We start from the raw sequence: 115,343 nt of genomic DNA, 5'->3' as shown, positions 1-115,343 counted from the left end.
ATATCATGGATATCCTCATAATAATCTACAGAGAATGCTGAGGCCTGCATGGCAGCTCCGCTGGCCATCCGAAGCTTGTTTTTGATACTCTCGATCATGTACTCTACATTGACCTGAGAAGGTTGAGTTAAATCCATGCTAATCCGTTCACCCTTTCGTAAAATCTCGATTGCCCATATTGTAACATGAGCATTTTACATAAATCCAGCCAACGGTAGCTATATACTGATATGTTAGGTATACAATTACTTTGCCACGCTGTACATAATTACGGTAAAATCTACGTTAAATATACAATCCATCTTAAACGAAAGGTAAGGGGATGCCTTGGTGTCAATCTATACGCCGAATCAAGGAAGGGAGCGCAGGCCTGGTCAGCAGAGAACGAGCCGTCGTGAGCTTGCTGCATTTTTCCGACTTGTCCATGAAGCGCATCGGGGACAACCCATCACCTTCATCTGTGTCGGCACGGATCGCTCGACAGGTGACTCGCTTGGGCCATTGGCCGGAACGATGCTGAAGAATAAGGGCTTCACGAATGTGCTCGGTACGATGGACAAGCCTTGTGATGCACACAGCTTGGAATCCGTCATCACCAGTATCCCCTCAGAGCATACAGTGATTGCTATTGATGCTTGCCTTGGATTACCCGGCTCGGTAGGACTATTTCTGACATCTGAAGGACCGCTATGGCCGGCACAATCTGTAGGGCTTGAGCTGCCTGGTATCGGTGATTATAGCATTGCTGGTGTGGTTAATGCATACGGACCGAAGCCCTATTGGACACTACAGACTACGTCCCTCCATAGTGTGCTTATGATGGCATCACAGATTGCGGAGGCTGCGGCTGTCGGTTTCGGGCTTCAGATAGAGGAAGCTGCTCAATATAGTTTCAGATGAACCATTAGTGCTTAATAATATACAATTCATATTTCAAAAATAATGACTAAGCCATAATCGGAGAAAGAAGGCGCCATTCATGAAAAAAGTACTGTGCGAAGGAACCACCATCTGTTATGCCGAGGAAGGGCAAGGAGAGCAAGTTGTCATTCTGCTACATGGATTCTGTGGTAGCTCGGCTTATTGGGACGACGTTGTCCCACTTTTGTCGGAAGCCTCCCGCTGCATTGTTCCCGATCTGCGTGGACATGGCCGTACGGATGCTCCGAAGGGAGCTTATTCCATCGACGGAATGGCCGATGACGTCCTGAAGCTGATGAACGAGCTGAATATCCCTCGCGCAGCAGTACTGGGGCATTCGATGGGAGGCTATATTGCGCTATCCCTTGCGGAGCGGTACCCCGATCGACTCAGTGCAGTAGGGTTAATTCACTCTACAGCTTACCCGGACACGGAGGAGGCAAAGGACAAGCGGCTACAGGCGGTATCTACCATTGAGAACAAGGGGATTACAGCCTTCATTGATGGCCTGGTGCCAGGTTTATTTGCACCCGAGCATCTGGAGCAGATGCCTGAGCAGGTGCTGAAGGTCAGAGAGCTCGGCTACAAGACACCTCCTCAGGGAGCGAGTGGCGCAGCCTTGGCCATGCGCGAGCGTCCGGATCGACGTGACGTTCTGTCCGCGACCTCCTTGCCAGTGCTGCTCGTTGCAGGGGAGAAGGATCAATTGATTCCTGTTGACAGAACCTTCACGGCAGAAGGGCCCAATGTTGTCCACACCATCATAGCAGGTGCGGGGCATATGAGTATGCTGGAGACGCCATCTGAACTGGCACAAGTCATTACGGGTTTCATGAAGGAACGAATCCAGTAAAAATTATGGCACGGCTTGATTACAGCATGAGCTACCCTGGTGTGACCTGGTGAATGGAAGTCCGGGTCCACAGGGTGGCTTCTTTTCGTGTCCATTTGGCAATTGGAGCGGGATTGGCTTACAATCTATTCATTGAAAGATGACCCAGGTCATATGGAACGGAAGGAGTGAGGTGCGCCTGTGTTCAAAAGAGATTATTTGACTCGCATGATTGAGGAAATGGGAGAGGTTATTGGAGCGGTGCTCGGCTTGAAGCGTCAAATGAAGCATCCGCAGGCGATTGCACTGCTGGACGAGCTGCTGCGCAAGCAGTTCCGCATTCCGCTCAAGCTGCTGGAGTCGATGCCACCGGAGCAGATTACGGATTTATTCCGGATGAACGGTTCACCTGAGCCTGACAAGCTCCAGCAGGCTGCCCGGCTACTGGAGGAGGCCGGCAGACTGCGTATGCAGATGGAGGAGACGAAGGATGATGCAGCCACATTGATGAAGGCACTCTACCTGTACGTATACAGCGATATGAATGGAGCGGATCGTACCTTGCTACAGCTCCCGGAACGCATTGCAGAAGTAAGACTAGAGCTGCGAGAGTATCGACTATCAAGAGAAGTGGACGAACTGCTGGCCCGATATGAAGAGGGAGAGGGACAATTGGCGGAGGCTGATAATATCTGGTTCAGGTTGATTGCCATGCATCCAGAGTCTTTTGATGGTGCGTTTACCTTCTACGACCGACTGCAGCAGCTTGGTGAGGAGGAGTTGGAGCAGGGAGGGCTATCCCGTCAGGAGGTGGAGGAGGGCAGACAGGAGCTTTTGCGCCTCAGAGCTCTCGTGCCATCCGACCAATATACCGAATGATCACGATGGATTCGATTGATAAATAGCCTAATAAAGGCAGAAAGCAGGAATACGTAGTGGAAGCATTGCTTAACTTAACCAATCAACTGTTGTCGGGGGGGACGCTGATTACGGCTACCTTGAGTCAGCTACGCAAGCGGGAGTCGGATACCTTTACCAAGGTGCAGATCAAGCCTGTAGAGCTGAAGAAGAAGCTGTATTATCAGTTCGCCTATCACTATAGCAACAAGGTTACACATGACAATCTGACACCAGAGGAGGCTCAGGAGCGCTTGTCCCAGCTGTTCGGTGAGACCTTCCGCCAGGGATTGCTGTGTACAGCCGAGGCCGACTATCAGGTGCTGATCAGCAAGAAATTCAAGGTGTCCATCCTGACCAAGTCACCGACCAAGTCAGCTATGAATCTGGCGCATAATCGCAAGAAGCAATATGTGCTGGAGGAAGGGGAGCCAGTTCCCTTTCTCGTAGAGCTGGGTATCATGAATGCCGATGGCAAGGTGCTGGCCCGCAAGTACGATAAGTTCAGGCAGATCAATCGCTTTCTGGAAATGGTACAGGATATTCTACCTGCATTGCCAGTAGGCCGTCCTCTGACCATTGTGGACTTTGGCTGTGGCAAATCGTACCTGACCTTCGCGTTATATCATTATTTGGCGATTCAGCAGCGAAGACCGCTGAATATTGTCGGACTTGATCTGAAGGCGGATGTCATCGAAGTCTGTAATACGCTGTCGCAAAAGCTGGGCTATCAGAATTTGAAATTCCTGGTCGGTGATATCGCAGATTATGACGAAATGGAGCAGGTTGACATGGTGGTGACCCTCCATGCCTGTGACACAGCTACAGATGCTGCGCTGGAAAAGGCTGTCCGTTGGGACGCATCCGTCATCCTGTCCGTTCCGTGCTGTCAGCACGAGCTGTTCGGCCAGGTCAACAATTCGGTGCTGGAGCCGATGCTGTCACATGGCATATTGAAGGAACGCTTTGCTGCACTCGCAACAGACGGCATTCGCGCCAAGCTGCTCGATGTGATGGGCTATAAGACACAGCTTCTTGAATTCATTGATATGGAGCATACTCCGAAGAATATTCTGATTCGTGCGGTAAAAGGCTCACAGGAGGATCGGCAGAGACTGTGGGAGGAATATACCTCATTTCGGGATTTCATCCATGCAGACCCGTATCTTGAACGGGCCTGTGCAGATTTGCTGCCGACATCGTGAGGGAGGTACAGCGAAAGGTTCTTATAAGTAGCAAAGGATTCACACACCTGCCTCACGAGTTAATGGCATGTTATGAATTATGGAGTTAGGTCTGCGCGCTATTAGCCCCCGAAGGACTGGCGAAAGGCGGCACTTAGCTGTGTCTGGTCCACTTCCCAGAGCTCTGCGAGCTCTTGACTGACCTCGGTATCCCACCAGTCGCACAGTGCCTTACGATTGCTGTGATTCTCCGAGATCCATAAGAGATTGGCTCCAACCTTTTGGCAATAGAGCTCTTCTCCTTTATTGACGAGCTCTGGAGCTATATAGAGCTTAAGACGCTTTCGTGCACGATACAGTTCCTTGCTGCAGGCTCTTCGAATGCCGCGCGCCGTGGGGAGGCCGGATTGGCCTTTGGCGTGCTTGGGTAATTGATGGGCAGGCATCCTACCACGCTCCTCTCACATCAGAATATGCCGCAAGCCCATGCTGGGGAACCGTTATGGGCACATGGACATGCTGGAAGTGCTAGGAAGCCATATGCTACAATGAACCATGAATTGGAACGTTGTAAACAGAGTACATGCGGAAAGAAGGTAGGATGTGGACCTGTTATCAAGCATCATTGAACAGCTCTTCGAGTGGATTCGAGGGCTGGGTTATTTTGGGATTATGCTCGGTCTGATGATCGAGGTCATACCTAGCGAGATCGTGCTGGCGTATGGGGGATATCTTGTATCTGAAGGACAGATCAATTTCTTTATTGCCGTTATTTTCGGTACGATCGGCGGGGTGCTCGCACAGCTCTTTATCTATTGGATTGGCAAGTATGGTGGTAGACCGGTGCTGGAGAAGTACGGGAAGTACATACTGATCAAGAAAAGTCATATCGACCATGCGGATGCCTGGTTCAACAAGTATGGGACTGGAGTGATTTTTACAGCCCGTTTTATCCCGGTAGTACGTCATGCCATCTCCATCCCGGCCGGGATTGCTCGTATGAGTGTTTGGAAATTCATTCTATTGACGACACTGGCTGTTATTCCGTGGAGTGTATTGTTTATTTATTTAGGGATGGTGCTGGGCAGCAGCTGGTCGCAGATTGATGAGAAAGCTACACCTTACGTTACGCCGATTTTGCTGGTAGCTCTTGCCGCCATGATTGTCTATTTTCTCGTAAAGTGGCTGATCGCCAAAAACAAGAAAGGGAGTGTATAGCATGAGTCGAACCAACGTATCTCAGTATTTTGGCAAAGGATTGTCTGGTGAGCAATTCATGGAGGTCATGACGAAGAATCAGGAGGCTTTCCGCTCCTGGTATGACCAGTTCTCCTGGGCGAATGAAGAGGACCGCGAGTTTTTTGAAAGTCTGAATCACCGGGATGATCTGCGTGTGCTTATACTGGCAGCTGACTGGTGCGGCGATGTAGTTCGGAATGTGCCTGTAATATTGCGTGCACTGGAGCACAGTGGAGTACCGACTGAAATTCTGATTCTGGAGAACCATGAAGCGCTGATGGATGACTTCCTGACGATGGGGGGGCGTTCAGTCCCTGTTGTAATCGTGGCAGACAGCGGCGGTCATGTGCTGGGACGCTGGGGCCCTCGCCCGGCCCATGTACAGGAAGTTATGGTGCGCTTCAAAACAGAGAACCCTGATCGTGAAGCAGCGGATTATCAGGACAAGCTTATGGTGGCGCGTCAAGAGATGAAGGAGCGCTACGGAGAAGGAACAGAGATTCATGGCACGATCGTACAAGAATTGCGTGAGCTATTGTCAGGAGTGTAGAAAAGGATGACATTATCTATTCGTAGCTTCACGCTGGGCCCTCTGCAGACGAATGCTTACCTGCTGCAGGGGGATGACCCCACGCGTGCGCTTGTTATTGATCCCGGAATGAATCCGGGAGCGTTGATTCGTGCAGTCGAGGGCCTCACCGTTGAGGCGATCGTGCTGACACATGCACATTTCGATCATATGGGCGGAGTGGATGAACTGCGGAAGCTTCATAACTGCCCCGTATATTTGCATGCGCTTGAGTATGAATGGCTGGCGTCGCCCAAGCTGAATGGCTCTACCATGTGGCCTGATGTTACGACTCCACTCCAGACAGACCCGCCTGAATATGATCTGGCCGATGGGCAGAAGCTGGAGCTAATTGGCCATAGCTTTACCGTCCTCCACACACCTGGGCATTCACCGGGAAGTGTCAGCCTGCAAATCAACCAGCATCTATTCGGCGGAGATGTGCTGTTCCGAATGGGTGTCGGTCGTACCGATCTTCCAGGCGGCCGGGAAAGGGATCTCTTCGATTCCCTCTCACGTCTTTTTGCATTGGGTGATGATGTCATTGTCTATCCTGGCCATGGGCCGAAGACAACGATTGGCTATGAGAAGCAGCATAATCCTTACGTTAGGTAGACACAGTTGATCAGTAGAACGGATCGATTGTTTGTCTCCATGAAAATGCAGCAATCGACGTTTTTCTTGCGAAATCATCTGGACAAGTGATGGAAGGTTTGCTAATATAGCCTTATTACATGTTACATATTAACTTTGCGAAGCACGCAGACTGTGGATTTAAGCCCGGTTTGCGTTCTTTTTTTGTCTTTTTTTAGGTTTTCGATACATTAAGGGTGGTCGGTCGGGGTGCACAAGGGGGATTCCATGAAGCATAGAGGAAGAAAGAAAGTACCATATTCGGGAGTTCTATATTGGAGTGATGGGGCAGAAGCTACAGGTGTCCTGATGGCAGTGGATGTATCGCGCGCGGTCGATCAGACAGAATCCAGAGATTACCGGAGGTCGAGCAGGGGATGGCGCAGGGAAGCGAACAGTTATGAAGATAGAGGATCGCTTGCTAGCAGAAGCACAACAGGCCGGGTTCAGGTTGTGACTTGGGGAGGAAGAGAGAACGTACGTAGCAGATTAGCAAGACATCCCTGGCTCGTATGGCTGCAGCAGCACCGGGACCAGCGCAGATCATAGCATCGGATGCTAGAGTCATAGTATCTGGCAGAGTCTCACCAGGGGACACTATTCGGGGCGATGTACAACAGGGATATTGGAGTCTTCACTGGCTATTACTGCGCTTATATCAGCAGATGACCTACAATTAATGATAGGCATTATCATTTGATGATAGACATTATCATATTTTTTTAGTAGACTAGGCAGATAATCCAAGACAGCCGGGGAGGTAGACGATGCACCGTTTAGGAGAGAAAATTGTAATCGTCGCGGACGCCTTTGAGCAAAGTCTTCCAATAGGGGAGTATGGTTATATCATTGCATATGACCGTAACCCGGATAATGCATTTGATTATATTATCCGAGTGCCCAAGGCCAACCGGAATTTCTTTGTTCCGGAACAGGACGTAGAGCTTGAGGAGAGCATGCTTAAGCTTGAGGCAGAACGCGTCGAACGCGAAGCGTTGATAGACTATGCACTGGCTACACATAATGAACGATTGTTCCGAAGCATCATGAATGGTGATCAAGAGCAAGAGCAAGCGGAAGAGAATGAGGCGGTTACAGAGCCGTTGTCACAGGCGGAATTTATCAAACAAATTAATTTGCGTGCTTGGATATGAGGAGCCGGCCTATGCCGGCTCTTTTTTGCAAGGTGTGACATTGAATTGTCCAACATTCTACAATATAATTAAAAACGTTATTTTAAAGGGGAAATAGCCCCGTTAGCTACTTGATTTGCCAGAATGAATGCACTGGATATCTGACCTGTCATGGGGACCAGATACAGTCATTCTTGCTGAACATATATTTTGCATGTACCACACCGATCCATAAGGAGGAGCCGACATGAGTATTTCTGCTGATAACGTACGTCATGTAGCCAAGCTGTCCCGTTTGAACCTGACAGCCGAGGAAGAGGAGATCATGACCGGGCAATTAAACGCCATTCTGAAGTATGCGGAGAAATTAAATGAGCTGGATACAGATGAGGTCGAGCCAACAACACATGTGTTGCATGTCAGCAATGTGATGCGTGAGGATGAGGTGCGTCCGAGCCTCTCGTTGGATGAGGTCATGTTGAATGCACCAGATGAGGAAGAAGGACAATTCAAGGTTCCGGCGGTGCTGGAGTAATCATCGAAAGATTGAAGGGAGGAAGCTTCACTTGAGTTTGTTTGAACATACATTGCCAGAGCTACAATCCAGATTGGATCGCAAAGAACTGTCAGTTACGGATTTGGTAGAGCAGGCTTTTGAGACGATTAGTCAGCGTGAGGAGAAGGTTAAGGCTTATATCACTATTGATGAGGATGGCGCGCGTAATGCCGCTCGAAGACTGGACGACCAGCTTGCTGGTGGGGAGAAGCTTGGACCACTGTTCGGTATTCCGGCAGGGATCAAGGACAATATTGTTACCAAAGGTCTGCGGACGACATGTGCCAGTCAGTTCCTTCGTGAGTTCAATCCGGTATATGATGCTACAGTAACAGGCAAGCTTCGTGATGCTGGCGTCATCACATTGGGCAAGATGAATATGGACGAATTCGCGATGGGAGGGTCTAATGAGAACTCCAGCTTCTATCCGGTCAGCAATCCATGGGATCTTGAACGTGTGCCGGGCGGCTCCAGTGGCGGCTCAGCAGCAGCTGTGGCTGCCGGAGAAGCCTACTTTACACTTGGCTCGGATACAGGTGGCTCCATTCGACAGCCGGCATCGTATTGCGGAGTAGTTGGATTGAAGCCAACCTATGGTCTTGTATCGCGGTTTGGACTGGTGGCATTTGCTTCCTCACTGGATCAGATCGGACCGATCACCAAAAATGTTGAGGACTCTGCGTATGTGCTGCAAGCCATTGCAGGCTATGATGGGTCAGATTCTACCTCGGCGAAGGTCGATATTCCTGATTATACATTGGCACTCACTGGTGACGTGAAAGGATTGCGGATTGCAGTTCCTAAGGAATATCTGGGAGAAGGCGTTGATCCGCAGGTAAAAGAGACTGTACTGCAAGCGTTGAAGACACTGGAAGGGCTCGGTGCTTCATGGGAGGAAGTATCGCTCCCACATACGGAATATGCAGTGGCGACATACTATTTGCTGGCTTCTTCAGAGGCTTCCTCGAATCTGGCAAGATTCGATGGTGTCCGCTATGGCGTACGTGCCGAGAATCCGGACAACCTGCTCGATCTGTACCATCAATCGAGAACACAAGGCTTTGGAGATGAAGTCAAGCGCCGGATTATGCTGGGAACCTATGCGCTTAGCTCAGGTTACTATGATGCATATTATCTGAAGGCACAGAAAGTACGAACATTGATCAAGCGCGATTTTGATCAAATATTCGAGAAATATGATGTCGTTATCGGACCTACAGCCCCGACAACAGCCTTCAAGCTGGGTTCTCAGGTAGATGATCCACTCACCATGTATTTGAATGATATCCTGACGATCCCTGTCAGTCTCGCTGGTGTCCCTGCTATCAGTGTGCCTTGCGGCTTCGCCGATGGCATGCCAGTAGGTCTGCAAATTATCGGTAAACCATTTGATGAATCTACCGTATTGCGTGCCGCACATGCGTTCGAGCAGCATACGGAATTCCATAAGCAGCGTCCGCAGCTGTAATCGGTCCAGAAGGAGGGGAATCAATCGTGTCTACAACTACATCAAAATACGAAACGGTCATTGGACTGGAAGTCCATGTAGAGCTACATACACAATCCAAAATATTCTGTGGCTGCTCAACGGCGTTCGGCGCGCCACCTAACTCGCATACTTGCCCGATCTGTCTCGGGCATCCTGGCGTGCTACCCGTGCTGAATCGGCAGGCTGTCGATTATGCGATGAAGGCCGCGATGGCTCTGAATTGTAAAATCGCTGACGTAAGCAAATTCGACCGGAAGAACTATTTCTATCCAGATTCGCCGAAGGCTTATCAGATCTCACAATTTGATCAGCCGATCGGTGAGCACGGATGGATCGATATCGAAGTGAACGGGACAACGAAGCGTATTGGGATTACAAGACTGCATCTGGAAGAGGATGCGGGCAAATTGACCCACGTGGATGGCGGATATGCTTCACTTGTTGATTTCAATCGAGTCGGCACACCGCTTGTGGAGATCGTATCCGAACCGGATATTTCTTCACCAGAGGAGGCTAAAGCATATCTGGAGAAGCTACGTGCGATCATGCAGTACTGTGATGTCTCTGACGTGAAGATGGAGGAGGGCTCCCTCCGCTGTGATGCCAACATCAGTCTCCGCCCTCATGGGCAGGAGAAGTTGGGTACTCGGGCAGAGCTGAAGAACATGAACTCGTTCCGTGGCGTTCAGCGCGGTCTGGAATACGAGCAATTCCGTCAGGAGCAGATCCTCGAAGAGGGCGGAAGTGTCGTACAGGAGACGCGACGCTGGGATGAGAGTCAAGGGAAGACCTTCTCCATGCGTGGTAAAGAAGAATCCCATGACTATCGTTATTTCCCAGACCCGGATCTGGTGACGCTGCATATTGACGAAGCCTGGAAAGAACGGATCAGAGCTTCTATTCCAGAGCTTCCAGATGAACGCAAAGCCAGATATACATCCGAATACGGGCTGTCGGCCTATGATGCGGAGGTAATTACTTCCTCCAAGCCTCTAGCTGATCTGCTGGAATCGAGCCTGGAGTACACCAAGGATGCCAAGGCTGTAGCCAACTGGATTATGGGTGATCTTCTGGGTTATCTGAACAGCGCGGGTGTGGAGCTGACAGAGGTTCCTTTGACAGGACAAGGCCTCGGTGAAATGATCGGTCTGCTTGAGAAAGGAACGATCAGCAGCAAGATCGCCAAGACGGTGTTCAAGGAAATGCTGGAGAGCGGCAAGCGTCCTGAACAGATCGTCGAGGAAAAAGGTCTGGTACAAATCAGTGATGAGGGTGCCATTCTGACAATTGTCGAGCAAGTGGTCGCAGCTAATCCGCAATCCGTAGAGGATTATAAGGCAGGCAAGCAGAAGGCCATCGGCTTCCTGGTCGGACAAGTCATGAAGGAAAGTAAAGGCAAAGCCAACCCAGGACTGGTGAACAAGCTTCTGGCTGATGTGCTGAGCCGTTAACAACAACAGTAGCCATTCGAGGGTAAGCGATGCAAGTCCCGAATGGCTTTTACTGGGAGGGCTGAACGATGATTACTCCGTTATCTTTACAGGATCAAGACACCTTGGAGCAGCTATGGCGCCTGCAGCATATTGCGTATAGACTGGAGGCAGAGCGCATCGGATTTCATCAGATCCCTCCACTTATGGATACTTTAGATACATTACGAGCCTGCGGAGAGCAGTTTTATGGCCGATTGGATGAAGAGGCAGAGATCATAGGCGCAGTGGCTGTAGAAGAGGGTGCGGACTCTATCTGTATTTCCAGAATGATGGTACACCCAGATTGCTTCAAGCAAGGGATAGCCAGCTCTCTAATGGAGTATGTGCTGGAGCAGTATAGTACGGTTCCGCTAAAGGTGGTATCTACCGGTGCCTTGAACCTTCCGGCTGTGTCGTTGTATCAGAAATACGGCTTCAAGCCTGTGAGCTCGGAAGAGATTGCGCCAGGCGTGGAATTAATCACCTTTCATCTGAATAGCATGTAGAAGCTCCTGATGGTGATTAGGGGCTCTTACATCGCCCGGCACACTGAACCGCGGCTACTGGGAGGGATTATCACTGGAAGATCCGTGGATCATTAGCAATGTGCAAATCTTGGGTAGGCTATTGCTTGCACTATTATTAGGCGGACTTATCGGGTACGAGCGAGAGCGCTCCAACCATGCAGCCGGACTGCGGACGCATATCCTTGTATGTGTAGGCTCCACGCTCATTATGATGCTTTCAGTGTATGGATTTGCCTCATTCATTGACGAGCCTAATGTCCGTATTGACCCTGCGCGTCTGGCGACTGCCGTAATTACGGGAGTCGGCTTTCTGGGAGCAGGAACCATCTTGTTCACTGGAAAATCCATTACGGGTCTGACGACGGCAGCATCTATTTGGGTAGTAGCAGCCATCGGTCTGGGTGTGGGAGCAGGCTTTTATTTTGCCTCCATCGTGTCTACGGTTATTGTTCTCCTTAATTTATGGATATTCAACAAGATTGAGCAGCGTTATATGAGTGGTCAGAAGGTTCATATTATTATTTTAAAAGGCTTTTCTTCACCAGGCTTGCTGGAACGAATCTCGGATTTTATGAACGAAGAAGAGATCAAGATTAAGAAGGTCACCATCAAGGAAGAGGATTCAATGACGATCGGCAGGCTTCCATCTGAGGGCAAGGCAGTTGAGATTCAGATGGAGGTGCTGTGCAAGCCCGGGTTTGACCAGCTTCGAATTGCGGGAACGCTGCGTAACTGGGAAGAGTTATCCGGAGTGTCGGTGGAGTAATGCATAATCAAGGGCCTTCTGCTGCTGCGGAGGGCCTTTTGGTGCTATCCAGTTTTTTTACAGTTACTCTTACTGTAGAATGGGGTACTATTTTAAGATAAAAGAAATCATACGTTTTCAACGGGGCTGAACAACTCATTATCGCAAGACAAACTTCGACTAAGTGCGGCCTGTCTTCTGTGAAGGAATGTGGCTAGACATGTTTCATATCCTATCCGAACGTAAAGACGATATAGTATGACGGAGTTGTACCAGGGTTAAGACATATACGATCTTATGATCTTTGCTTAAATGAAGAATGCGCAAATGTACAAGATAGGAAAGCTGTCTGGACAGTAGTGAGGAGGAGCGATGCAACCGAGAAGGTTTTTTAGAGGTATACAAAGGCAGACCAAAGGACGGCCGCGTAAGCTAAGGCCACGTCTCCGCAAGTTCATATCTGTTCTGCTAGCTGCACTATTGCCGGGAGTTGGCCATCTCTCGTTGGGCCTCTATATGCGGGGGCTGACTTTCCTGATGCTACTGCTGCTGGATATTTCAGCTATGCTTTATGTATCCTCCGTGGGTCTGCAGATCAATGTACCTTTGCTGATTCTGTTAGGTATCTTCATTCCGGTACTATATTTTTATAATGTGTATGATGTACTGCAATCAGCAGACTACATCACGCTGTATCGCAGGAAGCCAAGACGACTGTCTCCTCGTAGTACTGCTGATCAGCCGCAGAGCAGATTCGATGCATGGGAGCAGGGAACTATGTTTGCGCTCCTGCTGATCCTTGGCGGGGGACTGATGGTTTTATTTCACACCAAGCCTCGTTGGCTGGGAGAGTTCTTTGCTGCTTACGGTTTTGTCCTGACTGCACTCTTGCTTGTGGGCGTAGGGCTGTTGCTGTTCATTCGTGAGATGGGAATCTCCGTGAAACGGCAGCGCGATCTCCGGGAGAAGGGGGAATAATGGGCGTGAACAGCAAAATCAGAGTTGGGCGCTATACTTCCTCCTTACTGCTATTGGTAGTTGGTGTTCTCTTGTTATTGGATCAAATGAACGGAACAGAGCACATGATGCTGCTATTGAAATGGTGGCCGCTGATCTTCGTCAGTTGGGGACTCGAATATTTAATTATGCTTGTCAGTGTAACGAGAAATGGCAGGAAGCCGCATCGAATGCGGCGTTTTCGTCCAGATCTGAAGGGGCTTATGCTGGCTATCATTTTGTCCGCTTCGGTGTTCATAGTGACTGAGCAGCACCATTATATGCATTTATGGAATAGAGTTAGCATCAATTTAACGACAGCCTCAATGGATTTTAGTGAAGAGGCTGACAATCGCTTATCAAAAGGAAGTGTGTTGCTGCCCTTGTCCATGGATACGGAAAGCCTGCTCGTCGAGTCGGTGAACGGTAATATTCGATTGATTCGGGGGCCTGTATCCCACGTAGAGGTTCATTCGACGGTATGGGTCGATCAGGTAAGTAGTGTGGAAGCTGCAGCTATTGCCGAAGCCTCCTCCATTGATATATCCAATGGGACAAGCATACAGGTTCATACGCAAGGACAAGCATACGGCCAGTCAGGCAAACGTCAGCCGTTAATCAACCTAACGATCGTCATTCCGGAGAATCGCCGCCTCAATATGGACATTCGGACGTCCAATGGCAATATTACCGTAGATCGCGTCGATGCTATCGACCGTATGAATTTGCAGACGGGGAATGGGCAGCTTATCGTACAGGATGCTATTGGGGATGTAAATGGGACAACGTTGAACGGGAACGTCGATGTGCACCGTGTAGACGGAAACGTGGACATGAAGACGAATCGGGGCAGCATGCTGGCAGGAGATATCAGCGGTCTGGTGTCCTACTCTACACAGGTCGGTGATATTCAGATTGCCCGTACAAATGGCAAAGTTACGGCGGACACCAAGAATGGCAACATTATCATAAATAGCGCGGTATGGAATGTGAATGCGAATTCGCTGAATGGTAGCGTATCGATTCGTACAGATCGCATTGGTGGAGACTGGAATGTGTATAGTGCGGTTGGGGACATTGTGCTCTACCTGCCACCGGACGGTAATTTTACATTAGAGGGGTCAAGCAGCTATGGGCGTCTGTCCACGGATTTCCCCTTCTCAATCGAAGGGAAAAGCATCACAGGTGTAGTAGGGCTTGGAGCATACAGCGTCAAGGTTGAGGGCAACAGTGACCTCACTGTGAACCAGACTGAGCTGCCCCCGCCAGTAGAGGAGCCTGATACGGAGACAACTGATCAGGGTGAAACTGACGAGGTTGATTCTGATCAGGAGGGGCCGGCTGCTAGCACGAATAGTGAGGCTTTCGGGGAATCAAATACGGAGGATACCAATGCTGGAGAAGCTATAGGAGATCCTGCAGAGGGGTAGCCTGAGGACTCAGCCGTTCCCTGCGTTGACAAGAAAGTTGATATCAATTTACAATATATTTAAAATAAGATGATTAAACATATGATGAAGAGACGTTAACGATTGATTAAGGCGGTGGGTATAATGGCAACTCGAGTTCAGCATGCATTGCAAGAACTGAAGAAGACCGGTGTACGTATAACCCCCCAACGCCATGCGATATTAGATTATTTAATGGAATCCATGGCGCATCCGACGGCAGATGAGATTTATCGGGCGCTGGAACCCAAATTTCCCAACATGAGCGTTGCGACGGTATATAACAATCTAAAGGTATTCATCGAGTCTGGAATGGTGCATGAGTTAACGTACGGAGACAATTCAAGCCGCTATGATGCTAATGTGTCCGATCACTACCATATCGTGTGTGAGAGCTGCGGGAAGATTGAGGATTTTAGTTATCCATCCTTGGTGGATGTGGAGCGGCATGCCGCACAGATGACCGGGTTCGAGGTTCGTGGGCATCGGTTGGAGCTGCGAGGAGTATGCAGGTCTTGCAGGTGACTCGGAAATTCACGTACAATACGACGTGTGGAGCTATTCAGCTCTGCACGTTTTTTTATTGTCCAGATAGCGAAGGGTAGGTATTAAGTAATTTAGAAACGCTCCCATTCCTTGGAACGTATTACAATCTAACGACATGAAGCTGTTTTAAATCGAAAATGAACATTGGAGGCCCATTTTGACTAGAATGAATCGACAACGCCGACATAAAGGGAAGGCGATCAAACGAACGTTTGGACTTTTTTTTACTGCCATAATTCTATGTGTACTTGCTGTTGTCTGGTGGGGAAATCCGCTGCATGAGAAGCTAAGTTGGGGAGTAGCTCGCCCGATTTTTGTGGAGGGACAACTGACAGACTATAGTGCGGTTGGTGAGGGGGATACGCTAAGCCTGCCGTTGGAGGTCATTCAGCAATATGTTAATTCGGCTGTATGGCATGAGGAGAGTACGGATTCGGTCGTTCTGTCTACTCGGCAGAAGGTCATGCGCTTGATCGTTTCGGAGAACGAGGCTGAATTAAATGGAAGTGCGTATGCATTAACAACGGTGGTGACCGAGAAGGATGGAGTGATGTATGTTCCTTTTCAGGCCATTGCTGAAATATATGGGGCAACTGTTCAGGAGGATGCGACGACAGGAGCGGTACTGCTTATGAGGGCAGGGGAGCAGGTGGATACCGGAAATGTATCGACTCCAAGTGGCAAAAGTGATTCAACAGCACCTCTTCGTTCAGAGCCGTCCAAGTATGCACCGATCTTAGCGGATATGCCACAAGGCACAGTCGTGAAGTTATGGAGTGAAGCGGAGGGCTGGTATTATGCCCAGATGGACAACGGGGCTACAGGCTATGTACAAGCAAATGATATTAGCCCTGGTACAGCTCTTAGCGTGGCACCTCTTGAAGAGACACTTTCATTATCAGAGCAGCATTGGGAGGATAAGCCTGTCAACCTCGCCTGGGAGGCTGTCTATTCGCGCAATCCGCGAACCGCTGATATTGGTTCAATGCCCGGGGTGAATGTCACAAGTCCGACATGGTTCGAGATTACCACACCTGAGGGTAAAGTGAATAGTAAAGCGAACATGGATTATGTCCGCTGGGCTCATAACCGTGGCATGGAAGTGTGGGGACTGCTGAGCAACAGCTTTGATCCTGATCTGACAACCGAGGCTCTCTCGACCTATGAACGACGCAAGTATATTATTCAACAGACGATTGATCTCGCGAAGTCGTATGATCTGGACGGTATTAATATAGATTTTGAAAATGTCTACACCAAAGATGGACCTTATGTTACTCAGTTCATGAGAGAGCTTAAGCCACTGGCACGTGCTAACGACCTGATTCTCTCTATTGATGTGACTCCAAAATCCAATAGTGAGATGTGGTCGGTGTTCCTGGACCGCAAGTCACTGGGCGAAGTCACTGATTATATGATGTTGATGGCGTATGATGAGCACTGGGCTGCCAGTCCGAAGGCAGGATCAGTCGCTTCCCTTCCATGGACAGAGAGTTCAATTCGCCGCATTCTTGACGAGGACTCCGTGCCTCCGAAGAAGCTGGTGCTTGGAATCCCGCTGTATACTCGTGTGTGGTCCGAGGAAGAAGTCAAAGGGGAGACGAAGGTCAGCTCCAAGGCTGTTGGAATGAGTACAGCGGCAAGCATTTTGACAGAGTTCAAGCTGGACAAGGAATATCTGGAGGATGTCGGACAAAACTATGTGGAATACAAGGAAGATGGCATAGTCAAAAAAATCTGGCTGGAGGATGAGGTGTCGCTGCAGGCGAGAGTTGAGCAAGCGAAGTCTTTCGAGCTGGGGGGCATTGGTGTTTGGAATCGCAATTTTGCAAATGATACGGCGTGGAAGGTACTAAGCAAGTTCAATACACAGTAGCTTATGTGGATATGTTTTTATGTAGATATGAGATATGTAGAGATGGGCGTATAAAATATTTAATGAAATTCACCCGTAAAGTGTATGGTGATCTAAGCAGGAAGTTGGAATTGCAGTGTAGAATACTTCGGATAAGGGATACTTATTTCATTATTGGAGAATTGTAGCATTGTTATTCAGACTCAAATTTGGCGGAGGTCGCCATAATGGCTATGGAGGGTGACGTGCAGTTAACAAAATTCAATGTGCTGTCTATGGAGTGGATGAAGGAGCCTGCCATTGGAGCGATAGCTTGCAGGCGTAACGGAACGAGTTTTCACGGGTCATTGATTCATGATTTTGGCGTATTGATTCTGATCGTCTATGAACAAGAGTCTCGAGAAGATTCCATGGAGCATGCGATGTTGGGAGATACTACATGCCAGATTCTTCATGTCCATTTAAAGCAGCTTCGTCGCTGGATCATTGATGGAGAACGTTCTGATCTTGTCAATTATCTGTTGGAGGGCGATATTTTATGGGAGACGGATCATAAGATTCAACTGCTAAGGCAGGAAATTATGGCCTTTGAGGGCACGCTGCGTGAGCAGAAGCTATTCCATGAGTTCGCCGCCTTCCTGAATCACTATGTACTTGCCAAGCGCTGTATGAAGGAAGGGCAGGCGTTGGATGCTTATCACCGTGTGCTTCAGGCGCTGCATCACTGGGCATGCATCGAATTAATTGATCGGGGAATCCTGCCAACCGTGAACGTATGGCAGGAGGTACAAATGGTTAACAAAGGCGTGTACAAGTTGTATGAGGAATTGACACTAAGTATAGAAACTGTGGAGCAACGGGTGGAATTGGTACTGCTTGCCTGTGAATTCTCGGTTATGTCCAAAATGGCCGATTGCTCTGTCCTGCTCTTCCGCATTCTACGCAGCCGCCGTGAGCCATGGTCCATACAAGAGCTGATCAATCATCCTGAGCTGATCCACGTCAAGTTCGAGCTGCCACTTGTATTGCGTAAGCTGGTCTATCGTTCCTTTATTAAAGAGATTGCCAAGAGCGGGAGCAAGGCTACTTACTATAATGACAAGCCGAATGAATTGCGATACTGCTCATATTAATGCATCTGAATATTATTGCAAAGGCAAGCCAACTTCGTGCTGGCTGCTATGTAAGTATGGCACGACTTCCTTAGTCTGTTAAGGAGGTCGTTTTTTATTATATTAGTTATTTTAAGGAATAATTAGGGATTAAGCACCATCTTAATTGGGAATAAAATACTATTTTATGGTATTTGTAGATCATATATAATAAATTTTAACTAAATTAACACTCGTAAAGCACACTACATAAATACTAACTCCTAGGCAACCACCAGCCAGCAAATAGACCAAGTACGTTCACATCCCAGGACCATCACATCCCAGGACCATCACATCCCAAGACCTTTCACAGAGCCTTTCTTAAAACGAACCTCGCTGACCACACACATGACCAGACGACACAACTAAATAGAAAAGGTGAAGATATGATCAGAGACAAAAGAGAACACCATTACTCGTGGCGGCAATTTTTTGAACTGATTCATAAGTCGCGGCCAAGAACAACTCTGTTCGTCGTTGCTTGCCTTATAAGTTCACTTAGTGCCGTGTTGACGACATTTATCCCTCATTTCCTGAAAATGATAGTGGACGCCTATACACAATCAGGCACCTTTAATGGCTCAACCTTTGCAGGTCTGGGGGGCTTGTTCATTTTCGTAACCATCACAGGCGTGCTGTCGAGTTATTTACTTAGCAAAGTAGGATTAAGTGTTGTTGCTAATCTAAGAGCTCTAACTTGGTCTAAAATTGTGAAGCTTCCCACTCCATTTTTTGATAAAAATCAGTCGGGGGATGTCTCAAGTAGACTGGTGAGTGACACGACGGTTATTTACAATCTGGTTAGCCATTCGTTCTCGCAATTTATCAATGCAACACTATCCCTGCTATTTTGTGGTTTTTGGTTATTTTACTACAGCTGGAAGCTGTCATTAATCATTGTTGCTGCAATTCCTTTGTTTTTGCTGTTCTTCATTCCACTGGGCAGAGTGCTATCACAGCTATCGAGAGAACTACAGCAATCCACGGCGAAGCTTAATGTCAAGGCTATCGAAATGATTGCAGAGAACAAGCTGATCAAGTCATTCACAGCAGAGCATAATCAGATCGAGAAGGGGCACAGCATCATACAGGATTTAATGCGCATTGGTCTAAAACAGGCCAAATGGAGCGCCGCCGTTACTCCATTTCTTAATATGATCATGCTGTTCATCATTGTGGTGATCATCGGGTATGGTGGCATGCAGCTTGCGAATGGTGAATTGTCACCGGGAACCTTTATCGCATTTCTAACCTTGATCTTCTACATAATGAATCCACTATCCAACTTTGGCTTATTCTTCTCCCAGCTGCAGAAGACGAAGGGGGCCACAGAACGTATCTCGCAATTACTCGCAGAGGAAGAGGAGAATCTGAGTGCCGGGAAGCTGCTAGCTCCAAATTACAAGGGAATTGAGCTCAGAAATTTGAGCTTTAGCTACAGCACACATGAGCATTCTGCGTTTGGGCTGGAAGACATGAATCTGAGCCTGCAAAAGGGAAGCACCTATGCTTTGGTTGGGCCGAGCGGGAGTGGTAAAACGACGTTGTTGGCCCTGCTGGAACGTTTTTATCAGCCGACAGGGGGAAATATCTTCGTAGACGGTGAGCGTATAGAGGACTTCTCGTTGCACTCCTGGCGATCTCAGATTGGATATGTCTCACAGGAGCATACCTTGATTAGCGGTACTGTTAGGGAGAATTTGATGTTCGGTCTGGAGCAGCATCTGAGTGAAGAGAAAATCATAGATGCGTGCAAAATGGCAAATGCCTGGGAGTTTATCAACGATCTGCCTAACGGAATGGATACGTATATTGGAGAAAAAGGCCTGAATTTATCTGGTGGGCAACGGCAGCGAATCGCTATCGCTCGAATGTTCCTCAAGGACCCGGAGATTATTTTGCTTGATGAGGCGACCTCCAGTCTGGATAGCCAATCTGAAGAGAAGGTGCAATCCGCGATGAAGAAAGTTATAGAGGGTAGAACAGCTATTGTCGTTGCACACAGACTGTCCACCATCATAGATTCCGAGCACATTATCTTCATAGAGGGTGGCAGAATCACCGGCCAAGGGAGACATGAAGAGTTACAGCAAACGCATGAATTGTACAAGCAATTCTGTGAATTACAATTTAATACAGCCATAAGCGAAAAAAGGGGTGAACTACTTGTCCATGGATAAAAACCAACTCTATCTGAATTATCTGGGTGACTCCGATTATTATACAAGGATGATGACAGGGGATCACACGATAGGCTACAAGGTAAAGGAATTATCTGAGGATTGCATAATCAATCAAGATCATCATTCCCCCTGGGTGATGTATAGCTTCACAGGTAAGAGCTTGAAGGATCAGGGCTGGAAAATTCATGTCAGTGCCACAATGGATAACGCGCACACTATTTTAGAAACGGTGAGTCAACAATTAATGAAACGGAAGGTGGCCTTCAAGCACCTTGTTAGTGAACGGCAGCTGCATAGCGTCAATTCTAAAAATGGCAACAGGATATCATCAGGGAAATTCATAACCATCTACCCTGCAACGGATGAGGAGTTCCTGGAGCTACTCCATGTGCTGCATGAGGCAATTCGAGATGAAGATAACGGACCCTACATCCTCAGCGATAAATGCTGGAAGGATAGCAATCTTTACTACAGGTATGGGGGATTCAGGAGTATTCAAAACGAAGAAGGACAGTTATGCATCAGAGATGAATCGGGCAATCTCATCCCGGATAACCGAACCCCTTATTATCAGGTGCCTGAATTTGTGAAGGAATTCGACACCTACCTGGATAGCCATAACAACATATCTGAGAATGAGGCAGACAGCTCCGGCCTTCAAGCGTATGAGATCCAGCGGGTCATTCGCTTTAATAATGGAGGCGGAATATATTTGGCAGAGCGAAAGTCGGATCACATGAAGGTTGTCATTAAAGAGGCAAGGCCCAAGGTCGGTCTGGACGGGCAGAATAAGGATGCTATAGATCGGCTAGTTAAAGAGCATGAGGCGTTGTCCTTGCTTGCGGATGTAAAGGGTATAGTGAATGTTGTAGATTGCTTCAAAGCTTGGAAGCATCTTTTTGTAGTAGAGGAGTTTGTAGAAGGGATCGATCTCAAGAGATGGTTAGCGGCTCATTATCCATTTCATCGATTGAAGAATACAGCATTGTATGTGTTGAAGGTTCAGACGATCATAACCAGCCTGATGACTATTGTAGCTGAAATGCATGACCGCCAGGTTGGCATGGGGGATTTACAACCATCCAATGTCATGATTACTGAAGATTTGAAGGTCATCCTTATTGATTTTGAATCTGCGAGCGATAAGGACAGTGAAGAGAAGGCAGCTATTCATACCATTGGCTTTTCAGATACGCGCAATAAGAATCATAAAGAACGCGATTGGTACGCTGTTAAGAAAATCTTGAGATACTGTGTACTGCCTATAGGTCCTGTCGATAACATTGAGCGCAGTATATCGTTCTATCACAATGAATGGATCAGAAGTGAGTTTGGTGAAGTGTTCCATAATTTCGTCAGGCATGTTGAACAGCAATGCGATGAGAATATTACAGCTGCAAAAGAGCAAACGTACCCTGACGAGCAGGTCATTGTATCATTGATGTCATCTAGTGACATTAGCTCTGTCATTCAGGGGCTGAGTAGAGGAATGCTAGCCAACTTGGTACCAGAGCAGGGCCTCGTTCATGGTGATATCAGACAGTATGAGAATTCAGGTGGCTTAATCAATGTATTAACGGGCGGTACTGGCGCTGCATTGGCTCTTCACAGAACAGGCTATATGGATAGTCGGGTCAATGAGTGGTTGGAGGCTAGCGTTTTATCCCATAATACCTTGGAAGGCGGACATGGACTGTTGGTAGGCAATGCTGGGATAGCCTCCACGTTGTACGAGTTAGGTTATACAGGAGAAGCACTGAAAAGGTTCTCTCATATTGAATATGACGATTCCCATGATGTCTCGTTGAGATCAGGGCTTGCGGGTATGGGATTGGCGTGGTTGAGCCTGTATCTGGAGGAGCGTAAGGAAGCATATTTAGACGAGGCAAGACGCATCATTGCCAAAATTATATCTGTGATGGATCAGAGACGACCGTTAACGGTGACTGATTGGGCGGCTGTTCCTATAGGAATGATAGATGGGTGGTCGGGTGTATCCGTGCTGTTCAGCGCCATGTATGCTGTTACTGGAGAAGAGGACTGTTACATTCGAGCTAGGCAATTAATTGAGACGGATCTGGAGCATTCACATCGGGATGAAGAAGTGTTGGTCCTGCAAGCAATGGATGAGAAGAAACGAGTGCTTCCTTATCTATCTGGGGGATCGATAGGTATCGGGGTCGCGATCTGGTATTTCAACCATGTTACTGGGAAGAGACACTATGAAGAAGAACTGAAGTTGATTATGAACCTGAATGATATCAGGTGTACCTTCAGCGGTGGAATATTGGATGGGGCAGGGGGCTTCCTGTTACTGCCATGTCTCATTGAAGATGCTGCTGACGTGCGACAAGAACATGTCAAGCTATCCTTGCAGCGATTACAATTGTTCCTTGTAGCCCGGCAGGATCAGATACATTTTTCTGGGAATTTTGGATATCGCTTATCTGATGATTGGTACACCGGAAGTGCGGGTATAATGCTTGCTTTACAAGGTTTGCAGGAGTCGAATCCGCTGTACTGGCTTCCACTTATTCATATTAATCAATTTGTGGCGAAGACTTCTTATAAGAGGAATGAAGCTCGGTTCTCAGTACTTTCAACAGATAGACAGTGAATAAAATACAGATAACAACGTGTTAATATTATTTTGATGGAATGTGAACTTGCACACATTTTTGAAAGGGGGTGAGAAGATGAACGACGTATTGGCGCTGCAAAAATTGTCTGCGAAAATTGGCGATGAGCAAGAGGCATTTCCAATTACGATTACGTGGACAGTAACTACAGTAACAGTAGGCTGGTCCACAGCTAGCAATCACTGCTAATGATCGTAGCAAGCTTTATGAAGCGTGTTCTACACCATGTCATCTAAGCTATTGTCACATATAAAATCCATATAAAACTAAATCATGAGAGGGGAATATAAGATGAACGACGTATTGGCGCTGCAAAAAATGTCTGCAAAAATTGGCGATGAGCAAGAGGTATTTCCGATTACGATCACTTGGACAGTAACTACGGTAACTGTAGGCTGGTCTACAGCGAGCAATCATTGTTAATTTAGAATTTCATATTTTTTGATAAAATAGAATCATATTACTTAACCATCAGGAAAAAAATAAGCTCGCTTATTTTTTTCCTGATTTCATTTAAGAGGGAGGACCTATGGAGGAGCCAATCCTTGAGGTTAGAAATGTGAGCAAATCTTATTCGAAATCAGACTTTCAATTGAAGGATGTAACCTTCTCCATTCCCTATGGCACAATCACTGGATTTATTGGTGAAAATGGAGCGGGAAAAACGACGATGATGGGGATCATACTAGGCACATTGCATAAAGATCGGGGAGTGATCAAGCTCTTCGGTAAAGAATTGCTCGAAGCTGAGAAAGAAATTAAGGAGCAAATCGGTGTTGTATTTGATTGTGCAAATTTTTCGCCTGGACTGGATGCGGTGAGGCTGGGCCGAGTATTGAGAAATGTCTACGAACGATGGAATCAGGAGAAATACCTATACTTTCTAGACCGCTTCTCTTTGCCGAGCAACCAAAAGCTTAGCGGCTATTCTCGTGGAATGAGTATGAAATTAGCCATCGCTGTGGCTCTATCACACGATGCTAGGCTATTGATTCTTGATGAAGCCACTTCTGGGCTGGACCCTGTTGCACGGGATGAGATTCTTGAGGTCTTTTTGGATTTCGTGAGTGACAAACGCCGCTCGATTCTATTATCTTCTCACATTACAAGTGATATCGAGAAAATAGCGGATGATCTAATATTTATTAAGCGCGGAGAGATTATCCTACAATGTGCGAAGGAGAAGCTCTTAAGTGTCTTCAGTATTGCGCAATACGATACTCATATATGGAACGAATTGAAGGGAGATCTACCTGATGTAGCAGCATACGTGCAGAAAGGAGATATTATTCAGGCATTGATTGCTAACAAAGATACAGCACTTACCGAGAACATCCAACCTAGCATAACCATTGATGATATTACAAAGCTGCTAATGAAAGGGGAGCGGGCATGAGAGGACTAATTCTGAATAACTTGTATTCTTTAGAGAGCCATCTCAAAATTTCGTTTCTGATTGTAGGCTTGGTTAATATAATGCTGTTTTTTATGGATACCCCTGCTGCAGCACAAGTGGCCGTTATGCTGTCTATTATTTTAATTCCTGCTAATGCATTTTCGCTAATGAAGCAGCACAGCAGTGCTGGTTGGGATCGTTATGAGCTTACCTTGCCCCTTGCTAGGCAGCAGATCATACAAAGCAAGTATGCTACATTTATACTGCTGTTATTGCTGAGCGTCTTCGTGACCCTGTGTATTCAATTAATTATTATCGCATATAGAGCTGAGTCCCTGTGGCCCATGTACAATCTTGTACCACGTGGCTCAGGGATTATATTATGTAGCGCTGCTTTGACCTATCCATTAGGCTATGCAATGGGCCCGGATAAAGCGGAGATCATGATGATTTTGAGCATTATTTTTTCTTTTGGTGTATTTGGTGCGGTATTCGGAGTGTATCATGCTCTTGTTAATCATGTAATTGATGAACAGTTCTCCAGCTTGTTTCTAATGGTTGCCATCTGTCTCTTTGGGCTTTCGTATTTTGTAACCAGTAAGATATATAGCAGGAAGGAGTTCCGATAGTGGCTACTACATGCATTCGCGACAGCTATCCGGATAGGTCTGAATAGCTGGGGGATCATGAAAAACGCTAAAGCTCACAATGAAGGTTGACTGCTTGCTGGTAGCTATGATACATTATAACTCGTCTTACTTCGCTTGATTTTGAGAACAATAAATTTTCGACTAACTAAATCGAAAAAAGTTGTTGACATTAAAAAGCGAAACATGTTACATTATAAAAGTCGCCGCTGAGATGTGGTGATCCGCTAAAAAGGAATACCTAAAGCGGTCAGGCCTTGAGAATTAAGGCTGAAGTTGATCTTTGAAAACTGAACAACGAGTGAGCGGATTTTGTGAAGCAAAATCCAACGCGAAGGTTTTTGGTACATGTCTTTGACTGTATGGAAACTGGAGCAAAACAATGAAATATGAATCTCGTCAGATTCAAAATGAGCTATCGCTCTTTTCAATAACTTTATTGGAGAGTTTGATCCTGGCTCAGGACGAACGCTGGCGGCGTGCCTAATACATGCAAGTCGAGCGGACTTGATGGAGAGCTTGCTCTCCTGAGAGTTAGCGGCGGACGGGTGAGTAACACGTAGGCAACCTGCCCTTTGGACTGGGATAACTACCGGAAACGGTAGCTAATACCAGATAATTCACTTCTTCGCATGGAGAAGTGAGGAAAGACGGAGCAATCTGTCACCGGAGGATGGGCCTGCGGCGCATTAGCTAGTTGGAGAGGTAACGGCTCCCCAAGGCGACGATGCGTAGCCGACCTGAGAGGGTGATCGGCCACACTGGGACTGAGACACGGCCCAGACTCCTACGGGAGGCAGCAGTAGGGAATCTTCCGCAATGGGCGAAAGCCTGACGGAGCAACGCCGCGTGAGTGATGAAGGTTTTCGGATCGTAAAGCTCTGTTGCCAAGGAAGAACGTCCTTAAGAGTAACTGCTTAAGGAGTGACGGTACTTGAGAAGAAAGCCCCGGCTAACTACGTGCCAGCAGCCGCGGTAATACGTAGGGGGCAAGCGTTGTCCGGAATTATTGGGCGTAAAGCGCGCGCAGGCGGTCATTTAAGTCTGGTGTTTAAGCCCGGGGCTCAACCCCGGATCGCACGGGAAACTGGATGACTTGAGTGCAGAAGAGGAGAGTGGAATTCCACGTGTAGCGGTGAAATGCGTAGAGATGTGGAGGAACACCAGTGGCGAAGGCGACTCTCTGGGCTGTAACTGACGCTGAGGCGCGAAAGCGTGGGGAGCAAACAGGATTAGATACCCTGGTAGTCCACGCCGTAAACGATGAGTGCTAGGTGTTAGGGGTTTCGATACCCTTGGTGCCGAAGTTAACACATTAAGCACTCCGCCTGGGGAGTACGGTCGCAAGACTGAAACTCAAAGGAATTGACGGGGACCCGCACAAGCAGTGGAGTATGTGGTTTAATTCGAAGCAACGCGAAGAACCTTACCAGGTCTTGACATCTGAATGACCGGATCAGAGATGGTCCTTTCCTTCGGGACATTCAAGACAGGTGGTGCATGGTTGTCGTCAGCTCGTGTCGTGAGATGTTGGGTTAAGTCCCGCAACGAGCGCAACCCTTGACCTTAGTTGCCAGCACTTCGGGTGGGCACTCTAGGGTGACTGCCGGTGACAAACCGGAGGAAGGTGGGGATGACGTCAAATCATCATGCCCCTTATGACCTGGGCTACACACGTACTACAATGGCTGGTACAACGGGAAGCGAAGCCGCGAGGTGGAGCCAATCCTAAAAAGCCAGTCTCAGTTCGGATTGCAGGCTGCAACTCGCCTGCATGAAGTCGGAATTGCTAGTAATCGCGGATCAGCATGCCGCGGTGAATACGTTCCCGGGTCTTGTACACACCGCCCGTCACACCACGAGAGTTTACAACACCCGAAGTCGGTGGGGTAACCGCAAGGAGCCAGCCGCCGAAGGTGGGGTAGATGATTGGGGTGAAGTCGTAACAAGGTAGCCGTATCGGAAGGTGCGGCTGGATCACCTCCTTTCTATGGAGAATCGCTTCCTGCAACGGAAGCATTCAAATAGGCAGATGGAACATCTGCCACCGAAGAGGATATTCGGTACTGCGCTCTGCGCGTATGAAATCCTCTTCACAGCTCACTCGTTGCTCAGTTTTGAGAGTTCAACTCTCAAACTCATCTGTATGAAATTCATCCGCTCAAGCGAGATGGACCGAATTTCACACAGGGGCTGTTGTTTCACAACAGCATTGCACCTTGAAAACTGGATACCGAAACGAAACATTGCGTTTTAGAACATCTTTTAGCTGAACTTGTGTAAGCAAGTGAAAGTTATTAGCGGTTTGATCTTTTGCCTATGGCAAAAATCATGGTTAAGCTAATAAGAGCACACGGAGGATGCCTAGGCGCCAGGAGCCGACGAAGGACGTGGCGAACGACGAAATGCCTCGGGGAGCTGTAAGCAAGCTTCGATCCGGGGATGTCCGAATGGGGAAACCCGGCTACTGTAACAGGTAGTCACTCTTTGGTGAATACATAGCCAAAGGAGAGGCAGACCAGGGGAACTGAAACATCTAAGTACCCTGAGGAAGAGAAAACAATAGTGATTCCGTCAGTAGCGGCGAGCGAACGCGGATTAGCCCAAACCAGGAAGCTTGCTTCCTGGGGTTGTGGGACGTCTCACACGGAGTTACAAAGGTGTACCCTAGATGAAGAGGTCTGGAAAGGCCCGCGATAGAGGTAAAAGCCCTGTAATCGAAATGGTGCACCCTCCGAGACGGATCCCGAGTAGTGCGGGGCACGTGAAACCCCGTATGAATCCGGCAGGACCATCTGCCAAGGCTAAATACTCCCTGGCGACCGATAGTGAAGCAGTACCGTGAGGGAAAGGTGAAAAGCACCCCGGAAGGGGAGTGAAATAGAACCTGAAACCGTGTGCTTACAAGAAGTCAGAGCCCGATCTATGGGTGATGGCGTGCCTTTTGTAGAATGAACCGGCGAGTTACGTTCCCGTGCAAGGTTAAGGTGAAGAGCCGGAGCCGCAGCGAAAGCGAGTCTGAATAGGGCGACTTAGTACGTGGACGTAGACCCGAAACCGGGTGATCTACCCCTGTCCAGGGTGAAGGTGCGGTAACACGCACTGGAGGCCCGAACCCACGCACGTTGAAAAGTGCGGGGATGAGGTGGGGGTAGCGGAGAAATTCCAATCGAACCCGGAGATAGCTGGTTCTCCCCGAAATAGCTTTAGGGCTAGCCTCGGAAAAGAGAGTCGTGGAGGTAGAGCACTGATTGGGTGCGGGGCCCGCAAGGGTTACCAAGCTCAGTCAAACTCCGAATGCCATAGACTTAGTTCCGGGAGTCAGACAGTGAGTGCTAAGATCCATTGTCAAAAGGGAAACAGCCCAGACCATCAGCTAAGGTCCCCAAGTGTGTGTTAAGTGGGAAAGGATGTGGAGTTGCACAGACAACCAGGATGTTGGCTTAGAAGCAGCCACCATTGAAAGAGTGCGTAATAGCTCACTGGTCGAGTGACTCTGCGCCGAAAATGTAACGGGGCTAAACACACCACCGAAGCTATGGCTTGATGCTTGCATCAGGGGTAGGGGAGCGTTGTATGCAGGTTGAAGGTGTACCGTAAGGAGCGCTGGACAGCATACAAGTGAGAATGCCGGTATGAGTAACGAAAAGATCAGTGAGAATCTGATCCGCCGAAAGCCTAAGGGTTCCTGAGGAAGGCTCGTCCGCTCAGGGTAAGTCGGGACCTAAGGCGAGGCCGAAAGGCGTAGTCGAAGGACAACAGGTCGAAATTCCTGTACCACCGTAAACCGTTATGAACGATGGGGGGACGCAGGAGGGTAGTGACGCGGACTGATGGATGTCCGTCCAAGCAGTGAGGCTGATGTGTAGGCAAATCCGCACATCGTAAGGCTGGGCTGTGATGGGGAGTGAAAATTACAGTAGCGAAGGTCATGATCTCACACTGCCAAGAAAAGCCTCTAGTCAGGTGAAGGTGCCCGTACCGCAAACCGACACAGGTAGGCGAGAAGAGAATTCTAAGGCGCGCGGAAGAACTCTCGTTAAGGAACTCGGCAAAATGACCCCGTAACTTCGGGAGAAGGGGTGCCTCGGTAGGGTGAATAGCCCGAGGGGGCCGCAGTGAAAAGGCCCAAGCGACTGTTTAGCAAAAACACAGGTCTGTGCGAAGCCGCAAGGCGAAGTATACGGGCTGACGCCTGCCCGGTGCTGGAAGGTTAAGGGGAGTGGTTAGCCGCAAGGCGAAGCTATGAACCGAAGCCCCAGTAAACGGCGGCCGTAACTATAACGGTCCTAAGGTAGCGAAATTCCTTGTCAGGTAAATTCTGACCCGCACGAATGGCGTAACGACTTGGGCGCTGTCTCAACGAGAGATCCGGTGAAATTTTAATACCTGTGAAGATGCAGGTTACCCGCGACAAGACGGAAAGACCCCATGGAGCTTTACTGCAGCTTGATATTGAATTTGGGTACGATCTGTACAGGATAGGTGGGAGCCGTTGAAGCAGGAGCGCAAGCTTCTGTGGAGGCGTCCTTGGGATACCACCCTGATCGTATCTAGGTTCTAACCTGGTACCGTAATCCGGTACGGGGACAGTGTCAGGTGGGCAGTTTGACTGGGGCGGTCGCCTCCTAAAGAGTAACGGAGGCGCCCCAAGGTTCCCTCAGAATGGTTGGAAATCATTCGAAGAGTGCAAAGGCAGAAGGGAGCTTGACTGCGAGACCTACAAGTCGAGCAGGGACGAAAGTCGGGCTTAGTGATCCGGTGGTACCGCATGGAAGGGCCATCGCTCAACGGATAAAAGCTACCCTGGGGATAACAGGCTTATCTCCCCCAAGAGTCCACATCGACGGGGAGGTTTGGCACCTCGATGTCGGCTCATCGCATCCTGGGGCTGAAGTAGGTCCCAAGGGTTGGGCTGTTCGCCCATTAAAGCGGTACGCGAGCTGGGTTCAGAACGTCGTGAGACAGTTCGGTCCCTATCTGTCGTGGGCGTAGGAAATTTGAGAGGAGCTGTCCTTAGTACGAGAGGACCGGGATGGACGTACCGCTGGTGTACCAGTTGTTCCGCCAGGAGCACCGCTGGGTAGCTATGTACGGACGGGATAAGCGCTGAAAGCATCTAAGCGTGAAGCCCCCCTCAAGATGAGATTTCCCAGTATGTAAGACCCCTTGAAGACGACGAGGTAGATAGGCTGGGGGTGGAAGTGCAGTAATGCATGGAGCTGACCAGTACTAATCGGTCGAGGGCTTATCCTAAAGTAAGATGCAATGATTCGTTTCGGTTCCAGTTTTCAGGGTGTAACCTGAAAATATATTCCCTGATAGCTCAGTTGGTAGAGCACTCGACTGTTAATCGAGTTGTCACAGGTTCGAGTCCTGTTCGGGGAGCCATATGGAGAGGTGTCCGAGTTGGCCGAAGGAGCACGATTGGAAATCGTGTAGGCGCCAAAAGCGTCTCGAGGGTTCGAATCCCTCTCTCTCCGTTGATTCACTAATTTACAAGGCCCGTTGGTCAAGGGGTTAAGACACCTCCCTTTCACGGAGGTAACAGGGGTTCGAATCCCCTACGGGTCATAAGGCTATCCCATAGCCGATGAAAGATGAAAACCCCTAATGGTTCGTCGGAGTATAAGCTTCGGTAGAAATACATCGCAGTCGACTCACATCGTGAGGCGCATCCCCTTTGGGTCATATCATTAATTTTTTATTTGTTGAGAAAAAATGGACGCAATGTAAAATTAGTTGATAATTGGCATGCAGATGTGTTACTATATATTAGGTAATTAACTTTGGAGGCTTAGCTCAGCTGGGAGAGCATCTGCCTTACAAGCAGAGGGTCGGGGGTTCGATCCCCTCAGCCTCCACCATAATTTAATATCGCGGGGTGGAGCAGTTCGGTAGCTCGTCGGGCTCATAACCCGAAGGTCACAGGTTCAAATCCTGTCCCCGCAATTATCTTTCAAGAAATTGAAAGTTGTTTCATGGAACTGTGGTGTAGAGGCCTAACATGCCTGCCTGTCACGCAGGAGATCGCGGGTTCGAATCCCGTCAGTTCCGCCATTATTACAATTGAATAATGTGATTTCTTAATTACATGGCAGATCATTACGTAGGTAAGGCTCGGTAGCTCAGTCGGTAGAGCAGAGGACTGAAAATCCTCGTGTCGGCGGTTCGATTCCGTCCCGAGCCACCATATAACTTGTAATTAAGTATTACGCCGGTGTAGCTCAACTGGTAGAGCAACTGACTTGTAATCAGTAGGTTGGGGGTTCAAGTCCTCTCGCCGGCACCATCCATGGAGGATTAGCGAAGTGGCCAAACGCATCAGACTGTAAATCTGCTCCCTTACGGGTTCGGTGGTTCGAATCCATCATCCTCCACCAGTTTTTTAGGGGCATAGTTTAAAGGTAGAACAGCGGTCTCCAAAACCGTTAGTGTGGGTTCAATTCCTGCTGCCCCTGCCAATCACATTTTAAATATGGCGATCGTGGCGAAGTGGTTAACGCACCGGTTTGTGGATCCGGCACTCGGGGGTTCAATTCCCCTCGATCGCCCTTTTTGTTTTAAAGCTTAATGGGGATTAGCCAAGCGGTAAGGCAACGGACTTTGACTCCGTCATGCATAGGTTCAAATCCTATATCCCCAGCCATTACATGCGGACGTGGCTCAGCGGTAGAGCATCGCCTTGCCAAGGCGAGGGTCGCGGGTTCGATTCCCGTCGTCCGCTTTGTATATTATGGCGCCATAGCCAAGTGGTAAGGCACAGCTCTGCAAAAGCTTTATCCCCAGTTCGAATCTGGGTGGCGCCTCCATAGGCTATTATTTTATACTACGCCGGCGTGGCGGAATGGCAGACGCGCTCGACTCAAAATCGAGTGGGAAACCGTGGAGGTTCGAGTCCTCTCGCCGGTATACTTTAACAGAGAACAGCTCATTAGAAATAATATCTAATGAGCTGTTCTTATTTTGTGTACTTCATTTGATTGGCGAAGTTTCTTTAGGTCATTTGTCGGAGTTCTGAGCCTCCTGATAGCATGGTTTATGCCATGAAGAATAAAGCAGCCAGCTATTGCTTGCCATTCTTGATATATCAGCAGGCAGTTATACGATCAGCAAACACTCCAATATGTCGGCTCGTAGCTGTAGCAGCTCAGACTCCTTTAGCGAACGGTTTCTTTGAGGTGTGGGGATTGTATAACGATGTGCAATCATCCCCGGGTTTTTAGACAGAATAATGATCTCATTCCCTAGCAGCAAGGCCTCATCAATATCATGAGTGACCAGCACAATGGAGCATCGACTGCGCTCCCATAAAGAAATCAATTGTTGTACCAGCTCAAACCGAAGATGATAATCCAAGGAATGAAATGGTTCGTCCATGAGCAGTAAGTTCCCTCCATAGTAGAAAGCGCGAGCAATAGAGCATCGTTGGCGCATCCCACCAGATAGCTGATCAGGGTAATGGTCATGGTAGTTAGCCAAACCCACCTCATTCAGCAAGGCTTGAATATCCTCCTGCACGGCATCACCTTTGACGAAAGCAATGTTTTCACTTACGGTGGACCAGGGAAGCAGGCGATCCTCCTGAAAGACATAGGAGATTTTCAGCTCAGCCTGAAGCGTAATTGCACCTGCATCTATGGGCTCTGCCTGAGAGAGAATATTCAGTAATGTTGATTTACCAGCCCCGGAAGGGCCAAGCACACAAATAATCTTTTGCTGCTCAATAGTAAGGTCTATGTTGTCCAGAATGGTCGTACCTTTATAGCGTTTTGTGACTCCGTGTAGCTTGAGCATCCTTTACCGCATCCTTAACCGTATTTATTGAATGGATTGAACTATTGAATGGTTTTGACTCTGCTGCGGAATAGAATAGAAATAAGCCATTTGATGATATTCCAGAGCACAGCCATGAACAAAGCTAGCGCAAGCACCTTCTGTGTATCCAGATTCGTTCTCGCATCAGAGAGTAGTCCTCCGATACCGTCCACCGAGGTTAAGAGCTCAGCCATAACAGCCAATTTCCAGCCGAGGCCAGCAGAAGTAATCATCCCTGATTTGAAGTAGTTGCGCAAGGAAGGCAGAATGATGCTAGATACTACTTTTCGCCGAGGAACATTGAACACTTCGGCCATTCGGATCAACTGGTGATCAATATCTACAAAGCCTTCATATAGATTGGTGAATAACACAGGCGTAGTAGAGAGCACGATTATGAAAATAGAAGGTATGTCCGTAAGACCGAACCAAATAATGGCGATCCCGAGCCAGGCAATGGGAGGCACCGATTGCATAACATCAATGAGTGGCTCCACATAAGGCTTCCAACGGGGCTGTAGGCCAATGATTAGTCCCAGACTACCGCCAATTAGCAGTACACAGACCATACCGATCAGCAGCTTAATCAAGGTACGATAGACAGCATGATAAAAGGTGATATCTCCAAGGTAGGCGATAGCAGCTCGAATAGTATCCAGTGGTCCCGGAAGAATGAAAGGCTCCATCTGAAGGGCAAGCAGCTGCCATAGCAAGAGTAGGAGCACCAGAGATAGCCCTTTTTTGCTAAGGCTGATAATAGAATGTCTCATCCGGGAGCTTGCCTCCAATGCTATCCTTGCTGTATTCTAACAGCGTCTCGTAGTACTTGGTCAGAACCTCCTTGCTCTCCCAGGCAGGGGCGAACTCCAGTGCCATATGCGGAATCGCCTTCTCTACGACCGCGCTATCCAGCTTGAAATATTTATTAGCAAGCAACGCCGCCTCTCGGGGGTTGTCCAATGTCCATTGCAGCGCCTGCTTATATTCCTCTTGGAAGCGTGCAACGAGCTCTGGATCACTGGCGATCACAGACTGCTTAGTGGCCAGACCAGCGTTCGGTAAATCGGTAGTGAGTTGCGTGACTTCCTGCCACTCCTTCTTGTAATCCACGATAGAGCGTACCTGTTCATTTTTCATCTGAATCGCCGTTATTTGTGGCTGAATGCTAACTATGGTGGAAGCTTTACCGGATAACAGCAACTGTGCCCCTTCTGCGATCTGACTGTATTGCAGCGTAACGTCCTTCCCTGGAATTAGTCCATTGTGCTTCAAAAAGGTCTGCGTGATGTAGTCCACAGGGGAGGATTTCATGGGAACATATAGCACGGTACCCTGAAGATCCTTCCACCCCTTAACAGAGGGGTCTGTTGTCACCATTCCCATGACTGACCAGGTATTGATATTCATGAGGGACAGGTCCATTCCCTTGTTGTACATAATGACTGCGTTATTGAGCGGCAAGGCTATAAAGCTGACGTTCTTGTCCTTTGCCAATGCGCCCAGAGTGTCCATGCTCTCCCATGTCTTGAATTCAATCTGCACGTTCTCGCCCATAGCATGGGAATCTATCATTCTTAAGATGGGTAATGATGGAGGTGATTGTGGCCCACCCACTGTAAGAGTCGTCGGTTCACCCGTAGTTCCTTTCATAGTTCCGCTCATAGTCGTGCTATTACTTGTGGATGTACTCGCATGCTCGGCGCTGGGAATAGATGTAGAAGTAGACTCGCCAGAGGCTACTGTAGTTGATGATGTTGAATTCTCGGAATTAGCTGGATGCTGTTGATTCGCAGCAGGCTGTGAGCCGCATCCCCCTAACAGGAATAATAGAGTGAGCAAGCAGCACATGAATAAAATAGGTGTGTATTTTAATTTCATAGCAGAAATCCTTTCATGGTGTAAACTTATTTAGTTACAGCTATTGTTCTATCTTTTTTTAGCTAGTTTTCTTCTACCTATTTTGATTGTATTATTTTTTGGATGTGTTCATTTTTAAATGAGTAGATATCTCGGCTAGCTATTGTTGATAACCATTCTCATTAGTGGGCAAAATAATTACCTACCATGAGTACATGATAAGTAATGGGGGAGCAGTTAGGGCTTGCGGCTGCATACAGCAATATACTGAAGATCCTTTCCCGACGTATTGAAGAAGGAATACATTTTCTTGAATTGAGTCCGATTTTCTTTCTTCAAGCCATTCTTGATAATGCGCATGGCACCCCAGAAGCCTTCGTCCCGAATCAGTCCAGGTAGCCTCATAAGCGACATATCACCTGAAGCGTGGGACACCTTGGAGAAACCAGCTCCATAAAATAACTGCTCCCATCTCGACATGGGTAGCGGCTCAACCTGAACATTTATAGTACCGCGCAGTTCAGTCAGTAGTTCTGTCATGTGTTCCTTGGTAAAAGTAATATCATGCGTCAGCAGAATCCCGCCCGGCTTCAGGACTCTGTAGTATTCAGTGACAGCCTTCTCCTTGGCCGCCTGATTCAGCATCGTCAGCATAGCTTCATTGACAATGACATCAAAGCTTTCATCAGCAAAGGGAAGCTTCATCGCATTAGCCTGCTGTACTTGAATGTAATTCTCCAGACCTGCTTCCTGAATATTGCGCTTGGCCTTCTCTAGCGCTTTGGGGTCCATATCAATGCCTGTAATTCGGCACTGGTAGCGTTGAGCCAACTGAATGGATGTTGTACACATATTGCAGGCTACCTCCAGCACCCGGCTGTCCTTACCCAACTGTGCTTGCTGAATAAGCCAGTTCGTAGCTACGACTCCACCAGGGCGCAATCTCTTCTTTCCAAGCTTGGCGAGAAAGTTATGCCCGACTTCCCTTTTCATGCTCTTCACTCCTTATGAATTAGGTTTGACTACGACCAACAGCATCTGGAACGCCTCCAGCGCATAGAGCGCATGAGGAACGTTGGCCGGCATAACAATGCTCTCACCAGCATGCACGATATATTTGTCGTCCCCAATCGTGATCTCCGTCTGTCCAGATAGTACATGAACCATCGCATCGCCTGGGGAAGAATGTCCACCAATAGAGGTACCCTGATCCAGAGAGAGCAGAGTCATGGCCAGGCTGGGGCGTTGTACCAAGGTGAGACTGGATACCTGTTGCTCCTCTATAGTAATGATGTCCTTCAGATCAATGACTGCCGATACTGGCAGTTTTTTAATGTATTCACCTTGCTTCATGGTGTATCCCTCCTGAGTTATAGGCTAATTTGTAAAAATATACATGACTTGCTGGACTCGAATTCATGCCATGTATGGGCAGGAACGATGATGGACATCCCTGTCGTGAGGCTACGCGCTTGTCCAGCGACCATCATGGACAGTTCTCCGTCTAACACCTGAATTAATTTATGGAGCGGTGATGTCTCGGCACTAATTGTCTCTTGCTGATCCATGGCATATAGCACCCATTCCTGCTCTGTAGCAGCCCCATCCGGATGGACTGGAAGTGACAGATTCCGGCTGGCAATGCGTCCTGGCTTGACGTCGATGAGATCCTTCAAATAAAATACACTGCTATCGGTAAGCTTGTTCATTCGATCCTCCTACTGTATTGAATGCTCCTCTATATCTGATATAATAAGAGCGTGATGAGAATTATTCTCATTTGTTTAAGTGTAGCAGAGTAATCCACATAACTCGGTTGCCATGGCAACAGGAGGCTGACAACATGCAAAAATATTTCAATATCATAAGCAGCACGATTTTATTTAAGGGCTTTACTGATCAAGAGGTTCATCAGGCTTTGAGCTGTCTGGAGGGAAGCATCAGGGACTTTAATAAGAAAGAGATCATCTTCCGCAAAGAGGATGTACTGGATGCTGTCGGCATCATACTCCATGGTCAGGTGCTCTTATGCAAGGAGAATGTGTCAGGGATGCGTTTTATCTTCTCTGAGCTGGTGGACGGGGATATCGTGGGGGAGACTGCCATGCGTCTAACGCGAGAGCACAGTGGCTATGAGGCTATTGCAGGCTCGGAATGCAAGATTCTGTTCATTAAAATGAATAAAATCGTACGTCCCTACGAGCAGACTTGCCATCTGCGCGGAAGAATTATCGAGAATTTGCTCACGCTATTGCTGGAGAATAACCGCTTGATCTATCAGAAGCTGGATCTTGTGTCACATAAGTCTCTAAGGGACAGAATTATGCATTATCTAACGCTTGAGGCCAAGAAGAATAATGCCACGAGCTTTACCATACCATTTTCTCGCAGTGATCTTGCCGATTATCTTACAGTAGACCGCAGTGCCTTGTCCCGTGAGCTGCAGCGGATGGCGCAGGAGGGGCTAATTCGCTTTTCCAAAAATCAGTTCGAGCTGTTGGATGCTGAGCATCAGCTGCCAATGAGTGAACTCTAGCTGGGTATACACCGTGCCCACCTCCCACAGGGCTAATATACTAAAGTGTCTAAAGACGGATCGTGGGAGGAAAGCGGTGTGAGAATTGATCTTGGCTGTGGTACGAATAAGCATCCCGGATACTTTGGAATTGATCGGCTGGAGCTTCCGGGGGTGGACTTGGTATGTGATATCAATGAGCCGATTCCATTGCCGGATGACTCGGTGGAATTTGTGATGGCTAGCCGCTCGCTACCCTATGTAGAGGATATCATGCAGGTGCTGGCTGATCTCTACCGGATGTGTATGCATAAGGCTGTGATGTGTATTCTTGCTCCTTATGCCCATCATTACAATCATATTGTTAATCCTCATCTCAAACAAAAATTCGATGAATCCAGCCCCCTATACTGGACCCCCCACTTTTATGAGCCTACACTAGGACCACGTTGCCCTAAGCCTACTTCTTATGCAAGGTATGATAATAGCACAGCCCCCGCATTTGATTTTCGCCTATTACGAATGGAGCTACAATACCAGCCTCCCTTTGTCCCTCCCTTATATGAACTGGAGGAGCTTGAGATGCTTCAGCGCATCCAGCCGAATGTAGTGGATGAGATCCTGTATTATGTGGTTGCCGTGAAGCAGCCGGTCTCAGAGCGGGAGTTGGAATGGATGAGCAGGCAGACCTATCCGCTTCCATCTGTGCTTCGTTCCCCGTCACCATTGGGAATTGAAGAACCACTCGGATAATTCTCTGTGGACAGACATGGATCGGTAACCGCAGCATAGGTATAGGGTTGAGGATCGAGTTCCGCAACAAGGGACAATACATTCAGCTAAAGGGGGGAGAATTATTCCTCTCATCGTTCGAGCTACCTTTAATGCAACAGGTGCCATCACGTTCACCGGTAATACGTTGGGATTAAGCAGATCCGATACCACAGGTGTACCAGGAACACAGGACAGCATTGGTGCGTTTACTACGACGAATACGGCCTCCGTCTTTGGCACTTATCCGGCAGGTACGACGAGTCTGTATCAGAGCAACAGCTCATCGGCCCAGCTAGTCCTGCCTTCGGGCAGTACAGTGTTATATGCCGAATTGATCTGGGGAGGCTCGTACATAAATGGCAACGTCAATCTTAGCGCTGCTATTAACAATCCTGTCTCCTTTATAACCCCTGCTGGAACATCCAGCATCACTCCAGACTCAGCTACTGCCGTTCAGCGCGCAGGAGGGAGATGCGAACCGGACGGGAGACTGCCTGGGACGAGCGTAGTCCCTGACGGAATTGGATCTGTCAGCACCACATTCGTTACGGCTGCTACGATGGTAGTGAAGTGACAGTGACCTGAAAGCTGACCGTAGCCGAAGTCTCCGGCTGTGTTGAATAATCAGGCAAGCGTCAGCTTCACATCAGGTGCTTTTTCCGGCACATCGCTGTCCAATACGGTATCAACGCCAGTATCACAGCCGATTATCGCTGTGTCCAAAACAGCAAATGATAACCTTGCTACCGTAGGGGAGACCATTACTTACTCACTCGCAATCAGCAACACCGGGAATTATCCAGCAGCGGTTACGCTTACGGATAATATCCCAGCAGGGACTACTCTTGTTCCGAATAGCGTAATGGTCAACAACTTCCCGGTACCAGGGGCAGACCCATCTGCTGGCATTAACGCAGGGACTGTAGCGCCTGGCGCGACCACGACAGTAATGTTCTCTGTGAACATTCAGACGCTTCCTAGCCCGCAGCAGCTTAGCAATCAGGGTACAGCAGCCTTTACATTCACACTTCCTGACGGGCGGACCTTGAATGGCTCGGCGACATCCAATACAGTAATTATTCCTGTCTCTGCACCGAATCTGTCCACCGTCAAGAGCAGTACTTCTACAGCAGTTGCTGTTGGCGATACCATTACGTATACAACAGCCATTACGAATACCGGTATTGATCCTGTAAGTAATGCGGTATTCACGGACCCGATTCCAACGGGAACGTCATTCATCGCAGGCTCGGTCACTGTGGACGGGGCTCCAAGGACAACAGCCAGCCCGATCAGCGGAGTAACCATCGGCACGATTCCAGCAGGCGCCACGGTCACCGTAGCCTTCAATGTGACTGTCATCTCGCTTCCGTCACCAAGCGTGCTGAACAATCAGTCCTCCGTCACCTTCACTTCAGGAAGCTTCTCGGGTGTGTCGCTGTCTAACATTCTGCCTATTCCGGTCTATCAGCCGATTCTGGCTGGCGTCAAGAGCGCTAGTACGTCCAATGCAACAGTCGGCGACACCGTGTCTTACACAGTCGTTCTGACCAACACGGGGAGCGATGGAGCAGATGTCGTTCTGAGTGACACAATTCCAGCAGGAACTTCATTTGTGCCTAACAGTGTGCTTGTAAATGGAGTATCGGTGCCAGGTGCTGATCCTTCGACAGGCATTCCCGTAGGTTATGTGGAAGACATCGCCACTGTAACGTTCTCAGTCGTGATTAACACGCTGCCAGCCACGCAACAGTTGGTCAACACGGCGTCGGCTACCTATTCCTTCACATTGCCAGATGGACGCACCTTGACGGGCTCCTTAACCACGAATACGGTGACGATTCCGGTGTCCTCTCCGAATGTCGGCGTAGTCAAATCCTCCACGACTGTCGCTGCTGCAGTTGGCGAGTCGATTACGTATAGCATCGCCGTGACGAATAGCGGTCTGGAGACGGTTAACAATGTCGTATTTTCAGATCCGATTCCGACAGGCTCGACCTTCAATGCAGGCAGTGTCACAGTCAATGGTACTTCGTTGCCTTCAGCCAATCCTGCTAATGGAATTCAATTGGGCTCCATTGCACCTGGAGATTCTGTCATCGTCACGTTCAGTGTCAGGGTAACTACGCTGCCAAGTCCAGCACAGCTTAGCAACCGCTCACTCGTCAGCTTCACGTCTGGAGCCTTCTCTGGAGCATCCTTCTCGAATACGTTGGTAACTCCGATTTACCAGCCTGTCATTGGGGTGAACAAGAGCGCTAATACCAGCAATGCCACCGTTGGCGATACCGTTGTGTATTTCCTGAATGTCACCAATACGGGCAACTGGAGCGCACAGGTTACTGTAGTAGATAACATCCCTGTTGGAGCGGTATTTGTGCCGAATAGTGTCTTGATTGATGGGGTACCCGTGCCCGGTGCCGATCCGACTACAGGTATTCCAGTAGGTAACGTTCCGCCTGGCGAGACAGTCAATATTCGGGTGTCATTGCAGGTGACTGTAGATGCTCTGCCTTCACCGCAGCAGCTCGTTAATCAGGCGACGGGCAATTATTCCTTCACCTTGCCAGATGGAGTGACACGTACGGGTAGCGTCTTGTCTAACCAGCTTGTCATTCCAGTATCCTCGCCGGATGTATCCGTTGTGAAGAGTACCAATGCGGTAGACGCTGTAGTAGGAGATGTGGTTACGTACACAGTAGTCATTACTAATAATGGTCTGTCGCCGGTGAACAATGTTGTCATGGTTGACCCTGTACCCGTCGGTACCATCTTCGTAACAGGTAGTGTGACTGTAGATGGAACGGCAAGACCAACAGCGAATCCAAATGTAGGTGTACCGATTGGCACGATTGCTTCCGGCGATTCCGTAACTGTGACCTTCCAGGTAAGGGTTGTTGAAATATGAATACCGAGTCGCAAGGAAAGCTGAATCACCACTCACCATCGCATACGAGGCTGCTGAATCAATCCTTTGTCTCTTTCCACTCCGGTCATGCAGAGCAGACGACTTATTCGAATACCGTCATTACGCCGTTGATCGGACCCAAGCTGTCACTCGTGAAGCATGCAGAGCCGCGATGTGCAGCGTTGGATGAAGTGATCACCTACCGGTTGGAGCTGAGCAACACAGGCAATCGGTCGGCAGAGGTGACATTGTATGATGAAACTCCAAAAGGAACAGCATTTGTGGTGAACAGCCTGCTTGTGAATGGCGTACCGCTGCCGGGGATCAAACCCGGCAGTGGTATTCCTTTAGGGAGGGTAGAGGCGGGTGCCTGTACTCATGTTACCTTTCAGGCCATGGTCGTCATGATACCCCCAGACATGGAGATCATCAATCAGGCCCATGCATGCTATGAATTTCAGACGCAGGATGGGCGGCTAATCACGGATACGATCTATTCTAATGAAGAAAGAGTGAAGGTCGAAGGTGTTCGCTTTTTCGCTCATCTGTCGGCAAATACCGTGCATTCCTTTATTGGGGATATTGTTACTTTTACTGTAGCCATCGCTAATTTGGGGAATTGCCGAATGGAGCACACCATACTGTGGCCTCTCATTCCGCCAGAAGGAGAACTAGTGCCCGGCAGCGTGACGATCGACGATGTATACATTCCATCATCAGATCCGTGGCAGGGGATCACCGTGGGAGAGATATTGCCGGGAAGCTTCGTCAGGGTCGTATTTCGTATGGAAATGGTTGCGATTCCTGAATCACATCAGCTCGCGGTACAGGCATTGGTCCGAAGCGAGGTTAAGGAAGTACCCTATGAGGAGATGACGAACACGGTGACCATTGCTGTCGTTCGCCCGGAGGTGACACTGCGCAAACAGGTTAATATGACGGAGGCGACCAGAGGGGATACGCTGCGCTATGAAATCACGGCATATAATACCAGTGACTTGGCTATAGATGGTGTGCTGCGTGATTGCCTGCCGAGGGGGGCTCTGTTTCTTTGGGATAGTATTACGATAGATGGCCAGGCCATGAAAGGTGTTCAGCTGTCCGAAGGGATTAATCTGGGTACGATACGGGCGCATACGGAAAAGGTTGTGTCCTTTGCTGTCACAGTCCCGGCTTCGGCTCTGGAGAGTTCAGAGGACCACGGGGCAGAGCCATTGGAACGGAGGAACGAGTGGCTGAATCAGGCGAGTCTGTATTATATCTACCGTATGCCAGACGGGAGAAGCGTACGCGAGACAACCTTATCCAATACAGTATGTACTTCGCTGTATGCTCCAATCATTTGTCTTGAGATAAAGGCTACTCCAGCTACAGTTGAGGTAGGCGAACGGGTGATTTTTCAGATCGTGCTGAGCAATAGAGGTAACCTTCAGGCTGATGTTCGTTTGGCTGAATTATTTCCTTCTCAGACTCACCCCATCATGAGCAGTGTTGTAGTCGAAGGTCGAAGTAACGCACAAGTTGTACCTTCAGGGCTCCTTCCACTTGGAAATGTATTGCCTGGCCAGCAGGTCTGTATTCGCTATGAGGCAAGGGTAGACGAGATGAAGGAAGGCTCATACATGCAAGGCTACGTGCTCGCACTGTATAGCTACACATTGAATGACACGGAATATCACGACAGAGTTCGCTCCAATGGATACAAGATATTAGTAGATGATCAGTATGAATAAGCTTGAATTAAGTAGATCAAGACAGGATATTCCACGACGGAATCAATGTTGAGGTCACCAGCGTAAGACTCCAATCTCCTGCCATTATTGCGGAGTTGGAGTCTTCTTGACGTTTCTAATTCTGTGTCACAGCTTCTCTTTCCACCACCTGCTGAAGAATGCTCAGTCCACGCAGTAATTGCTCGGGACTCGCATAGGCGTAGGAGAGGCGAATATGATACATATCCTTCGGATCGTAGATATAACCGGGATTAATCAGGACACCTTGCTTAATCAGCTTGCTGAACAGATTCTTCTGCACCAGAGGCTTGTTCAGGCGGAGCCAGATATAGAAGCCACCTTCGGATGGTCTCCATGTAGCTAAGTGGCTGAAATGACGCTGGAGGGCATCTTCTACAAGCGCAGAACGTTGCTGCAACTGCTGCTTCAAGTCTGAAAGATGTGCTTCATACATACCTGATTCCAGCCAATATCGTACAATATGCTGCGAGAAAGCACTGGAGCCATAATCCGTCTGCATCTTGATATCAGCCAGCCGGTCAATGACAGGCTCTGGCCCAACGACCCATCCAATCCTTAGTCCTGGACTCAGGGTCTTGGATACACTTCCAAGGTAGAGCACTTGCCCCGAGGTATCCAGCGCTTTCAGAGGGGGCGGCGCAGCTGTGAATACAAGCTCACCATACACATCATCCTCAATGACTGGAATTTGCTTAGCGGTACAAGCCTCCAACAGTGACAGTCTGTCCTCCCTGTTCATAATGCTGCCCGATGGATTACGGAGCGTGGGAATGGTGTAGAGGAGGGACTGCTTTTGGCGTGGATAAGCATGCAAGACCTCTGTCAGCGGCTTGTCCTGTGCAAGAGGAATCATCCTCATGCCTGCTGAGCGGAAGGGATGAACGGAATTTAGATAACTGGGTACCTCATGAAACACATGAGATCCGGGCTCCAGCATGCCCAAAGAGATGAGCTGTAACGCCTGCAGGGAACCAGATACGATCAGGATGCCCTCGGGCGAAGCATGAATATCTTTACGCGCTAAATGTGTGCTCAGTACCCTTCTCAGTGCCAGACTGCCTTTTGGCTCAGAGTATCCGATATCCTTGGCCGTTAATGTCAGTTGCTGTATGGACTCCTTCAAGGCTGCCAATGGCAGCAAGTCAGGAGCGAGCTCTCCCGTTCCTAGACGAATGATATCATTACGCTGCTCGTATTCATTGATGAGCTGGACTGTCAGCATATTCGGCTCGTGCATACTGGACGTGATGTACTGCTGCCAGTCCAGGTGACGGGCCCGTGCAAGCATAGTCCAGCTATTATTAATGACATAGGTGCCATCACCTAATCTTGTCTCCAGAATCCCATCCGCAACGAGCTCCTCCACCACATGGATAATTGTACTGCGATTGACTTCAAGAGCTTCGGCCAGCTTGCGCTGTGGCGGGAGCTTGGTATGAATCGGCCATTGTCCTTGACTTATGCGCTCCTTCATCCAGCTGAGAATCTGCTGATGCAAAGAGAGGTGGGAGCCACGCTGTGGTTTCCAATCCATGCGGTATACTCCTTTTTGGTCAATTGGTTGGTTCGTATGTCATCCAATTGGTTGTTTTCAATTTTTATAACACATTTATAATGAGTTGAACAGAAGGGAGCGAATATCGTGGAAGCATGGATACATGGAAGTATACTTGCGCTTGGGTTGATTCTGCCCTTGGGCGTGCAAAATATGTTCATATTCTCACAGGGGGCCACTCAGCGAACCTTGGGACAAGCTATGCCAGCTTCGATCACCGCATCCATCTGTGACACCATCCTGATCCTGCTGGCTGTCTTGGGCTTATCCGTATTCGTGAATGCGATCGATTGGTTACGTACAGTGCTCATGGCACTCGGCGTCTTATTCCTGGGGTATATGGGCTATGTCATGTGGCGATCCAAGAGCCGGGTGAAGGAGCAGCATGTAGTCCCACTGTCAATGAGACAGCAGATAATCTTTGCTGTATCCGTCTCATTATTGAACCCGCATGCGATTCTGGATACAGTAGGTGTCATTGGTACCAGCTCATTACGTTATGATCATACGGAGCTTATCTTGTTCACTACTGCTTGCATTCTGGTTTCCTGGATATGGTTCTTCATCCTGGCTATAGCGGGACGCTTACTGAAGCGGCTGGATGGATCAGGGAAGCTGTTAGTCGTCATGAACAAAGGCTCGGCAATATTCATCTGGTCGATGGCGTTATGGCTGCTGTTGGATCTGATTCGCTGAATTTCGAAAATTAGATGAACAAAATCATATTTAGGCTCATACACTGGCTAAAAGCATAGGTATGGGCTTTTTTTCTATCAAAAAGTTGCGTCTGGTAAAAAAAATTAGTCTTAAGAAAGAAAAACGTTGACATTTTGGTTGATAGAAAGTAATTTAAACGTATAAAAAATATTTTCCCTAAGGAAAAATTATTTACAAAAATAGTAATTATTAAGCTAGCAGCATAAATACTAAGATGAGAGTGGAGGAAGCGAGAGATGAGAATTAACAGATGGAAGAACAAAAGGCGTATGATTACAGGACTTATACTAGCCATGTCATTGGCCATCTCAGCCTGCTCCAATGGCCAAACCCAAGATAACGCAGTGGATGGAGACAAGATTCAAGTCGTGACAACCATTGCCCAGATTGCCGAGCCTATGTCCGTCATTGGTGGAGATCGTGTTGTGGTGGATAGTCTCATGGGGCCAGGAGTAGATCCACACTTGTACAATGCTACCCAGGGGGATATAGCCAAGCTGGAGAGCAGTGATATCGTGCTGTACAGTGGACTTCATCTGGAGGCGAATATGGTACGGGTCTTTGAGGAGATCGGCAAGAACAAGCCCGTATTAGCCTTAAGCGATAGCATCCCGGACGATCAGCGTCTGAAGGACGAGACGGGAGCTACAGATCCGCATGTCTGGTTCGATATTGACTTGTGGAAGCAAGCACTTGAGGCAGGAACTGAGGAGCTTAAGCAATATGCTCCAGAGGATGCGGACTATTTTGAAGCGAACAAGGTCAAGTATTTTGCAGAGCTGGATGCCTTGAAGGTCGAAGCGTCCGAGAAGCTGGGACAGATTCCAGCAGAGAAGCGTGTCTTGGTGACGGCGCATGATGCCTTTGGTTATTTCGGACGGATGCATGACATGCAGGTCGTCGGTCTGCAGGGGTTGAGTACGGAGGCCGAGATCGGATTATCCGATATTGAGAACACTATTCGAATTCTGATGGAGCATCAGGTTCCGGCTGTATTCGTAGAGAGCAGCATCAATCCTTCATCCATCAATGCGGTCATTGAAGGGGCTCAGAAGGAGGGTCTTCAGGTGCGTGAAGGTGGGAACCTCTATTCTGATGCGATGGGCGATGCAGGCACAGAGGAAGGCACATACATCGGAATGTACCGTCACAATGTAGATACGATCTATACTGCATTAAGTAAAGGAAGTGAGTAGCATGTCCGTACTACAGGTGGAGAATCTATCCGCAGCCTACCGCAGGAACAAGGTGTTGGACCAAGTTAACTTTCAGGTAGAGCCAGGGACGCTGACCAGTATTATCGGGCCCAATGGCGCCGGGAAATCAACACTGCTCAAGGTCATGCTAGAGCTGCATCCCCGCTTGGCCGGTAACGTATCGTATTTTGACGCTTCATATACTCAGTCCAAAGCTCGGATCGGTTATGTGCCCCAGCGGGGTTCGGTGGATTGGGATTTTCCAACCCATGCGCTGGATGTCGTTACGATGGGCCTGTACGGCAAGATCGGCTGGCTGAAGTGGCCTCGGAAATCGCATAAAGAACGAGCTATGACAGCTCTTGAGCAAATGGGAATGGGGGATTATGCTTCCCGTCAGATTAGCCAGCTCTCCGGAGGGCAGCAACAGCGCGTGTTTTTGGCGAGAGCCTTGGTGCAGGATGCAGACCTGTATTTTCTGGATGAGCCGTTGGCCGGTGTGGATGCCGCGACTGAACGGGCCATTATGGCGACACTGAACATGCTGAAGAGCCAAGGCAAGACGGTGCTGGTCGTCCATCATGATCTACAGACGGTAGAGGATTACTTCGATCATGTATTGCTGCTGAACCGGACAGTTATCGCTCATGGTCCGACGGAGACCACCTTTACCCAGGAAAATATCTACCAGACCTATGGCGGAGTCATCCGCTGGATGGGAGAGCGATCCGGATGATGCTACAGCTATCTTCTAACGCACAGTGGGTGCTGCTAAGCACATTAATTCTGGGTACTGCGGCGGGTTTGCTCGGATGCTTTGCTTATTGGAAGCGACAAAGCCTTCTGAGTGATACGCTGTCCCATGCAGCTCTACCAGGTGTGGTCAGCGCATTTGCCCTTGCTGGAACGAAGAACCTGCCCATTATGATGCTCGGAGCGACCATCAGTGCCTTACTCGGAGCGTTGCTGGTGCACTGGATTCGATCGTCCAGCCGTGTCAAAGAGGATGCGGCTATGGGAATTGTGCTATCCGTGTTCTTCGGACTAGGCATCATGCTAATGACGATCGTCAGCCGGACAGCCGGGGCTAGTCAGAGCGGTCTGGATAGCTTCATCTTCGGGCAGGCCGCTGCGATGGTACGCAAGGATGTGCTGATCATGTCAGGACTTGCGCTGCTGGTGCTGCTGATCGTATTCATTGGCTTCAAGGAATGGAAGCTGTTCCTGTTCGATCCGGACTTTGCGAAGGGTTTAGGATTGTCCAGCCGCTGGATGAATATTCTGTATGTGGGGGCTATGGTGCTGGTGATTGTCGTTGGCATTCAGGCTGTGGGCGTAATTCTCATGGCTGCACTTCTGATCATTCCTGCGGTGAGTGCTCGGTACTGGACCCAATCCTTCAAATGGATGCTTGTCTTGTCCGCACTATTCGGTGGAGGCTCAGGCATGCTGGGAACCCTGATTAGTACCTTTGGGAATGGATGGCCTACCGGGCCTTTCATCGTCATATCTGCTTCGTGCATTTTCGTGATATCCTTGGCCTTCGGTATTCGTAAAGGATTATTGGTGCTGTGGATACAACAACGTATACAGCAGCGGTTACAGAGCAGGGAATACAGTAGAGTGCAGCACCGCCAGAGCCTCGCAGAGAAGGGGGAATAAAGATGAGCTACGCAGGCTGGATTTTATTAACGTCATCCCTGGTCGGCCTATCCTGTGGAATCATTGGCACCCTCTTGATATTACGGAGAATGGCGATGATGGCGGATGCCATCAGCCATACTGTACTGCTCGGAATTGTGGTCGCCTATATGGTCACACGTGAGCTAAGTGGTGTGCATATGCTCATAGGTGCGGTGATTGCGGGCTTGCTGACATCGGTGTTGGTGCAGTGGTTTCACTCGCGAGGGGTACAGCAGGAGGCATCGATTGGCGTCGTGTTCACAACTCTTTTTGCGATCGGGGTCGTTCTGATTGCCACACAGGTCGGGAATGCCCATTTGGACATCAAGCATGCGCTGATGGGGGAGATCACGTTCATCCCTTGGGAAAAGACAACCGTGCCTTGGCTGGGAGAGATTCCAGAGGCGGTGCTTCTGCTGACTATTGTGCTGTGTATCGTTGTTGTCGTGATCTTGGCCTTCTATAAGGAATGGAAGATTACTTCGTTCGATCCTGCACTGGCTGCTAGTCTGGGGATTCCTGTCGTGCTGATGCACTATGTATTCATGTCCCTTGTCTCGGTTACGACCGTAGCAGCCTTTGATGCCGTTGGAGCTATTATGGTCGTCGCCATGCTGATTACCCCCGCTGCAGCTGCCTATCTGTGGACCGATCGCTTATCTATTATGTTCGTGTTGAGTGGGGCTTTCGGGGTGATCTCAGCTGTACTGGGGTATTATGTGGCAACCTGGCTGGATACGTCGATCTCAGGTACGATGGCTTTTGCGACAGGAATTGTATTCATGGTTAGTTTTTTATGCTCACCAACCCATGGCCTGCTGTCTAGATTCATTCGTCCTGCTACTTCTACCTCGAAGGAGCAGCATGTCGCTGGTTAAATAGGTTCAGCCTCGTTAATTTGATTCGTCATCCTGATTCGTTATATTGATTTTTTAATGATTTTTTTATGAAAATAATGAAAGCAGGGATATCGTATCCCTGCTTTTTTTTGGGTCTGTCGGCTTAAGGTTCAGCCAATGTACATTTATGAACACTTATTAGTAATTTTGGAATGGTGACCATGAGGAATATGAGGTCAATCCGGACTATTGTATTCAGTCTTTAGTGGGAGGTTTGGCTTGCTCAGTGAGGCAAACTGAGACCTTTTTCGCATTTTTCATGCGCTTCATACCCTCTTACCTGAAGTTATATTATAATAATTCTACTTCCTTAGACTGGAAATTAAGTAAGTGCCTAATTGACAGACGTATCTTCAGGCAGACGGCTGTCTATGAACCATTCTGGTCCAGTCACATTGACAATCTCATGTTGCATGAAGCTGTACGAGATGGTAATGCTCTCTTCCTCGTGGCCCGTGACATATCCATAAAGGAACACTCTTGAGCGATTCGCAGAATCCTCAATCTCGTAACTATTCATTACAAAATCGGCGTCGTAGTGCTGTTTGATATGCTGTACTCCAGCTGCGAGGGCCTGATCTAAGATTTGTTGTTCTTCTTGCTTTGACATGTGGGAACATCCTCCTAACAAGCTTGCCATGATGATAAATGATAGGGTGACCAAAGTAATTCGTTTCAAGTAGATTCTCCTTTGCCAGCATGTTGCGTCCAAGACTTGAAAAGATGAGGCGTGCATTAAGGACTATGCAGAATACTACTTTTTTGGAAAGCACCTCTTGTTTGAAACTTTATAATATATCTTCTAAATAGACAAGGCGGGATACATACATGACTTTCATTGATGACAAAACATATTGGACTATATCAGATAGCGTCTATGATCGCTCGCTTGCTCCTGGACAGAAGCAGGAGAATCCGCCGGGCTGGAAAGTAGTGAGGCCAGAAGGGGCATTGCTTCACGATACAGAGGGCTCAGGCTTCGACGCTGAGGTGTTTCATAATGAGAAGACGAATCAGATAATCATCGGCTACCGGGGAACAGAACCACCCGATCGTCCCTTGCTTAGCATGCTTGTGGACTATGAGACCGACCTTAATGATGTGGTATTCGGTCGAGTCAAGAACCTAGAGGGTCTGAATAAGTATGTGGAGGAGAATCCAGAGGAAATCAAAAAACTGCCCCTAACGATGCAAGAGCATATCAGACAATATGACGCTCAGTACGAACATAATAATCAGTTCAAGCAGGCTATGGATCTATACGATGTTGTCCAGCAGCAGTACCCAAAGTCTGAAATATCAACGACAGGGCACTCTTTAGGAGGTGCTTTAGCTGAATATGTGGCTGTGCGAAACAGTATATCCTCTGCGAGCTACAATGCTCCTGGAATTGTTCATTTACTGCCTGAGGATCTGCAGAGGAGGTCGAAGGCCGGAGAATTTAATAAAACCAATGTAGCCTACGTGCATCCAGCGGATGGTATTGGTTCAGGTGTTGGAGATCCTCAGCCACATGTAGGTGCTACCTACTATACTGACTTCACCTTTGAAGAAGCCAACCAGGTGGACCATCCCCTTGCCAATTCGCTCAAGAATCCCTCTTTGCGTGATCAGCAAATTGCCAGTCTAATATTGGGGCCAGAGAATGCGCATAAGGCGTTTGATCCAGAGAATCTGCCCAAGGTTCGTCAGGGACCCTTAAAAAAATTCTTGTCTTCCATTATTGGAGAAGATGCGCCTCATAAAATGGACAACTTCACATTTGAACGAGGTACAGGCGACATTAGCAACAAGCTGTTCACGATGGATGGGCAGCCTGTGAATGGTAATCCACGTAGGCAGGCTTATGAGGACAGGATAGCTGCAAGAGCAGTGTTCCAGGAAGCTGTAGGGGATCTTCTGGGGCGATATGGGCCACAGGCCGGAGCAGGTGGACAATTGGCAGCAGCAGGCCTGGCTGCGCATCTGCACGGAAATCTGGCAGCTCAAGCAGGAGCGTATTTCATTGGACGAAAAGATGGCGGGACCATTCAACTAACACCGGAGGAGCTGCGCCATGCAGCCAAGCAGATGCGGGGAAGCCTGGACGGGTTCGCGAATGATACACAAGCGTCCATCCAGCTATTTCAGGCCCAGATCGGCACAAGCGAGAGTCAGTCTCTGACGCCAATCGCCTATAATGCTACAGCGACACTGCAGCGTATCAATCGTTGGTATCAGGAGTCCATCCTAGAGATTGCAGAGTACATTGACCGTAAGGGTGAGGAGTTTATTGCTATTGACCAGTGAGTCTGGCTGTAAGGAAACCATGAGCAGCTTGATGAATTTAACAGCGAGTCTTGGGTGACAAAATGTTGAAGCAGCATGTACAGGGGGCATAAGACATGAGCAGAATATCCGTATCTTTATCCGATCTTAGAAGAGCAGTCCAGCAGTGTGAACAATTAAGGCAGAGATTGCAGCAGCAGGAGCAGCAGATGCGGAGTATCTACACCCGTTTACAGGAATGGAGAGGGGAATCGGCACTTGAGCTGTCCCGTAAAATGGAGGCATTCGTACAGGGAGCATCCGCCCGAATGCAGGAGCTAGAGTCTCATAAGGCGGAGCTTGAGAGCTATATACGCAAGATGGAAGCGGCGGATCGCGAGGAAAGAAGACAGCGTCAGGCGCAATAAGCTACCTTCAGGCATGTCTCTTGTAAGAGGCGCGTTGAAGGATTATGAGATGCAGAAATTGGATATAGATGATGTAGAAAGCGGCAATCTCCAGAGATGAAGATTAGCCGCTTTCTGCTTGTTGACCCGATTTTTGCACGCAAACCTACTATTTATACAACGAGAATGATATAACAAGCTCCAGTGACGATTATCATTTTATCTATTTATATCGAAAGAAGTGCTCTGACTGTCGTTTCGATCTCCTTAACCTCGACATGAGCCGCTTCCACCTGTGTTCGTCTCTTTATCTCCACAATGCCTTCCCCTGCTCGTTTGCCAACTGTGATGCGGACGGGAATTCCGATGAGATCGGCATCTTTAAATTTGACGCCCGGGCGTTCGTCTCTGTCGTCCAATAGAACCTCCAGGCCCTGCTGTTGTAGCTGCTGGTACAATTCAGCGGCTAGCTCCTGCTGTGCATGATCAGCGCTAGAGACAGGGATAATGTGCACCTGAAAAGGAGCGATGCTCACGGGCCAGATGATACCATGCTCATCATGGCTTTGCTCTACTACAGCGGACAAAATTCGTGAGACGCCAATGCCGTAGCATCCCATGATAAATGGTTGTTCTTTCCCTGTTGTATCCAGATAGCGGGCCCCGAGTTGTTCGCTGTATTTGGTTCCTAGCTTGAAGACGTGTCCGATCTCAATTCCTTTATCAAATTCAAGAGCTTTCCCGCAATGTGGGCATCGATCTCCTTCGTGAACATTACGCAGATCATGCACGCGATCAAGAGCAAAGTCTCGCCCAGGCACTACATGAGCATAGTGATAATCCACGGTATTAGCCCCGGCTATGGCTTGACTCAACAAGGCGACCTCATGGTCTACAAGCAAGGGGAGATTCAGTCCCACAGGGCCAGAAAATCCGATGGGTATCCCAGTTGTGGCATTCAGCTGAGTGTGCTCAGCCAGCTCCAGCTCATGGCAATTCAGTACACTTTTCAACTTCAGCTCATTCACTTCATGATCGCCACGGATCAGCACAGCTATGTATTGCTGGTCAGCTTTGTAAATTAACGTTTTGATGATTAGCTGAGGAGCTACACCTGTGAATGCTGTCAATTCAGCAATTGACTTGATACCTGGGGTATGAATGCGCGCTATGGCCTCCACCTGATTAGCTGTCGGATTACTTGCAGGCTCGTCAGAAGCAACATGGATGGATTCTCCCAACCCTTCCGGCCTTTCCGCTTGTTGGCTGCTTGCAGTGGCCTTCTCCAGATTGGCTGCATAGTCACAGGAGGAGCAGGACACAATCGTATCTTCCCCGATCTTGGCGAGCGCCATGAATTCATGAGTCTCGTCCTCGCCACCAATCGTACCGGCATCCGCTTCGACGGCTCGGAAGTTCAAGCCAAGCCGTTCGAAAATGTGAGTATACGCCTTATACATCCTCCAATAGGATTCATTAAGACTCTCCCAATCAGCGTCAAAGGAGTAAGCATCCTTCATCATGAATTCCCGGCCCCGCATGAGTCCAAAGCGTGGTCTGCGCTCATCACGGAATTTGGTCTGAATCTGATACAGGATGACAGGTAATTTACGATAGGAGGATATTTCGTCCGCGGCCAGGACGGTCACGACTTCTTCGTGTGTAGGTCCGAGTGCAAATTCACGCTGATGACGATCCTGAAGCCGCATAAGCTCCGGTCCATAATCTCCATATCTACCAGAGCTGTGCCACAGCTCCGCAGGCTGCAGGGCCGGCATTAGAATCTCCTGAGCTCCTGCTGCATCCATTTCCTGTCTGATAATCTGAGCGACCTTATGTAGCACCCTGAGCCCAAGGGGCAGATAGGTGTATATTCCTGCTGCGACTTGTCTGATCAATCCAGCTCGTACAAGGAGCTGATGACTCATAACCTCGGCTTCAGTCGGAGCTTCTCTAAGAGTAGGAATAAGAAGATGCTGCTGGCGCAAAACGGATCACTCCTCGGATAGTTATGTATTCGTTTCGTCAATTGGAATATTCTAGATGAAGAATTACATCTATTAAAGCATATTTCATTCCTGCTTCAAAGGAAGATTCTCGCATCGGCAAGCTATGAGAGCACCGGATGTATTCCATTCTTGGACTTGATGAATCCCCCATTTATGCCAGCTTGAATAGTGGTGTTCTGCACCAGCCAGGCCGTGTACCGTCTGAAGTCCTGCGCGATCCCCGACCTGAGTCTAGGTTCAAAAACCGTCCACGGTCCGTTTTGAAAAATCGAAATTTTCTCTAGAATAAGGACATAAGGTTGAGACATACACAAGCAACCGGAACTGAACCCGTATCGTAAAGATACAATAAGGATGCATATCAAGAAAGGCGGTGATAAAGCAATGAGATGGAATAAAGGAAATAGTCTGGCGATTATACTGATTGTCGTAGGTTCCCTGATGTTGCTGAGCAGCTTCACCCCTGTGTTTGGACATCTGGTAAGAGAATTGATGGGATATCTAATCCCAGTAGCGATGGTTGCACTTGGCTACTACGGCGTGAAGAGAGGCAATACCGTAGCAGGTTGGATAATTCTGATCATCGGTCTGTTGATTCTACTCGGCAAGCTGTCCTGGTTGATCGGGCCGCTGCTCGCAATCGCATTGATCTTCTTTGGAATTAACATGTTGAAGAATCGGCGCAGACATTACTGAGCCCAGTGAAAGGAGCATATGAGAATGAGTGTATTTCGTCGAATGCGGGACATTACGGTAGCTACCTTGAATGAAAATCTGGAGCAGAGCCAAGATCCCGTCCGTATGATCGATCAATTTCTATATAATACTCGCAAGGATATTGAGCAGGCTGAGCGCTTGCATCAGCAATATGCAGGCCATACCCGGCAAATGAAGCAGCAGATGGATCAGGCTGTGACGATGAAGCTCAAGCGAGAGGAGCAAGCCATGCTCGCTATCAAGGCAGAGGAGGAGCATGTAGCTAAGCTGGCCCTGCAGGAGAAGATTCTCTATGAAGAGAAGGCTGAGCAATACAGTGAGCTGTGGGAACAAAGCCGTGAATCACTTCGCGAATTGGAGCTGCAGCTGGAGGAGCTTCGCTCGGAATATCAGGCTGTATACAGCAAGCGCCAATATTATGTAGCACGGATGCAGACATTGAACCTGCAGCGGCAAATGAACGAACGGGCCAGTACATATGGCGGACGCAACGTACCGCGTATGTTCGACCGATTGGCTGACCGAATTGCGGATATGGAAGCTGAGACGTATTCCTTACGAGACCTTAGACGCTCAGACAATGCTTATTCGCAGGATGGACTCCGGCAGCCTTCGGTTCTGGAGCAGGAGCTCGCCCGACTGAAAGATAAACTGGGCAAGCAAGGAAAGGAGTAGAACGGGTATGAGTAAGTTGTACAGATCCACAACGGATCGAATGATTACCGGTATTGCCGGTGGATTATCTAACGTATTCGGTATTGATTCCACATGGATTCGGATCTTGCTGGTGATCAGCATTTTCCTGACAAGCGGTCTTACGATTCTGATCTACTTGATCGCTGCTATGGTCATTCCGAAGGAACCCTACGGTCCGTATAACGGACTTGGCGGGATGAACTACCAGCAAGGGCCTAATTATAACCAGGGTGGATATAACGGTGGAGGATACGGACAATCCAATTCTTTTCACAAGCCGCCCCAATCCAACCAGCCGCCTTATTCTCAAGGAGGCAACCCGGATCTGGATTCGATGATGGAGGATATAGAGAAGAAGGCTATGAAGAAGGAAATAGAAGAACTGCGCAAAAAATTATCCAGCTACGAGAAGGGAGAACGTTAATTATGGGAATCTTTAAAAGAATGAAGGATATGACTAGAGCATCTGTGAATGATATTTTGGATAAAGTAGAAGACCCAATCGTTATGTTGAACCAATACCTGCGTGATATGGAATCTGAAATTCATGAGGCAGAAGTTACAGTAGCGAAGCAAATGGCTAGTGAGCGTCGCATGAAGCAGCGTCTGGAGGAAGCGGACAGAATGGCAGCTGAGCGTGAGCGCCAGGCTGAAGCAGCACTGCGTAATGGCCAGGAGGATGTAGCCCGCAAGCTGCTTGAGGAGAAGATCTACTTCAACCAAAAGCAGGATGAATTCCGCGAATTGCATCATCAGGCAGAAGAGCAAGTCAAAGACCTTGTACAGCAACTGCATGATATGAAGGACGAATTCTACAAAATGCGCAACAAGCGCAACGAGCTTGTATCCCGTGCCCAAATGGCTAATGCCAAGAAGCAAATGAACTCCATCAGCAGTGTTCACTCCATTGAGAGCGGAAGTGCTTCGCTCGGATTCCATCGCATGGAAGAGAAAATCATGCAGATGGAGGCGGAAGCAGATGTGATGCGTGCCCCATATCGTTCGAATGGTACGTACACCAACCCTGCTGAAGCAGAGCGTAATTTCAAGGTAGATGAGCAATTGGAGCAGCTGAGAAGCAAGCTGAACAAAACAGAGCAGCCTAAGACTGATTCCAAGGAATAACTATTCAGATCCACGTGCACTATGATATGCTGAAGCGAATGGGCCTAAGGCATTGAATGGAGAGAAGCCATGCGGGGCAGGTCGCCTCGTAATGGCTTTTCTGTTGCAAGAGACCAAGGGATACTACGAGATGAACAGGAGGTGCGGCATGCTTACACGAAATCGAATGATGGTGATTACTGTCATGGTCATTGGGATTCTACTACTTACAGGTCGTTGGATGGGCTTCTTCACGATTGTCGCACTCTTGCTCATCTTGCTTGGTCTATATAAGCTGCACAAGGGAAAGAACAAGAAGGGCTATACCTTTATGGCTGTCGGCGGCGGTCTGATTGTATTGGATAATCTGCTGCTGGTATTCGGCTTGATTGCTATTTCGTTAGGAGTATACTATTGGCGTAGTCGCAAGTTGCATCCTCAAGGGACAGCACTGTTCAAGCAGAACTTCATGTCCAACTACCGCTGGGATGAGATTCCTTGGACCTTGCAGGATACGAGCGTGTGGCATGTTATTGGTGAAATGAAGGCAGACTTGTCTCTGGCACTGCCAGAGGAGCGGGATACGGTCTTCTTCACACAAGGAGTGCTAGGGGATGTGGAGTTCAGGATTCCAGAATACTATGGTGTAGAGATTGAGGCCTTCGTTATGTTTGGACAGATTCAGCTTGGAAGAGATCGGGATGCAGGGGCGCTCAATCGCGTATCCTGGAGATCACCCAACTATGATACATGTGAATTCAAAGTCAAGGTCATCGTGTCTTATGTTGTAGGCGATGTCCGCATTCATTTCATATAATACAGGAGGGGCCTATAATGAACGATCATAAAACATCGAACATGATTACTCGCAGTATGGGCGAAGGCATCCTCCTGTGTGTATTTTTAGGATCAGCCCTGCTATATATGCTGTATACATATGGTTATTTGGATTTATCTACGACTTGGCGGGATCTGCTGAACCTCGCAGCTGCAATGCTTCTGCCCCTGATTGGGATCGGGGCCTGCTATGGCTTCTACCAGAGCTATCGAGTGAAGCGGAAGCTGGAGATGATGCGAGAGACACTGCTCATGTGGGAGAAGGGGAGTCCCTCCCGCGAGCTGCCGGAGCTAGGACGGGATGAGATCGGCAGACTAGGAGAGCAATTAGGGCGGATTGCCCGTAAATGGGAGGAGCAGGTATCCTCGCTGCAGCGTTTATCTACAAATAATGCCCAATTGGCTGAGCAGGCAAGAGTATCAGCTATCGTAGAAGAGAGACAGCGTCTGGCACGTGAGCTGCATGATGCCGTCTCTCAGCAGCTATTCGCAATATCAATGACGGCTACAGCTGTAGGGCGGACATTAGACAAGGATTTTGACAAGGCCAAGCGTCAGGTCGCGTTGATTGAGGAGATGTCGGCCGTAGCACAGTCTGAAATGCGTGCATTGCTGCTGCATTTGCGACCTGTGTATCTGGAGGGCAAGCATCTAGAGCAAGGACTCAGGGAGCTTGTGAAGGAATTGGAGCTCAAGGTGCCCATGGAGATCGACTTTGAGATGGATAGCAGCATCCGGCTGGTCAAGGGCGTCGAGAATCATTTGTTCCGTATTATACAGGAGGCTATGTCCAACACACTGCGGCATGCCAAGGCTACGCGCATGGAGATACGCATTCAAGAGCGGGATGACGCTATACGGGTCATGATCCGGGACAATGGTGTTGGGTTCGAGCTGGATGAGCGCAAGCAGGCTTCATATGGATTGTCCACCATGCAGGAACGGATTAGCGAGGTAGGAGGGGCCATCCAATTCGTGACGGCACCTGGCAAAGGAACGCGGATTGAGATGACTGTGCCAGTGATGAATGAAGAGATTAAGGGAGGGAATGAGCATGTCCAATGAAGATGAACATCCGATTCAGGTATTGCTAGTGGATGACCACGAGATGGTCCGGATCGGGCTGGCCGCTGTACTTGGGACTGAGGACGGTATCGAGGTTGTTGGCGAAGCTGGCAGTGGTGAGGAAGGAATCCGTCTGGCGGAGGAGTATAAACCTGACGTCATCCTGATGGATCTGGTTATGGATGGAATGGACGGCATTGAGACGACGCGACGGGTACTCCAGATCCTACCCCAGTGCAAGGTGATCGTGCTGACGAGCTATCTGGATGATGAGAAAATGTATCCTGTCATTGAAGCTGGTGCCTTCAGCTATCTGCTCAAGACCTCCCGTGCTGGAGAGATCGCTGACGCGATTCGTGCGGCATCCCGTGGACAGTCTGTACTGGAGTCCCAGGTAGCTTCCAAAATGATGGATCGTTTCCGTCAGCCTCAGGAGGCTGCTCCGGCGCATGCTGATCTTACCGAGCGAGAGATGGAAGTGCTACGATTGCTTGCGCAGGGAAAATCCAATCAGGATATTGCGGATGATCTGATCATCGGTGTGAAGACCGTTAAGTTCCACATTACGAATCTGCTGTCCAAATTAGGTGTGGAGGATCGGACACAGGCAGCCATTTATGCATACAAGAATGGTCTGGCGGAATGATAATAAGATGAGGCGAAAAACCGGAGGCATGGTGGTCTGCGGTTTTTTTCATTCCATAAACAATTCTTATAGCTCACAAGATAGCATGAAGAATGTGGAATATGCTACACTGTAGCCAATTACATTTCACAATACTTTAACAAGAAAAGGAAAGAATAAGCCATGGCTGATAACCTAAGAGAAGATACGATGCAAACACCAGGCGCGGTATTTTTTATTTTTGGGGCAACGGGAGATCTGGCTCGTCGCAAATTGTTTCCTGCTATATATAGTCTATACCGGGAGGGCAAGCTGGCAGAGGATTTTGCCGTTGTTGGCGTAGCACGCCGTCCCCGCAGTCCCGAGGAGTTCCGCAATGACCTCTACGAGTCCATTCAGGAGTTCTGCCGCTACAAGGCTAATCATGATGAACAGTGGCAGCAATTCGCCGAGCATTTTGAATATAAGTCGCTGGATATTAACAATGTTGATGGCTTCCGCGAGCTGCGTGAGCAGACGGAACGGCTGGAATCGAAGTTCGGTATTCCCGGCAATCGGCTCTTCTACCTGGCATTGGCCCCAGAACTCTTTGGCAGTGTGTCGAACAGTCTTCAGCAAGGTGGCATGCTAGATGGGAACGGCTGGAATCGTCTGGTTATCGAGAAGCCGTTCGGCTATAACCTCGAATCTGCTCGTAAGCTGAACGAAGAGATCCGCCAGGTATTTGAGGAAGAGGAGATCTATCGAATTGATCATTACCTCGGGAAAGAAATGGTTCAGAACATTGAGGTAATCCGGTTCGGTAACGCATTCTTCGAGCCACTTTGGAATAATAAGCACATCGCTAATATACAGATCACACTAGGGGAGACGGTTGGCGTCGAGGAGCGTGGTGGCTACTACGACCATTCCGGTGCTCTGCGTGATATGGGACAGAACCATATGCTGCAGATGTTGACCATGATTGCTATGGAGCCACCAAGCCGCCTTCTGCCCGAGGATATTCGGGACGAGAAGGTGAAGGTGCTGCGCTCGCTGCGTCCCTTCGAATCGGCGGACGATGTGCGAAGCAACGTCGTGCGCGGGCAATACACGGAGGGGACGCACCGCGGTCAGCAACTGAAGGGGTACCGTCAGGAAGATAAAGTCGATCCGGAATCCTCAACCGAGACGTATTTTGCAGCAAAAGTGTTCGTTGATAATTTCCGCTGGGCAGGCGTGCCCTTTTACCTGCGTACAGGCAAGCGTCTACCTGTCAAGACCACGGAGGTTGTCGTTGAGTTCAAGAGCACGCCAAACAAGGTCTATCTGGGTCAAAAATATAATCTGGAGCCCAACCTGCTCGTCATTCGAGTGAATCCGATGGAGGGCATCTACATCAAAATCAATGCCAAGAAGCCAGGCTCGGAATCCGAGATTGAGCCGCTTGCTATGGATTTCTGCCAAAGCTGCATGATCGGTATCAATTCTCCTGAGGCATATGAGCGTCTGCTGCATGATGCGGCTGAAGGAGACTCGACCTACTTCACTCGTTGGGATGAGGTGGCGACAGCCTGGTCCTATGTGGACCGCATAGCACAGGCATGGCAGGAGACACCAGACAGCCTGGAGCAATATCCAGCAGGCTCGTGGGGGCCTGAAGCAGCGGACGAATTGCTCCGCAAGGACGGCTATCACTGGTGGCCTGTGAACGGTCAGGACGAAGACCGGGTCGTATGGCGCATGAGCTAGTCTAAGACAGGCACCATTAGCATCCAAGGTGCATAAGGTATTGCAGGTCTCTCGGGAGCGAGGGTACTTTCCATCATCCTCATACGTTATAAACGTGTGGGGATGATTTGCGTTCGTTAGAGGATGATTTGTGTGGCAAATATGGTATAATAACTAGGATTTGCTTAAGTCCGTTATATATAATGAAATGAAGAAAGTGGATATAGTTCAGTGTGGTAAAAAAGTCTGGATAAAGTGAGGCGTCATCCCTTGTGAGTTGATTTCTACTTTTTTATAAAGTGTATCAATATAGAAGTTTTGCGAAAAAGCCGGATTAAGTGATAATACACAGCTTCCTTTTTGCCATGTAAAGCTCAGCGCCGAAAGGACATTCGTGCACAAATCAATGAAATGTAATTGTATTCATGTGATGAAGGGAATAGTGAAATGAGTAAAACAAGCGAACAAGTACTGCAACAGGAAGTCGACAAACGACGGACCTTTGCCATTATCTCTCACCCGGATGCGGGGAAGACGACGCTCACGGAGAAGCTTCTCCTGTTCGGCGGCGCGATTCGTGAGGCAGGTTCCGTCAAGGCACGCAAAGCCAGCAAGCATGCAACGAGTGACTGGATGGAGATCGAGAAGCAACGGGGGATCTCTGTAACCTCCTCCGTGATGCAATTCGACTATAACGGGCACCGGATTAACATTTTGGACACGCCAGGTCACCAGGACTTCAGTGAGGACACATATCGGACACTGACGGCCGCGGATAGTGCAGTCATGTTGATTGACGTTGCCAAGGGTGTGGAGGCTCAGACGATCAAGCTATTCCAGGTATGTGCCAAGCGCGGGATTCCCATCTTCACCTTCATCAACAAGCTAGACCGCGAAGGACGTAGTCCCTTCGATCTGATGGAGGAGCTGGAGCAGGTATTGGGTATTCGCTCGGTGCCGATGAACTGGCCTATTGGCATGGGACGTGAGCTATGCGGCGTATATGATCGTACATTGAACCAGGTTGAGCTATTCCAGGGTGACGATCATTCCAAGATCAAGGTAGAGAAGGTTGAGGGCTATAACGATCCTGTGATCCGCGAAATGGCTGGAGAGTTCCATCATGACCAGCTCTGCCAGGACCTTGAGCTGCTGGACATCGCGGGCGACCAATTTGATATGGAGAAGGTACAGCGCGGTGAGCTGACACCGGTCTTCTTTGGCAGTGCCATCAATAATTTCGGCGTACAGACCTTCCTGGAGAACTTCCTGAATCTCGCACCGAAGCCGGAGCCACGTCGCAGTACAGCTGGCTTGATCGAGCCGACGAATGAGAAATTCAGTGGGTATGTCTTCAAAATTCAGGCGAATATGAACCCAGCCCACCGGGATCGTGTAGCATTCCTGCGAATCGTGTCTGGGGTGTTCCAGCGCGGGATGAGCGTGAAGCATGTCCGCGCGGGCAAGGAAATCAAGCTCTCGCAGCCACAGCAATTCCTGGCACAGGACCGTGATATTGTACAGGAGGCCTATCCTGGGGATATTATCGGACTCTTCGATCCAGGCATCTTCCGTATTGGAGATTCGCTTAGCCAGGGCAGTGAGGTTGTCTTCGATGAGCTGCCGACGTTCTCGCCAGAGATTTTTGCGAAGGTGACGGTCAAGAACGCACTTAAGCATAAGCAATATCAGAAGGGAATCGACCAACTGACCGAGGAGGGCACGATCCAGGTGTTCAACACGGTAAGCTTCGATGATACCATTCTGGGCGTAGTAGGACAGCTGCAATTTGAGGTGTTCGAATATCGAATGAAGGGCGAATATGGTGTGGATGTACAGCTACAACGCATGCCGTTCCAATTTGCTCGCTGGATTGTGGATGATCAGATTGATCCAAGTAAATTCCGTATCAATTCTACGCTAGTGAAGGATAAAAAGGGGAATTACGTTGTGCTGTTCGAGAATGAATATGCTATGCGTACTGCAATGGAGAAAAATCCGAATGCGAAGTTCCTAGAGACGGCCCCTTAAGCTATCCGTGAATGTGTACGTAATATGAGTGCTCAGTTCTACATGAATTCTCGAATACGATATAATCTGATTGCAATAAGATACCATATATACACTTGAGGCCTGTTTAAAGTCCAAGTAGAACAAGCCGGCTGACTGTCTTATGACAGTGCCGGCTTGTTTGTGTACTGTGAGCCACCAATCAGGAATCAGGATAGCTTGGGAGGCTGAACTCCCTGCAAATGATGATGCAGAATCTGCACCAGCTCCTGGCGCTGAGACGGGTTGATGTCCTTCCAGATCATCTCGAACACAGCACCAAGGCCGGGTAGGGCAGCCTCCGGACCATCCACCGATCCCTCAATCATCTCGGTCAGGCCTTGCTCTGATTCACCATGCACTTTGTGAACGATAGCTTGTCGCAAATCGAGTGTAATGGGCATTGTGATCCTCCTGATAGGTTAGATTCAAGTACCTTATCCTAGTGTGGCCTGCCAGAAGGGATGGTATGCAAATAAGGAATCCAGGTATGCTATACTTAGGAATAGTATGAATTCGGGAGGCCAAGCGACAAATGGCAAAAAAACAATATGCGATTATCGGCATGGGGCGATTCGGCTCTAGCGTCGCATACGCGTTAAGCGAGATGGGCTACGATGTACTAGCGATCGATGCCAATGAACAGCGAATACAGGAGGTCTCCGAAATGGTGACCCATGCCGTATCGGCAGATTCAACGGATGAGGAAGCCTTGCGGGCGCTGGGTATTCGTAATTTTGATGTCGTCGTGGTGGCGATTGGTGAGGATATTCAGGCCAGTATATTGACGACACTGATACTGAAGGATATGGGTGTACCCGTACTCCTGGTCAAAGCGAAGAATGAACTGCATGGCAAGGTGCTGCAAAAAATTGGTGCGGACAAAGTAATCTATCCGGAACGGGACATGGGACTACGGGTAGCTCATCATCTGACCTCGCCGAACATTCTGGACTATATTGAGCTGTCTGAAGACTACAGTATATTCGAGATGCAGGCTCCGCGTTTCATGATTGGCAGGAATCTGAAGGAGCTGGATATCCGGGCCAGGTATGGTTGTAATGTTCTGGGTATTCGGCGTGAGAAGGAGATGAATATCTCTCCGCATCCAGAGGACCTGATTCAGACAGGAGATGTGCTGATTATTGTCGGGCACAAAAATGATCTTGTCCGACTGGAGCAGGCGTTTCCTGAGTAGACGAACAGGGTACCAACTGAAGATTGGGTATGAAGATACTTTTATGAATGAATTTTCATTGGTGAAGGTGCAGAGACATGGTACATAAATATACATGGATATGATTGTATAGCTGTATGCTCATGTAACTGCATAAATATACAGTTGGTAAGATGCTAGGTGGCAGGGTAGAATCCCCGTTAGTGTCTTGAGCAAAATATCGTAGTGTAGACATTATGAGTATAAAAGGATTGTGGTCAAGATATGGATATTATTTCGCCTAGCAACTCCCGGGTCAAAGGCTGGGCCCAGTTGCTGGACAAGAAGCATCGCAGCAAGCAAGGCAAGTATCTGATCGAGGGCATACATCTTGTGATGGAAGCCCTGCAGGCAAATGCGGATATTGAATGTGTAGCGTACGATATGGAACGCGGTATCCCAAGGGAATTGTCAGAATTAAGATCATTGCCCGATGCTCCGGAATGGATTGCGGTATCGGCAGCCGTGATTGCCAAATGTACAGATGCCAAGACACCACAGCCAGTATTTGCAGTTGTTCGCAAAGAGACTACGACTGTGGGCAGATTGTGGGAGAAGCCGAACAGTATCGTCATCGTACTGGATGGGGTGCAGGACCCGGGGAATGTAGGGACGATTATTCGTAGTGCAGATGCAGCAGGTGCGGCAGGGGTTGTCCTGGGGCAAGGCTGTGCTGATCTGTACAATCCCAAGACGATCCGCTCAACGATGGGCTCGATGTTCCATATCCCGGTCGTGGAAGGGGAGCTGACGGAGCTGCTGTCTGAAGCCAAACGCCACGGGGCACAGATCATCTCTACAGCACTGGATGCCACACATTCGTGCTACACGTATGATTTTCGCGGTCCGGTCTGGATGCTCATTGGTAGTGAGGGGCAAGGGGTATCTGCGGAGGCTACGGCTCTCGTCGATGAGTCTATTCGAATCCCGATGGTCGGTCAGGCAGAATCGCTGAATGCGGCTATGGCAGCCACGATCGTACTCTTTGAGGCGATGAGGCAGAGGAATTTTTGAACAATAATAATTTCTGTCCAAGTGTCAGTTATAACGTAATTCTGGACAAATTATAAGATAAATCTGGATAGATTATAACGTAAATCTGGACTGAGAAAACCTTTGCGTAGCAAGGGTTTTTTCGTTTTTTTTGCACAAATCAGTTATAACAAAAGAATTCATAAATGTACATTTTTTATACTTATTTTTTTATAACATCAGTTTGGACAAACCATCATCAGTTCAAGTGAATTATACATATGTAGGTACGAATTTTTATGGGCGGAGGCACTCCAGTCAATCAAACAGAAGGTGTATATGATGTAGCTGGCAGAGGGCAAGCCAATGTGGGTTTGGCGTCTACAGGTAAAGATCGAGAATCAATTTTAATGGACAAAACCCAAATGCTTAATTTTGATGGCTTCAATTCTACGAGAATTTATTTAAAGAGTGCCGCAAACATTGAGCCCCTTGTGAACATCACACATTTTGATTGTCCGATGCACCTTGTAGAAGAGAGTCTGGAGAAATAGAAAATTTATACCTTCTATGAGCGATTGTGCGAAGTGATCTTTAAGAGGCTGGTACAATACTGGATTACATTCAATGAAATTAATTTGGTTAACGTAACTGATACATTTTGGATTCCAAAACCGTCTTTATACTAAAGCAGCGAAAGGAGTAAAGGGCTTAGGTTAACCTGACAGGATAAAAATGGAACGAACGAAAATGGAAATTTATACAAAAGGAGAATTTAGATGAGGTCGTTTGAACTGTTGTTTTTTTTATCAAACATCACCTTGTTTACATTGACAATAATGTTAAATATAGGACGTCGTAGAATTCCAGTATTCGTTGCAAGTGGGATCGCCACACTTTTACTGGTCATTCATTGGACGGTGGAAGGATACAGAGTTCAGCTATTTTTCCCATATTGCATTACGATCGTTTTTTTAACCATTTCAGGTTATAGCTATTTTAAAAAAAACGGTCCTAAAAAAATCCCACGATTCATATTGGGTTCAGCTTATACCGCTATAGCGATAATGCTGATCGTAACAGCGGGTCTCATGTATGCTTTTCCTGTATTTAAACTACCTGAACCGACAGGCGAATTTAAGGTAGGAACGCAAACTTTTCATTTCGTGGATACAAATAGGAAAGAGATTTTCGACGAAGCTAGAGATGGAAAGAGAGAATTGATGGTTCAGGTATGGTATCCGGCTCAAACTGGCACTGGCAAGTATGCTTCCTTTGTTCCCAATACCCAGATTTTGCATTATATGGCCGCGGACTATGGCCTTCCCGGGTTTACTTTTCAACACTTAAAGTTCGTATCCAGTCATTCTTATTCGGGGGCCGAAGTCTCTTCGGCACAGAATTCATATCCTCTGATCCTTGCGAATCCCGGCAACGGCTCTTCGAGGTTCCTCCACACATCGCAAGCCGAAAATCTCGCAAGTCACGGATATATCGTGGCAGTGATCGACCACACCTACAATACTTTTGCAACCGAGTTTCCGGACGGGCGAATCACGACCAGCACAACTAACGACTTATTCTCGCCTGATCATGATTACCGGACGAGTAGAGGAAATCGCGACAAGTTGGGAAAAGTTTTAACCGGCGATGCCACGTTTACGCTGGACCAGTTCGAGCTCATCCAATCGGGGCAGATTCCAAGTCATCTAAAAGGGAGGATTGATCTCGGTCATGTCGGGGTGTTCGGTCATTCCATCGGCGGAGCGACGGCCTATGACACTTCTTACGATCCGCGAATCGCGGTTGGAATAGACCTTGATGGAGGACTTTATCGACTGCACGACAGAGAGGGTCTGCGTAAGCCGTTTTTGTTCATCAACTCGGAAAGCTATTTCGAAAAATTAAAAATGGTGATGGATAACCGAGTCTACACAGATGCAGAGCTTAACCGTATGGGTTCAACAAGAGAGTGGGAGGAACAAGTAATGGAAGATAAAAAGTTGGAGCTTGAACGGATGCGCGAAACGGTTGACGAAGGGGGACAAATCCTCTATATCGAAAATACGGAGCATTTGAATTTTGCCGACGTACAGTTCATTTCTCCGATTTTCAAAATGCTGGGCATTACGGGAAAGATTGCACCTGAAAGAGCGAACTCCGTTATCAATGCCTACATGTTGGATTTTTTTGATATGTATCTGAAAAATCAAGGCGGAATCTTATTGAAAGGACCAGATAGCCGCTTTCCGGAGGTGAAATTCGTAACCTCGCGATAAATTACGGAGCAAGCTACCGATGTTGTGTCGCGGGACAAGAACACTGTTCCAATCAAAGTTGCTCTATTTTAGTGGCTTTTTTGCTTTAGGAAACCAAGTTCTTGTCCTAACCAGAGGATTAGAACTTGGTTTCATTTCCGATTAGATTATTATCTAAAAAGTTGCGTGGTGGAAAATCATATCGTGTGACAAAAGTACATTAACATAAAAAGTCGTAGGATATAATCGTTTTTTCACCGAAAAATCAAATGTTTTGACCACCGGAGATCTCGATTCTCTGTGCATTAACCCAGCGGTTATCGGGATCGAGTAGACTGGCAACTGCGGGACCAATGTCGTCAGGCACACCGACACGACCAAGGGTAACCATCGCAGCAAATGCATCATTGTAAGCTGGCGTGTCACGCACAGCGCCGCCTAAAAAGTCAGTTTCAATTGCACCAGGTGCAACGGTATTAACGGTGATACCTCGGTGGCCCAGCTCTTTTGCCATATAGATGGTTAGAATTTCCACTGCACCTTTAGCTGCAGAGTAAGCTGAGAAGCCTGGATATGAGACACGAGTGAGGCCTGATGAGAAGTTAACAATACGACCACCATCTGCAAGAAGCGGCAATAGGGCTTGAGTCAAGAAAAATACGCCTTTCACATGCACATTGAACAGGCTATCGAATTGAGCCTCTGTTGTTTCGGTGAAGCCGATCATTTCTCCATGACCCGCATTATTCACCAGATGATTGAAAGTGCCGCTCCCCCAATTAGATTGTAAAATAGAACCAACGGTTTCAGCAAAGTTAGCGAAGCTGGATGTATTTTCTATATCGAGTTGTAGAGCGACCGCTTTACGCCCCAGAGCTTCAATCTCAGCAACGACTGATTTTGCCTCTTCTGCTTGGCTACGATAGGTCAAAATGACATCACCACCATGACGTGCAATGCTAATGGCAGTATTACGACCAAGTCCCCGACTGCCGCCAGTGACAATTGAAATAGTGGTCTGTGCAGCTTCATGTTCTAAAAGTTTCTTTTCCAACGCATACATTCCTCCCAAAAGTCGTTTTTAATTACCTTGCTATCTTAGTTTATAAAGTTCACTTCAAGTCAAAGGTTTTTTTCGGAAAATAAAAACAGTATAATAGCATAGGGAAAACCCTGATTTAATAATATTATTTTTCTTTTCTAGCATGAAATCAGAGAATCCAATTTATAAAATTGAAGATATTATTTAAAGTACACTTTAAGAGGAGGCTTAAAAGGTTATAATGCTGACTATAAAAGAAGTTACTGAAATAACGGAAATAGCTGCACACACCCTTCGATATTATGAAAAAGAGGGCTTGCTTCCACATGTTAAAAGGAACGGCAATGGAAAGCGTCTATACGACGAAGAAGATTTAAGTTGGATACATTTTGTTACAGCACTTCGAGCAACAGGAATGCCTATTGCACAAATTCAGAAATACGTTTACTTATACAAAGAAGGGGACTCAACAATTTCAGAACGAAAATTGATGATGCTCAATCATAAAAAAGAAATAGAGCAAAGCATAAGGGATCTTTATTTTAACTTGGATAAAATAAATTATAAGCTTGCTCTATATGATGTTTTAGAATCTCAGATTGAACGAACTATTATTAAAATATAGGATTAATTTAAGACTTTTGTACCGAAGCGCATGTTTTTACAACGATTCAAGATAGAACCAGACAAAAACCTCTTAATAGAAGCAAACTAGAATTAATTGCTCTAATAAGTATCAGACAGATGCACAGTATAGCGTAAGACAAAACAGTCTCCAAATTACTAAAGACTGGTCATGGCTAACGATTAATTCAAGCCATGAACCAGTCTTTTTACCTTAAAAGCAGGGAAGAGAGACTATTCCACAATTTTAGCGCGATCCTTTCCTTTGTCCGACTGACCTGCGTTTTTGGTAGCCGCTTCACGATCTTGCTGCATTTCCTCGATCGTTCTCACCTTGAGTCGGGCTGCTCCCTCGTAATAATGCGTCGGAATGAGATTACCTGCTGCTAGTCTTTGCTTAGATGCCGCAATGGCTTCTTTGTACTGTGGCAGCCACTGTTCTTGGGCAACAAGCATCTCGTCGACCATCTGCCAAATTTCCTTGGGATTGCAGACTGCTCCCATGAACGGGTCCATCATGAAGGCCTGACGAAGTAAATAGTCATCTCCATGCACTGCGGCCTCAACCGCCAGACGCTGGACTGAGATACTCGTATTACACACAGCCGCCGGACCTAGGGGAAGATCACCGACTTGAGGTATGGAGATGCCGTTGTGGTCAACATATCCTGGAACTTCAACTACAGCATCGTCAGGCAGATTAGGAATGATACCATTATTGATGGTGTTAAAGTGTCCCCTGTATAATCGCCCAGTTTCAAGACCTTCAATAATATACGAACCATGCTCCTCTCCATGGTTGTCCGGTATGAAGCGCATGGCTTCAGCATTCATCCAGTTTGGGAAGTCTGTCTCAAACCAGTTACGTCCTTCTGTACATACGCGCAAGTATCCTCCGGTCTCCGTTAATCCAGCTGTCCAAATCAATCCATTCGGAGATTTCTTGTGAGCGTTTGCGATACCATGGTACGTATTCACTTAGATGACCATTAGATTCGGTACTGTAGTAGCCGAATCGGCGCAGCATATCGATGCGGACCTTCTCGGTACGACTGAATTCTGGGTGTTGCTCGAATGCTTCTAGCAACCCAGGCAACAGATCCTTACCATTATGAGTCGCTTTAATATACCAAGTTTGATGATTGATTCCAGCGCATATAATATCAACATCTTTCTTCTCTAAGTTATACACTTCTGCAATCTGGTGATGACCATGCTGGACACCATGACACACAACCCAATCGTACGTATGCCTCCATATTTATTACAGGCCCACGTCAGCATGGCCATCGGATTTGCGTAGTTGAGTAACAGTACATCTGGAGCACTGTGCTTGCGAATATCCTTACAGATGTCCAACATCTCGGCAAAGCCCCGCTGGCCATACATGATGCCCCCAGCGCATAAAGTATCTCCCACGCATTGGTCTACTCCATACTTAAGCGGTATATCCACATCCGTTGCAAAAGCTTCTAGACCGCCCACCCGGATTGTACAAAGTACATATTTTGCATCCTTGAGGGCTTCTTGACGATCTAATGTAGCTTGAATGTTTATTTTCAGGCCATTTTCGTGAATGTCTCGCTGGCACAGTTGTGTCACCATGTCTAAATTACGTTGATTAATGTCATGAAAAGCACCTGAATATTACTGAATTCTGGAACAGTTAACAAATCACTGAGTAATCCTCTCGTGAACCCAACACTGCCCGCCCCGATAAAAGCCACTTTAAAAGACATGTCTGATATCCTCTCCTCATACGAAGGTTTGCTTTCAATTGATAACTTCAATGATGAGGATATTTTAGCAGTGCTAGTCAGGTGAACGGTAACAAAATCCTGACGTAATTAGTAGACAGTTTATCAAAAATTCTAACCTCTAATTAATATTTCATAAGTCTCATGGATTCTCTCACTTGTTACTCTAATATCAAAAATCAATATTATTATCTGGACCACGGACACTTGAGATGTCTTGTTGTTTGGGATAGTGATATCCCTCCCGGTCCATGCTAATACGATATTCTACAGGGGGAAGTCCTGTATACTTTCTGAATAAACTATGGAAATATTGACGGCTACTCACGCCCACATAATCAGACATTTCTGACACAGGTATGTCTGTATTCATTAGCAGCTTCTTGGCTTTTTCCATACGTAGCATTGTCAGATAACTGGTGGGAGTCATACCTGTACTCTTACGGAAAATACGATATAAATAGCTCGGATGTAAATTGACGGCGGACGAAATACTTTTCATCTGAATGTTGCGGTCCATGTTCTGATACATAAATTCTATGCAGCGCTTAATGTACATTTCAGTGTGGTCTGGAGTGATACGAGTCTTCTCTTTATAAAGACGGGCAATTCGAACCAGCAGCTGAATGAACAAAGTCAGGACCATAATTCCTTGCCCACGGGAAGGTATCTTATGGCTCTCTCTGAACGTTTTCAGGCTATGTTGAGGGGAGGAGGAGAGGGGGATAACAACGGAATCTGGCGAGGGTACATCGTTATTCACCGGACTAATAGATGAGCGGTGCTCCAAAGTTGGTAGAAGAGAGGACTGACTCTGATGGGGCATGGGAGTAGAACTGTCTTGCTTCTGAGTCGTCAGGCCCCGTTGATCCAATTCTAGTACGAGGCTTTTCATAATGTGATATACCTCATCCTAATCGGGCAGCACCAAATAAGCTGAAGCGTCGTCAAGCAGATTAGCCACATCATCCTCTTCATGTGCGAGCTGGCAGACGGATGGTTGTCCCGGTAACACAGGAGTGAAACCAAACTCTACATTGAGTATTCGGCAAGAGGCATCAGCTTCAATAATCAGACGATGAGGTATGCCAGCATCCAGCATGTGCAATTCCGCTACAGTTTATTATTGTTGGTCCCTTGACTCGCTTTATTTTTATGAGGTTTTATCCACCGTTGGCTGCACCAACAACATAGCGCTAAATTGATGATCGAATAAGAGTGTAGCGCCGCGGAAGCGGGAAGCCCTTGCGTAGCGAGGGTTTCTTTTCGTTGTTCATATACCTCAGGTCTACAATACCATTTGTGATATAAAATTTTTGCAATAAAATCTAAGTTTTATAAATTGGAACTACAAAAGGAATTTGTTACATTATTTTATGTAATCGCTTTCAAGTTTGGGTATGCGAGGAGGGATAACGAACAAACTAAAGACTAGTGACAGCCATATTCTGATCAAAGAGGAGGACAATTCAATGCCATCGAAAAAAATGAAGTTATTTGTCACGATGCTGCTTGGTTTTGCGATGATTCTACCCACAGCCAATGTGCAGGCTGCAACGACGATTACGTCCAATGAGATTTCAACCCATGACGGCTATGACTATGAATTTTGGAAGGATAATGGTGGGTCTGGAAGCATGACGCTTAATAGCGGCGGCACCTTTAGTGCGCAGTGGAACAATATCAACAATATTTTGTTCCGTAAAGGCAAGAAATTCGACGAGACCAAGACGCATCAGCAACTTGGCAATATCGCGATTAATTATGGCGCCACCTTTCAGCCGAACGGCAATTCGTATCTTACAGTCTATGGATGGGCGGTAGACCCACTCGTCGAATACTACATTGTTGATAGCTGGGGCACATACCGTCCTACAGGAAGCTATAAAGGGTCTGTCAGTATAGACGGAGGGACCTATGACATCTATGAGACGACGAGGGTTAATCAGCCTTCGATTAAAGGTGTAACAACCTTCAAGCAGTATTGGAGTGTCCGAACCTCAAAAAGAACAAGTGGGACGATATCAGTGAGCGAGCATTTCAAAGCGTGGGAAAGCCGCGGCATGCCGATGGGCAAGATGTATGAAGTAGCTTTGACTGTAGAGGGATATCAAAGTAGCGGCTCGGCCAATGTATACAGCAATACACTTACGATTGGAGGCAGCTCTGGTGGCGGTACGACTCCTCCAGTTAGTGCTACGAGAATCGAAGCGGAGAATATGACCAAGAGCGGTCAATATACGGGGAATATCAGCTCTCCATTCAACGGGGTGGCTTTATACGCCAACAATGACTCAGTGAAATTCACCCAGAATTTTGCAAGTGGTACCCATAACTTTTCGCTGCGCGGTGCATCAAGTACCTCCAATATGGCCAGAGTGGATCTGAAGATCGGTGGGCAGACGAAGGGGACCTTCTACTACGGAGGAAGTAATCCTGCAGTCTACACGTTGAACAACATCAGTCACGGAACGGGCAGCCAAGAGATTGAGCTAGTGGTCACAGCTGATGATGGCACATGGGATGCCTTGATTGACTATTTGGACATCCATTAATCGTGGGCATCAAATGATGTAGTAATTCAAAGTAGCAGTAATGCATTTGTGGATACTAAAATAATGGACTTGATATGTATTAAAATCAGATCCCGGTGGGCTTGTTCCACTGGGATTTTGGCATGAATATAGGGAAATAGGCATATTTATAGACTTCGCTACACTTACCAGGGATGAATGATTTCTGGTCTACACAAAAATTTTACAAAAGAAATTTTAAAATTTGATTGCTTTTTGAGTTTCGTTTTGATAGCATACAGAAGTGTGATTTGGAAAGCTAATATTCAAGGAAGCATGCTTCGCTCATCGCGGTTGTGATGGAGTGCTGATATGCTCAAAATATATCTGGATCTTTCCAAGCAGATAATTGTTTTGACCACTTCTTGAGTACAGGAAGTTAAGGCCATACGGACAGCCGGGTCAAATGCCGATTGGCAACTTTTGGTTGCCTTATTGATTGAGTTAAAAGCTCAAATTTTATAAGTTGGTTACTTTACAACCAGTGCATCTGCACATCAACTTGTGAAACGGTCAATAAGAGTGATAAAGGCGAATTATTTGCTATATAGACTCTGATCCTACTCAAAGATATATTTTGAATATTAAGAAGAGCTTTCTGCCGTAATGTCGAATGACTGTTATGGCTGTGTATGTGCATGACCTCATGTCATGGACATGTTATGCTTCATTAATATTTGTATATATCTTAAGCAAGTGTTGTGCGCGAATGCTGCGTTTTGCACTTGCTTTTTTTGTTGCTTTTTTTGGTGATAATTGTAAATTAGACAACGAGTGTATTGATGAAAAATTACTTGGATTAAGGAGAGATGGACATGGGAAAAGCGCTTATTATCGGATGTGGCGGCGTTGCATCAGTAGCCATTCATAAATGCGTTCAAAACAGTGAGGTATTCGAGGAGATTTGTATCGCAAGTCGAACAAAATCGAAATGCGACGACCTGAAGGCAAAATTGGATGGCGGCAAAACCAAAATTTCGACGGCGCAAGTCGACGCCAACAATGTGGACGAGCTGATTGCTCTGATCGAAGATTTCAAACCGGACGTTGTAATGAACCTGGCTCTGCCATATCAGGATTTGACAATCATGGACGCTTGCCTTGCGACCAAGACGAATTATATGGATACAGCGAACTATGAGCCGGAAGATACGGCAAAATTCGAATACAGCTGGCAGTGGGAATACCGTGAACGCTTCAAGGAAGCTGGCATTACAGCACTGCTGGGTAGCGGATTCGATCCAGGTGTAACCGGCGTCTTCTCCGCGTATGCCCTGAAGCACCATTTTGACGAAATTGAATATATAGATATTCTGGACTGCAATGCAGGGGACCACGGCTATCCGTTCGCTACGAACTTTAACCCTGAGATCAACATTCGTGAAGTATCCGCTAACGGAAGATACTGGGAGAATGGCGAGTGGATTGAAACGGCACCAATGGAGATCAAGCGCGTGTATGACTTCCCAGAAGTTGGGGAGAAGGATATGTACCTGCTGTACCATGAGGAGCTGGAGTCTCTGGCTGCCAACATTCCAGGCTTGAAACGGATTCGCTTCTTCATGACGTTCGGCCAAAGCTACCTGACGCACCTCAAGTGCCTGGAGAATGTTGGAATGACCTCCATTGAGCCGATTGAGTTCGAAGGCAAGCAAATCATTCCGTTGCAATTCCTGAAGGCAGTACTGCCAGATCCGTCTTCTCTCGGACCTCGTACAAAGGGCAAGACGAATATCGGCTGTATTTTCCGCGGTAAGAAAGACGGCAAAGACAAGACGTATTATGTATACAATGTCTGCGATCATGAAGAGTGTTACAAGGAAGTGGGCTCCCAAGCGGTGGCTTACACGACTGGTGTGCCAGCGATGATCGGGGCAATGATGCTGATGACAGGCGAATGGGATGCCAAAGGCGTATACAACATTGAAGAGTTCAATCCAGATCCATTTATGGACGCGCTGAACAAATGGGGACTTCCGTGGAAGGAGAGCTTCGATCCGAAGCTAGTGGACTAATATGAAGTTTGAGGAATTGCCAACACCCTGCTATGTAGTAGACGAGGGACTGTTGGAGAAAAATCTGAAAATTCTACGCGGTGTCATGGAACGTACGGGCTGCAAGATCGTACTGGCACAAAAAGCTTTCTCCATGACAACGATGTATCCGCTGATCGGTGAGTATCTGAGTGGCACGACGGCAAGCGGCTTGTATGAGGCGCGTCTAGGCTACGAGGAGATGGGGAAGGAGAATCATATCTTCTCCCCGGCATACCGTGAGGATGAGATTGATGAGATCATCGAGATCTGCGATCACATCATCTTCAACTCCTTCTCCCAATTGGAGCGCTTCAAGGATCGTGCTCTGAAGGGCGGCAGAAGCATCGGACTGCGCATCAATCCGGAATGCTCCACACAAGAGGGGCATGCGATCTATGATCCATGCTCTCCTGGCTCCCGCTTCGGCGTGACGCTGGAGCATTTCCGTCCAGAGCAGCTGGAGGGCGTAGAGGGTCTGCATTTCCATACGCATTGCCAGCAGAACTCGGATGACCTGGAGACAACCCTGAATGCGGTCGAGGAGAAGTTCGGTCCATGGCTTAGTCAAATGAAATGGATCAATTTCGGTGGCGGACATCATATTACCAGAGAGGATTATGATATCGCACGCCTTGAGAAATGCATCAAGCGCATGCAGGAAGTATATGGTCTGGAAGTCTATCTGGAGCCTGGCGAAGCGATTGCTCTGAACGCAGGCTATCTGGTGACTACGGTGCTGGATACACTGCAAAATGGTATTGATATTGCGGTACTGGATACGTCCGCATGCTGTCATATGCCGGATGTTCTGGAAATGCCTTACCGCCCGCCGCTGTTCGGATCTGGCGAGGTCGGTGAGAAGCCGCATTTGTACCGTCTTGGGGGACAGACTTGCTTGACTGGCGATATCATTGGCGACTATTCATTCGATCAACCACTGAAGAGTGGTGACCGTCTGACCTTCGGGGATATGGCGATCTATACGATGGTGAAGAATACGACATTCAACGGAATGGCATTGCCAGCCATTGCTGTGCAGCGCAAGGACGGAGATTGTGAAGTCGTACGCCAATTCGGTTATAATGATTTCAAGATGAGACTGGCTTAATCTGACCAAGTAGCAGACGTTGTATCATCCTGATCATATACCGTTTCATAAGCTAGGGTACTGCAATGCAACCACGCACTAGTAATATAGATTTGAACACGAGAGGGGTGTCCTAACAGGGCGCCTCTTTTCGTCGATTCAACCCCGATATATAGCCGCTGTTCTCGACCACGCCCTCGTATTCTGATGCTGATCATGTGAAAGTGTAATCTCTTGATGCTGCCTCTCATCATGCAAGGCTGGACAAATGTACATTAGATGGCGATACTTGAAATGAGCAGGGATATATACATAGAAGGTGAGTAGATGTATGATGCACACGCATGTGTTGATTTACAACGGATATGTAAGCTTCGAAATTATGCTGGCAACCTACCTGATGAAGACCAAGGGCGACATTGTCACGGTGGGCCTATCCAGAGAGCCTGTGAGATCTTATGAGGATTTGGTAGTTATGCCGTCAACTAGCCTGGAAGAGATCAACGTAGCAGAGATTGATCTATTGATCATACCCGGAGGGGACACTAGCGCATTACTAGAGCACACACGGCTAGCAGCGCTTGTTCAGGAGTTGGACAAGCAGGAGAAGTTCATTGCAGCCATCTGTTCGGCTACAGACCTGCTACAGCACTATGGAATACTGGAGGGCAGACATGCTGTAACGAATGCTGCTACCCATATTGAAGATCTGGTCAGGGTGGATCGTAATCTAATTACAGCAAGAGCGAACGGCTATGCGGACTTTGCCATTGAGCTCGGGCGCATGCTGAATATCTACAAGGACGAGGCCGATCTGGAGGAGACCATTCAGTATTTCAAATATCATCGAAATGGATAGATTACCATGAGGAAAAAGAAAATAGGAATAAGTTAACTCTCTTGAATGTCAGGAGGGTTTTTTTGGCATGTGCATTGCACTATGTTAGCTGTATTTATGTCTTGTTTATTACAATTCCGTAATCTTATTGATATTAAATGGAAATTAATATAATTGGATCAATAGATAATTTATGAAGAGGAATAAGCATGGGGAACTGATTGGAACTCCTTGTTTTATTTGATTTTTTCGTTAAGTATATACGTATTAGTTCTGAAAAAGTTGTGCATTCACGAATAAAAATTAGTAATTTTTATTAAGATTGACAAGCCACTAGTAAATATATTAACATGTACATGGTTACAAAATATTAACTTATTCATTGCCGAATTTCATCATTGAAAACGGGGGAACCAGTGTGGGTGAATTATTCTCGTATGCAGGGAATATAGGGAACCTTTAACCGAATCCTTAAGCTAACTCCGTAGGCATCAAAGGAGGAACTACGTTCGTGAAGAAAGTCATCTTGTCCCTGCTCGGAGCGGCTGTTCTTTTTACAGGTACTGCTGCAAGTACATATGCCAGTGAGGCAAAATTGGTTCAGGAGGTCTCCCAAGTAAAGGGGACTCCATATAAATATGGAGGAACGACCTCCTCCGGGTTCGATTGCTCAGGTTTCGTAAGATACGTATTCAACCAATTCAATCTGAGCCTGCCGCGCACCTCGGCACTTCAGGCGAAGCAAGGGGAGGTCGTTGCCAAGAGCAATCTGCGTCCAGGAGATCTGGTATTCTTTAACACGAACGGTCGCGGCATTTCGCATGCAGGTATATATGTAGGAAATAATAAGTTTGCACATTCCTCAAGCAGCAAAGGTGTGACCGTCAGTAAGCTGTCCAACTCCTATTACAGCAAGCGCTATGTGACGGCTAGACGTGTAGTTAGCGAGACCAGCTATCAGAAGATGGTAGCTATGAACTAAGGCTTGGAATCATTCGAGACTCACAGCGAAGCTGCTGTGGGTCTTTTTTTGTGCACACCTAACTTGAGAATTCATATTTGCTCTAATGCAAAAGGGAATATTTGCCGATAAAGAGTAGAAGTGTGTTTTTTATTTTTTTGTTATCGCCAAGCTTAACTGAGTACTTGTAGGAAAGCTATTGCGCGGTCTGTCTGCTATGGAACGTACTTCGCTAGACCTTTTGTTCAAGAGAACAACAGAATCTATTTCACGACGTATCTATAATTGGAAAGCAAGCTTGGGACTGACAGGGACAGATCGTGGACGAGCGTTGGTTATGTTACACAACTACGCAGATGAAATAGGTTCAAAAATAAGGATATTTAAAGGGTGGTATGATGAAGAAACAACGATTGAGAAAGATTGCGGCTTCGATATTATCGCTGACTCTTCTGGCGGGAGTGACTGAATTTGTGGTGCTGACGCCATCTTCAATTCATGCGGCTTCAGCATGGGATCTGGAAGCTATGAATGTGCCTGAGGCTCACGCAGCAGGCATACTTGGTCAAAGTGTGAAGGTTGCTGTGCTCGATTCGGGCATGAACAATCATGTGGAGCTTGACTCTCCTGTGCAACAAATAGATTTGTCGAATCAGCCAGGCTCTTCTACCAGTAATGATCTTTTTGGTCGGGGAACTCAGGTAGCGGGTGTCATTTCTGGTGATAATGTGGGTGTTGCACCTTCTGTACAATTATATGTAGCTAAAGTTACTAAGGATGATGGGATTACGGAAGCAGATTCACTGATCCAGGGTATAAACTGGGCAGTAAGTAGAAACGTGGATATTATTCATATTAGTCCTGTTCTTAGCGATCTAACTAAGGAAGCTCAGTTGCGTACAGCTATCAAAGCAGCCACAGATGCAGGAATTCTGGTTGTAGCTGCTGCTGGAGACGGAGGCTCTATTGCTGGTAATGATGATACCGTTGAGTATCCAGCAAAATATGATGGAGTAGTAGGTGTAGGTTCTATTAATAATCTGAATCAGCGTGCAGACTCCTCAGCTACAGGTGCATCTCTGGCAGTCGTAGCTCCAGGTGTAGCAGTAAGGACGACGCAGTCTGGATCTACATATACTACAAGTAACGGAACAGCGATCGCTGCTGCACATGTAACCGGATTACTTGCATTATTAAAGTCACAAAGTCCAACGCTTTCAGCGTCGGACCTGCGTACACAGCTATTTAATAACGCAGAGGATCTGGGTGCTGTTGGAAAAGATGAGCGTTATGGTCATGGTCTCGCCACCTTCAAATTACTACCAAAAGAAGTAACCGAATTGGAGGCGGTAAGAACTACACAGACTAGTACGGTGCTGACCTGGAAGAAACCAACTGATCAGGCTTTCAGTCACGTGAACATCTATAATGATCAGGGAGTCAATGTTCAGCAGGCCGTATATAACGAAGAGTATCCTTTGATGAATCTGGATGAGGATACCCAATATACCTACATCGTAAAAACGGTATACAATTCCAAAGGGACTCCAGTTGAATCCAGCGGGCAGTCGGTGACGTTCAGAACGGATAAGACAACAAACCCGACTAATCCAACGAACCCAACGAATCCGACAAATCCAACCGATCCGGTAGATACAACGCCACCAGGCAAAGTGACGAATCTACGTGTTACCTCCAAAGGTCCGGATTTTCTGGAGATAGCCTATGCTCGACCAGCGGATTCGGATTTCAAAGAATTTGTGATCTATGTAAACGATCAAGAGTATGGAAGAACCAGCCTGAATAATATTAAAATTAACTCTCTGCAGCCTAGCACAAGTTACAAGATTGAGGTTAGAGCTGTGGATACGAGCGGGAATATCTCTGTAGATAACGAAATCCTTACGGAAACGACATCCGCTACGGTAGATAATACACCTGTAAGTGATGTAATAAATCTGACTGTAACCAGCTCCACAATCAATTCTCTGGCGATTAGCTGGACAAAGCCGGCTAATACGAACACGGCTGATGTGTACCTGAATGGCAACTATGTTCAGGAGGTAAGTGGTGAATCCTTTACTTTCACGGGCCTAAATCCTTCAACAACATATACGTTGACCGTACGAGCCAAACGCGGTTCTCAGATTGCATCTGGGGTCAGCGTTCCAGGCACAACGGCAGCAGATACAAGTCCGGTAGCGGATGTAACGAATCTGCGCGTCACTAGCACGGGTACCAATTCCCTGGCGATCGCCTGGACGAAGCCTGTTAACACAGATGCTGCAGATGTCTACTTGAACGGGAACTTGATTCAACAGCAGATTACAGGAGAATCATTTACGTATACAGGCCTGAACCCATCTACGACTTATACACTTATGGTGAGAGCGAAGCGTGGGAATCTGGTGGCACCTGGTGCAAGTGTATCAGGTACGACTTCGGCTTCTTCGAGCAATTCGGGATCAACGAACAATCGCGTAGAGGTCACAAATCTGTCCGTCTCTTACAGAGGAACAACCTCGCTTGAGATTGAGTATAGAATTCCAAGTGCCATTAACAGAGTCAAAATATATGTAGATGACAAGCTGGAGACCAGCACGACCAGATCTAATTATGAGATTAGCGGTCTTCGATCCGATCGGACTTATGATATTCGCGTGGCGACTGTTAATTCAAGTGGAGATGAATCTCCAGGGGTAGAAATCACTGGCCGTACCAGAGCATCTTCAAGCTCCAGTAGCTCCAGCAGTTCTAGCTCCAGAAACAGCCGGGACCTGGAACGAGCGACGAGTCGAGTGGAGCGTGCAGAAAGATCACTGAGTCAGACAGATTGGTACGATGCCAGAGATGCAGCAGAAGATCTGGAAAATGGCTTGAACAAGGATGCTTTGCTCCTGAGACTGGGCCGAATCCGTTATCAGGTATTCCCGTCCGAGGTGGCTCAAGCAAGTAATCCAGTGGTAACATCGTCTACGTCGCCACGGAGAATCACACTAACCATTGGCTCACCACAGGCTTCAATTGATGGCAGATCGGTAACCATTCCACAAAGCCCAATTGTGCGCAATGGGGTAACCCTGGTTCCTCTGCGCTTCATTGGAGAAACAACAGGCTCGATCGTAGATTATAGTGATACGGACAAGAAGATTACTGTGAATCAACTGGAAATGAAGCGTGAGATGACGCTCTGGGTTGGCAATCGACTTATCATGATTAAGGATAATGGTGTAATCAGCAATTACTCCTCGCAGATTCGCGAGGCTCCGATCATTATGAATGGCTATACGCTGGTGCCGCTGCGGGTCATCAACGAGGCTGCGGGCTACACAGTGAACTACGATGCTGCTACAAAGCGTATTACTATCAGTAGATAATAGCGAAGTCACCAAAAAGATGATTACGAGCAGAATATACACTTTTGAACAAGAGGGCGACCCAGATGGGTCGTCTTTTTGTGTACTGATACAACACGGCGATCTGAGTTCTCCTGTAAAGCTAGGTCACAGTAAGATTGCTCTTAATGATTTCATTAGGTGAAACAATTTGACTTTGTCAACTAATTAATTTGACTTTGTCAAATTAATTAGTTGACAAAGTCAAATTATATACTGCAATAAATTAAAATAAATCACTGACTAGAAGGAGAGCACATACATGGTCGAATTGGCGGAACGTGTACATCAAATGCGAAATTTCAATCGCTTCATTACTCGCAAAATCGGCGTATTACAGGAAGGACTGCTGCAAAGCAGCTATTCGCTCACAGAGGTACGTGTAATGTTCGAGCTTGCTCATCGTGAGGAGGTAACGGCATCCGATCTGACCAGGGACCTCGGGCTTGACCCGGGTTATTTGAGCCGGATTCTTACCCGGCTGGATCAACAGGGTTTTCTCCAGAAGATACGCTCTGAGCAGGATGGGCGAAAGTTTTTGCTGAAGCTTACTCAAGAGGGCGAGCAGGCCTATGCCCCGCTTGAACAGCGCTCAAATGAGGAGGTCACAGAGCTGTTGCAGAGCATCCCTGAGGAGGAGCAGTCCAGACTGCTGGAGGCCATGCGCACGATTGAAAGCATCCTGACCCCTGACTTCAGACATGCCAATCCTTTCGTGCTGCGCCAGCCCGTGGCAGGAGATATGGGAATCATTACTCACAAGCATGCGATATTGTACAAGCGTGAATATGGATGGAATGAGGGGTTTGAGGCCGCAGTATCACAGATTGCGCTGGATTATCTGAAAAAGCATGATTCTAATCGAGAGCGATGTTGGGTAGCGGAAATGGCTGGTGAGGTGGTCGGCTCCATCATGGTCGTGCAGGATTCGGAGAAGGTAGCCAGAATACGCCTGCTACTGGTCGATCCCAAAGCGCGTGGACTTGGGCTTGGGACCAGCCTTGTACGAGAAGCCATTGAATTTGCCCGTCAGCAGCAGTACGAGGAGCTAGTGCTATGGACAAATAACGTACTGACGGAAGCTAGACATATCTATAAAAAAATGGGCTTTCAGCTCATTCACGAGGAGCCTCATACCCAATTTGGGCCCGAACTAATCGATGAGACCTGGACATTGCGACTACAGCTGTAATTTAAACCGTGATTCAAGTCAAACCAAGTCCAGCAAAGAACAAGCCAAATACAAAGAAGCAGCGCTGTACGCCCTAATCGTAGTGGGTGCACAGCGCTGTATTTTGAATCCTGTTAATACCTATAGTTACTATAAAATCGCGTTTTCCTCTCTCTTACATCGCATTCTTCCCTAGACTTCCTTAGATCTGTCAAGATCCTTCTTATATTCGCCCAAGCATTAGTTGGCTTGATCTGCCTGTGTCTGCTCCTTTTTTAAAGCTGGACCCAGATCATCCTGTACACTGTGCTTCCACATGGCTACTCCGGAGCGATAGGCAGCCCTACCGTTGAGATGCCCGGCTACGGGCCCGGTAATGAAGACGAACACAATACCGAGCAGCAGCTTGATGCTCAGATGATCCATGAACAACAGGAAATACAGAAAGGTCCCCCCAAGAACAAACAGTACGCCGAGTGTAGCACTCTTGGTTGCTGCATGAGAACGTAGGTACACGTCAGGCAACCGAATAAGCCCAAAGGCACTGAGCGCGCCAAGCAGCGCTCCGAACAGCACAATCCCTCCTACCAGCAGCTCAGCGATGAATCTCATCGTCTCCATTTTCCAGAACGTGCCCCCTTTCTATATAACGCGCGAATGCGGCCGTTCCGATAAAGGTCAGAATCCCAATCAGGAGAATAATGTCCAGGTAGGCCTCGGTACGCAGCAGCATGCACAGAATGGCAATCATGGATAGAATGCTGATGCCGATCGTATCCAGTGCAGCAATTCGGTCGGCGATTGACGGGCCTTTGAGCAAGCGGAACATACATCCCAATATCGCCAATGCAATTAGAGATAGTGCCAGTAGCAGCATGATATCCATCATGAGCGAGTCACCTCCATAATGGCCTTCTCGAACGTATCGCGAATCTGTACAGTCAACTCGTTCACGTCACCGATGTCCATGGCGTGAATGTACAAGGTGCTGCCCTCTCGGGATACCTCCAGGGTCAGTGTTCCGGGTGTCAGGCAGATCAGACAGGATAGAAGTGTCACTTCCCAATCCGAGGTTAAGCGAGTCGGATAAGCGAATATGCCTGGGCGTATATCCAGCTTGGGTCTCAGTACTTGCCGAATCACCGTGAAGCTGGACAGGAACAGCTCTCTATTGAAAATGTACAGCAGCTTTACAATAGACAATAATTTTTTACCATAAAAAGCGTGAGGCAAGAAGCGCTGAAGCAGTCCAATGAGCAATAGGCCAATCAGATAACCAATTACGAACTGCAGGAATGACCACTCGTTGTTCAGCAGCATCCAGACGAGACCGACGATGATATTTAATAGAAGTTGATAGGCCATCTCCATTACTCCTTTAATACCGCTTCAATATATAGCTCTGGATGAGTGAGGACTTCTCCAGCTTGCGAGATCCAGGTGTATACGCCCTCGGAGCCAAAGCCAACCAAGAGGATGAGAACCAACAGGCCAACAACCGGAATCATGCTGGAATGTGGCATCCGGACTTGTGTAGAAGAGCGCTCCCCAGAAGGACCTACAGATGAAGTCGTCTCGCCCCAAAAAGCACGCATGAATACCCGAACGAGGGAATATAGAACGACGAAGCTAGAAGCTACTGCAATGCCAGTAAGGACGTAGAATTGAGCATGGTCAGCCCCGGCCTCTAGACCGCCCCTTACGATTAATACTTTCCCCACAAAGCCGCTCAGTGGCGGAATGCCTACCAATGCCAGGGCTGTCGTTAGGTAGATCCAGCCAATAATAGGCCATTTGCGAATCAATCCGCCCATGTCTTGTAGACGCTCTGAGCCAGCAGCCGTGATCATCATACCACCGAGTAGGAATAACAGCGTCTTGGCTAACATGTCATGAATCAGGTAGAATACGGTCCCATTCAGTGCATCAGGGCTGGAGATAGCGATACCAGCTGCAATGAATCCGACACTGATGATGATATTGTAATTAAAAATTCGATGAATATCGGAGTATGCAACAGCACCAATCGCTCCTAGAATCATTGTCAGCGCAGCCATCCAGCCAATCCAACCCTGCGCTATGAAGGCATCATGGTAGAAGATCAATGTGAACGTACGGATGATGGCATACAAGCCCACCTTCGTCAGCAGTGCGCCGAACAGTGCTCTTACGACGGTAGGGGGAGCACTATAGGAACCAGGTAGCCAGTAGAACAAGAACAGCCCCGCCTTCAGAGCGAAGACGATGAGCAGCAGCATGGCTACTACAGAGAGCATTCCGCCCTGACCTACCTCAGCTACTCGCTGGGACAAATGCGCCATGTTCAAGGTTCCTGTAATCCCGTATAGATAGGCTACTGCGGCAACGAACAGCGTCGAGGACAGAATATTAATAAGAATGTACTTCAGCCCTTCCCGTAGCTGACGCTTGCTCCCTCCCAGACCCAGCAGGGCGTAGGACGAGATGAGCATCACCTCGAAGCAGACGAACAGGTTGAACAGATCCCCCGTCAGGAAGGAGCCGCTGACGCCTGCAATCAGGAATTGAAAGAATGGGTAGAAGTAGTGCTGTTCCTTGTTCTCTCCAATAGTACCAAAGGCAAATATCAGACAGGCAATGCTGACAATGGCGGTCGTAAGTACAAGCAGCGCAGCCAGCATATCTGCTACAAAGACGATGCCATAGGGAGGTATCCAGCCCCCCATGTATAGAGTCTGAATGCCTGCTGTTCGTACCTGATAGACCAGGATTATCGTACCTGCCAGGTTCACCAGTGCTCCGAGCAGACTAACTAACCGTTGCAAGCGAACTCGCTTGTGCATGAATAGCAGCGCAATCGCCGTGCATAAAGGAATGAGCAACGGGAGAATGACGAGATTGTTCATGCTTCCTCACCTTCCTCTCTCAGCTGCTCCACGTCGTCTGTGCCTAGCCGCTGATACGCCTTATAGGCCAGGACGAGAAAGAACGAGGTGACGCCGAAGCTAATGACGATGGAGGTCAGGATCAGTGCCTGCGGCAACGGGTCAACATATTCGCGGGTACCGTCAGCCAGCAGAGGTGGTGCACCGTTTTTTAGCCGAGCCATTGTAAGCAGCAGGAGATGTACACCATGAGTCAGCAGAGAGGTACCCAAGATGATGCGCAGCAGGCTTTTTGACAGAACCAGATACACGCCTGCAGCGAACAGGATCCCAATGGTTAGTGACATATATAGCTCCACAGTTACTCATCCCTCCCGATCGAGAAGATTATTGTCATGGTTACGCCAATGACGGTCAGATAGACACCCAGGTCAAATAATACGGCTGTAGCCAGCTCGGTCTTGCCAAGCAGCGGAAGCTCGAAATAGCCGAAGGCATGACTAAGAAATGCTGCTCCGAATCCGAAGGAGCCCATGCCCGTCAGCAGGGCCACTAGCAGACCGAGGCCAATCAAGCTGCGGAAATCAAACGGAAGGATGCGCTGCATTGTCTTCATCCCGAAGCCCATGGTAAGCAGGATCAGCGCAGCTGCAGACATCAGTGCCCCGATGAACCCTCCGCCAGGTGCATTATGACCCGCAAAGAACAGATATAGCGAGAAGGTCAAAATAATGAAAATGACGAACTTGGATACGGTTCTAAGAATGACATCATTGCTTTTGGCAAAATACATACCTGCGGAATTCTCCCTCTCTGGTCGAGTCACGGAGCTGAGTCCTTCCGATGGCTCCAGACGCACCAAAGCGTAGATAGCCAATGAGGCAATACCCAGCACTGTAATCTCCAGCAGCGTATCGAAGCCACGGAAGTCGACGAGGATGACATTGACTACATTTTTGCCTCCAGCGAGATTGTAGCTCTCCTGCAAATAATAACTGGCAATGCTATCGAACAACGGACGGCCACTTACACCCAGGGCAATGATCGTCATGACAGCGCCGACCCCGAGCGAGATGACCAGATTGGTCAGCTTGAAGGGAATTCGCAACTTTTCCCGGCGCAGCTTGGGTAAGTGATAGAAGCATAACAGGAACAATGTCACCGATACCGTCTCAATGATCATTTGCGTCAAGGCCAGGTCAGGTGCACGGAACAGGACAAAAAATAAGGTTACAATGTATCCAGCTGCTCCTGTCAAAATAATCGCCATGAGGCGTGTAGGGGCAAAAATCGTCATCACGGCTGCCAGTACAAGCACGATCATCACAATAGCCTCATAGAACGAGATGGGTGCGTAACCAGACAAATCGAAGGTTAGACCCGGCGTCCGTATTAACATGGTGCCTAGCGCCGCGATCAGGAACACAAAAATATACATAACATAGTGGCGGATAGACCCTGTCATATACCCCTTCGTGAAGCGATTGGAGAAGCGTTCCATGTGCACCAGCCCGTGATCATATGCATGGTTAATAGTCCAGGTATTAAATATAGGTTGATGTAATGGAGCCCATCGGCGTTGAAGACGGAAGACTATCACCCCTGCCAGTACAACACCCATCGTCATGAACAGCTCTGTCGTAAAGCCATGCCAGAACGAAATATGAATGGCAAAGCTCCCCCCCCCAGAAATTATCGCAGGGTGGACCGCAGCCATGACAGGCTCCAGGATGGCATAAGAGACCACATTCGGGAATAGCCCGATAATAATAGCCAGAGAGCCAAGGATAACAGGAGGAATGAGCATCCCGAGTGGAGCCTCATGGGGACTCTTGGGCAGCTGTTCGGTATGTCCCTGTCCGGTGAACGTCCGGAATACGAGAATCATACTGTACACGAACGTAAAGATGCTGGCGACCCAGGCCAAGATAGGTACGAGTATTCCCCACGTATGCAAGCTCCACAGATTCATATCCATAATCTGCAGTACACCCGCAAAGAACATTTCCTTGCTCAGGAAGCCGCCAAAGGGAGGCAGTCCTGCCATGGAGAAGGCTCCTACCACCGCAACTGTAAAGGTAACTGGCATCAGGGCCATAAGTCCGCCCAGCCTGCGAATATCCCGTGTCCCCGTCTCATGGTCCACATTGCCCACTACCATGAACAAGGCTCCCTTGAAGACGGCATGATTGATCAAATGGAAGAAAGCAGCTGCCGTAGCCTTGGTGTAGAAAATGGAATCCTCACCTGTGTAAAATGCTGCTGCCGAGCCGAGTCCGAGTAGACTCATGATCAGTCCAAGCTGGCTGATGGTCGAGAAAGCCAGTAAGGCTTTGAGATCCGTCTGCTTGATCGCCCGAAAGGATGCATAGATCAAGGTCATCAGGCCAAAGCCTGTGACAAGCCAGAACCACTCGCTCATGCCTGCGAATATGGGACTGAAGCGCGCTACCAGATAGATACCTGCCTTCACCATCGTAGCGGAGTGCAGATAGCTGCTGACGGGTGTTGGGGCTTCCATCGCATCAGGTAGCCAGATGTGAAACGGAAACTGCGCGGATTTGGTAAAGGCACCGAGCAGAAGGAGGAGCATGGCTGGAAGCATTAAGGTATGCCCGGACATCAGCTCTACCTGCGCCACCATGTCCCGAATGCTGAAGGTTCCCGTTATGACATACAGCAGAATAAAGCCGACGAACATGCATAAGCCGCCGAATACGGTAATGAGCATGGATTTTAGAGCGCCGTACAAGGAACGCTCACGCTTATGCCAGAAAGCAATCAACAGGAAGGAGGATACGCTCGTAAGCTCCCAAAACCCGTAGAGCACCATGACATTGTCAGATAGCACAACACCCAGCATAGCTCCCATGAACAACAGGAGAAATACATAGAAACGCTGTACAGCCTCTTTTGTCTTATCCATGTAATAGATGGAATAGAGCACCACGAGGGCGCCAATTCCACTAATCAACAGTGCGAACAGCAATCCCAGACCGTCAGCATAGACGTTGAAGTCGATGCCCAGCGAAGGGATCCATGATAATTCCGCTGAGCGTGGTTGCCCCTTTCGGATGCTTGGAATAAGCGTAAGAAAATAAATAAATAATGCGGATGGGAGAGGCAGTGCCAGCCACCCCGCATGAATTCGCTGCGTCCAAGGATGAATAATTGGAATGAGCACAGCGAGCAGAAAGGGTAATACGATGGCAAGATGCAGCAAAGACAAGTGTTCTCCTCCTTAATCGTCAATAGACCGAAGATGTGAGATCTGTAATACATCAAGATAAAGGCAATTCGCACATGGAATCGTCCTAATCTGATGGTGGAAATATAAGAAGTATGTCCTAAAAAACGCAAAAAGAGCCCGTATGTGACAGGCTCCTCCAGAAAAATGTCTCCCGCAATGATGGCTGCGAACAGACACACTATTATGCAATTAAGTTCCTCATTGACATCATGTGGTGGACATCGTACTTAATATAACCTGATATCAGGTCGTTGTCAAAAGATATTGCCAGCGGCATGAAATTGCAGAGCATGGGGAATGACTCTCTAGTGAAGGGAGGGAATGATGAGCGAATATCATTACAAATGTACACTATGTCTCAGTATGTTTGTTCTATTGCTGGTCATCGGCATGGGGCTGGACTCTTATGCTCGTCATGAGATGAGCCAAGCTCAGGCGTATGGTCAAACGGGTCAAAGAGCAAACTTGCATGCCAAGAGGATCAGTATATCTTCCTTGAATGGTGATACTTCAGGGGAGAGCGGGGTTATTTTTTTGCCTCGTGAATATGTCAAAGTGCTGCGGTAAGCTAGATCCCTCAATAAGGACTAACCTGCTGCCGCCACGAAACAACACAAGCAGCGAGATTCCACAGGTGGAACCTCGCTGCTTGTGTGATATAGGCCGGCCTATGTCATAGGATAGATCGGATCATGGTATGGGCTAAATGGTGATTACCGCTTTTTGAGCTGCTTACGCTCCATTTGCTCCCAGTGCTTGAGCAGCGGGTAGGGATCGAAGGACCATTCACTCAATCCGCTATCACGGTATATTCCATAATGCAGATGCGGCGGGAATTTGCCTTGCGTTCCTGGCTTGCCGTAGCCTGAGCTACCTACCCAACCGATGGTCTGCCCCGGGGTAACAAGATCTCCTGTGGATAGCTTCTTGTCAAAGCCGGATAGATGTGCGTAGTAGTGGTACCGGTTATCGATATCGCGAATGCCTATGCGCCACCCACCAAATGGATTCCAGCCCTTCACCTCTACGACCCCATGACAGGTGCTTCGAACAGGGACTCCGTATCGGGCAAAAAGGTCTGTCCCCTCATGGATTCGATTGCCTCCCCAGCTTCGTCCACTTCCCCAGGTGCTTCGATAAGAATAGTCGCTACTTAGCGGCAACGGGAACGCATGCTGATTAAGCTTAAGAGTGCCGTAGGTCTGATACAGCTTGGTGAATTGCCGAATGCGCTGGACTGAACGGGAATTGTGGTAATACTCCCACAGAGCAATATGAAATTTATCCTCGGCTTGGCCATAATTCGTCAGATAGGCTGCTACACTGAACAGTAGATCCATATCATCGTCCGGGTTAGCTTGTCCGTCTCCTGATCCGTCCCGACCAAATCCCTCAAAAAAAGCGATAGATGCTGGATTCTGATCCTCCTGATCCGGATTGAACTGACCAGACCAGACATGAGAGCTGACGAATATACCACTTACTCGTTCAGCATGCTGTCGATCCTTCGGATGCACCCTAGTTAACGTTCGCTCATACTGATCTATAGCAGCAAGGCGGTACCAAGGCACGCCTGTTTTTTTGCTGATCTGCTGATATAGCATGGTCCTAGAGCGAAAAATGTCTTCTTCGGTCTGCTGATGCAGACCTTTCGCTTGCTCTGCGGGAGCAGCCGCGACGTGAGAACTGCAGGCGTGCTGAACTATAGCCATGGCCAGAAGCAGCAGGCACCACCGGGCGGTACAGCGCAGCCTTATGCGAAGCAGCAAGGTGTAACCCCCTTCCGAAAATTATATACTCCGCTTCAATGGCAGATGGATTTGTTACCTCTCACCACGGAATAAAAAGTTGTGATTATCATGAACAATAGCCTGTCATTTTATCCCGCCTGCAGAAAACAAAGAATGGAGGTATTCCCACCGCTTTCATGTTATAATATGTGGCATGATATAACCTGACTAGAAAGAAGGTTCATGACATTGTCTAAAAAAGTGAAAGAACCTAAGCCTGACTGGATACGCATTAAGCTGACAACAGGTGAGAACTACCAGGAAATCAAAAACATGATGCGCTCCAAAACTCTTCATACCGTATGTGAGGAAGCACGTTGTCCGAATATCTATGAATGTTGGGCGAACCGTACAGCTACCTTCATGATTTTGGGGGACATTTGTACACGAGCTTGTCGTTTCTGTGCGGTTAATACTGGCATGCCTACGGAGCTGGATCTACAAGAGCCTGAGCGTGTAGCAGAATCGGCAGCGCAGATGAATCTGAAGCATTGTGTAGTAACGAGTGTAGCCCGTGACGATCTGAAGGATGGTGGCGCTATGATTTTTGCCGAGACCATCCATGCGATTCGCCGCAAATTGCCACTATGCACAGTCGAGGTGCTGATCCCAGACTTTATGGGAGATGAGGAATCGCTGCGTATCGTAATGGATGCGAAGCCAGACATCTTGAATCACAATATTGAGACCGTAGAACGAATGTCAGATACGGTGAGAGCAAAGGCCAAATATCGGCGCTCACTGGAGCTGCTAAGAAGGGCCAAAGCAATGCAGCCTACCATTCCGACGAAGTCGAGTATCATGCTTGGTGTAGGCGAAGAATGGGATGAGCTTCTGCAGACCATGGATGATCTGCGTGAGGTGGATTGCAACATCATGACGATCGGCCAATATCTACAGCCATCTGATAAGCATTTGTATGTCAAGAAATACTATCCTCCAGAGGATTTTCTTAAATTAAAAGAAGAGGGCTTAAAGCGGGGCTTCAGCCATGTCGAGTCTGGCCCGATGGTCCGTAGCTCCTATCATGCGCATGAGCAGGTTCAATCCGCCACGCAGCATCAGCAGCACAAGGCCATGAAAGCTTAACCCTTAGGAAGGGCGGGAAGAAGCTTTGTTTCAAGTGGGCGGAAAAGTATATGAAGTTGTGAAAGACTATAGAAACGGATGGAACCTGGAAATGTTCCGGGAGAGATACAGCGAGGTTCTGGACCGCTACGATTATATTATCGGTGATTGGGGCTATAATCAGCTTCGCCTGAAGGGACTGTTCCGTGATGGTCATCCCAAAGCACATAGGGATAGTACAATTGCGGTGGTCACAGATTATATTAACGAATATTGTAACTTCGGCTGTGCTTATTTTGTGTTGCGTCGTATCCATCAACCTCAGGGGCAGATTGATATTCCTATGGAGCCAGAGGACACAGCTGTCGAGCTGGGCAAGGAAGATGGCTCTCCCAAGGAAGATCGGACTGTAAGAGAGCAGCGCAACGAGAGTCAGGATTCGCGTAGTGAATCACGTAGCAGTAACGAATCACGTAACGAATTCCGAAATGAGTCTCGCGCAGAGTCGCGGAAGGAAGCGCGAAGTGAATCGCGCAATGATTCACGGGAAGCTCGCTCTGAAGCAAAGGAACGCAGAGAGTCGCGTGAAGCCCGTGAGCCTAGAGAGTCGCGCGATCGCAAAGAGATGCGTGAGCCTAAAGAGCCTCGCGAATCCAAGGATTCTCGTGAGCCAAGGGAGGCGCGCGAGTCTCGTGAGGTACGAGAGGGTCGTGATTCCAGAGAGTCGAAGGAACCACGTCGTAACCGTGAGGGACGTGACGGCCGTCGCAATCGTTCAGAGCGAGACAGGTCGGAGCAGCGTTCACCCAAGGCGGAGGCCAAGCAGGGAAGAGGAGACGTGCGTTCAGGACAGAAGGAACGTGTCCAGAGCAATAAAGAACGCCCTCAGCATAAGGAACGTAGAGATCAGGAGCAGACTCCTGTAGCAAGTGGAAATGAAGCCAAAAGCAGCTCCTGATATTCAGGAACTGCTTTTTTTTAATGGCACCTAGTGTATGAAGCTTTTTTACATAGAATCAGTTTAATTCAAGAAGGCATTGCGTACCCGGCTCCAGAATGGGAAGGGGCGGTATCTGGCAAAGCTGATTTTTTGATGAGCCACCTGACAGCGAACGGAGATCAGGTCATCAAGCGGAATATTAATATGATCAACAGTAAGCAGCAGGCGCTGCTCCTTACGTGAAAAAATATCACAATGATGATGCTTGGGAAGAATCAGAGGTGAGCCCAGAGTACGATATACCCGGTTATTAATGGAAGCAATCTCACTTAATTGAAGCGCTTCAATCGTCGGATGGATCATAGCTCCGCCCAGTGCTTTGTTGTATGCGGTACTTCCCGAGGGCGTGGATACACAAATACCGTCACCGCGGAACATTTCAAAAGTGAGATCATTAATGTCTACTTGGGCAACCACGGTCCCGTCTACACCCTTCAAGGTAAATTCATTAAGCGCAATATAGGAGGCACTTCCAGATTTCTTGTGAATTTGCAACTCAATGAGGGGGTATTTCACAATGCGTGGTCGCATGGCTTCCTCATTCTGAGCCTGACTCATCAATTCTACGAGCTGTTCCAACTCGTCCGCACGCCAGTCAGCGTAAAAGCCCAAATGCCCAGTATGCACACCAACGAAGGCTATATCAGGAATACGGTCGATAAAGGTATGAAAAGCGTGCAGCATCGTCCCGTCACCGCCAATGGATACGACGATCTCAGGGGATTCGGCATCAAGCTTGAAGCCCTTGGCTTTGGCAAGAAGGTGAAACTGCTGACTCAGATCAATGGAATGGCGATCCCCGCGATCCAGAACATAGTATCTCAAGATGAAAAGCTCCTTTGTCATTGGGTATACTACGATCATAATCAATTATCAGCAAGAACACAACGAATCCGCAGGAAACAACACGAAAAATGGACAAAGGTGTCAGGATGAGGATGGTCCTGGTGAGATCAGACTTCTGTACATATCTAGAAGCAAATTCGTCAGGGGTAGAATGCAGCCTGTATCAAAGCGATGGTCTTTGACGTAGGAAGCTGCGTATGAAGGCAACCACCAGAGCCAGCAACAGGATAACCATGAGTAAGGATAGGAATAACAGGAACTGTAATATAGAGAATGCACTTATGGTGATGTACCAATCGGTGGTGTGCAGCATACTTAGCTTGTAGAGTAGCGTTGGCAGTACTTGTGTAGAATCCTTCAGAGAGAGCCATACGGGAGTAAGTGCCTGAAGTGGTTGTACGACATTCCATAGTAGCAGTATAAGCAAGCTGGCAATAATGGCATGTGCACAACGTGCAATGAGAAAGGGCCAATACCGAATATTCGTATGATTCAATATACTTGCAATCTGGGCATGAACAGATAATCCTCCCCAAGATAGCACGAATGCTGCAGCCGCGGCCTTGAATACAAGCGGAGTTCCCTCCGTCTGGCCAGCCGCACGGGCACCAAGGGTGACTTCGAAGATTCCTCCGGTGATTGCATCGGTCAACAATACCGGGAAGCCCGCTGTTCTGAGCATTGTTGCCACGAAGCTATTCAATTGCGTCATCAGACCCGAGAGCATCAGACTCTGCAAAAAAACAGAGAAGAATACAACGAGCCCTCCTACGACCATAATAAGCTTGAGGGAAGAGATGATTGCCTGCCGCAGTAGGGTACCAACTGAACGTCCATCCTCTATTCGTGCTTGCTGCATGGCAAGCAGCGCCTGCTTCAGCAGGCTTGTCTTGTGAGCTGCAGTCGATGCTGGCTGCGAGGGATGCGAGACGGTATGAGATGCTCCGTGATAACGCATGAGTAGAGCTATGCACAATGCTCCGCCATAGTGACCAAGCATGAGAATGAGAGCCAGAGAAGGATCATGGAAGAAGCCGACACACACCGCTCCGATGAGAAAGATCGGGTCTGATGAGGTCGTAAAAGCAACGAGTCGTTCACCTTCCTCACGCGACACTTTGCCCTGCTCCCATAGCTGAGCTGTTAATTTGGCTCCTACAGGATAGCCAGAAGCGCAGCTAATCGCTGCGACGAAGCCCCCGCTTCCCGGGATGCGAAATAGAGGTCTCATAACGGGATCAAGCAATGATCCAGCGAAGTGAACGATGCCTAGGCCCAGCATGAGCTCAGACAGGACGAAGAACGGAAATAAGGAGGGAAAAAGTACATCCCACCAGATGGACAGGCCGCGTATCCCTGCTTCCAGCGCAGGCCCGGGATGAGCGGTTAATATCAACATCACCGCAAGCAGGGATAAGGAGAGGGGAATAAAGCCCCATGTTCTCAGGAATGACATGATTGCCTCCTCATGAACGTATTGCTGGAATGTATTATAAGCTTGGTTATCCTTATGATGACAAGTGGACAAAGAGTACCAAAAAAAACGAGAAAACCTTTTCATACAAGGGTGTACATTTGTAACGGGTATGTTAAAATAATGAGACCAACGATAAAACTCTTAAGGATGGAGTGATAATCATGAGTGTCGTTGCTGGTATTCTGGTCTGTGTCTTCGTGTATGTCATCCGTGCTTCTCTCGTCCATCCCGGTGAAGAGGACTGGCGAAGCTACTAGCATGTCTCCTTGAATAACATGTGTTAGTGAGCTGATTAAAATTTTTACAATTGTTGCAGGAAATTTAATGAAGTGTAACGGCGCTCACAGCGCCTTTTTTTATTATTAATGGTATAATGATTAGGTCTATCATTTCTGAATTATAGAAAGTGGGCGGGCATGTGAATCCTAACTTATCAATTTACGACAATCTTGGAGGAGCGCATGGAGTGCGTTCGTTAGTGGAGGCTTTTTATCCCAAAGTCCAGAAGAATCCCTTACTGGCTCCTTTGTTTCCGGAAGATATTACACCAGTCCTTGAGAAGCAGTATATGTTTTTGAGCCAGTTTTTCGGAGGGCCATCGCTGTATTCGGAAGCCGTCGGGCATCCGATGATGCGAGCACGTCATTTGCCGTTTGCTGTGACGGAAGAGCGAGCAGAGGCATGGCTGTCCTGTATGGCAGAGGCGCTTACAGAGGTTGGGGTTGAAGGTGAGCTTCACTCCTTTATCATCAAGCGGCTATCCGGACCAGCCTATCACTTCGTGAACACCCCTTAGCCCTGTGATGCTTTCCCAGAAAGGGTTGGAGCTATTTTGGAAATTGAACCGTTATTTAAGATCAAGGTAACCTGTCCCAATTGCGAGCATGAGTTTCAGACCTCTCGCGTACGTCCGAGCCTGAAGAAGGCGATCCGTACAGATTCTGATTTTTGCGGATATTACAAGAATGAGAATCCTGATTTCTATGTTATCCGGATCTGTCCGGAATGTGGGTTCGCCACAACGGAGAATTCAGAGACGAACCTTCGTGATCATCAGAAGAAGGCATTCATGGACAAGATCGGTACCCGCTGGACGAAGCGGGATTATGGTGGAGCCCGTACCTGGGAGGTTGCTCTTGAGACGTACAAGCTGGGTCTCCTGTGTGCTCAGACCGTAAAGGAAAAGGAACGTGTCGTGTCCAGCTTACTTCATCACATAGCATGGCTCTACAGGTATAAAGGATTGCAGGAGGAGGAGACTCGCTTCCTGGGGTTCTGTCTTGAATCCTACATCCGGGTCTATGAGCTGGAGGGTGTCGGGGCTAACAATGCCAAGCTGCTGTACCTGATTGGTGAATTGAATCGGCGAGTAGGTAACTTTCGTGAGGCCGTTCGCTGGTTCTCGCGGGTCATTAACGACAAGAGTATTGTGGATGCGGCCATGATTCGAGCATCTCGTGAACAGTGGGGCGTATTGCGTGAGCAAATGCTGGCTAGTAATGAACAGCTGCCTACCGAGATGGAGCAGGCCTAAATAGGTTATACATCAAGAGCTAGCTTGAGTACGGGAGTACTCAGGCTAGCTCTTGATGTATTTATGGACTTAATCGGACATGAATTACTTCCGTGTACTAATCATAGGCAGCTTATTACGACAGTTACTACCTTGTGTCGATTGCTAACGAAGTGCTATGTCAGCCAGCAGATAATCATCATCACAATCCAGCAAGGTAATCCGGTTGTGGCAGCAGGGGAAGACCAGCAGCTTCTTCTGACCGTCATGAATGGCGGATAGTTGCTTAGGCTTAAGTGGGAGGAGCACATGCTCCTGACTGCAGAAGGGGCATTGCTCTACATAAATATCACCCATAATGATCTCATAAGGCCAGGTATGGCTAAAAGGAATCATGACTCAGAAGCCTCACCATTATGTTTTTGGGCTTCTTCTTTGGCCAGCTCGGCCAGCTTTTGCATTAAAATATGCTGCGGCATATGCATCAGCTGTTCCAATGGAACGTTCAGCTTCTCAGACAGCTTGATGGCTGTGTCTGGAGAAATTTGTAAAGGTCTCATCGAAAGATGCTCCTCTCCTGCAATATATTCTTACCCGCAATGGGTGTCTTCATTGATCAAGTCTCCTCAAGCTGGTACCCACAATTTCAGTTACGTCCTCCATTTATGAGCGGCTTGTCGTAATCCAATATAGCATGTTGCCGAGGTTCTGCCAAATTAGGGCTCGAAAACATTACTCTAAGCCACTCCCTTTTCTTTAGATAATAGAATCTATAAGTTTTCAGCGGAGCTGAACAATTCAATTATCGCAAGAACACTTCAATTAAACGCGGTCTGTCTTCTGTGAAAGTACGTCGATTTTCTTACAAAAGACTTGGCTAAAACTATTGACCTAGAAAATGTTTCTAATTTAGTATAGATAGAATAGGCTCAATTTCCCAATTGAAATCTATTTTTGAAAATTAGGAGAATAGAAAATGAATTGGGTTAATATGAGAATTTATACATATTGCTGGATGGACGGCGAGAGGAGATCACTAACGAATGAGAAGGAAAGCCATAGCTGGATGGATTCGCGTTGTTGTTGTCATGGTCGTGTTACTGGGAGGAGCGGCGCCAGAGCTCTCTGCGCAGCAATATGAGTATGACAGTCTGAACCGACTGATTAGCGTAGAGCAGGAAAAGAAGAGTGTCCACTATACATATGATGCAGGGGGGAATCTCCTCACAGTCAAGGCCACTCTTAGGGATGCAGGTGCTGCTCCCGTGAAGGGGCAGCTGGCCGAGGGCTGGAAGTCTTTTGCGACTCGTGGAGTGGAAGCCAGCTTCAGCACCGTCACGGAAGACGCATATATGGCATCCTCAGGGGGAACGAGCACTGTAACGGGTGATGTATACACGGTAACAGACGACGTGTACCAGCAGCCTGTACCAGAGGGCCAGGAGCGTGTCATTCAATATATAGACGTAAGCTCTCCGCAGATCGGAGGCGCGAATATGTATCGCGATATGGCAGTGACAGCAGGAGAGAGCTATACCGTCAGAGGACAAGCGAAGGTCATGCAATTGGACAAGGCGGCTGTGAAGGTAGTAGTGAACTATTACGATGCTGCAGGCAAGCTTCTCAGCTATCAGCATGTAGCGATCTACCAACAGACCAACGCAGACTGGGAGACCTTCCAGGCGGGACTATCCGTACCAGCAGGTGCAGTGAAGGCTAGAGTTCATTTGCAGATTACCGTGCTGCAGCCTCAAGGCTCAGGTCAAGCGGGCTTTGTAGGGATGTCCTTTGCGCCAGCCACTAGACTGTAGGGCGGGGGAGCATAATGATGAGGCAAAGATGGACACGGATACTACTGACGGTTGTATTTGCAGTCATTTTGGCTGGCGGTATGCGAGTATTCACTGCGAATGCCCTTGAGGCAACGGAATTTACATTGCCACCAGGGGGGAATGTGCAGATTACCACTGCATTTGATTCCGGGCAGGTCACTGTATATCACAAAGGCACAGCACCTTCCTTCGATTACGTTAAATTAAACAAGAATGGAACCCTGTCTACAAGTGCGCAATATGATCGCAATTTTAATGCGGTCATATTAGCAGGTCAGCAGATTAATCTCACAAATACGTCTAATTATAATCTGGAACTGACGACAAGCAGCAAGACGAAAAAGCTGAAGTTCGTGACTACAAGTATACCGACGTTCGAGAAGCGTATGCTGCCGCCTGGAACGAGTGTAGCGGTAACCAATTTGACGAGCGCGGCAGAATCATTTCTGATTAGTGGTCTTAATGATAATGTCAAATTTAACGATAGTGGGGTACTAACGACCTTCCAGCGTGACGACAAGGGGGGAAGAACCCAACTGGCTTCTGGTAACCGTATGGTGGTGACGAATCGGGATACGCAGACGATTGAAGTCAGTGGAGCCAATGGGGTGTTCTCCTTCTACAATTCGGGACCTGCATCGTTCCGGGAGCGTATTGGGGTAGGGCAGACACTCGAAGCGATCAATACGGAAAATAAAACCTTCTATGTCTATTACGAGAGCGCAGGGACACGCTCCTATGAATATGTCGTCTACAATGAGGACGGCTCTGTAAGCTCGTCTGGTACGGACAAGAAGGTTTCGGATGCGATCGCCAAAGGCAAGAGACTTGTCGTAACGAATCGTGGAACAGGTTGGCTAGAGGTAATCGGAGCTTATGATGCTTTTACCGTTACTAACGAAAATGATCCATCCATGTTCCGGCAAATCCTGAATAATGGAGAGAGCTATAAATTCACCAATACACAGGCCAGAAGTCTCAACCTCAATATTCGAGGGAAATACGACATGGTTAAATATGAGGCTAATGGAAAAGAGGTTCACATTGCTGCAGATGCAGTAAGTGATAGCAGTATTGGCTATACGGTGTACTCTGGTCAGTATGTAGTCGTAACGAACCGTAATTCTAGCCCTGTAATCGTAAGTGGAGCAAGGGATGCCTATCGGGTGGATAGGAGTGCATATCCTGCGCTAATCCGGCGTGTAGTGCCTGTCGGGGGCAGCTTCGTAGCCTTGAATCAGACACAGTATGTCGGTTCAATTTTAATAAATGGTACCTATGACTATGCGCGATATGATGAAAATGGGATCAAATCCTATACGCCATCGAATTATGTGAGTCGAATGGAGATTCTGGGCGGCGAACGTGTAGCTTTCACGAATACAGACACGGAGAGCAAGACGATTGCAGCTCCATACGAGATGTTCCGTTATCTGGATCGTTACAATCCGGTTACGATGAATCGTTCGCTGCAACCAGGAGATACGCTGAAGCTGGACAATATATCGGCTCGTTCCTTCTCAGTCGATGTGAGTGGACAGCATCATTATGTAACGTATACGGAGGGGAACAGAGTCAGCCACTATGGCAACCCGATTGAGCGGGAGACTCACTCTGTGACAGCCAGTGAATGGCATATCGTAACGAACAGCGGCTTGTCTGTGATGACGGTCAAGGCTCCATTTGATGCCTTCAGTGTCAATGCACGCCTGACACCTGCGCTATTTAAAGGCTATGTGAATTATGGAGAGAGCCTGAAGTTCAAGAGTGGCAGCAGTGCGGTATTCAATGTCGATCTGAACGGTACTTACGATCAGGCAAGCTATCGTCAAGACAATGGTCTGCGATCCATGGACCGCAAGACAACGAGCAGACTGCCACTATACCCTAATGAGCGGGCAACCGTGACGAACTCGGGTAACACGCAATTAGTCCTTCTGGCTCCGTATGATGTCATTAACGCGGAGGTAAGTCAGACGCCTGCTTTGGCTATCCGCCATTTGCTGGCAGACAAGAGTGTAGAGTTCGTGAATAGAACAGCACAGTCCGAAATGATACGGATGACCGGGATTCATGATCTGATGGATTATACGGCGGATGGAAGTCCATTCTCTTATAATCGTGGACGCGTCACCGGGTACAATACCGTATCTGCTGGACAGCGTGTAGCGATCATGAACCGAGATATTCAACCGATTGATGTATATGGTGCTTATGAGATTTTTGAATTAAAAGATCGTGCGAACCCGGTTACGTTCAGTCGAACGCTTCAAGTTGGGCAGAGTGCAGATTTCCGTAACCATACGGGACGACCTTTCAGCATCTATCCTACGGGTACGTATGATTTTGCCAAATACGGTGCGAATCGAGATGTTGAGGATGTAGGGCTGCAGGAGACCCTGGCTTCGAGATTGATCAGCAGTCAGTCTCGAATAGCTCTTACAAATACAGCAGGAAGTTCCATGCTTGTAGAAGGTCCATATGATGCATTCGCTATAAGCGGCAGGCAGCACCCAGCCGTGTTCAAGTGGATTTTGGGGCCACGGAAAAGTATGGAGGCCACCTATACCGGACCAGGGCAAGGTAAGGTATATGCGACTGGCACATTTGATCATGCCATGTTCGTAGACGGAGCATTGGATCTCTACTCCAGAAACGATACGCTTCCAAAGCTTGTGCACAAGGGCGAAAGAATCGCCATGATGAATACTGCCGAGCAGCAGTCAATGACCGTATATGGCGGTTATGACGTATTTGAGACGAATTCGCGTGCCAATCCGGTAACGTTCCGTCATACGCTCGGAGCAGGAGAGCATGTGGATATTTTGAATAAGCATGCTAGCAAAGTTTTCTACACGTATTTCACAGGTGTCTACGATATGGTGTTGCGCAATGCAGATGGTGAAATGTCCAGTCTGGATTACGCGACGCAATCAGGTACCAAGATCATTAGAAATGGTCAACGCATCGCTGTATCCAATTCCAGCGGAGCAACGGTCACCATCGAAGGCTCGTATGATGCGTTCCAGATCCAGAAGCGGACAGTACCAGCTTTGGCCAAGATCCAGCTTCAGCCGGAGCGGAGCGCTACCGTGACGAGTATCGGCACAGCGGACTCAGTCCTTCGTGCTACAGGGTTGTATGACGAAGCTGAATATGACAGTTCGGGGATGCTTGTCAGATACGCAATTAAGCAGACGACAGGACATACCTTCAAGCCAGACAAGAAGCTGGCTGTACAGAATACAGATGAGAAGAGCATTGTATTCTACGGTGCCTATGAGGACTTCAGAATCGAGTCCAGAGAGCAGCCCGTAACTTTCGAGCAGGCGCTGTCGCCTAGCCGAATTATGGAATTAACCAGGAAACCATCCAAAGGACAACTAAGCCTGAAGTTGAGCGGATTGTACCATTTTGCTGAATATAAGGATGATGGCTCAGTCCATGGTTTTGGAGCAGAGGAGTCCGCAGGAACGCAGGTCACTCAGGAAGGGAACCGTATTGTGATGCAGGCCGCGAACAGCAGCCCGTTGACCGTGCGTGGACCTTATGATGGCTTCGAGATCAGAAATATCGCTATACCGCCTGTAACCATCAAGACTCTGCAGACGGGGGAAAGCTTCTCGATTATCAATGTATCTCCGGATACATTCAGTGCGAAGGTCAAAGGGAAGCATCATGTGCGGACCTATCATGCCACAGGAGAATTGGCTTCATCGTTCGATAATACGGATTATACTTTCAAGTCAATGAAGGCAGGTCAGAGAATCGTCATCATCAATCCAGGTGTGGAGCCAGTCATTGTCACTGCACCGACGGAGGCCATTCTTGTGAGCCAGGGCGAAGAGCTGGCTGTGAAGCGTCTTGGACTGGATGAGACCGTCAAAGTTGCCAATACATCGGCAGCTCCAGCCCGACTGGCACTGACCGGAACGTATGATATTGTCATGTACAACGCGGCTAACCAGCCTGTGAGCTATACCCGTGGGACAGGAGGAGCTTCTCAGTCCATTCCGGCCAGTCACTATGCGATTGTGACCGGGAAGCAGGCAAGCCCGACTATTATTCAGGGCAACGCAGGAGTGCTGGCATTCACCAGCCGCAATGAGCCTGCGCTCAAGATCATCACAGCGAATGCCGAGAGTAGCTACGATATCAAGAACCAAGGCAACGTATCGCTGAAGTTGTCCGCGACAGGCACGGCAGACTGGGTGAGACTTGATGCCGCAGCGAATGTGACGGATTACAAGGCAGCCGATGCAGGGAGCTCGTACAGCCTGAATGCAGGTGAGACATTACGGGTGAGTGCTGCGAACAATGCTTCCCTAGAGCTGTGGGGGCCATATGATGTCCTTCAGGTGGAGAGCATTCAGCATCCGGCCCTGACCAAAGCGACACTTCAGCCGGATGGGGCTTTGAAGATCACGAACGTGACAGATAAGAACCATACCTTGAAGGCAGAAGGCGCTTTTGCCTACCGAATAGGCAAGGGAGAGGAGCAGTCAGGACGGAGTCCACTTACTGTATCCTCCGGTGCTCAAATTCTGGTGCGCAGCATGGAAGCTGCACCTTATCTGATGTATAGCCCGTATGGCTTGCTCCGCTATGAGGATGGCACAGTCGAGCTGGAGGAAGTGATATCTGGCGAGGCTGCGGCCGAGCAGATTAGCAAGCTGGACCCAAGCCAATACGATCCAGCTACGCTATATGCCGATCCTGTAGATACAGCGACTGGGGCACAAATCATCAATCGCACATTACTGAGCGCGAACGGCGCTGTACCGGTACCGTTCCAGGCGCAATATTACTCGCTACTGGGTGGAGATGGAGCACTCGGCAAAGGCTGGAGCCATAATTATGAGCTGAAGGTGCAGCCAGCCGCCGACGGTAAATCTGTCGAGGTATTCTGGAATGCTTTCCGCAGGAATACGTTCGTTCTAGGTGCAGATGGCACATATACCTCGCAGGACCCATCGGTCCGGCATGATGTACTGAGCCGGCAAGCTGATGGTACCTTCACGCTGGTGCGTAATCAGGGTACGACGCTGCGCTTCGCTGCAGATGGCTTGCCAATGTCAATTGAGGACCGCGGAGGAATGAAGCTGCAGCTCAATTATTCGGCGACACGTCAGCTCATCTCCGTGACAGAGCCAGTGACAGGTTTGGGACTGACCTTCGCCTATAATTCGGCAGGTGACATCGTCACTGTAGCGGACAATGTTGGAAGACAGGTAGGCTTTGCGTATGATCGTAGTGGGCGGCTGAATAGTATAACGGATGCTGCTGGAAGAGAGACGACCTATACGTATAATGCCGATCACCGTATTGATACGGCGGTTAGTGAGGGTGCCCAGCTCTTCACGAACATCTATGATGATAAAGGGCGGATTGTAACCCAAAGCGATGCTGAAGGAGCTACGACGACATTTGCCTATGAAGAGAAAGACAAGCAACTGATCACCACAATCACGGATCGGAACGGACGTCAGCAGCAGCGTACACATAGTGCGAAATATGAGCTGTTGCAGGTCATGGATGCATTAGGACGGACGACCTCTTATGCCTATGATGACCGAGGCAACCGTACAAGTGTGACCAATACACGGGGTCAGACGGTAACTTATACGTATGATGCCAAAGACAACCTGAAGAGTGCCGTGGATCATACGGGACAGACGATCACACTATCCTATGATGAACGGGATAACCTCAAGACCGTTACGGGTCCTGACGGCAAACAGGTGAAATATACGTATGATGGACAGGATCGCTTGTTGTCCGTGACAGATAGCGAGAATCGTACAACGGCCTACGTTTATGACACGAAAGGCTTCCTGCAATCGGCAACGGATGCGCTGGGGAACAAGACGGCTTACGCTTATACCGGTGGCCGATTGACCAAGCTCACGACGGCTGTCGGCGAGGAGCTGACGTTCCTGTACGATGAAGCTGGCCGCATGAGTGGTATGAGGGACGAGGAAGGCAATGAGACCGCATCGGTCTATAACGCAGCCGATGAGCTGTTGTCGTATACAGATCCGTTGGGTCACACGTATCGCTTCGCTTACGATAACCAAGGCTTCCTGAGCCAGGAGACGGATGGGCGAGGACAGAAGACACAGTATACCTATGACGGCAACGGCAATCTGCTCCAGATGACAGATGCGGCTGGAGGAATAACTGCCTTCGCCTACGATCGTGAAGGACGAATGGTATCAGCGACGGATGCGCTGGGCAATAAGAGTACTTTTGCCTATGATGCTGTAGGGAATGTCATTAGCGAGACCAACCCGCTGGGTGAGAAGGTCCGTTATGTCTATGATGATCTGAACCGTGTAACCGAGGCATACGATGCTTTGAATCAACGGGCCTATGCGGTCACCTATGATGCGATAGGCAATCCGGTAGCGACTAAGGACGCGCTGGGTCAGACCTATACGAGTCAATATGACAAGCTGAGCCGTCTAACAGGCAGCATTGATCCGCTCAGCAGAAAGACGATCTTCACCTATGACGATCTGAATCGACTGACGTCAGTGCAGGACCCGATGGAGGGCGTGGCTCGTCAGAGCTTCGATGCGCTGAATCGACTGACACAGGTGACAGACCCGAATCAGAATACGGCTAGCTACACGTATGATGCCGTAGGACGCGTTACTCGTGAGACGGATGCAGCAGGTGGCGTGCACACATACAAGTACAATGCCATCGGGCTGCTCGCTCAAGAGACCAATAAACGCGGTCAGAACGTAGACTATGCCTACGATGCTGCTGGTCAGTTGACGAAGTTCACCGATCCAGATGGCAGCGTAGCCTACAGCTATGATGCCAATGGCAATGTCACGGCTGTGACCGATCAGGATGGACAGACGATTCGTCGTCAATATGATGCCTTGAATCGAGTGAAGCAATATACCGATGAGCATGGCAATACCATGAAGTACACCTATGATGCTGTAGGACAATTGACAGCCTTGACGTATCCAGATGGCAAGCAAGTCAGCTATACGTATGACGCTGCAGGCCGAATGAGGACTGTAACCGACTGGGCAGGTCGCAAGACAACCTATACGTATAACGCGAATGGACAGGTCATCTCGACCCAGCGTCCAGATGGCAGCGAGGAGACACGCACGTATGATGCGAACGGGCAGCTGCTGAGCTCGGCGAATCGCGGAGCAGATGGAAATCTGCTGACGAGCTATGCGTTCAGCTATGATGCGGCAGGAAATGTCGTCTCCGAGACCGGTGGCGTACAGGGCACAGCACCGTCTGAAGTGACCTTCGACGTGTATGGCCCGGGATTGTCGCCTGCATCGGAAGAGGAATTGGGGCTGGAGCAGAACGGAATGGAGCCGACCTCTGTCACCGCAGACGTGTACCCGCTGGAAATGACATATACGGCGGACAATCGTCTAGCAACGGTAAATGGCGAACCGGTCATTTATGACGCCGACGGCAACATGACGACAGGACCGCTGCAAGGGAATATGCAGTCCTACGTATATGATTCACGTAATCGTCTGCAGTCTGCGGGTGGCGTAAGCTACGGCTATAACGCGGAGAATATGCGGGTCTCCGTCACAACAGATGGCAACACGATTCGTTATGTGATCAACCCGAATGCAGCCTTGTCTCAGGTGCTGATGGAGACCGATGCGGACGGGAATCCGCTAGCCTACTATGTCTATGGCTTGGGCTTGCTCGGTCGTGAGGATGCTAGTGGTGAATACCTGAGTTATCACTATGATCGTCGCGGCAGTACGGTGGCACTGACCGCACTGGACGGTACGATTACAGATACGTATGAATACGGTCCATATGGAGAGCAGATCGGACATGAAGGCGCAACGGAGCAGCCGTTCCGCTATAATGGACGTGACGGAGTTATGACCGATGCGAATGGTCTGTACCATATGCGCGCCCGGTACTACAGTCCAGATATCAAGCGATTCATTAACCGGGATGTCGTGACAGGTACGATCTCAGATACACGGACATTGAACCGCTATGCGTACGTGAATGGGAACCCGATCTCGTATATCGACCCGTTCGGCTTGAGTCGTGATGGCGATTCCCTGATGTTGCGCGGCGGCGACGTGCTGCTGGATCTCGTGCCAGGAGTAGGCGCGCTGAAGGGCTTCCAGCAAGCCTTCACGGGCGTGAACCTGGTGACAGGTGAGAAGCTGTCTGTGGGACAACGCTGGATGGAAGGGATTGGATCGACCATTGGTCTGATTCCGATTCCAGGCTCGAAGGCGATCGGGAAGTATGGCGTGGAAGGCGCCGTGGCCTTGGGCAAGAAGGCTAAGGGATGGTTTGGTAAAGGGAAGGTCTCTAAAGTAATTACAGAGTGCAACTGCTTCTCCGCAGGAACCAAGGTGCTTACCGATGATGGTGAAAAACCAATCGAGGATATCCAGGTAGGAGACAAGGTACTTGCGAAGTCTGACGAAACCGGAGAAGTGGCGTATAAAGAGGTTGTAGGTCTGTTCCAAAAACAGGCTGATGAGATCTACTATGTCCACATCGGGGATGAGATCATTGAGGTCACGGGTGAGCATCCGTTTTGGTTGGATGGTAGGGGATGGACCTATGTCAAAGACCTAAAAGTTGGCGATCTGCTTCTTTCGAGTGACGGCACCAAGCTGGCGATTGATAAGATTGAGAAAGAGTCACGAGAAGCGACCGTTTACAACTTTGAGGTAGAGGATTATCATTCGTACTTTGTATCTAACCTTGGGATTTGGGTGCATAATTGTGATATTAATCCTAAATTGTTGTCTGGTCCTAAGGGGACGGCTAAAGACAAATTCCCTAGTAATCCAGATGAACTAATGCCTGAACTACCGAGAGAAGTAAAAGGGAGTAAAACTTACATTTATCCTAATGAAAATACAAGAATAAGAATTGAACAACACAAACTAGAAGCAGGAGAAACTTATAATTCAAGACATCATGGGCTACATTATCATATTGAGTTAAAGACGAATCCAGATAAAAATTGGGGATGGCATAATAGAAAGAATTTACAAGAATATGTTAAACCAGAAGACTATACTCCAAATGCAGGAACGGGTTTTATCCCAGGGGAATATTTTCCTGGTTGGAAAAAGTAGAAGAGAGGTGAAGATGTGGAAATTAAGGAGTTAAACCTTGAAGAAGGTTCGATAGAAAATGTAGAGATCAACTCAAAATATTTAGGAATTGAATTAAAGAGGTGGGACCAATCATTTGTGAAAATCATCATAAATGACTACACAAAATTCGTTGAATTTGATTCGATTGGCAGAGAAATAAGTGAATTTGTTATTTTAGATAACTCAGAATTCCTGGAAGACGAAAAAGAGAAATTATTAAGGTTAGATTTTGACGAGGAAGAAATCAATCAACTTATCTACGTAAAATTTATTGGTCTAAGTGACTTACCTTTATTAGAGGTTATTGCCAATAAAAATGAAATACAAGTAAAAAAGATACCTAAGTAATATATATTTTGCCTTAAGAGAAATTAATCTCTTAAGGCTTTTCTTTATAAGAGAATATGCCAAAGTCCTTGTTTTTCGAATAAACTGATCGAACATAAGGGCGCAACGGAGCAGCCGTTCCGCTATAATGGACGTGACGGAGTCATGACCGATGCGAATGGCCTGTACCATATGCGTGCCCGTTACTACAGTCCAGATATCAAGCGATTCATTAACCGCGATGTCGTAACAGGTACGATATCAGATACACAGACCCTGAACCGCTATGCGTACGTGAACGGGAACCCGATTTCGTATATCGACCCATTCGGCCTAAGCCGAGATGGCGATTCCCTGATGCTGCGCGGCGGCGACATGCTGCTGGATCTCGTACCGGGAGTAGGCGCGCTGAAGGGCTTCCAGCAAGCCTTCACGGGTGTGAACCTTGTGACGGGCGAGAAGCTGTCTGTGGGACAACGTTGGATGGAAGGGATTGGATCAACAATTGGTCTGATTCCGATTCCGGGTTCGAAAGCGATCGGGAAGTATGGCGTGGAAGGCGCCGTGGCCTTGGGCAAGAAGGCTAAGGGATGGTTTGGTAAAGGGAATATTCCTAAAGTAATTACAGAGTGCAACTGCTTCTCCGCAGGTACCAAGGTACTTACCGACGATGGTGAAAAACCAATCGAGAATATCCAGGTAGGGGACAAGGTACTTGCGAAGTCTGACGAAACCGGAGAAGTGGCGTATAAAGAGGTCGTTGGTCTGTTCCAAAAACAGGCTGATGAGATCTATTATGTCCACATCGGTGATGAGATCATTGAGGTCACGGGTGAGCATCCGTTTTGGTTGGACGGCAGGGGCTGGACTTATGTCAAAGACCTGAAGGTTGGCGATCTGCTTCTTTCGAGTGACGGTACCAAGCTGGCGATTGACAAGATTGAGAAAGAGTCACGAGAAGCGACCGTTTACAACTTTGAGGTAGAGGATTATCATTCGTATTTTGTATCTAACCTTGGGATTTGGGTGCATAATTGTGATATTAATCCTAAATTGTTGTCTGGTGCTGATCCATATGGTGGACTTTTAGAACTCAAATTTATAATGCCACTTATTCGGCACACGGTTACAAGCATTTAAAAGCTAGAAATGGAGATGAGGCTAAGTTATTTAGTGAAACTGGAAGAAAGCATGCTCAGTATTTGCCTGAAGTAAATAATAAAACTCTTGAAAAGACAGCATTAGAGAAAGGATTGGTTGTTCAAGGCGACAAGGGTTCCACATATTTCATTTATGATGCAGGAAAACCAGTGGGATACGATTTGGGAGTAGAAACAAGCTGGATACGTGCTGAGTTGACTTCAGGTGGGATATATCATGGACATCCAATAGCAGGCAATCGTCTAATGGGCTATCTAAAAATAGCAGAATTAAGATAATAGAAAGAAGGTGAAATTTTTGAAGTCCCATTTAAAACCGCCCGAGATTAAACTGCTTCCTTTAAGATTTCCTTCAAGTTGGGAAATCAGCTATAACACTCTTGTTGAGCTAGATCCATCTGATTTAAAAGAAGATGATGAAAATAAGTGGCGTAATTTTACTGAAGATTTACTTCAAGTTAAACATACGAAGTATAATATACTTCTAGATGTTGGCTGGTATCCTGAAGGGGATCCGCAAGGTTTGTATGGTATTGAATTAATTAAGGATTTTGATTGGGCGAATCCATTGGTAACCTTCGATACAAAAAATATAAGTGATCTTGTTGAGAAGATAGAGTTTCTATTATGGCAGGTTGGAGAAGGTTACTATAATTAAAAATTCTGTTTACCCTGACTGGATTACCTAGTCAGGGTTCTTTTTTAATCAAACTACTAATTATCAAGACAAGTTCGAGAATTCCTTTGAAAAGGATTCGTAAGAGGTGTACTAACTCAGTAATTTTCGCGGTTTGTGATGAATCAGGCGGAGAGCGATGTCCAAGGATATCCGCGATATACCCCAGGGAAAGAACTCTCGCAAGGAAGCATTCGTGTTCCCATTCGAGCCCCGATCCAGAAGGAATACGGATCTGTGTAATACATCTTCACCTCATGAGTGGCTTTCAGGCAAGTACAAAAGGCCAATCTTCTTGCTACGATCATCGATAGCGGATTGAAACATCTATCACGACAGGACCGCTACAAGGACAAATGCAGCCTTACGTATATGATTCGCGCAACCGTCTGCTGTCTACGGGCGGCGTAAGCTACGGCTATAACGCGGAGAATATGCGGACCTCCGTCACGACAGACGGAAACACGATTCGTTATGTGATCAACCCGAATGCAGCTCTGTCGCAGGTGCTGATGGAGACGGATGCGGATGGCAATCCACTAGCTTACTATGTATACGGCCTGGGACTACTGGGTCGGGAGGATGCTAGCGGTACATATCAGTCGTACCACTATGATCGTCGTGGCAGCAAGGTAGCGCTGACCGCACTGGATGGTACAATTACGGATACGTATCAATACGGTCCATATGGAGAGCAGATCGGACACGAGGGCGCAACAGAGCAGCCGTTCCGCTATAATGGACGTGACGGGGTCATGACCGATGTGAATGGTCTGTACCATATGCGTGCCCGTTACTATAGTCCAGACATCAAGCTATTCATTAACCGTGATGTCGTGACAGGTACGATCTCAGATACACCGACCCTGAACCGCTATGCGTACGTGAACGGGAACCCGATCTCGTACATCGATCCATTTGGTCTAAGTCGTGATGGCGATTCCCTAATGCTGCGCGGCGGCGACGTGCTGCTGGATCTCTTACCGGGAATAGGTGCGCTGAAGGGCTTCCAGCAAGCCTTCACGGGTGTGAACCTCGTGACGGGTGAGAAGCTGTCTGTGGGACAACGCTGGATGGAAGGGATTGGATCGACCATTGGTCTGATTCCGATTCCATGCTCAAAGGCGATCGGGAAGTATGGCGTGGAAGGCGCCGTGGCCTTGGGCAAGAAGGCTAAGGGTTGGTTTGGTAAGACACCAGACAAGGGGCTAGCATTATACCGTCGAACAGCTAATGTTGGTGAGTTTAATCATTTGAAAGTTCCCATGCAAATGAGAGAGGTCAAACGTTTAGCCGAACAAGCTGGTGTGGGGCTAGATGGAGTGAAAATTAAAATCGTAAGAGATACTGAAATGTTACGGTTACCACAAGCAGGATGGGCTAATCCAAATGGTAAAGAAATTCAACTTTATCCCAATGCCTTTATAAATGAAATGGAGTTAGTTAAAACTCTTGCTCATGAAAGAACACACATTTTTCAAGTCAGAATTTATGGAGAGGCAAATGATATCCCAACATTAAACAAATTTGAGGAAGGAGCCTACGGTATAGAAGATACATTTTGGGACTACTTTAATCGTAGGGGAAAATGATGATGGTAAATTCTCATTACAAAAAATGGTTGAAACTTGCGGAAGAGGTACAAGCAGAACCTCAGTCTTGTCTGTTAGTTTGCCCCAACTGTAGCAGTAATAATATTGAGTACGAATTCATTGGAGATAGTCAAAGAAGGGAGGGATACTTTTTAATTTGGTGTAATGAATGCATAGAAGGATTGCACATTTCAAGAGTTAATATTCCTGAAAATGCAAATGTTATTCCATTTAATGCACCTTCTGAGCTTATTTCACATATTCCTAATTTCAAAAGGGTTATCCCCTAAGATTTTGATTTGATTAATGATCCATAAGAAGAATGCTTAGATCAAAAGCTCTTCTTATGGATTTTTTTAGATATTAATGTTTTCAAAACTGATTTGCGAATAGGGTGTGTACCTGTTTAGTTATAAGGTATCGAATTGAAAAATAGACCTGTTTTGGGATCGGTAATGGTTGGTACAGGAACTTGTAACAATGTACTCCTTCTGCATGTCCGCAAAGAAGCGCAACTTCTCAGAAATAATAGATTAAGAGGCTCATTTCTAACATTGAACTGTGATCCGTAAGATAGACACTTTGAAAAAAGTGCCCTCTTACGGGTCTTTTGTGTTTTAATTTGACTCAGATGAGTATTTAAGAAATCTTGGTAAAGCTGATAGAATGTATGATAGTTTTAGGATATTAACTACATACGTTGCTTCAATCGCAAAAAATACTGGAATGAAGGAGAGTCGAGTTCAAAGAATAAAGGACCATTTGTTTTACAATGAACATATAAAGGACCATGGAGTAGGACGCTTTGATGCAGATTATGATATTGCTCAAGCTTGGGAACGACTATAAGCAGGGACTTATCGGTAAAGTGATATTGATTTAATTAATCATGAATTGTTTGAATCGAGATTTGAAGGAATATTCAAAACAAACTATAGGACAGCACATGACAAAACCATAGAATCAGGTCGTACAGGAATCCATAAGAGGAGGAGAAGATGTTGGCGTCGTTCGTATTGTTGCTCAAAGAAATGGAAAATGAAGAAAGAGTAGTATACAAATTTGGACCCAATGAGGATGTAATGGGCAAAATAGAACTTAACAAAATAACGAGAAAGTTTGCCGAGATAGAACCTATTCCTGATATTAATATTTCCACTAAATTTTATTTCGATAGGGCTGCTCAAAGAAAATCAGTATGTTTTATTCGAGAAAATGGTCGGTTCCCAGATAGAACAACATTTGAATCTTAAGATCAATTAACCTTGATTGGCTTCGTGCCTTTCAAGGTTTTTTTATTGGAGGGGGACAAATGAACCCGTCACTCAACCAGCAGCACATATAACTCAGTAATATCCGTAAGATCCGTAAGATCCACATAACTTAAATCTGCTGATGAGCCAAGCATTCAGCTATGATGCGGTAGGCAATGTTGTCTCCGAGACCGGTGGTGTACAGGGTACTATACCGTCTGAAGTGACCTTCGACGTGTACGGTCCAGGGCTATCACCTGCACCGGAAGAAGGATTGGGAGCGGAATTGAACGGAACTGATCCGAATGCCGTCACTTCAGACGTGTACCCGCTGGAAATGACGTATACAGCGGACAATCGTCTAGCAACGGTAAATGGCGAACCGGTCATTTATGACGCCGACGGCAACATGACGACAGGACCGCTGCAAGGGAATATGCAGTCCTACGTATATGATTCACGTAATCGTCTGCAGTCTGCGGGTGGCGTAAGCTACGGCTATAACGCGGAGAATATGCGGGTCTCCGTCACAACAGATGGCAACACGATTCGTTATGTGATCAACCCGAATGCAGCCTTGTCTCAGGTGCTGATGGAGACCGATGCGGACGGGAATCCGCTAGCCTACTATGTCTATGGCTTGGGCTTGCTCGGTCGTGAGGATGCTAGTGGTGAATACCTGAGTTATCACTATGATCGTCACGGCAGTACGGTGGCACTGACCGCACTGGACGGTACGATTACAGATACGTATGAATACGGTCCATATGGAGAGCAGATCGGACATGAAGGCGCAACGGAGCAGCCGTTCCGCTATAATGGACGTGACGGAGTTATGACCGATGCGAATGGTCTGTACCATATGCGCGCCCGGTACTACAGTCCAGATATCAAGCGATTCATCAACCGGGATGTCGTGACAGGTACGATCTCAGATACACCGACATTGAACCGCTATGCGTACGTGAATGGGAACCCGATCTCGTATATCGACCCGTTCGGCTTGAGTCGTGATGGCGATTCCCTGATGTTGCGCGGCGGCGACGTGCTGCTGGATCTCGTGCCAGGAGTAGGCGCGCTGAAGGGCTTCCAGCAAGCCTTCACGGGCGTGAACCTGGTGACAGGTGAGAAGCTGTCTGTGGGACAACGCTGGATGGAAGGGATTGGATCGACCATTGGTCTGATTCCGATTCCAGGCTCGAAGGCGATCGGGAAGTATGGCGTGGAAGGCGCCGTGGCCTTGGGCAAGAAGGCTAAGGGATGGTTTGGTAAGGGAACTCGTAACATTGATTACGTTGAAGAAACCGCTCGTCTCGGTGGCAAGCTATATAGTGAAAATGATCTGCGCATGTTAGGTAACTATTTAAAGAAAAGAGGAGTATCGCTCAAAGTTGGGGATGAGTACTTACCAGCACTAAAAGGCGGAGCTTTTGATGGATCAACGGGTACTCTTTACCTTAGAAGTAATCCTACTCAGTATGAGGTATGGCATGAGTTATCCCACTATATACAATATAGTAAGATAGGAAGGGATGCGTATTTAAATCTCCCTCGTACAAAAGGATCGGTTCCTATGAATGATCTAACAAAGTTCAATGCTCCTGAGCAGTTTGTATATGACATGCTTTCCAACACTAGTAAATGGAATAAAATAAATCAATCTGAGCGAAACCATGCGAACTGGTATATAGATAACTTTGGAGGGATTAGATAATGGCTAAAAAGGTTACGCGAGAGGATATAAGAAAAGTAGCCAACCAATATATATTAGATAATCCATCAAGTGTATTTGAATTGAATTTAGTGGATATTAATAATGATAGTGGACGATATCCATGTTGGTCGGTTATTTTTGAAATGAGAAATAAAGATGGGAACCTTGTAGATGGCCCATTGGTATTGGGCATAGACGAATTTGGAGAAATTATTATGGTAGGATAATGATATGATTATTTATTGATCTTGAGTAGCTTTATGCTTTCAAGGTATCTTATCTAGAACAATCTAAACAGTAACAATGTACTCCTTCTGCATGTCCGCAAGAAGCGCAACTTTTCAGAAATATTAGATTAAGAGGCTCATTCCTAACATACCTGGAATGAGCTTTTTAATCACTTGATAAATTAACCACGTTACCATCATCAAACTAAAAGTAGGCCTAAGTAGTGACAGGTACGATCTCGGATACTCCGACCCTGAATCGCTATGCGTACGTGAACGGGAACCCGATTTCGTATATCGATCCATTTGGTCTGAGTCGTGATGGCGACTCCCTGATGCTGCGCGGCGGCGACATGCTGCTCGATCTCGTACCAGGAGTAGGCGCGCTGAAGGGCTTCCAGCAAGCCTTCACAGGTGTGAACCTCGTGACAGGTGAGAAGCTGTCCGTGGGACAACGCTGGATGGAAGGGATTGGATCGACCATTGGTCTGATTCCGATTCCAGGCTCGAAGGCGATTGGGAAGTATGGCGTGGAAGGCGCCGTGGCCTTGGGTAAGAAGGCTAAGGGATGGTTTGGTAAAGGGAATATTCCTAAGGCAATTACAGAGTGCAACTGCTTCTCCGCAGGAACCAAGGTGCTTACCGACGATGGTGAAAAACCAATCGAGGATATCCAAGTAGGAGACAAGGTACTTGCGAAGTCTGACGAAACCGGAGAAGTGGCGTATAAAGAGGTTGTAGGTCTGTTCCAAAAACAGGCTGATGAAATCTATTATGTCCACATCGGTGATGAGATCATTGAGGTCACGGGTGAGCATCCGTTCTGGTTGGATGGTAGGGGATGGACCTATGTCAAAGACCTGAAGGTTGGCGATCTGCTTCTTTCGAGCGACGGTACCAAGCTGGCGATTGACAAGATTGAGAAAGAGTCACGAGAAGCGACCGTTTACAACTTTGAGGTTGAGGACTATCATTCGTACTTTGTATCTAATCTTGGGATATGGGTGCATAATTGTGATATTAGCCCTTCGCCACAACAATTACTAGGAATTAAACTTGCTGGAAATATAAGATCTTCTCTTAATGAGAAAGTCCCTCGGGATATTAGATTGGGTCCAGGTTCGAAAAGGCATTTAACAGTAGATGAAAAGAAGATAGCTAATCAGCACATTAACGATTTAATGGCATCTAAGTATGGAGATAACGCAGCAGTTCAAAGACTATCTAATTACAGACCTCATCTTAGAGATGATGGTTGGTGGAGCCTTGATCTTGCAACAGACAATGGAGCTTCTAATATAATGAGACTGCTTTACCGTGAAGTTAATGGTGCTATAGAATGGAAGGTAATTCAAAATCACTAGTTATTAGTTATTGGAAAGGTGAGTGAACGTGTCTAAGGGATTAGCAGAGTTATTATTTAATGCTATGGTAAAGAGCGACCAGGATGAGATCATAATTGCATTATTAAAAACAATTAAG

Annotated in this window: 102 protein-coding genes, 15 tRNA genes, 2 rRNA genes, 2 pseudogenes and 1 riboswitch (2 of these 122 cut by a window edge); of the genes and pseudogenes, 93 read left to right on the top strand and 28 right to left on the bottom strand. The window is 47.9% G+C overall.

What is annotated here, in order from left to right:
• Nucleotides 1-137 carry the 5' portion of a DUF1128 domain-containing protein gene (locus tag MKX74_RS23355; RefSeq protein ID WP_018887326.1) on the bottom strand. It extends 88 nt beyond the left edge of the window, so only the first 137 of its 225 coding nucleotides appear in the window; the start codon lies at nucleotides 135-137; its stop codon lies off the left edge, out of view.
• A gap of 193 nt (nucleotides 138-330) precedes the next feature.
• On the opposite strand from MKX74_RS23355, the gene yyaC reads away from it, so the two are divergent.
• The 4 genes from yyaC (at nucleotide 331) to MKX74_RS23335 (ending at nucleotide 3,855) form a co-directional block, all read left to right on the top strand.
• Nucleotides 331-900 carry a spore protease YyaC gene (gene yyaC / locus MKX74_RS23350; RefSeq protein WP_018887327.1) on the top strand — a complete coding sequence of 190 codons (570 nt, stop codon included), beginning with the start codon at nucleotides 331-333 and terminating at the stop codon, nucleotides 898-900.
• 79 nt (nucleotides 901-979) lie between these two features.
• Nucleotides 980-1,774 (top strand): alpha/beta fold hydrolase, encoded by a 795-nt coding sequence (locus tag MKX74_RS23345; protein WP_341179977.1) that lies wholly within the window; start codon nucleotides 980-982, stop codon nucleotides 1,772-1,774.
• 180 nt (nucleotides 1,775-1,954) lie between these two features.
• Nucleotides 1,955-2,632 carry a DUF6483 family protein gene (locus tag MKX74_RS23340; protein WP_018887329.1) on the top strand — a complete coding sequence of 226 codons (678 nt, stop codon included), beginning with the start codon at nucleotides 1,955-1,957 and terminating at the stop codon, nucleotides 2,630-2,632.
• A gap of 56 nt (nucleotides 2,633-2,688) precedes the next feature.
• The gene (locus MKX74_RS23335) at nucleotides 2,689-3,855 is read left to right on the top strand and encodes a class I SAM-dependent methyltransferase (RefSeq protein WP_018887330.1); all 1,167 of its coding nucleotides are present in this window, start codon (nucleotides 2,689-2,691) and stop codon (nucleotides 3,853-3,855) included.
• 101 nt (nucleotides 3,856-3,956) lie between these two features.
• Here MKX74_RS23335 and MKX74_RS23330 read toward each other — a convergent pair whose 3' ends face one another.
• On the bottom strand, nucleotides 3,957-4,280 hold the full coding sequence (locus MKX74_RS23330; RefSeq protein WP_018887331.1) for a hypothetical protein: 324 nt from the start codon (nucleotides 4,278-4,280) through the stop codon (nucleotides 3,957-3,959).
• Nucleotides 4,281-4,437: 157 nt separating this feature from the next.
• Between MKX74_RS23330 and MKX74_RS23325 the strand changes: the two genes are divergently transcribed.
• The 38 genes from MKX74_RS23325 (at nucleotide 4,438) to MKX74_RS23140 (ending at nucleotide 31,972) form a co-directional block, all read left to right on the top strand.
• Complete coding sequence (locus tag MKX74_RS23325) at nucleotides 4,438-5,052, top strand: DedA family protein (RefSeq protein ID WP_018887332.1); 615 nt, start codon at nucleotides 4,438-4,440, stop codon at nucleotides 5,050-5,052.
• Between the two features lies 1 nt (nucleotide 5,053).
• Complete coding sequence (locus MKX74_RS23320) at nucleotides 5,054-5,623, top strand: thioredoxin family protein (RefSeq protein ID WP_018887333.1); 570 nt, start codon at nucleotides 5,054-5,056, stop codon at nucleotides 5,621-5,623.
• Between the two features lie 6 nt (nucleotides 5,624-5,629).
• Nucleotides 5,630-6,256, top strand: a complete 627-nt coding sequence (locus MKX74_RS23315; RefSeq protein WP_018887334.1) for an MBL fold metallo-hydrolase — start codon at nucleotides 5,630-5,632, stop codon at nucleotides 6,254-6,256.
• A gap of 246 nt (nucleotides 6,257-6,502) precedes the next feature.
• Nucleotides 6,503-6,823 (top strand): hypothetical protein, encoded by a 321-nt coding sequence (locus MKX74_RS23310; protein WP_018887335.1) that lies wholly within the window; start codon nucleotides 6,503-6,505, stop codon nucleotides 6,821-6,823.
• Nucleotides 6,824-7,041: 218 nt separating this feature from the next.
• A complete protein-coding gene (locus MKX74_RS23305) occupies nucleotides 7,042-7,428 on the top strand; it encodes a hypothetical protein (RefSeq protein ID WP_018887336.1) in 387 nt (128 codons plus the stop codon).
• A gap of 226 nt (nucleotides 7,429-7,654) precedes the next feature.
• The gene (gatC, locus tag MKX74_RS23300) at nucleotides 7,655-7,942 is read left to right on the top strand and encodes an Asp-tRNA(Asn)/Glu-tRNA(Gln) amidotransferase subunit GatC (RefSeq protein WP_018887337.1); all 288 of its coding nucleotides are present in this window, start codon (nucleotides 7,655-7,657) and stop codon (nucleotides 7,940-7,942) included.
• A gap of 31 nt (nucleotides 7,943-7,973) precedes the next feature.
• Nucleotides 7,974-9,431 carry an Asp-tRNA(Asn)/Glu-tRNA(Gln) amidotransferase subunit GatA gene (gene gatA / locus MKX74_RS23295; protein WP_341179976.1) on the top strand — a complete coding sequence of 486 codons (1,458 nt, stop codon included), beginning with the start codon at nucleotides 7,974-7,976 and terminating at the stop codon, nucleotides 9,429-9,431.
• Nucleotides 9,432-9,457: 26 nt separating this feature from the next.
• A complete protein-coding gene (gene gatB, locus MKX74_RS23290; RefSeq protein ID WP_018887339.1) occupies nucleotides 9,458-10,903 on the top strand; it encodes an Asp-tRNA(Asn)/Glu-tRNA(Gln) amidotransferase subunit GatB in 1,446 nt (481 codons plus the stop codon).
• Between the two features lie 68 nt (nucleotides 10,904-10,971).
• Nucleotides 10,972-11,430 (top strand): GNAT family N-acetyltransferase, encoded by a 459-nt coding sequence (locus tag MKX74_RS23285; RefSeq protein ID WP_018887340.1) that lies wholly within the window; start codon nucleotides 10,972-10,974, stop codon nucleotides 11,428-11,430.
• A 73-nt stretch (nucleotides 11,431-11,503) separates the two neighbouring features.
• Entirely contained in the window at nucleotides 11,504-12,217 is a 714-nt protein-coding gene (locus MKX74_RS23280) for an MgtC/SapB family protein (RefSeq protein WP_341180646.1), read from the top strand.
• Between the two features lie 351 nt (nucleotides 12,218-12,568).
• The gene (locus tag MKX74_RS23275) at nucleotides 12,569-13,174 is read left to right on the top strand and encodes a hypothetical protein (RefSeq protein ID WP_341179975.1); all 606 of its coding nucleotides are present in this window, start codon (nucleotides 12,569-12,571) and stop codon (nucleotides 13,172-13,174) included.
• The gene (locus tag MKX74_RS23270) at nucleotides 13,174-14,622 is read left to right on the top strand and encodes a DUF4097 family beta strand repeat-containing protein (protein WP_018887343.1); all 1,449 of its coding nucleotides are present in this window, start codon (nucleotides 13,174-13,176) and stop codon (nucleotides 14,620-14,622) included. The genes MKX74_RS23275 and MKX74_RS23270 overlap by 1 nt, the downstream gene beginning before the upstream one ends.
• Before the next feature lie 123 nt (nucleotides 14,623-14,745).
• Complete coding sequence (perR, locus tag MKX74_RS23265) at nucleotides 14,746-15,165, top strand: peroxide-responsive transcriptional repressor PerR (protein WP_018887344.1); 420 nt, start codon at nucleotides 14,746-14,748, stop codon at nucleotides 15,163-15,165.
• Between the two features lie 187 nt (nucleotides 15,166-15,352).
• Nucleotides 15,353-17,062, top strand: a complete 1,710-nt coding sequence (locus tag MKX74_RS23260; protein ID WP_018887345.1) for a glycosyl hydrolase family 18 protein — start codon at nucleotides 15,353-15,355, stop codon at nucleotides 17,060-17,062.
• A 206-nt stretch (nucleotides 17,063-17,268) separates the two neighbouring features.
• Nucleotides 17,269-18,174 (top strand): nucleotidyltransferase-like protein, encoded by a 906-nt coding sequence (locus tag MKX74_RS23255; RefSeq protein ID WP_341179974.1) that lies wholly within the window; start codon nucleotides 17,269-17,271, stop codon nucleotides 18,172-18,174.
• Between the two features lie 407 nt (nucleotides 18,175-18,581).
• A complete protein-coding gene (locus MKX74_RS23250; protein WP_051091189.1) occupies nucleotides 18,582-20,375 on the top strand; it encodes an ABC transporter ATP-binding protein in 1,794 nt (597 codons plus the stop codon).
• Nucleotides 20,368-22,995: a class III lanthionine synthetase LanKC gene (gene lanKC / locus MKX74_RS23245; RefSeq protein WP_341179973.1), complete on the top strand. Its 2,628-nt coding sequence runs from the start codon at nucleotides 20,368-20,370 to the stop codon at nucleotides 22,993-22,995. Before MKX74_RS23250 ends, lanKC begins: the two co-directional genes overlap by 8 nt.
• A gap of 79 nt (nucleotides 22,996-23,074) precedes the next feature.
• Nucleotides 23,075-23,206 carry a class III lanthipeptide gene (locus tag MKX74_RS23240; protein WP_018887349.1) on the top strand — a complete coding sequence of 44 codons (132 nt, stop codon included), beginning with the start codon at nucleotides 23,075-23,077 and terminating at the stop codon, nucleotides 23,204-23,206.
• 102 nt (nucleotides 23,207-23,308) lie between these two features.
• Nucleotides 23,309-23,440: a class III lanthipeptide gene (locus MKX74_RS23235; protein WP_018887350.1), complete on the top strand. Its 132-nt coding sequence runs from the start codon at nucleotides 23,309-23,311 to the stop codon at nucleotides 23,438-23,440.
• Nucleotides 23,441-23,546: 106 nt separating this feature from the next.
• Nucleotides 23,547-24,413: an ABC transporter ATP-binding protein gene (locus MKX74_RS23230; RefSeq protein WP_018887351.1), complete on the top strand. Its 867-nt coding sequence runs from the start codon at nucleotides 23,547-23,549 to the stop codon at nucleotides 24,411-24,413.
• Nucleotides 24,410-25,042 carry an ABC-2 transporter permease gene (locus tag MKX74_RS23225; RefSeq protein ID WP_018887352.1) on the top strand — a complete coding sequence of 211 codons (633 nt, stop codon included), beginning with the start codon at nucleotides 24,410-24,412 and terminating at the stop codon, nucleotides 25,040-25,042. Before MKX74_RS23230 ends, MKX74_RS23225 begins: the two co-directional genes overlap by 4 nt.
• A 454-nt stretch (nucleotides 25,043-25,496) precedes the next feature.
• A 16S ribosomal RNA gene (locus tag MKX74_RS23220) occupies nucleotides 25,497-27,048 on the top strand.
• A 345-nt stretch (nucleotides 27,049-27,393) separates the two neighbouring features.
• A 23S ribosomal RNA gene (locus MKX74_RS23215) occupies nucleotides 27,394-30,316 on the top strand.
• The 16S and 23S rRNA genes sit together here with 15 tRNA genes alongside, the layout of an rRNA operon.
• A 59-nt stretch (nucleotides 30,317-30,375) precedes the next feature.
• Nucleotides 30,376-30,451, top strand: a tRNA-Asn gene (locus MKX74_RS23210).
• A 3-nt stretch (nucleotides 30,452-30,454) separates the two neighbouring features.
• Nucleotides 30,455-30,543 (top strand) — tRNA-Ser (locus tag MKX74_RS23205).
• 19 nt (nucleotides 30,544-30,562) lie between these two features.
• A tRNA-Glu gene (locus MKX74_RS23200) sits at nucleotides 30,563-30,634 on the top strand.
• Between the two features lie 217 nt (nucleotides 30,635-30,851).
• Nucleotides 30,852-30,927, top strand: a tRNA-Val gene (locus tag MKX74_RS23195).
• A gap of 11 nt (nucleotides 30,928-30,938) precedes the next feature.
• Nucleotides 30,939-31,012, top strand: a tRNA-Met gene (locus tag MKX74_RS23190).
• A 31-nt stretch (nucleotides 31,013-31,043) separates the two neighbouring features.
• Nucleotides 31,044-31,120: transfer RNA gene (locus MKX74_RS23185), tRNA-Asp, on the top strand.
• A 57-nt stretch (nucleotides 31,121-31,177) separates the two neighbouring features.
• Nucleotides 31,178-31,253 (top strand) — tRNA-Phe (locus MKX74_RS23180).
• A gap of 23 nt (nucleotides 31,254-31,276) precedes the next feature.
• Nucleotides 31,277-31,352: transfer RNA gene (locus MKX74_RS23175), tRNA-Thr, on the top strand.
• A 5-nt stretch (nucleotides 31,353-31,357) separates the two neighbouring features.
• Nucleotides 31,358-31,443, top strand: a tRNA-Tyr gene (locus MKX74_RS23170).
• Between the two features lie 7 nt (nucleotides 31,444-31,450).
• Nucleotides 31,451-31,524, top strand: a tRNA-Trp gene (locus tag MKX74_RS23165).
• A 17-nt stretch (nucleotides 31,525-31,541) separates the two neighbouring features.
• Nucleotides 31,542-31,614: transfer RNA gene (locus MKX74_RS23160), tRNA-His, on the top strand.
• Between the two features lie 20 nt (nucleotides 31,615-31,634).
• Nucleotides 31,635-31,709, top strand: a tRNA-Gln gene (locus MKX74_RS23155).
• 6 nt (nucleotides 31,710-31,715) lie between these two features.
• Nucleotides 31,716-31,787, top strand: a tRNA-Gly gene (locus MKX74_RS23150).
• An 11-nt stretch (nucleotides 31,788-31,798) separates the two neighbouring features.
• Nucleotides 31,799-31,872: transfer RNA gene (locus tag MKX74_RS23145), tRNA-Cys, on the top strand.
• 21 nt (nucleotides 31,873-31,893) lie between these two features.
• Nucleotides 31,894-31,972 (top strand) — tRNA-Leu (locus MKX74_RS23140).
• A 189-nt stretch (nucleotides 31,973-32,161) separates the two neighbouring features.
• On the opposite strand, the gene MKX74_RS23135 is transcribed toward MKX74_RS23140, so the two are convergent.
• The 6 genes from MKX74_RS23135 to MKX74_RS23110 all read right to left on the bottom strand — a co-directional run bounded on the left by MKX74_RS23135 (nucleotide 32,162) and on the right by MKX74_RS23110 (nucleotide 36,444).
• Entirely contained in the window at nucleotides 32,162-32,857 is a 696-nt protein-coding gene (locus tag MKX74_RS23135; protein ID WP_341179972.1) for an ABC transporter ATP-binding protein, read from the bottom strand.
• A 41-nt stretch (nucleotides 32,858-32,898) separates the two neighbouring features.
• On the bottom strand, nucleotides 32,899-33,648 hold the full coding sequence (locus tag MKX74_RS23130) for an ABC transporter permease (protein ID WP_341179971.1): 750 nt from the start codon (nucleotides 33,646-33,648) through the stop codon (nucleotides 32,899-32,901).
• Nucleotides 33,623-34,756 (bottom strand): ABC transporter substrate-binding protein, encoded by a 1,134-nt coding sequence (locus MKX74_RS23125; protein ID WP_341179970.1) that lies wholly within the window; start codon nucleotides 34,754-34,756, stop codon nucleotides 33,623-33,625. The genes MKX74_RS23130 and MKX74_RS23125 overlap by 26 nt, the downstream gene beginning before the upstream one ends.
• Nucleotides 34,757-34,972: 216 nt before the next feature.
• Nucleotides 34,973-35,728: a class I SAM-dependent methyltransferase gene (locus MKX74_RS23120; RefSeq protein WP_018885701.1), complete on the bottom strand. Its 756-nt coding sequence runs from the start codon at nucleotides 35,726-35,728 to the stop codon at nucleotides 34,973-34,975.
• A gap of 12 nt (nucleotides 35,729-35,740) precedes the next feature.
• Nucleotides 35,741-36,088 carry a cupin domain-containing protein gene (locus MKX74_RS23115; protein ID WP_341179969.1) on the bottom strand — a complete coding sequence of 116 codons (348 nt, stop codon included), beginning with the start codon at nucleotides 36,086-36,088 and terminating at the stop codon, nucleotides 35,741-35,743.
• A gap of 17 nt (nucleotides 36,089-36,105) precedes the next feature.
• A complete protein-coding gene (locus MKX74_RS23110) occupies nucleotides 36,106-36,444 on the bottom strand; it encodes a cupin domain-containing protein (RefSeq protein WP_341179968.1) in 339 nt (112 codons plus the stop codon).
• A gap of 134 nt (nucleotides 36,445-36,578) precedes the next feature.
• Here MKX74_RS23110 and MKX74_RS23105 point away from each other — a divergent pair, with 134 nt between their 5' ends.
• From MKX74_RS23105 to MKX74_RS23095, 3 genes and pseudogenes are all read left to right on the top strand, one after another.
• Nucleotides 36,579-37,271, top strand: coding sequence for a Crp/Fnr family transcriptional regulator (locus tag MKX74_RS23105; RefSeq protein WP_341179967.1), 693 nt, complete (start codon nucleotides 36,579-36,581; stop codon nucleotides 37,269-37,271).
• A 78-nt stretch (nucleotides 37,272-37,349) separates the two neighbouring features.
• Nucleotides 37,350-38,003, top strand: coding sequence for a hypothetical protein (locus tag MKX74_RS23100; protein ID WP_018885697.1), 654 nt, complete (start codon nucleotides 37,350-37,352; stop codon nucleotides 38,001-38,003).
• A 103-nt stretch (nucleotides 38,004-38,106) separates the two neighbouring features.
• A pseudogene (locus MKX74_RS23095) lies at nucleotides 38,107-38,475 on the top strand (hypothetical protein); the annotation flags it as partial.
• A gap of 2 nt (nucleotides 38,476-38,477) precedes the next feature.
• Here the strand turns inward: MKX74_RS23095 and MKX74_RS28255 are convergent.
• Complete coding sequence (locus MKX74_RS28255; protein ID WP_445667331.1) at nucleotides 38,478-38,561, bottom strand: hypothetical protein; 84 nt, start codon at nucleotides 38,559-38,561, stop codon at nucleotides 38,478-38,480.
• Between the two features lie 76 nt (nucleotides 38,562-38,637).
• On the opposite strand from MKX74_RS28255, the gene MKX74_RS23090 reads away from it, so the two are divergent.
• Both MKX74_RS23090 and MKX74_RS23085 read left to right on the top strand, forming a co-directional pair.
• A complete protein-coding gene (locus MKX74_RS23090; protein WP_341179965.1) occupies nucleotides 38,638-40,932 on the top strand; it encodes a DUF11 domain-containing protein in 2,295 nt (764 codons plus the stop codon).
• The gene (locus tag MKX74_RS23085; protein WP_341179964.1) at nucleotides 40,929-42,665 is read left to right on the top strand and encodes a hypothetical protein; all 1,737 of its coding nucleotides are present in this window, start codon (nucleotides 40,929-40,931) and stop codon (nucleotides 42,663-42,665) included. The genes MKX74_RS23090 and MKX74_RS23085 overlap by 4 nt, the downstream gene beginning before the upstream one ends.
• 115 nt (nucleotides 42,666-42,780) lie before the next feature.
• On the opposite strand, the gene MKX74_RS23080 is transcribed toward MKX74_RS23085, so the two are convergent.
• A complete protein-coding gene (locus tag MKX74_RS23080; protein WP_341179963.1) occupies nucleotides 42,781-44,220 on the bottom strand; it encodes an aminotransferase-like domain-containing protein in 1,440 nt (479 codons plus the stop codon).
• Between the two features lie 108 nt (nucleotides 44,221-44,328).
• On the opposite strand from MKX74_RS23080, the gene MKX74_RS23075 reads away from it, so the two are divergent.
• The 5 genes from MKX74_RS23075 (at nucleotide 44,329) to MKX74_RS23055 (ending at nucleotide 48,715) form a co-directional block, all read left to right on the top strand.
• Nucleotides 44,329-44,937 carry a LysE/ArgO family amino acid transporter gene (locus MKX74_RS23075; RefSeq protein ID WP_018885695.1) on the top strand — a complete coding sequence of 203 codons (609 nt, stop codon included), beginning with the start codon at nucleotides 44,329-44,331 and terminating at the stop codon, nucleotides 44,935-44,937.
• Between the two features lie 257 nt (nucleotides 44,938-45,194).
• Nucleotides 45,195-46,154: a metal ABC transporter solute-binding protein, Zn/Mn family gene (locus MKX74_RS23070; protein WP_018885694.1), complete on the top strand. Its 960-nt coding sequence runs from the start codon at nucleotides 45,195-45,197 to the stop codon at nucleotides 46,152-46,154.
• 1 nt (nucleotide 46,155) lies between these two features.
• On the top strand, nucleotides 46,156-46,890 hold the full coding sequence (locus tag MKX74_RS23065) for a metal ABC transporter ATP-binding protein (RefSeq protein ID WP_018885693.1): 735 nt from the start codon (nucleotides 46,156-46,158) through the stop codon (nucleotides 46,888-46,890).
• Nucleotides 46,887-47,816: a metal ABC transporter permease gene (locus MKX74_RS23060; protein WP_445667289.1), complete on the top strand. Its 930-nt coding sequence runs from the start codon at nucleotides 46,887-46,889 to the stop codon at nucleotides 47,814-47,816. The genes MKX74_RS23065 and MKX74_RS23060 overlap by 4 nt, the downstream gene beginning before the upstream one ends.
• 2 nt (nucleotides 47,817-47,818) lie before the next feature.
• Nucleotides 47,819-48,715 carry a metal ABC transporter permease gene (locus MKX74_RS23055; protein WP_018885691.1) on the top strand — a complete coding sequence of 299 codons (897 nt, stop codon included), beginning with the start codon at nucleotides 47,819-47,821 and terminating at the stop codon, nucleotides 48,713-48,715.
• 355 nt (nucleotides 48,716-49,070) lie between these two features.
• Here MKX74_RS23055 and MKX74_RS23050 read toward each other — a convergent pair whose 3' ends face one another.
• Nucleotides 49,071-49,346 carry a hypothetical protein gene (locus tag MKX74_RS23050; RefSeq protein WP_018885690.1) on the bottom strand — a complete coding sequence of 92 codons (276 nt, stop codon included), beginning with the start codon at nucleotides 49,344-49,346 and terminating at the stop codon, nucleotides 49,071-49,073.
• 218 nt (nucleotides 49,347-49,564) lie between these two features.
• Between MKX74_RS23050 and MKX74_RS23045 the strand changes: the two genes are divergently transcribed.
• Both MKX74_RS23045 and MKX74_RS23040 read left to right on the top strand, forming a co-directional pair.
• The gene (locus MKX74_RS23045; RefSeq protein WP_018885689.1) at nucleotides 49,565-51,025 is read left to right on the top strand and encodes a lipase family protein; all 1,461 of its coding nucleotides are present in this window, start codon (nucleotides 49,565-49,567) and stop codon (nucleotides 51,023-51,025) included.
• 95 nt (nucleotides 51,026-51,120) lie between these two features.
• A complete protein-coding gene (locus MKX74_RS23040) occupies nucleotides 51,121-51,411 on the top strand; it encodes a hypothetical protein (RefSeq protein ID WP_018885688.1) in 291 nt (96 codons plus the stop codon).
• A gap of 206 nt (nucleotides 51,412-51,617) precedes the next feature.
• Here the strand turns inward: MKX74_RS23040 and MKX74_RS23035 are convergent, their stop codons facing one another.
• Entirely contained in the window at nucleotides 51,618-53,378 is a 1,761-nt protein-coding gene (locus tag MKX74_RS23035) for a proline--tRNA ligase (RefSeq protein WP_341179962.1), read from the bottom strand.
• A gap of 405 nt (nucleotides 53,379-53,783) precedes the next feature.
• On the opposite strand from MKX74_RS23035, the gene MKX74_RS23030 reads away from it, so the two are divergent.
• From MKX74_RS23030 to MKX74_RS22990, 9 genes are all read left to right on the top strand, one after another.
• Nucleotides 53,784-54,095 (top strand): LiaF transmembrane domain-containing protein, encoded by a 312-nt coding sequence (locus tag MKX74_RS23030; RefSeq protein WP_025676927.1) that lies wholly within the window; start codon nucleotides 53,784-53,786, stop codon nucleotides 54,093-54,095.
• Between the two features lie 24 nt (nucleotides 54,096-54,119).
• Nucleotides 54,120-54,791, top strand: coding sequence for a PspA/IM30 family protein (locus MKX74_RS23025; RefSeq protein ID WP_025676926.1), 672 nt, complete (start codon nucleotides 54,120-54,122; stop codon nucleotides 54,789-54,791).
• 7 nt (nucleotides 54,792-54,798) lie between these two features.
• Nucleotides 54,799-55,236 (top strand): PspC domain-containing protein, encoded by a 438-nt coding sequence (locus MKX74_RS23020; RefSeq protein WP_341179961.1) that lies wholly within the window; start codon nucleotides 54,799-54,801, stop codon nucleotides 55,234-55,236.
• Nucleotides 55,237-55,238: 2 nt separating this feature from the next.
• Complete coding sequence (locus MKX74_RS23015; protein ID WP_018885683.1) at nucleotides 55,239-55,937, top strand: PspA/IM30 family protein; 699 nt, start codon at nucleotides 55,239-55,241, stop codon at nucleotides 55,935-55,937.
• Nucleotides 55,938-56,085: 148 nt separating this feature from the next.
• Nucleotides 56,086-56,733, top strand: coding sequence for a cell wall-active antibiotics response protein LiaF (gene liaF / locus MKX74_RS23010; RefSeq protein ID WP_341179960.1), 648 nt, complete (start codon nucleotides 56,086-56,088; stop codon nucleotides 56,731-56,733).
• Nucleotides 56,734-56,750: 17 nt separating this feature from the next.
• Complete coding sequence (locus MKX74_RS23005; protein ID WP_018885681.1) at nucleotides 56,751-57,818, top strand: sensor histidine kinase; 1,068 nt, start codon at nucleotides 56,751-56,753, stop codon at nucleotides 57,816-57,818.
• Entirely contained in the window at nucleotides 57,808-58,464 is a 657-nt protein-coding gene (locus tag MKX74_RS23000; protein ID WP_018885680.1) for a response regulator, read from the top strand. Before MKX74_RS23005 ends, MKX74_RS23000 begins: the two co-directional genes overlap by 11 nt.
• Nucleotides 58,465-58,626: 162 nt before the next feature.
• Nucleotides 58,627-60,174 (top strand): glucose-6-phosphate dehydrogenase, encoded by a 1,548-nt coding sequence (gene zwf, locus MKX74_RS22995; protein WP_018885679.1) that lies wholly within the window; start codon nucleotides 58,627-58,629, stop codon nucleotides 60,172-60,174.
• A 426-nt stretch (nucleotides 60,175-60,600) separates the two neighbouring features.
• A complete protein-coding gene (locus tag MKX74_RS22990) occupies nucleotides 60,601-62,184 on the top strand; it encodes a peptide chain release factor 3 (RefSeq protein WP_341179959.1) in 1,584 nt (527 codons plus the stop codon).
• Nucleotides 62,185-62,372: 188 nt separating this feature from the next.
• Here the strand turns inward: MKX74_RS22990 and MKX74_RS22985 are convergent, their stop codons facing one another.
• Nucleotides 62,373-62,606, bottom strand: coding sequence for a small acid-soluble spore protein SspI (locus MKX74_RS22985; RefSeq protein ID WP_025676912.1), 234 nt, complete (start codon nucleotides 62,604-62,606; stop codon nucleotides 62,373-62,375).
• A 131-nt stretch (nucleotides 62,607-62,737) separates the two neighbouring features.
• On the opposite strand from MKX74_RS22985, the gene MKX74_RS22980 reads away from it, so the two are divergent.
• From MKX74_RS22980 to MKX74_RS22965, 4 genes are all read left to right on the top strand, one after another.
• The gene (locus tag MKX74_RS22980; RefSeq protein ID WP_025676910.1) at nucleotides 62,738-63,400 is read left to right on the top strand and encodes a potassium channel family protein; all 663 of its coding nucleotides are present in this window, start codon (nucleotides 62,738-62,740) and stop codon (nucleotides 63,398-63,400) included.
• 243 nt (nucleotides 63,401-63,643) lie between these two features.
• Entirely contained in the window at nucleotides 63,644-64,432 is a 789-nt protein-coding gene (locus MKX74_RS22975; RefSeq protein ID WP_341179958.1) for a TrmH family RNA methyltransferase, read from the top strand.
• Between the two features lie 257 nt (nucleotides 64,433-64,689).
• The gene (locus tag MKX74_RS22970) at nucleotides 64,690-64,944 is read left to right on the top strand and encodes a hypothetical protein (protein ID WP_341179957.1); all 255 of its coding nucleotides are present in this window, start codon (nucleotides 64,690-64,692) and stop codon (nucleotides 64,942-64,944) included.
• Nucleotides 64,945-65,169: 225 nt separating this feature from the next.
• Entirely contained in the window at nucleotides 65,170-66,669 is a 1,500-nt protein-coding gene (locus MKX74_RS22965; RefSeq protein ID WP_341179956.1) for an alpha/beta hydrolase family protein, read from the top strand.
• 244 nt (nucleotides 66,670-66,913) lie between these two features.
• Here MKX74_RS22965 and MKX74_RS22960 read toward each other — a convergent pair whose 3' ends face one another.
• Entirely contained in the window at nucleotides 66,914-67,702 is a 789-nt protein-coding gene (locus MKX74_RS22960; protein WP_341179955.1) for an SDR family NAD(P)-dependent oxidoreductase, read from the bottom strand.
• A 229-nt stretch (nucleotides 67,703-67,931) separates the two neighbouring features.
• Here MKX74_RS22960 and MKX74_RS22955 point away from each other — a divergent pair, with 229 nt between their 5' ends.
• Nucleotides 67,932-68,315: a MerR family transcriptional regulator gene (locus tag MKX74_RS22955; protein ID WP_341179954.1), complete on the top strand. Its 384-nt coding sequence runs from the start codon at nucleotides 67,932-67,934 to the stop codon at nucleotides 68,313-68,315.
• 233 nt (nucleotides 68,316-68,548) lie between these two features.
• On the opposite strand, the pseudogene MKX74_RS22950 reads toward MKX74_RS22955, so the two are convergent.
• The 3 genes and pseudogenes from MKX74_RS22950 to MKX74_RS22940 form a co-directional block, all read right to left on the bottom strand.
• A pseudogene (locus MKX74_RS22950) lies at nucleotides 68,549-70,053 on the bottom strand (alpha-glucosidase/alpha-galactosidase).
• A 190-nt stretch (nucleotides 70,054-70,243) separates the two neighbouring features.
• A complete protein-coding gene (locus tag MKX74_RS22945) occupies nucleotides 70,244-70,834 on the bottom strand; it encodes a helix-turn-helix transcriptional regulator (protein ID WP_341179953.1) in 591 nt (196 codons plus the stop codon).
• Between the two features lie 150 nt (nucleotides 70,835-70,984).
• The gene (locus MKX74_RS22940; RefSeq protein ID WP_341179952.1) at nucleotides 70,985-71,173 is read right to left on the bottom strand and encodes a hypothetical protein; all 189 of its coding nucleotides are present in this window, start codon (nucleotides 71,171-71,173) and stop codon (nucleotides 70,985-70,987) included.
• A gap of 370 nt (nucleotides 71,174-71,543) precedes the next feature.
• On the opposite strand from MKX74_RS22940, the gene MKX74_RS22935 reads away from it, so the two are divergent.
• From MKX74_RS22935 to MKX74_RS22905, 7 genes are all read left to right on the top strand, one after another.
• Nucleotides 71,544-72,626 (top strand): glycoside hydrolase family 11 protein, encoded by a 1,083-nt coding sequence (locus tag MKX74_RS22935; protein WP_341179951.1) that lies wholly within the window; start codon nucleotides 71,544-71,546, stop codon nucleotides 72,624-72,626.
• Between the two features lie 833 nt (nucleotides 72,627-73,459).
• Nucleotides 73,460-74,659 (top strand): saccharopine dehydrogenase family protein, encoded by a 1,200-nt coding sequence (locus tag MKX74_RS22930; protein WP_018885666.1) that lies wholly within the window; start codon nucleotides 73,460-73,462, stop codon nucleotides 74,657-74,659.
• Between the two features lies 1 nt (nucleotide 74,660).
• Entirely contained in the window at nucleotides 74,661-75,788 is a 1,128-nt protein-coding gene (gene nspC, locus MKX74_RS22925; protein WP_028591014.1) for a carboxynorspermidine decarboxylase, read from the top strand.
• A 310-nt stretch (nucleotides 75,789-76,098) separates the two neighbouring features.
• Complete coding sequence (locus tag MKX74_RS22920) at nucleotides 76,099-76,626, top strand: DJ-1/PfpI family protein (protein ID WP_341179950.1); 528 nt, start codon at nucleotides 76,099-76,101, stop codon at nucleotides 76,624-76,626.
• A gap of 352 nt (nucleotides 76,627-76,978) precedes the next feature.
• A riboswitch (cyclic di-AMP (ydaO/yuaA leader) is annotated at nucleotides 76,979-77,111 on the top strand.
• 5 nt (nucleotides 77,112-77,116) lie between these two features.
• Nucleotides 77,117-77,587 (top strand): C40 family peptidase, encoded by a 471-nt coding sequence (locus tag MKX74_RS22915; RefSeq protein ID WP_341179949.1) that lies wholly within the window; start codon nucleotides 77,117-77,119, stop codon nucleotides 77,585-77,587.
• Nucleotides 77,588-77,961: 374 nt separating this feature from the next.
• Nucleotides 77,962-80,943 carry a S8 family serine peptidase gene (locus MKX74_RS22910; protein ID WP_341179948.1) on the top strand — a complete coding sequence of 994 codons (2,982 nt, stop codon included), beginning with the start codon at nucleotides 77,962-77,964 and terminating at the stop codon, nucleotides 80,941-80,943.
• Nucleotides 80,944-81,223: 280 nt separating this feature from the next.
• The gene (locus MKX74_RS22905) at nucleotides 81,224-82,153 is read left to right on the top strand and encodes a bifunctional helix-turn-helix transcriptional regulator/GNAT family N-acetyltransferase (RefSeq protein WP_341179947.1); all 930 of its coding nucleotides are present in this window, start codon (nucleotides 81,224-81,226) and stop codon (nucleotides 82,151-82,153) included.
• 219 nt (nucleotides 82,154-82,372) lie between these two features.
• On the opposite strand, the gene mnhG is transcribed toward MKX74_RS22905, so the two are convergent.
• Genes mnhG through MKX74_RS22875 form a run of 6 tightly spaced genes read right to left on the bottom strand, consistent with a single transcriptional unit; the run spans nucleotide 82,373 to nucleotide 88,225 of the window.
• Entirely contained in the window at nucleotides 82,373-82,744 is a 372-nt protein-coding gene (mnhG, locus tag MKX74_RS22900) for a monovalent cation/H(+) antiporter subunit G (RefSeq protein WP_341180644.1), read from the bottom strand.
• The gene (locus MKX74_RS22895; RefSeq protein WP_018885659.1) at nucleotides 82,728-83,021 is read right to left on the bottom strand and encodes a Na(+)/H(+) antiporter subunit F1; all 294 of its coding nucleotides are present in this window, start codon (nucleotides 83,019-83,021) and stop codon (nucleotides 82,728-82,730) included. The genes mnhG and MKX74_RS22895 overlap by 17 nt, the downstream gene beginning before the upstream one ends.
• Nucleotides 83,018-83,497, bottom strand: a complete 480-nt coding sequence (locus MKX74_RS22890) for a Na+/H+ antiporter subunit E (RefSeq protein ID WP_018885658.1) — start codon at nucleotides 83,495-83,497, stop codon at nucleotides 83,018-83,020. The genes MKX74_RS22895 and MKX74_RS22890 overlap by 4 nt, the downstream gene beginning before the upstream one ends.
• A gap of 5 nt (nucleotides 83,498-83,502) precedes the next feature.
• Nucleotides 83,503-85,017: a Na+/H+ antiporter subunit D gene (locus tag MKX74_RS22885; RefSeq protein WP_018885657.1), complete on the bottom strand. Its 1,515-nt coding sequence runs from the start codon at nucleotides 85,015-85,017 to the stop codon at nucleotides 83,503-83,505.
• Nucleotides 85,014-85,355: a Na(+)/H(+) antiporter subunit C gene (locus MKX74_RS22880; RefSeq protein ID WP_018885656.1), complete on the bottom strand. Its 342-nt coding sequence runs from the start codon at nucleotides 85,353-85,355 to the stop codon at nucleotides 85,014-85,016. The genes MKX74_RS22885 and MKX74_RS22880 overlap by 4 nt, the downstream gene beginning before the upstream one ends.
• 2 nt (nucleotides 85,356-85,357) lie before the next feature.
• Nucleotides 85,358-88,225 (bottom strand): Na+/H+ antiporter subunit A, encoded by a 2,868-nt coding sequence (locus tag MKX74_RS22875; protein ID WP_341179946.1) that lies wholly within the window; start codon nucleotides 88,223-88,225, stop codon nucleotides 85,358-85,360.
• 345 nt (nucleotides 88,226-88,570) lie between these two features.
• On the opposite strand from MKX74_RS22875, the gene MKX74_RS22870 reads away from it, so the two are divergent.
• Entirely contained in the window at nucleotides 88,571-88,813 is a 243-nt protein-coding gene (locus MKX74_RS22870) for a hypothetical protein (protein WP_018885654.1), read from the top strand.
• Nucleotides 88,814-88,959: 146 nt separating this feature from the next.
• Here the strand turns inward: MKX74_RS22870 and MKX74_RS22865 are convergent, their stop codons facing one another.
• A complete protein-coding gene (locus MKX74_RS22865) occupies nucleotides 88,960-90,015 on the bottom strand; it encodes a M23 family metallopeptidase (protein WP_341179945.1) in 1,056 nt (351 codons plus the stop codon).
• A 210-nt stretch (nucleotides 90,016-90,225) separates the two neighbouring features.
• Here MKX74_RS22865 and lipA point away from each other — a divergent pair, with 210 nt between their 5' ends.
• Both lipA and MKX74_RS22855 read left to right on the top strand, forming a co-directional pair.
• A complete protein-coding gene (gene lipA, locus MKX74_RS22860; RefSeq protein WP_341180643.1) occupies nucleotides 90,226-91,125 on the top strand; it encodes a lipoyl synthase in 900 nt (299 codons plus the stop codon).
• A 34-nt stretch (nucleotides 91,126-91,159) separates the two neighbouring features.
• Entirely contained in the window at nucleotides 91,160-92,062 is a 903-nt protein-coding gene (locus MKX74_RS22855; protein WP_341179944.1) for a YutD-like domain-containing protein, read from the top strand.
• A 63-nt stretch (nucleotides 92,063-92,125) separates the two neighbouring features.
• Here the strand turns inward: MKX74_RS22855 and MKX74_RS22850 are convergent, their stop codons facing one another.
• Nucleotides 92,126-92,929, bottom strand: a complete 804-nt coding sequence (locus tag MKX74_RS22850) for an NAD kinase (RefSeq protein WP_018885650.1) — start codon at nucleotides 92,927-92,929, stop codon at nucleotides 92,126-92,128.
• A gap of 184 nt (nucleotides 92,930-93,113) precedes the next feature.
• Nucleotides 93,114-94,406, bottom strand: a complete 1,293-nt coding sequence (locus MKX74_RS22845) for a nucleoside recognition domain-containing protein (protein WP_341179943.1) — start codon at nucleotides 94,404-94,406, stop codon at nucleotides 93,114-93,116.
• 439 nt (nucleotides 94,407-94,845) lie between these two features.
• Here MKX74_RS22845 and MKX74_RS22840 point away from each other — a divergent pair, with 439 nt between their 5' ends.
• Nucleotides 94,846-95,223 carry a globin domain-containing protein gene (locus MKX74_RS22840; RefSeq protein ID WP_025680219.1) on the top strand — a complete coding sequence of 126 codons (378 nt, stop codon included), beginning with the start codon at nucleotides 94,846-94,848 and terminating at the stop codon, nucleotides 95,221-95,223.
• A gap of 36 nt (nucleotides 95,224-95,259) precedes the next feature.
• The gene (locus tag MKX74_RS22835) at nucleotides 95,260-95,961 is read left to right on the top strand and encodes a DUF2225 domain-containing protein (protein WP_018885646.1); all 702 of its coding nucleotides are present in this window, start codon (nucleotides 95,260-95,262) and stop codon (nucleotides 95,959-95,961) included.
• Between the two features lie 144 nt (nucleotides 95,962-96,105).
• On the opposite strand, the gene MKX74_RS22830 is transcribed toward MKX74_RS22835, so the two are convergent.
• On the bottom strand, nucleotides 96,106-96,336 hold the full coding sequence (locus tag MKX74_RS22830) for a hypothetical protein (protein ID WP_341179942.1): 231 nt from the start codon (nucleotides 96,334-96,336) through the stop codon (nucleotides 96,106-96,108).
• Nucleotides 96,333-96,500, bottom strand: coding sequence for a YycC family protein (locus MKX74_RS22825; protein WP_341179941.1), 168 nt, complete (start codon nucleotides 96,498-96,500; stop codon nucleotides 96,333-96,335). Before MKX74_RS22825 ends, MKX74_RS22830 begins: the two co-directional genes overlap by 4 nt.
• 483 nt (nucleotides 96,501-96,983) lie before the next feature.
• On the opposite strand from MKX74_RS22825, the gene MKX74_RS22820 reads away from it, so the two are divergent.
• From MKX74_RS22820 to MKX74_RS22760, 13 genes are all read left to right on the top strand, one after another.
• A complete protein-coding gene (locus MKX74_RS22820; RefSeq protein WP_341179940.1) occupies nucleotides 96,984-97,751 on the top strand; it encodes a hypothetical protein in 768 nt (255 codons plus the stop codon).
• A 14-nt stretch (nucleotides 97,752-97,765) separates the two neighbouring features.
• Complete coding sequence (locus tag MKX74_RS22815) at nucleotides 97,766-106,891, top strand: polymorphic toxin-type HINT domain-containing protein (protein WP_341179939.1); 9,126 nt, start codon at nucleotides 97,766-97,768, stop codon at nucleotides 106,889-106,891.
• A gap of 15 nt (nucleotides 106,892-106,906) precedes the next feature.
• On the top strand, nucleotides 106,907-107,260 hold the full coding sequence (locus MKX74_RS22810) for a hypothetical protein (protein WP_341179938.1): 354 nt from the start codon (nucleotides 106,907-106,909) through the stop codon (nucleotides 107,258-107,260).
• Nucleotides 107,261-107,314: 54 nt separating this feature from the next.
• A complete protein-coding gene (locus tag MKX74_RS22805; RefSeq protein ID WP_341180642.1) occupies nucleotides 107,315-108,379 on the top strand; it encodes a polymorphic toxin-type HINT domain-containing protein in 1,065 nt (354 codons plus the stop codon).
• Nucleotides 108,380-108,441: 62 nt separating this feature from the next.
• Nucleotides 108,442-108,678 carry a hypothetical protein gene (locus tag MKX74_RS22800; RefSeq protein WP_341179937.1) on the top strand — a complete coding sequence of 79 codons (237 nt, stop codon included), beginning with the start codon at nucleotides 108,442-108,444 and terminating at the stop codon, nucleotides 108,676-108,678.
• Between the two features lie 19 nt (nucleotides 108,679-108,697).
• Nucleotides 108,698-109,057: a hypothetical protein gene (locus MKX74_RS22795; protein WP_341179936.1), complete on the top strand. Its 360-nt coding sequence runs from the start codon at nucleotides 108,698-108,700 to the stop codon at nucleotides 109,055-109,057.
• 374 nt (nucleotides 109,058-109,431) lie between these two features.
• A complete protein-coding gene (locus MKX74_RS22790; RefSeq protein WP_341179935.1) occupies nucleotides 109,432-110,667 on the top strand; it encodes an RHS repeat-associated core domain-containing protein in 1,236 nt (411 codons plus the stop codon).
• A 29-nt stretch (nucleotides 110,668-110,696) separates the two neighbouring features.
• On the top strand, nucleotides 110,697-110,957 hold the full coding sequence (locus MKX74_RS22785) for a hypothetical protein (protein WP_341179934.1): 261 nt from the start codon (nucleotides 110,697-110,699) through the stop codon (nucleotides 110,955-110,957).
• Between the two features lie 711 nt (nucleotides 110,958-111,668).
• The gene (locus MKX74_RS22780; RefSeq protein WP_341179933.1) at nucleotides 111,669-111,920 is read left to right on the top strand and encodes a hypothetical protein; all 252 of its coding nucleotides are present in this window, start codon (nucleotides 111,669-111,671) and stop codon (nucleotides 111,918-111,920) included.
• Between the two features lie 142 nt (nucleotides 111,921-112,062).
• Nucleotides 112,063-113,634 carry an RHS repeat-associated core domain-containing protein gene (locus MKX74_RS22775; protein ID WP_341179932.1) on the top strand — a complete coding sequence of 524 codons (1,572 nt, stop codon included), beginning with the start codon at nucleotides 112,063-112,065 and terminating at the stop codon, nucleotides 113,632-113,634.
• Nucleotides 113,634-113,861 (top strand): hypothetical protein, encoded by a 228-nt coding sequence (locus MKX74_RS22770; protein ID WP_341179931.1) that lies wholly within the window; start codon nucleotides 113,634-113,636, stop codon nucleotides 113,859-113,861. The genes MKX74_RS22775 and MKX74_RS22770 overlap by 1 nt, the downstream gene beginning before the upstream one ends.
• 224 nt (nucleotides 113,862-114,085) lie before the next feature.
• Nucleotides 114,086-115,225, top strand: a complete 1,140-nt coding sequence (locus tag MKX74_RS22765; protein ID WP_341179930.1) for a polymorphic toxin-type HINT domain-containing protein — start codon at nucleotides 114,086-114,088, stop codon at nucleotides 115,223-115,225.
• A gap of 28 nt (nucleotides 115,226-115,253) precedes the next feature.
• Nucleotides 115,254-115,343, top strand: partial view of a hypothetical protein gene (locus MKX74_RS22760; protein WP_341179929.1) — the beginning only. Its footprint extends 705 nt past the window's final position; the window shows 90 of its 795 coding nt (coding positions 1-90); the start codon lies at nucleotides 115,254-115,256; its stop codon lies off the right edge, out of view.

Source organism: Paenibacillus sp. FSL K6-1230 (genome assembly GCF_038002385.1).
Lineage (GTDB): Bacteria > Bacillota > Bacilli > Paenibacillales > Paenibacillaceae > Paenibacillus > Paenibacillus massiliensis.
The sequence above is the reverse complement of the archived record's forward strand: the minus strand, read 5'-3'. Positions and strand labels throughout refer to the sequence as shown.

Coding starts and splice junctions, on each gene's coding strand:
- MKX74_RS23345 (WP_341179977.1), top strand. CDS start 980: ATGAAAAAAGTACTGTGCGAAGGAACCACCATCTGTTATGCCGAGGAA.
- MKX74_RS23330 (WP_018887331.1), bottom strand. CDS start 4,280: ATGCCTGCCCATCAATTACCCAAGCACGCCAAAGGCCAATCCGGCCTC.
- MKX74_RS23320 (WP_018887333.1), top strand. CDS start 5,054: ATGAGTCGAACCAACGTATCTCAGTATTTTGGCAAAGGATTGTCTGGT.
- MKX74_RS23315 (WP_018887334.1), top strand. CDS start 5,630: ATGACATTATCTATTCGTAGCTTCACGCTGGGCCCTCTGCAGACGAAT.
- MKX74_RS23310 (WP_018887335.1), top strand. CDS start 6,503: ATGAAGCATAGAGGAAGAAAGAAAGTACCATATTCGGGAGTTCTATAT.
- MKX74_RS23305 (WP_018887336.1), top strand. CDS start 7,042: ATGCACCGTTTAGGAGAGAAAATTGTAATCGTCGCGGACGCCTTTGAG.
- gatC (WP_018887337.1), top strand. CDS start 7,655: ATGAGTATTTCTGCTGATAACGTACGTCATGTAGCCAAGCTGTCCCGT.
- MKX74_RS23285 (WP_018887340.1), top strand. CDS start 10,972: ATGATTACTCCGTTATCTTTACAGGATCAAGACACCTTGGAGCAGCTA.
- MKX74_RS23275 (WP_341179975.1), top strand. CDS start 12,569: ATGCAACCGAGAAGGTTTTTTAGAGGTATACAAAGGCAGACCAAAGGA.
- MKX74_RS23270 (WP_018887343.1), top strand. CDS start 13,174: ATGGGCGTGAACAGCAAAATCAGAGTTGGGCGCTATACTTCCTCCTTA.
- perR (WP_018887344.1), top strand. CDS start 14,746: ATGGCAACTCGAGTTCAGCATGCATTGCAAGAACTGAAGAAGACCGGT.
- MKX74_RS23260 (WP_018887345.1), top strand. CDS start 15,353: ATGAATCGACAACGCCGACATAAAGGGAAGGCGATCAAACGAACGTTT.
- MKX74_RS23255 (WP_341179974.1), top strand. CDS start 17,269: ATGGCTATGGAGGGTGACGTGCAGTTAACAAAATTCAATGTGCTGTCT.
- MKX74_RS23250 (WP_051091189.1), top strand. CDS start 18,582: ATGATCAGAGACAAAAGAGAACACCATTACTCGTGGCGGCAATTTTTT.
- lanKC (WP_341179973.1), top strand. CDS start 20,368: ATGGATAAAAACCAACTCTATCTGAATTATCTGGGTGACTCCGATTAT.
- MKX74_RS23240 (WP_018887349.1), top strand. CDS start 23,075: ATGAACGACGTATTGGCGCTGCAAAAATTGTCTGCGAAAATTGGCGAT.
- MKX74_RS23235 (WP_018887350.1), top strand. CDS start 23,309: ATGAACGACGTATTGGCGCTGCAAAAAATGTCTGCAAAAATTGGCGAT.
- MKX74_RS23230 (WP_018887351.1), top strand. CDS start 23,547: ATGGAGGAGCCAATCCTTGAGGTTAGAAATGTGAGCAAATCTTATTCG.
- MKX74_RS23225 (WP_018887352.1), top strand. CDS start 24,410: ATGAGAGGACTAATTCTGAATAACTTGTATTCTTTAGAGAGCCATCTC.
- MKX74_RS23135 (WP_341179972.1), bottom strand. CDS start 32,857: ATGCTCAAGCTACACGGAGTCACAAAACGCTATAAAGGTACGACCATT.
- MKX74_RS23130 (WP_341179971.1), bottom strand. CDS start 33,648: ATGAGACATTCTATTATCAGCCTTAGCAAAAAAGGGCTATCTCTGGTG.
- MKX74_RS23125 (WP_341179970.1), bottom strand. CDS start 34,756: ATGAAATTAAAATACACACCTATTTTATTCATGTGCTGCTTGCTCACT.
- MKX74_RS23120 (WP_018885701.1), bottom strand. CDS start 35,728: ATGAAAAGGGAAGTCGGGCATAACTTTCTCGCCAAGCTTGGAAAGAAG.
- MKX74_RS23115 (WP_341179969.1), bottom strand. CDS start 36,088: ATGAAGCAAGGTGAATACATTAAAAAACTGCCAGTATCGGCAGTCATT.
- MKX74_RS23110 (WP_341179968.1), bottom strand. CDS start 36,444: ATGAACAAGCTTACCGATAGCAGTGTATTTTATTTGAAGGATCTCATC.
- MKX74_RS23105 (WP_341179967.1), top strand. CDS start 36,579: ATGCAAAAATATTTCAATATCATAAGCAGCACGATTTTATTTAAGGGC.
- MKX74_RS23085 (WP_341179964.1), top strand. CDS start 40,929: ATGAATACCGAGTCGCAAGGAAAGCTGAATCACCACTCACCATCGCAT.
- MKX74_RS23080 (WP_341179963.1), bottom strand. CDS start 44,220: ATGGATTGGAAACCACAGCGTGGCTCCCACCTCTCTTTGCATCAGCAG.
- MKX74_RS23070 (WP_018885694.1), top strand. CDS start 45,195: ATGAGAATTAACAGATGGAAGAACAAAAGGCGTATGATTACAGGACTT.
- MKX74_RS23065 (WP_018885693.1), top strand. CDS start 46,156: ATGTCCGTACTACAGGTGGAGAATCTATCCGCAGCCTACCGCAGGAAC.
- MKX74_RS23060 (WP_445667289.1), top strand. CDS start 46,887: ATGATGCTACAGCTATCTTCTAACGCACAGTGGGTGCTGCTAAGCACA.
- MKX74_RS23055 (WP_018885691.1), top strand. CDS start 47,819: ATGAGCTACGCAGGCTGGATTTTATTAACGTCATCCCTGGTCGGCCTA.
- MKX74_RS23050 (WP_018885690.1), bottom strand. CDS start 49,346: ATGTCAAAGCAAGAAGAACAACAAATCTTAGATCAGGCCCTCGCAGCT.
- MKX74_RS23045 (WP_018885689.1), top strand. CDS start 49,565: ATGACTTTCATTGATGACAAAACATATTGGACTATATCAGATAGCGTC.
- MKX74_RS23040 (WP_018885688.1), top strand. CDS start 51,121: ATGAGCAGAATATCCGTATCTTTATCCGATCTTAGAAGAGCAGTCCAG.
- MKX74_RS23030 (WP_025676927.1), top strand. CDS start 53,784: ATGAGATGGAATAAAGGAAATAGTCTGGCGATTATACTGATTGTCGTA.
- MKX74_RS23025 (WP_025676926.1), top strand. CDS start 54,120: ATGAGTGTATTTCGTCGAATGCGGGACATTACGGTAGCTACCTTGAAT.
- MKX74_RS23020 (WP_341179961.1), top strand. CDS start 54,799: ATGAGTAAGTTGTACAGATCCACAACGGATCGAATGATTACCGGTATT.
- MKX74_RS23015 (WP_018885683.1), top strand. CDS start 55,239: ATGGGAATCTTTAAAAGAATGAAGGATATGACTAGAGCATCTGTGAAT.
- liaF (WP_341179960.1), top strand. CDS start 56,086: ATGCTTACACGAAATCGAATGATGGTGATTACTGTCATGGTCATTGGG.
- MKX74_RS23005 (WP_018885681.1), top strand. CDS start 56,751: ATGAACGATCATAAAACATCGAACATGATTACTCGCAGTATGGGCGAA.
- MKX74_RS23000 (WP_018885680.1), top strand. CDS start 57,808: ATGTCCAATGAAGATGAACATCCGATTCAGGTATTGCTAGTGGATGAC.
- zwf (WP_018885679.1), top strand. CDS start 58,627: ATGGCTGATAACCTAAGAGAAGATACGATGCAAACACCAGGCGCGGTA.
- MKX74_RS22990 (WP_341179959.1), top strand. CDS start 60,601: ATGAGTAAAACAAGCGAACAAGTACTGCAACAGGAAGTCGACAAACGA.
- MKX74_RS22985 (WP_025676912.1), bottom strand. CDS start 62,606: ATGCCCATTACACTCGATTTGCGACAAGCTATCGTTCACAAAGTGCAT.
- MKX74_RS22980 (WP_025676910.1), top strand. CDS start 62,738: ATGGCAAAAAAACAATATGCGATTATCGGCATGGGGCGATTCGGCTCT.
- MKX74_RS22975 (WP_341179958.1), top strand. CDS start 63,644: ATGGATATTATTTCGCCTAGCAACTCCCGGGTCAAAGGCTGGGCCCAG.
- MKX74_RS22970 (WP_341179957.1), top strand. CDS start 64,690: ATGGGCGGAGGCACTCCAGTCAATCAAACAGAAGGTGTATATGATGTA.
- MKX74_RS22965 (WP_341179956.1), top strand. CDS start 65,170: ATGAGGTCGTTTGAACTGTTGTTTTTTTTATCAAACATCACCTTGTTT.
- MKX74_RS22955 (WP_341179954.1), top strand. CDS start 67,932: ATGCTGACTATAAAAGAAGTTACTGAAATAACGGAAATAGCTGCACAC.
- MKX74_RS22940 (WP_341179952.1), bottom strand. CDS start 71,173: ATGCTGGATGCTGGCATACCTCATCGTCTGATTATTGAAGCTGATGCC.
- MKX74_RS22935 (WP_341179951.1), top strand. CDS start 71,544: ATGCCATCGAAAAAAATGAAGTTATTTGTCACGATGCTGCTTGGTTTT.
- MKX74_RS22930 (WP_018885666.1), top strand. CDS start 73,460: ATGGGAAAAGCGCTTATTATCGGATGTGGCGGCGTTGCATCAGTAGCC.
- nspC (WP_028591014.1), top strand. CDS start 74,661: ATGAAGTTTGAGGAATTGCCAACACCCTGCTATGTAGTAGACGAGGGA.
- MKX74_RS22920 (WP_341179950.1), top strand. CDS start 76,099: ATGATGCACACGCATGTGTTGATTTACAACGGATATGTAAGCTTCGAA.
- MKX74_RS22910 (WP_341179948.1), top strand. CDS start 77,962: ATGATGAAGAAACAACGATTGAGAAAGATTGCGGCTTCGATATTATCG.
- MKX74_RS22905 (WP_341179947.1), top strand. CDS start 81,224: ATGGTCGAATTGGCGGAACGTGTACATCAAATGCGAAATTTCAATCGC.
- mnhG (WP_341180644.1), bottom strand. CDS start 82,744: ATGAGATTCATCGCTGAGCTGCTGGTAGGAGGGATTGTGCTGTTCGGA.
- MKX74_RS22895 (WP_018885659.1), bottom strand. CDS start 83,021: ATGATGGATATCATGCTGCTACTGGCACTATCTCTAATTGCATTGGCG.
- MKX74_RS22890 (WP_018885658.1), bottom strand. CDS start 83,497: ATGGCCTATCAACTTCTATTAAATATCATCGTCGGTCTCGTCTGGATG.
- MKX74_RS22885 (WP_018885657.1), bottom strand. CDS start 85,017: ATGAACAATCTCGTCATTCTCCCGTTGCTCATTCCTTTATGCACGGCG.
- MKX74_RS22870 (WP_018885654.1), top strand. CDS start 88,571: ATGAGCGAATATCATTACAAATGTACACTATGTCTCAGTATGTTTGTT.
- MKX74_RS22845 (WP_341179943.1), bottom strand. CDS start 94,406: ATGTCATTCCTGAGAACATGGGGCTTTATTCCCCTCTCCTTATCCCTG.
- MKX74_RS22830 (WP_341179942.1), bottom strand. CDS start 96,336: ATGATTCCTTTTAGCCATACCTGGCCTTATGAGATCATTATGGGTGAT.
- MKX74_RS22825 (WP_341179941.1), bottom strand. CDS start 96,500: ATGAGACCTTTACAAATTTCTCCAGACACAGCCATCAAGCTGTCTGAG.
- MKX74_RS22820 (WP_341179940.1), top strand. CDS start 96,984: ATGAGAAGGAAAGCCATAGCTGGATGGATTCGCGTTGTTGTTGTCATG.
- MKX74_RS22815 (WP_341179939.1), top strand. CDS start 97,766: ATGATGAGGCAAAGATGGACACGGATACTACTGACGGTTGTATTTGCA.
- MKX74_RS22790 (WP_341179935.1), top strand. CDS start 109,432: ATGCAGCCTTACGTATATGATTCGCGCAACCGTCTGCTGTCTACGGGC.
- MKX74_RS22775 (WP_341179932.1), top strand. CDS start 112,063: ATGAGCCAAGCATTCAGCTATGATGCGGTAGGCAATGTTGTCTCCGAG.
- MKX74_RS22770 (WP_341179931.1), top strand. CDS start 113,634: ATGGCTAAAAAGGTTACGCGAGAGGATATAAGAAAAGTAGCCAACCAA.